The sequence below is a fragment of the Streptomyces eurocidicus genome, from assembly GCF_002891295.1.
Lineage (GTDB): Bacteria > Actinomycetota > Actinomycetes > Streptomycetales > Streptomycetaceae > Streptomyces > Streptomyces eurocidicus.
Genome location: NZ_LGUI01000003.1, coordinates 112843 through 227097 on the forward strand (window position 1 = coordinate 112843; position 114255 = coordinate 227097).

Sequence of the window (114255 nt, forward strand, 5' to 3'; positions counted from 1 at the left end):
GCGCGGCAGGGTCTCGGGTATCGCGAAGAGCGCGCCGACGAGGGCGAGGAGCGTGGTGGCGGCCAGGACCCAGAACACCGCGCGCCAGTCGGCGGCCTCGATCACGGCGCCGCCCAGCACCGGCGCGACGGCCGGGGCGATGCCGAGCAGCGACATCAGCACGCCCAGCAGCTTCGCCGCCTTCTCGCCGGTGGCGATGTCGGAGATCACCGCGCGGCCGATGACCACGCCGGCGGCACCGGTGAAGCCCTGGAGGAAGCGCAGGGCGACCAGCGTGCCGAGCGAGGGGGTGAGCGCGCACAGGGCGGTGGCGACGACGCAGGCGGCCGTGCCCACCAGGATCGGCGTACGCCTCCCGAACCGGTCCGAGAGCGGTCCGAGGATCAGCTGCCCCAGGCCCATGCCGATCAGGAACGTGGTGAGGGTGAGCTGGACACCGGAGGCGTCGGCGCCCAGGTCCCCCGTCATCTGAGGGAAGGCGGGCAGGTACATGTCCGTGGCCAGCGGCATCACGAACGAGAGCAGCACGAGGGCCGCCGTCATCACAGGCATGGGGAAAACTCCGACGAGAGGACAGGTGCGCAGCGGGCCACACACACCAACGGCCTGGCCGCGCTGTCCTTGGAGCGGTCGGTACTCGTGCGTCGCCTGGTCACGACGGTATGGAGAAGGGGCGGAGCCCGCGTCGGGCCATAGACCGGAACGCTCCCCTCCGCCGGCCCTAAGGCCGGGGACCGGGGCGGTGGGCCGCAGGACCTCCGCCCTCGCGCACCCACGCTTCAACGAGTCGGATTCCCGTCACCGCACCTCATTGGTTGAGCATGTAACCATCCAGGGGAGGCGAGAGCAAGGGCGGGGACTTCCGCGAGGAGCCCCGACCGCTCTCCGGCGCGGCGCCCGCCGGGCCGGGCCGCCGAAGAGCGCGGCCGGCCGCCCGGACGAGGCCCCTGGCCGTCATGCCGTCATGCCGTCGGCACCGCCAGCCGCTGCCAGATCCGGCCGAAGGCGTAGCGCGCGGCCTCGACCTCGTGGCGCTGGTCCGCGTGGAGGACGCCCAGCGCGTAGGCCGTGGCCGGGGCGATCCGGGGCGTGCGGGCCGCGGCGGAGGCGGCGGCCGCGGCCTCGGCGGCGTCGCGGTGGCGGTCCAGGGCCTGGTTGGCACCCAGCAGCCGTACGGAGAGCGTGGGCTCGGCCTCGGACGCCACGTGCTCGTCCAGCACCTCCTGCGCGTACCGCCGGAGGCGCACCAGGCGTCGCACCTGGTGCCAGGGCGCGTCCTGCCGCCCCTCGGCGGGCGGCGCGTCCGGGGCCGGGACGGCGGCGAGGCCGTGGGTGAGCGCCTCGGCGTTGTACGGATGGCCGGCCACGGACAGCGGGAGCGCGTCCGCGGCGTCCGTCAGCCGCCGGTGCGCCTGCTCGGCGAGGCACGGCAGCGCCTCCCGGGCGAGCAGGTCGTGCGCGGCCGGGTCCAGCGGCAGTTCGGAGGCCAGCACGGCCGCCGCGTCCGCGACGGCGTGGAAGCGCGAGGAGCCCAGCGCCTGGAGCGCGGCCGAGTGCGCCCGCGTACGGGCCAGGGTCAACTGCCGCTCCAGCAGCGCCCCGGCGCGCGCCGCCCCGACCGTCATGCCTCCCCCGTCGCCGTACCCGCCGCGGCCGGCCGCCCGCGCGCCGGAAGCGCCCGCCCCCGTCTGCCCCATGGGCCCCTCCGCCCCGGACAGCCGGTGCAGCGCCCCCCGCAGCCGGGCCAGCCGGGCCGCGTGGGCGTGCTCGCGGCCGAGCGTGTCCGACAGCCACAGCAGCTCGGCCCGCAGCGGATCCGTCCAGTCGACGTCGGTGAGCGGGCGGTAGACGTGCAGCGTCCCCGCGATCCTGCGGGCGGAGCGGCGCAGCAGCCGGGACGCCTCGGTCGCGTCCTCCGCATCGGAGCCGCTCTCCCGGTGGAGCCGCAGGCTGCGCAGGAACTCCGCGGCCTGCGCGTGGAGATAGCCCGCCAGAACGGTCCCGGCGGTCGCTTCCGAAGAGGCCGGTCCCGAAGGTCCCGAAGAGGCCGGAGCCCCCTGCCCGGCCCCCCGCTCCCCCACCCTCGCCGGAGTCCGGGTCGTAGTCGTCGTGGCTGTAGTGGTCGTCGTGGTCGTTGTCGTCACGTCCTGCCCCCCGGCGGAGTGTTCCTGGGTGACCGCGCTCGGCGGGTCATGGGGTCGCTGAGCCACGCCGGCGCCTCCGCGCGTCGATGAGCATCTCCTGTACGTTCCGCAGCGGCTGCCCGTCCGCGTCCGTCGCGTGCCGGGTCCAGTCGCCGTCCCCGCCCAGGTGCCAGGAGGCGGTGGAGTCCGACATCCCCGTCTCCAGCAGCCTGCTGAGGGAGGCGCGGTGCGCGGGGTCGGTGACCCGGACGAGCGCCTCGATCCGCCGGTCGAGGTTGCGGTGCATCATGTCGGCGCTGCCGAGCCAGACTTCGGGCTCGCCGCCGTTCCCGAACGCGAAGACGCGTGAGTGTTCCAGGAACCGGCCCAGCACGCTCCGCACCCGGATGTTCTCCGAGAGGCCCTCGACCCCCGGCCGCAGCGAGCAGATGCCGCGCACCCACACGTCCACCGGCACACCGGCCCGGCCCGCCCGGTAGAGGGCGTCGACGACGGTCTCGTCCACCATCGAGTTGACCTTGATGCGGATGGAGGCGGGCCGCCCGGCGCGGTGGTGCGCGACCTCGTTGCCGATCCGGGCTATCAGTCCGTCGCGCAGCGATCTGGGGGCGACGAGCAGCCGCCGGTAGGTCTCGCGGCGGGAGTAGCCGGACAGCCGGTTGAAGAGGTCGGAGAGATCGGCGCCGACCTGCGGGTCGGCGGTGAGCAGGCCGAGGTCCTCATAGAGCCGGGCCGTCTTGGGGTGGTAATTGCCCGTTCCCACATGGGAATAGCGGCGGAGCGTCTCACCCTCCTGCCGGACCACCAGCGACAGCTTGCAGTGCGTCTTGAGCCCGACCAGGCCGTAGACGACGTGGCAGCCGGCCTCCTCCAGCTTCCGCGCCCACTTGATGTTCGCCTGCTCGTCGAACCGGGCCTTGATCTCGACGAGGACGAGCACCTGCTTGCCGGACTCGGCCGCGTCTATGAGCGCGTCGACGATCGGCGAGTCGCCGGACGTCCGGTACAGGGTCTGCTTGATGGCGAGCACGTCGGGATCGGACGCGGCCTGCTCCAGGAACGCCTGCACGGAGGTGGAGAAGGAGTCGTACGGGTGGTGCAGCAGGACGTCGCGCTCGCGCAGCGCGGCGAAGATGTCGGGCGCGGAAGCGGACTCGACCTCGGCGAGGTCCCGGTGGGTGCCCGCCACGTACTTGGGGTACTTGAGCTCGGGGCGGTCGAGGGCGGCGATGCGGAAGAGAGCCGTGAGGTCGAGCGGGCCGGGCAGCGGATAGACCTCGGCATCGGAGATCTTCAGCTCGCGGACGAGCAGGTCCAGGACGTACGGATCGATGGTCTCCTCGACCTCCAGCCGCACGGGCGGGCCGAAGCGGCGCCGCATGAGCTCCTTCTCCAGCGCCTGGAGGAGGTTCTCCGCGTCGTCCTCCTCGACCTCCAGGTCCTCGTTGCGCGTGACCCGGAACATGTGGTGCGCGAGGACCTCCATGCCCGGGAAGAGCTCCCCGAGATGGGCGGCGATGACGTCCTCCAGCGGGACGTACCGCCGCGCGGACGCCTCCAGGAAGCGCGAGAGGATCGGCGGCACCTTGACCCTGGCGAAGTGGTCGTGCCCGCTGACCGGGTTGCGGACGACCACGGCGAGGTTCAGGGACAGCCCGGAGATGTACGGGAAGGGGTGCGCGGGGTCGACGGCCAGCGGGGTCAGCACGGGGAAGATCTGCTGCTGGAAGAGCGCGCGGAGCCGCTCCTGCTCCTTCTCGGTCAGCTCGCCCCAGCGGATCAGGTGGATGCCGTGCTCGGCGAGCTCGGGTGCGACGTCCTGCTGGTAGCAGGCGGCGTGCCGGGCCATGAGCTCGCGGGAGCGGGCCCAGATCAGCTCCAGGACCTCGCGCGGCTGGAGGCCGGACGCCGAGCGGGTGGCCACTCCGGTGGCGATGCGGCGCTTGAGGCCGGCCACCCGCACCATGAAGAACTCGTCCAGATTGCCGGCGAAGATGGCCAGGAAGTTCGCCCGTTCCAGGAGCGGCGTGACCGGGTCCTCGGCCAGCTCCAGCACCCGTTCGTTGAACGCCAGCCAGCTGCGCTCCCGGTCCAGGAACCGGCCCTGCGGCAGCGGCTCCTCGTCGTACGGCCCGGCGCCCTCGTCCGCGTACGCCGCGTCGCCGTAGGTACCCAGGTCCGAGGCGTCGAGGTCGGGCTCCAGGACCGGGGCGGAGGGGCCCGCGACCGCGTACGGACGGTGGGCGGCGATGGACCCGACCGAGGGCTGCGGATTGCCGAAACCGTCCGCGTGCGACAGGCCGCCCTCGTGCGACGGGCCGCCGCGCGGCCGGTCTCCGTGCGGCCGGGGGGACGGACCGTGTGCCGGGACGCTGGAGGACTGGGTCATGTCCTCATTGTTCCGCGCGAGGGCTCCCACAGGCGCGCCGGAGCGCTGCCCGGAGGGGCGCGGGGCGATGTGGAGCCTTCGTTCGGGTGCGTCGGGCACGGCGGGCTGCATTCGGCAAGACTCGCAACCGCGGTTGAATCACGGGTAACGCTCACATGGCGCGCAGGGAAGCGGCAGCCCACTCCGGAGCGTCACCGCCCCGCGACGACCGGGCACGGCGGGCCCGGGACGATCCCCGGGACGGCCCCCGGGCCCCTCCCGCCCGTGCCCGCCCGTACCCGCCTACGCCCCGCCCGTACCCGCCTACGCCCCGCCCGTCAGCGGTGTCCCCGCCGCGTCCACCACAGCGCGCCCGCGCCGAGGGCCGCCCCCGCGGCCAGCACGATGCCCGTGTGGATGCCCTGGAGCGGCCAGAAGTGGGAGGCCGGGTGGTAGTCGACGTACCAGCCCGTGGCGTTGTGCCGGGTGAGGCAGTCGCCCCGGAACTTGTCCAGCAGGGTGCAGTCGGGCTCCGGCATCCGCCGGCCGGTGGCGGAGACGACGCCCCGCTCGAAGCGCCAGGAGTCGCCGCCGACGAGGTTCGGCACCTCGCGGTCGAGCAGGGTCTCCGAGGCCATCAGGTGCGGGCGGGCGGTGACCAGCGGCCAGTACAGCGCGAGCGAGGCCACGGCGGTGCCGGCCATGGCCGGCAGCACCCGCCTTACCAGCAGGCCGACGAGGGCGCCGAGCCCGATGGCGGCCAGCGAGTTCGCGACGGGGACGGCCCCCAGCGCGTCGAAGGCGTCGAACCAGCGCCGGTCGGCGAGCAGGGCCCCGGACTGGACGGAGACCACGGACCGCCAGGCCCAGGTGTGGAGCGCCGACAGCAGCGAGACACCGGCGAGCGCGGCCACCGCCGGGAGCGCGAGCTTCGCCGCGAACCAGCGCACCGGCGACACCGACTGCGTCCAGGCCATCTTGTACGCGCCGGTCTCCAGCTCCCGCGCGACGACGGGGCCGGCGACGAACAGCCCGAACAGCAGCGGCAGCCAGGTGAGCAGAAGTCCGTTGTAGCGCAGGAGGTCGGCGTACTCGTACTGGAACGAGGCGACGGCCATGTTCCACCGCTCGCACGCCTCCGGCCCGGCGCACGCCGACCGCAGCCCGTGCCGGTCGACGAACGACGTCATGGCGAAGCGCAGCCAGACCAGTTCGGCGCCGAAGGCGAGGAGGGCGCCCAGCGCGATCCAGGACGTGAGGCGGTGCTGGCGCCAGACGACCCAGGCGAGTCCGCGCAGGGTCGCCGGGCGGGCCGCCGGGGCGTCCGCGAGGGGCCGGGAGGTCAGGGCCGTGCTCACGCGGCCTTCTTCCAGGCGACGCGCGGCTCGGCGCTCGGGGTCAGGAGCGCGGGGGCGCCGGGCACCCGGAGGTGGGCCAGGAGGATCTCCTCCAGGGACGGCTCGGAGGCCCGCCACTCCCCCGCCACGGGGCCCTCGGGGCGTACGAGCGCGGTGAGCTGGCGGCCCGTGACCCGGGACTCGACGACCGTGTGGGCGGCGAACTCCCGGGGCGGCCCGGCGGTCTCGTGCCTGCCCACGAGGAGGGTGTGGGCGGCGAGCAGGTCCTCGACCTCGCCCGCGAGCCGCACCCGCCCGTCGGCTATCAGCAGCAGGTAGTCGCAGACCCCTTCGAGCTCGGCGAGGACGTGCGAGGACATGACGACGGTGATGGCGTGCTCGGCGGCCGCGGCCATGAGGGCGGCCGTCATGTCGTGGCGCGCGAGCGGGTCGAGGTCGGCCATGGGCTCGTCCAGGAGCAGCAGCGCGGGCCGCTTGCCGAGGGCGAGGGCGAGGGCCACCCGGGTGCGCTGGCCGCCGGAGAGGTCGCCGACGCGGGCCTGCGGGGAGAGGCCGCCGTCACCGACGAGCCGCTCGGCGGTGGCCTGGTCCCAGCTGCCCGGGTTGAGCTCGCGGCCCATGCGCAGGGTGTCGGCGATGGTGAAGCTGGGGTAGAGCGGCTTCTCCTGGGAGAGGAAGGCGACGTGCGGGCGGACCTCCGGGGCGCCGGGCGGGCGGCCGAAGACGGTCAGCGAGCCCCGGGTGGGCCGGCGGAGCCCGGCGGCGACGGAGAGCAGGGTGGACTTGCCGGCGCCGTTGGGCCCGACGAGCGCGCAGACCCGGCCGGCGGGCACCCGGAAGGAACAGTCGAGCAGCGCCGGGCCGCGCCGGTACGCCACGCCGAGGCCGACGGCCTCCAGGGCGGTGCGCTCGGGGTAGAAGGTCAGCTCGGTCATCCGGTCGTCGTCCCCTTGTCCACGTGCTGCGGGTCGTGCGGGGCCGCCGGCGCCGCTCCCGGCCCCGGCTCCGGCCCTGAGAAGCTGTCCTCCAGTACGGACGTGACCAGCGCGGCCACGTCCTCCCGGTCGAGTCCCGCCGCGCGGGCCCGGCCCATCCAGTCGGCGATCTCCGCGCGCAGCGGGGAGTCGGCGGCGGCCTGCGGCCGGGCGAGCGAGCGCCGGACGAAGGTGCCGAGCCCGGGGCGCGCCTCGACGAGGCCCTCGCGGTCGAGCTCGCGGTACGCCTTGAGGACGGTGTTCGGGTTGATGGCCGTGGCCGCGACGACCTCTTTGGCGGTGGGCAGCTTGTCGCCGGGGGTCAGCAGACCCAGCCGCAGGGCCTGTTTGACCTGCTGGACGATCTGCAGATAGGTGGCGACACCGCTGCGCCGGTCGATGCGGAACTCGACCACGCGCATCACCCTTTCACTACTTGACTAGTGAAAGGGTGATGGAAGCGCCCGACACCTGTCAAACGATGACCGTAAGGGCCGCGGCCCCTCGATCCGTGCCCGCTCAGCTCTCGGTGCGGTACATCAGGTCCGTCTCGTGCACGGCGAACCCCAGCCGCTCGTAGACGGCGACGGCGGGCAGGTTGTCCGCGTCGACGTACAGCATCGCGGTCGGCAGGCCCTGGGCCGCCAGGTGCCGCAGCCCGAGGGTGGTGAGCGACTTGCCGAGCCCGCCGCCCTGGAAGCCGGGCCGCACCCCGAGCACGTAGACCTCGCCGAGGCCCTCCGCGGCGTGCACCTTGGTCCAGTGGAAGCCGACGATCTCGCCGTCCTTCTCGGCCAGGAAGAAGCCCTCCGGGTCGAACCAGTCGGCGGCCTTACGGTCGTCGAGGTCGCGCTGGGTGAGCGAGCCCTGCTCCGGGTGGTGCGCGAAGGCCGCCGCGTTCAGGGCGAGCCAGGCGGCGTCGTCCTCGCCGGGCCGGAAGGCGCGGACGGTCACGCCCTCGGGCAGTACGGGCTCGGCCGGGTCCAGGCCGGCCAGCGGCCGGCGCATCTGGCGCAGCTCGCGGAAGAGGCTCAGGCCGAGCACCTGCGCGAGGTGCCGGGCGGCCGGGTGCCCGCCGTGCGCCCAGACCCGCAGCCGCTTGCCGGACTCCGCCAGCAGGGCGCTGCCCAGGGCCCGCCCGTGGCCACGCCCGCGGTGCTCCGGGTGCACGACCAGCTCACCGGCCGGGGCCTCCACGGGGTCGCTGTCCTCCAGCTGCGCGTAGCCGACGAGCTCCCCCTCGGCGTTCCGCACCAGTACGTGCCGCACCCCGGCCCGCCGCCCCTTGAGCTGGAGCCTGCCCTGCTCCGAGACGGCCGGCTGCCCGTCCACGGCCGCGGCCTCCGACACCAGCGCCAGCACGTCCCGCACCGGCTCCGGCGCCAGCTCCTCCAGCACCTCGATCGACCGCTGCCCGCCCACGTCATTCACCACGTCAGTCATGGGTCCGAGCCTACGGGCAGGGGACGGCGGGGTATCCGCATGGATGACGGCGGAACATCCGTAAGGACGGCGGCGGGACATCCGCGAGGACAACAGCTACCGATTCGTCACCTCAACCCTCCTGTCACGCTACGCGCGTTGACATAGGCTGCGGCCGACCGACGTACCCGCTGTACCTGCCAATTGCACAAAGGGGAACAAATGCACGCGCCGCCGCCCCGGAAGCGCCTCGCCACCCGGCTGACCGCGACCGCCGTCGCCCTCACCGCCACCGCCGGTGTCCTCGCCTCCGCCGCCCCGGCCAGCGCCGACACCTCGTGGGGCGGACTGTGGCAGCAGAAGCGGACCGTGGACGTCCAGCTGCTGTCGTTCAACGACCTGCACGGGAACCTGGAGCCGCCGCAGGGCTCCTCCGGCACCGTGACCGAGACGCAGGCGGACGGCACGAAGAAGGCGATACCCGCCGGCGGCGTGGAGTACCTCGCCAACTCGCTGCGCACGGCCCGTAAGGGTCACGAGTACTCGATCACCGCCGCGGCCGGCGACATGATCGGCGCCAGCCCCCTGATGACCGGCCTCTTCCACGACGAGCCGACCATCGAGGCGCTCAACAAGCTCGACCTCGACGTCACCTCCGTGGGCAACCACGAGTTCGACGAGGGCCGCGCCGAGCTGCTGCGCATGCAGAACGGCGGCTGCCACCCCAAGGAGGGCTGCTTCGAGAAGGGCAAGAAGTTCCGCGGCGCGGACTTCCCCTACCTCGCCGCGAACGTGACGGACGAGAAGACCGGCAAGCCGCTCTTCAAGCCGTACACGGTCTGGAAGCACAAGGGCGTGAAGATCGGCATCATCGGCCTCACCCTGAAGGGCACGCCCGACGTCGTCACGGCCGAGGGCGTCAAGGGCCTCAAGTTCGCCGACGAGGTCGCGACGATCGACAAGTACGCCAAGGAGCTCGACCGCCAGGGCGTGAAGTCCATCGTCACCCTCATCCACGAGGGCGGCATGCCCGCCTCCGGCTCGTACAACTACGACTGCGACACCCCGGGCGCGGGCGCCGGGATCTCCGGCGCGATCGTGGACATCGCGAAGAAGGCCACGCCGAAGGTCGACGCCTTCGTCACCGGCCACACCCACCAGGCGTACGCCTGCACCATCCCGGACCCCTCGGGCGCGCCCCGCACGGTCACCTCGGCGGCGTCCTTCGGCCGGCTCTACACCGACACGACCCTGACGTACGACCGGCGGACGAAGGACATCGTCCGGACGCCCGTGAAGAGCCCCAGGGCCGCGAACCACATCGTGGGCCGGGAGCAGCCGAAGGCGGCCGACATGACCGCCCTCATCGACCGCTGGAAGAAGCTGGCCGCCCCGGTGGCCAACAAGCCGGTCGGCTACATCAGCGCCGACATCAACGGCCGCGGCTCGGAGGCGTACGAGAAGCCGCTCGGCGACGTCATCGCCGACGCGCAGCTGGAGGCCCTCGCCCCGGCCGACAAGGGCGGCGCGCAGATCGCCTTCATGAACCCCGGCGGCATCCGCTCCGACCTGGCCCACAAGGCGTCGGGCGGCGAAGGCGACGGCGTCGTGACGTACGGCGAGGCGTTCACCGTCCAGCCGTTCACCAACATGATGCAGACGAAGGACCTGACCGGCGCCCAGCTGCTCGCCCTGCTCCAGCAGCAGGTCAGCGGCCCCAACGAGGCCGAGCCGAAGATCCTTCAGGTCAGCAAGGGCTTCACCTACACGCTCGACCTCACCAAGAAGGGCGCGGCGCGCGTCGACGCCGCCTCGGTGAAGCTGAACGGCACCGCGATCGACCCGGCGAAGACGTACCGCGTCGCGGCGAACGAGTTCCTCGCGGGCGGCGGTGACGGCTTCGTGGCCTTCAAGGACGGCACGAACAAGCGGGTCGGCGCCTCCGACCTGGACGTCTTCAACGCCTACCTGACGGCGCACTCCTCGGCGAGCTCGCCGCTGGCCCCGCCGAAGGCGGACCGCATCACCGTGGTGAAGTAACGCGGCCGTGAAGTAACGCGGTCAGGAAGTAACGGTCGTGAAGTAGCACGGTCGTGAAGTACCGCGCGGAGGATGTACGAGCGCCGGTGCGTGGCAACGCGCGCCGGCGCTCCCGTGCGTACGGGCCCGGGCGCGGGCCACCGCGCTCCGGGCGGCCGCCGTTTGTCGGACAACCAAAGGGAAAGAACTGGCACACCCGCCACGCCCGACCCCAGGAGAGTCCCATGTCGACCACCCGGCGCGTCCTGACCGCCCTCGCCGCCACCGCCCTGCTCAGCGTCGGCGCGGCGGCGCTGGCGGCACCCGCGCAGGCGGACGTCCACGCCAACGTGCTGGGCGGCGTCGTCACCGCGAACACGAACGGCACGAACGGCACGATCGACGTGGCCCTCGTAGGACAGACGATCCTCAGCCTCCCGAACCTCCTCGGCCTCTGAGCCGTACGAGCCGGGCCGCGCCGCCGAGCGCTCCGCTGGAACTCCGGCGAGTCATCCGCGGGTGCGTCGTGGCCGGCCGCGCGGTTCCCCGCGCCCCTTCGGGGCACTGCCGGACCGCACCGGACCTCGCCGGGCCGGCTCAGAGCCTCTCCACCTCCGCGCCCGCCTTGGCCAGCAGCTGCTGCCCGATGTCCAGCAGCGCCCGGCCGCCCGCGAGCTCCTCCCCGATGCGCTTCTCGTCGGGGTCCCGGGGGTCGCGGGTGGCCTGGCCCCGGCCCCGGAGCTCATTGCCGTCGCGCAGCCGCAGCAGCGCGGCCGCGCGGGTGTGCGTGTCGTTCTCCTCGAACTCGACTTCCACGTGCCAGCCGGCTACCTGCATGGGTGTCTCCTCCGCTGATCCTCGGCGCCGGGTCCGCGCCGGGCGCGGCGTCCTCGCCCGCCGGACGGGCTTGATCTTCCTTATACCCGACATACCTACTTCTGCCGGGCTTCTCAGCACACACTCAGACTGTTCTCATCCGGCCGGAGCACAGTCGTAGCCATGACCGACAACCACCGCCGCGACGGCGCCCAGGACCCCCAGCAGCACCCGCAGCAGCCCTACGCCTACCCGGCACCGCCGGCGTACGCGCCGCAGCGGCCGGTGACCACGGCGAGCGGTGTCACCGTCTGGCCGGGCGACGGCAGTGGCGGCCACGGCGGTGGCGGCGGCACCCCGACCGGCTACGCGGACTTCGCCGCTCCCGGGCCCGGCTCGGACGGCGCCCCGCCGCGCACGCCGCGCCCCGCGCACGCCGCCCCGTCGCCCTGCTCGCGGCCTGCGCGATCCTCGCGGCCGTGGTCGGCGGCGGCTCGGCCGCGCTCGTCGGACAGCTGACCGACGGCTCCGGCGGCAGCAGCCACTCCACCCCCGTGCAGAACGCCTCCTCCAAGAGCAGCGGCGTCTCCGCCGTCGCCAAGGCCGTCATGCCCAGCATCGTGGAGATCAAGGCCGCCACCGCCTCCGGCCAGTCCACCGGCTCCGGCGTGGTGATCACCGCCGACGGCGAGATCGTCACCAACAACCACGTGGTGGCCGGCGCCGACACCGTGAAGGTCTCCTTCAGCGACGGCAGCACCAAGGACGCGAAGGTCGTCGGCACCGACCCCGACAAGGACCTCGCCCTGATCAAGGTCCAGGGCGCGAGCGGCCTCACGCCCGCGGCGCTCGGCGACTCCGGCAAGGTCCAGGTCGGCGACCAGGTCGTCGCCATCGGCTCCCCCGAGGGCCTCACCGGCACCGTGACCAGCGGCATCGTCTCCGCCCTCAACCGCGATGTCACCGTTTCCAAGGAACAGGGCCAGGACGGCCGCCAGCGGCAGCGGCAGGGCGGCGGGCTCCCCCAGTGGCCGTTCGAGTTCGGCGGCAACCAGTACAACGGCGACACGGGCTCGTCCAAGACCACCTACAAGGCGATCCAGACCGACGCCTCCCTCAACCCCGGCAACTCCGGCGGCGCGCTGATCAACATGAACGGCGAGATCATCGGCATCAACTCCGCCATGTACGCGAGCGCCGGATCCGGGGACTCCGCGGGCAGCGTCGGCCTCGGCTTCTCCATCCCGATCAACACGGTCAAGGCCGACCTGGCCAAGCTGCGCGCGGGCGGCACCGGCGGCTGACCGCCCGTCGGCCCCGGCGGCGTGCGAGGCTGATCCAGGCCCCTGACACCCGAACCGCGAGGTAAAGCCGATGAGCCCCGCCGACCACGGCGACCAGCCCGCCCGCATCCTGATCGTGGACGACGAACCCGCCGTCCGTGAGGCACTGCGCCGCAGCCTCGCCTTCGAGGGATACGGCACCGAACTGGCCGTCGACGGGCTCGACGCACTCGGCAAGGTCGACGCCTACGCCCCCGAACTGATCGTGCTCGACGTGCTCATGCCACGCATGGACGGCCTCACCGCCGCCCGCAGGCTGCGCGCCTCCGGCGTCACCGTGCCCATCCTGATGCTGACCGCCCGCGACACCGTGGGCGACCGCGTCACCGGGCTCGACGCGGGCGCCGACGACTACCTGGTCAAGCCGTTCGAGCTGGACGAGCTGCTGGCCCGGATCCGCGCCCTGCTGCGCCGCAGCTCCTACGCGGTGGCGGCGCCCGCCGAGGACCGGGCGCTGACCTTCGCGGACCTGCGGATGGACCCCGACACCCGCGAGGTCACCCGCGGCGGCCGCGCCGTGGAGCTCACCCGCACGGAGTTCACCCTCCTGGAGCTCTTCCTCGCCCACCCCCGGCAGGTCCTCACCCGGGAACAGATCCTCAAGTCCGTGTGGGGCTTCGAGTTCGAACCCTCCTCCAACTCCCTGGACGTCTACGTGATGTACCTGCGCCGCAAGACCGAGGCGGGCGGCGAGCCGCGCCTCGTCCACACCGTGCGCGGCGTCGGCTACGTGCTGCGCGCGGAAGGCGGCGGCGCCGAGTGATCGGACGGTTCCGCCGGCTGCCGCTGCGGTCGCGGCTGGCCCTGCTGACGGCCGGGGCCGTGGCCGTCGCGGTCGCGGTCGTCGCGGCCGTGTCCTGGGTCGTCCTCAAGCAGCAGCTCGAACAGCAGCGGGACACCACCCTCACCAATGTGCGCCCGGCGGACGAGACCGTCGTCGACCTGCTCAACACCTGCGGCAACGGCGCGCGCCCGTACCCCAGCCCGTACACCGTGCAGATCATCACGGCGACGGGCGCGGTCTGCACCACCCCCGGGAAGTCGCCGGTCACGGTGGACTCCCGGGACCTGGCCGTGCAGCGGGGCCAGGACCCGGTGCTGCACGACGCACGGGCGAAGGACGGCCAGGAGATGCGGGTCGCGACCTCGCGCAGCGACGTCCGGGGCGTCTACGCGGTCTCCATCGCCCAGCCCGCGAGCGACATCGACAAACCGCTCAACAAACTCGCCCTCGTGCTCATCCTCACGGCCGGTTTCGGCGTGCTCGGCGCCGCCACGGCGGGCCTCGGCATCGCCCGCGCGGGCCTGAGACCCGTGGACCGGCTCACGGAGGCGGCCGAGCACATCGCCCGGACCGAGGACCTGGCCGTCCGCATCCCCGTCGAGGGCGAGGACGAGATCGCGCGGCTGTCCCGCTCGTTCAACTCGATGACGGCGGCCCTCGCCTCCTCCCGCGACCGCCAGCAGCAGCTGATCGCGGACGCCGGCCATGAGCTGCGCACCCCGCTCACCTCGCTGCGCACCAACATCGACCTGCTCGTCCGCAGCGAGGAGACCGGCCGCGCGATCCCTCCCGACGACCGCCGCGAGCTCCTGACCAGCGTCAAGGCCCAGATGACGGAGCTGGCCGCGCTCATCGGCGACCTCCAGGAACTCTCCCGCCCGGAGGCCGCGCCCGGCACCGGCCCGGTCCAGGTCATCGCCCTCCACGAGGCCGCCGCCCGCGCGGTCGAACGGGCCCGGCTGCGCGGCTCGGGCCTGACCTTCGAGGTGGACCTGGAGGACTGGTACGTCCGCGCCGAACCGGCGGCGCTGGAGCGCGCCCTGGTCAACCTGCTGGACAACGCGGTGAAGTTCAGCCCGGCGGGGGGCACGGTGTCGGTGGCCCTGTCGGCGGGCGAACTGACCGTGCGGGACCACGGCCCGGGCATCCCGGAGTCGGAACTCCCGCACGTCTTCGACCGCTTCTGGCGCTCCCCGTCGGCCCGGAGCCTGCCGGGGAGCGGGCTGGGCCTGTCGATCGTGGCGAGGACGGTGGAGCGGGCGGGCGGGGTCGTACGACTCTCCGGCGCGGAGGGCGGGGGGACGGTGGCGACGGTCCGGATCCCGGGTGCGGGGACGGCGCCGCCGCCGTTGTGAGGGTTTTCCCCTACCCGCCCCTTCCCGAATGGCCTCAAGCGCCGGCCGGGCTGAAAATCAGCCCGGTCCGGGCGGAATCAGCGATACGTCAGCACACACCCGCGCATCGGTGGGCTCGCCCTGTCACACCCGGGCGGGGGATCTGCCCCGGCGTGCGCCTCTGCGCCCTTTCGCCCCCGTGGTCGACAGGGGATGGTCAAGAGAAGTATTCGCCGGAGCTGAGCGAGGATGCCTCTGTGATCTCATTCCCCGTCCTGGCGCGCCTGTTGTCGGAACACTTCGGTATCGAGGAGTCGGAGCTGCGCCCGGAGGCCACATTCGAGGAACTGGAGATGGATTCCCTCGCTCTGGTGGAGATCGCGGTGATCGTCGAGGACAGGTTCGGTGTGCGGCTGCCCGGCGATGCCGACGGGCTGGGGCTGTCGACCACACTGGCCGGGGCCGTGGAGTTCCTGGAGCGGGCCGGGCGTCCCGTCGCCCCGTCGCCGTCCGCACCGGCCGTCGGTGAGCGCGAGCGGATGGATGACGCCGTCTCGCGGAGCGGGAGTTGAGCCGGACGCAGGTGGCCGTCACCGGGCTCGGGCTGACGACCCCGGCCGGGCTGGGCGTGGAGACGGGATGGCGGGCCCTCTGCGCGGGCGGGTCGACGGCGACCGCCGACCCGCGCCTCGCCGGGATGCCCGTGACGTTCTCCTGCCGGGTCCCGGACGGCGCCCTGGAGGCCGCGGTGGGGCGCCGGCTGGGCTGGCGCCTCGACCGGTTCGTCCAGCTGGCGCTGGTGACCTCGCGGGAAGCCGTGCGGGACGCGGGGCTCGATCCCCTCGCGTGGGAGGGAAGCAGGGTCGGAGTCGTCATCGGCGTCGGCACCGGCAGCCACGACACCTGCGCACAGTCCTACGCGCACCTCGCGCAGCGCCGCTACCAGGCGATCTCCCCCACCACTGTCCCGCGGTCGGCGCCGAACATGGCGGCGGGCGAAGTCGGCATCGACTTGAAGGCGCTGGGGCCGAACTTCTGCGTGAGCACCGCCTGCGCGTCCGGTGCGACAGCGATCGGGGTGGCCAAGTCGCTTCTTCAGTCGGGGCAATGCGACATCGTGGTCGCCGGAGGCAGCGAATCGGCACCGGCCTCGCCACTGGCCGTGGCGGCGTTCTGGCGCATGGGCGCCCTGTCCGTCCGCAACGACGATCCCGCGACGGCGTCGCGCCCCTTCGACGCCGGGCGTGACGGGTTCGTCCTGGGTGAAGGCGCGGGGATACTGGTCCTGGAACGGCTGGAGCACGCGCGGGCCCGCGGCGCGCGCGTCCACGCCCTGCTCTCCGGTTACGGCGCCTCGGCCGATGCCTACCACCCGACGCAGCCGCACCCGGACGGCGAAGGTGCCGCGCGGGCGGTGCGCGCCGCCCTGGCGGACGCGGACCTGGCGCCCCGGGACATCGGGCACGTCAACGCGCATGCGACGGCCACCCGGCTCAACGACCTGGCCGAGGCCCGTATGCTGCGCCGGGTGTTCGGCACTCCGCCCGCGGTGACCGCGACCAAGAGCGTGCTGGGGCACGCCATCGGCGGGGCGGGCGCCATCGAGGCCGTGTGCTGCGTCCTCTCGGTACAGCGGCAGTTGATCCACCCCACCGCCAATCTGGACCGGCTGGATCCGGAGATCGATCTGGATGTGGTCCACGGGGGACCGCGGCCGTGCCGCCTGGAGGCCGTCGCCGACTTCTCCTACGGGTTCGGCGGCCAGAACGCCTGCCTGGTGTTCACCCGGCCGTGACGGCGCGCCGGTTCACCGGGGCGCCGCCTCCCAGGCGAAGGGCCGGACGAGGGTGCGGGGCAGGTGGCGCAGCCCCCAGGCGGCGGCCTTGTACCGGAGGCTCGGGACACTGATGACGGAACCGCGCCGGAGGTTCCGCAGGGCCGTACGGGCCACGTAGTCGGCGTCCAGCCACAGCCACGCCGGGGGCCAGGCCGTGCCGATACCGGCGCGCTGGTGGAACTCGGTGCGGGTGTACCCGGGGAGCAGCGCCATCAGCCGTACCCCCGATTCCCGGACCTGGCACGAACGGGCCAGCGATTCGGTGAAGTTCACCGTCCACGCCTTGCTGGCCGGGTAGGTGGAGGCGAGCCAGGCGGGCCCCAGTCCGGCCACGCTCGCCACGTTGACGACGGCTCCGGAGCGGCGCGGGATCATCGCGCCGAGGGCGGCGTGGGTCAGCCGCAGTGTCGCGCGCACATTGACGTCGAGGAGGTACTCCTCATCCGCGACGGCGTTCGCGAGGAAGGACGAGGCATAGCCCATACCGGCGTTGTTGACGAGCAGATCGACCGGTGTTCCCTGGTCGGCGAGCCGTGCCGCGACCGCGGCGCAGCCCGTGGCCGAGGCCAGGTCGGCGGGGAGGATGTCCACGTGCGCGGCGCCCGCGGCGCACAGCTGCCGGGCGGTCTCCTCCAGGTTCGTCCGGGTCCGGGCGACGAGGACGAGGGCGGCTCCTTCCCGTGCCAGGGCCCGGGCGAGCGCCTTGCCGAGTCCTGCGGTCGCGCCGGTGACGAGGGCGGTGGCCACGGTTCCTCCAGGGCGGTACGGCGCGGGCGGCTCAGGGCAGCAGGTGGCGGATCCCCGCGAGCCAGGTCTCGGCGGGCTCCCCGGCGCCGGGGAGCCGGAGGTGGCTGGTGTGCGAGGCGGCGAGACCGGTTTCCGGCAGGGCGAGCGCGGCCAGCGGTTCACGGATGTCCGCGAACGCCGTTGTGACTGCGTCGAGTTGTTCCCGGGTGTGCGAGGCGCAGAAGCTCGCGCGCAGACAGGCGGGCGCGGCCGGGGGCATGACCGCGTTGACGTGCACGCCGCGGTCCAGCAGCAGCTTCCAGGCGATGGCCGTGCGCAGTTCGTCACCGATGTCGACGGGAACGAGGGGGGTGTCGCCGTGCGGCACCCGGTATCCGAGTGCGGAGAGCGCGTGCCGCATGTGACGGGCGTTGTCGAGGGCGGCCCGGCCGCGCCAGGGTTCGTCGCGCACGATGCGCAGGGCCTGCAGGGCTGCCGCGGTGTTGGCCGGGCTGGCCCCGGCCGAGAAGACCAGCGGACGGGCGTAGTGGCGCAGGTACTCGATGACGGTCCGGTCGCCGAGGACGGCACCGCCGACGGAGGCGAACGCCTTGGAGAAGGCCAGGGAGATGACCGGTACGTCGTCGGTGAGGCCGTACCGCGCGCAGGTGCCGTGCCCTCCGGCGAGCACTCCGGCACCGTGGGCATCGTCGACGACCAGGGTGGCGCGGTGCTCGTGGCAGACGCGGACCAGGTCGGGCAGGGGGCACAGATCACCGCGCATGCTGTAGACGCCGTCGACGACCACCATGCGGCCGCCGTTGCCCGGCAGGGCCTTCAGCTCGGCGGCGAGCCGGTCCGTGTCGTTGTGGGGGAACCAGTGGACCTTGGCGCGGCTGAGCCGTGCGGCGTCGACGAGGGAGGCATGGGCCTCCTGATCGACGAGCACGTGGTCACCGGTCCGGCACAGTCCGGCGACGGCACCGAGACCCGCCTGATAGCCGGTGGCGAAGACCAGGGCGGCGGGCTTGCCGAAGAACTGCGCGAGCTCGTCCTCCAGTCTCTCGTGCAGATCGAGGTTGCCGTTGAGCAGCCGGGAGCCCGAGGGACCCGTCCCGTAACGGCGGGCCGCCTCGGCGGCGGCCTCGGTCACGCGCGGGTCGGTGGCGAGCCCGAGGTAGTCCCCGGACCCGCAGACGATGACGTCCTGGCCGCCCACCGTGCAGGCGGCGCCCGGGCCCCGGCCGGAGAACGCGGCGTAGAACGGGTACAGACCGAGGCTCTTCGCCTGGTGGGAGCGGGTGAAGGACGCACACCTGCCGACGATGTCCATGACTCGCCTCTCCAGCCTTCTCGAAGGTCTTCGACGGACTCGGAGCGGGTTCAGCGAGGCTCGCGGGAACGGCGCTCGGCCTGCCAGGCCCGGACCTGGGCGGCGTGCATGCCCTTGCCCAAAGGCCCCTTGGGAACGGGCCCGCCCCGGAGGGCCAGGTACCAGATGTACGGGTTCAACCAGTGGATCCACTTGTTGGGGTTGATGGCGAAGGCGACGACGGACGCCAGCCGGTCGGCAAGGGATTCGCGGGTCGGTGCCAACGTGCGTCCTCGCTTCCGGGCCCGGGTGCGCACACGGAGGGCGCTGCTCCGGCACCTCCCTCACGGTCCCATCCCGGGACCGGGCGTACCAGGGCGCTCGGGGGCGGGCGACGGGGGCGGTGTCCGGGGGACGGACGCCCCCCTGAGGACACGGGCGACGCGCCGGCTCCCCCTCCACGCGGTTTCCGGCAGGGAAGCCGGGGAAACACGGCCGTACAGGCACGTTCTCATGGGCGTTCAGGAGGACAGGGCTATCAGGGCTACGAAGAGCGCGCGCTGTCGCCTGCCTCCGGGCCCTGCGGCACCGTCCCTCGTCCAGTCGGTGCGCTTCCTGCGCGACCCCTACGCGATGCTGGCCGGACAACACGCCCGCTTCGGCGACACCTTCACCCTGCGTGTCGTCGGCGTGGGCACCCTCGTCATGGTGAGCGACCCCGAAGGGATCCGGGACATCGTCACCGCTCCCCCGGACGTGCTGGCCGCGGGCCGGGCCCGGGGGATACTCGACGTGATCTACGGGACCCGCTCACTGCTGACCCTGGACGGTGGCGGACAGGCATGGCAACGACGCTTCCTCATGCCACTGTTCCACCGTTCCCACATCGCCCACGGGCAACAACTGGCGCTGGAGGCCACGCGTGAGGCCATGGCGACCTGGCCGGCCGACCGCCCCTTCCCCCTCGTACCCCGCCTGATGTCGATCACTACCGACATCCTCGTGCAGAAGTTCCTCAAGGCCGACCGGCATACCTCTCTGCGCGTCAAAGAACTCCTGCTCGCGTTCATCGAAGCCGCTCACCAGCCGCTGGTGTTCCACCTGCCACAGTTCCCGCCCGCGCTGGCCGTGGGGCCCTGGCGGCGGTACGGCCGCACCCGCGACCGGCTGGACACCTGCCTGCGAGAGCTCTGCGCCACGCGTCGTACGTCCCCCCGCACGACGGACGACGACCTCGTGACCGCGCTGCTCCGGGCGGACGGCCCCAACGGCGCGCCACTGGACGACGAGACCCTTCGCGACATCCTCGTGGTGGTGCTCGGCAGCGGTGCGGAGACCGTGACCTACAGCCTGGCGTGGGCCATGGAAGCCGTCCTGGCCCACCAGGAGGCGGCCGATCGCGCCCGGGCCGAGCTGCGCCACGTGACCGAGGGTTCCCCTCTCACCGTGGACCATCTGCCCCGGCTCCCCTACCTCATGGCGGCCGTCACCGAAGCGCTGCGCCTCTACCCGATCAACCCGATCGTGCTCCGCCGCGTGCTCGGGCCCGGATTCACCGTCGCGGGCTTTCCCCTGCCCGCCGGTGTGCACGTCGCCGTCAACGGCTGTGGCGCCCACCGCCGGGCGGTGACATATCCCGACCCCTGCCGCTTCCGTCCCGAACGGTGGCTGGGCAAAGGACCGGCCCCTTACACCTGGGTCCCCTTCGGCGGCGGCGCACGCAAGTGCATCGCCGCTCACTTCGCCGTGCACGAACTCCAGGCCATGGCCGCGAGCCTCCTGCTGGAGGAAAACCTGCGCCTGGTCTCTCCCGCGGTCAGCCCCGGCCGGCTCGTCGGCGACATGATCGTCCCCTCGGAGGGGACGATCGTGACCTGCACGCCCCGCACACCCTGAAGCCGGCTCTTGTCCATGCGCCCGGGGTCACGCGGCGGTGCCGCCGGAGCCCGGCTCCGGGCCCGGCTCCGATTCAGGCCCCGGCCCCGGCTCCGGCTTCGTGTAGAGGATCTCGCGAGCCTGATTCGCCGCACGGGTGATGCTCTCGGAGACGAAGTCGACGAAGCGGGCGATGTTCTCCAGGCGGACACCGGCCGGCGTGCCGGACCCGAGGACGCCGACACCCTGCCGCGCGGTCTCGGCGAGCTGCGCGGTGCCACGGGCGCTGGCGATCATCGACTGATACCAGACGTCGTCGTCGACGAGATAGCGCTCGCGGCGGCCTTCGGCGCGCTCGCGGCGGACGAGGCCCTGGCTCTCCAGGAACGCGACGGCCTTGGAGACGGTCGCCGGGCTGACCTGAAGCCGCTGGGCGAGCTCGGCCGCGGTGAGGCTGCCCGCGTCACTGGTGCAGAGGCTGGCCAGCACCCGGGCCGTCATCTTGGGCATGCCCGACTGCATGAGGACGGTGGTGAACGTCTCCCCGTACTCGCGCACGGCCTCGGGGTCGCGGCCATGGGCCTGCGGGGCCGTCCGCGGCCCCCGGGGCGCGGGCTGCCTGCGCCGGGTGGCGCGGTGCTCGGTGGCGCGGTGGGCCAGGTCGGCGCGGTAGGCGGTGGGGCCGCCGTTGCGCATCACCTCACGCGTGACCGTCGAGGTGGGGCGGTCGAGGCGCCTGCCGATCTCCGCGTAAGCGAGGCCGTCGGCCAGACCCAGGGCGATCTGCTGGCGTTCCTGCTGGGTGAGCCTGCCTCCCGGCATCGTGCGTCTCCTTCATGGTCCCCGGTGTGCCGCCTGCAAAGAATGCGTTTCTGCTTGCCGAAACGCAACGTAGCTTTCCCTTGCCGGAAACGGCGATTTCAAGGAGTCCTCATGCTGGAGTTCGCGCGCGCCCTCTGGTGCGACCACAGGTCGAGGAGCCCCCAGCGGTACCGGTCCGTCTCCTCGACCTCGTCCAGGCCGGCGACGACCTCGTCACCGCGCGGGTCGTCGAGCAGCCCCAGCCGGACCGCGGCCATGACCCGTACGTCCAGGTCCTCGTCCGTAAGGCGCTCGGCGAGCGCGTCCTTGACGGCCGGGGACGCGGCGCGGGTCCACACGAAGGCCGCGCAGGCGGCCTGCCGAACAGTGGGGTCCTCGTCCCGGAGGCACTCCACTACGGCGGCCACCGCCTCGGGCCGGCCCCCCGTGACGAGATAGCTCAGCCCGGACAGCGCCCACCTCCGGGTGCCCGCGTCGGGATGGCGGGCGAGCGCGGGCAGCGGCTCCTCGGCGCGGGGGTCCCGCGCGTTGGCCAGGCCCGCCGTGAGCGACCGTACGACGCGCGGATCCGTCTCCTCCGCCAGCCAGGGCAGGAAGAGGTCGACGAGCAGGCCGTCGTACGGGTCCTCGTCGTCCTCGCTCACCTCGTTGAGGCGCTCGCCGATGACGACGGAACGGAGTATCTCGGCGCCGAAGTACCGCTCCCGGGGGTCCGGCCGGTCCCGCAGGGCCGCGGCCGTGTCCCAGACGGCGGGGCCGGGTGAGGCGGCCTCGAACGTCGCCGCCCACCACACCGAATGGTCCACGTCCGGCTCGGCCAAGGCGCGGGCCAGCAGCTCGCCGAAGGTCCGCGTGATCCCGTACACGGGCTCCAGGAGCGTCACGATCGCGGAGTGCCCGTCGCGGACCGTGCGACCGCCGAGCGTGAACTCCGTGGTCGACCCCATGGAGTCCTCCTCGGTCTTCACGCGCTCCACGGGCCCGGTCGCCCCGGTCCTGCGGCGCAGCTCCGCCTCGACGCCGGTCCCGTGCCAGTACGTGGCCAGGGCCAGGGCGTCCCGCCCGTCGGCGTCCGTGAGCCGGACGTCCCCGCCACGGTCGAGGATCCGCTCCACGAGCGAGTACGCGCCCCGGTCGACCGCCCGCAGCAGCAGACTGCGGCCGTCCTCCGCCACGACGCCGTTGACCTCGTCCGGCGACATCCCCGACATCAGGCCGTCGGCGAACTTGGAGTCGTACGCGTCCACCGCCGCGAGGAGCAGCCGTACTCCGTCCGTCTGCTCCGTCTGCTCCGTCTGCTCCTTCTGCTCCTTCTGCTCAGTCACGGCGGGCCGCCAGCAGGCCGTGGACCGACGCCGCCATGTTCGCGGCGAAGGCTTCGCGCGTGTCCGGGTCCAGCAGCTCCAGCGACAGGTACGGGTTGAGGTCCTCCAGCTCGACGAGCAGCAGCTCGCCACCGGGCGCGCGGCACGCGTCGACCCGGCTGATGCCGTGCTCGATGTCGTTCCAGTCGACGAACCGCCGCGCGAACGCGATGTCGGCGTCCGTCGCCTCGTACCGCTCCAGCTTCCAGCGCTCCTCCGGGCGCGGGGCGTACAGCGCGTACTGGAAGTCCCGGTCGATGAAGTAGAACGACACCTCGTAGGCGAAGTCGATACGCGGCTGTACGAGCACGTCCCCGTACGCGAGCCCCGGCAGCGCGCTCCCCGGCACGAATTCCAGACCTATGGAGTCCGCGCCCGCCTTCGGCTTCACGACGTATTCGGCGGCGTCCGGGAGCCGGGACACGTCCTCGGCCCGGTCGATCGTCGGGATCACGGGGTATCCGGCGGCGGTCAGGTCGAGCAGGTATTGCTTGCCGATCATGTCGGCCTTGCCGCGGAGTTCGTTGTATACGAGTACCCCGCGTGCCTCCGCCTCCTGGCGGAAGCGGTCGTATTCCGCCTGGTAGTGCAGGACGGGCCCGCTGTTACGGACCACGACCGCGTCGAAGCCGTCCATGATCGCCGTCGCGTCGAGCGGGTGGCACAGCGCGATGTCGAATTCCTGCCGCAGGCGGGAGGTCAGGAAAATGTCCTCGTCGCAGTAGCGGCGCCCCTTCGCCGGGTATGCGAGATCTGTGACGAAGAGGACGCGGGGGCGCTTGTGCGCGGGCCTGCGGGTGGGACTGGGCATGGCTCTCCTGCCGAGGGTAGGTCGACTGAGGGTAAACCTACCTATCGGCCCAGGTCAGCCAGTTTTTAGGGTACGTATTAGGGCGCGGAGCGCCTGGGGGGCGACGGCGAGGATGACGTCGGGGGCGTCGCTCTCCCGGAGGAAGATCCGGCCGGGGGCAGTGGCCAGGCCGAGGCAGTTAGCCCCTTCGTAGCTGTACGACGATTTCTGCCACTCGGCAGCAACGTCGAGGCAGTTCGAAGCGTCGCCGCTGTAGGAAGACTTTTGCCAATCGGCGGATATGTTCAGGCAGGCGTTGCCCTCACTGCTGAATGAGGACTTCTGCCAGATCCATGTGGGCAACTCAGGCTCCTCTCAAGGTCGGGATAATGCTGAGGATGATGTCGCGAGACGCGTCATCATCCAGCGCGACGGACTCCATCCGATCAAGTACCGTTCGATATCTCTCTAGCTGAGCCTCAGCGTCCAGCAGTTCCGATCCGTGCTCCGTGTCGAGTTGCACGGTGTCCAACTGCGGTACCGGGCCCACGGCGTAGGAGATCGACTGCCCGGAGCCTGGAAACGATCCGGCTTCGAAGGGGATTACCAGCACCCTGATGTGTTTGTGCCGGCTCATGTCGACGATGTGCTCCAGCTGCCGGCAGGCGGTGGCCGGACCACCGAACCGCATGCGCAGGGCAGCTTCGTGGACGATGGCCGTATAGGGCGTAGGGGTGTCGCGGTAGAGCACTGCTTGCCGCTTGACCCGGTGCGATACGCGATGCTCGACCTCAGGCGGCGCCAGCGGGGGTACTCCCTGACGGAAGATCTCTCGGGCGTGCTCCGGTGTCTGGAGGAGGCCGGGCAAGTGCGAGATGAAAGCCGTTCGCAGCGCCACGGCGTGGTGCTCCATCTCGGCCAGGTCGAGCAGGCCCGCTGGCAGGATCTCCCGGTACTCCTCCCACCAGCCCCGTTTTCGTTCCCCTGCCATCGCAATGAGCGCATCGATCAGGGCTTGGTCTGCACACGAGTAGTTGCGGGCCAGCGCCTGGAGGCGCTCGGCGCTCACACCGAACCGGCTCGCTTCGATGTTGCTGATCTGCGCCTGGTTGGTGCCGAGAAGGCGTCCGGCCTCGGTGGAGGACAGCCCTGCCCGTTCCCTCAGCTTTCGCAGCTCTGCTCCTAAGCGGAGTTGACGTGCCGTCGGGCTGCTTCTCACGGGCATCGTGCGGTCTCTCCTCTGCGCATGTACGGACGTGCGTCACCCACACGGGTGCAACTCAAGCCATTCTGCCGATTGCGCTAAATACCTTTAGCGCGAAGGTCTACGGTGTGAGCCAAGCCACTCACCGGCCCACCGCGAAGCGGAAGCGCACCGCCGATGCGTCGGCGACAGGACACCGCAAGTGCGGCAAGTCAGCCAATCACCTCCTGATAAGGAGCCCCGCATGGCAACCGTATCCCCGGAGAACCCCTGGTCGTACACGCTCAACCTGCCGCACGACCCGCACTCCGCGCGAATCGCCCGCACCACCTTGCGCAGCGTGCTCGCGTGCCACGACAGAGAGGAACTGGTGGACGACGCGGTCCTGTTGACCAGTGAGCTGGTCACCAACGCCTACCGCTACTCCGACGGCCCCGTAGAACTCCGCGTGCGGCACGCGTGGGAGGCGGGGGTGCGGATCACCGTGTGGGACTCGAACCCCGTCGTGCCTGCGGCCTTCGCGACGCCGCCGGGTGCGGGCAAGGGCGTCCCGGACGCCGGCGACACCTATGGGCGCGGACTCGTCATCGTGCGGCTGTGCGCGGACAACTGGGGCGCGCAGACGTTCGGCGGACCCGCGTCCGGGGCGGGGTTCAGGGGGAAGCTGCTGTGGTGCGAGATCGGCGCGAAATCGCCCGTGGCACGGCTCGCCGCGTAGGGAGTGCGGCAAGGGCTGGGAGGCCCGTACCCCCTTGGGGCGGTCAGCGATCCGTGGGGAAGGAGGGAGCGGAGGGGTGGCGGAAGGGTGATGCGCCCTGGTGCTTTACGGCACCGCCGTCACCCGTTCGGCTTGGCGTCGTTGTCAGCCGAAGAGCCGTTTTTCCTCCATCGCGGGAGAGAGTCAGCATGCGTCAGTTCCCCTTGGAATTCCTGGAGATCGCTCCCGGGCGTGTGGTGGAGTGGCGCCTGCGCTCGACGAGGCCGAGCGAAGGGGGAGGTCCGGAGGGGGTCCGTAAGAGCGCCTCGTTCAACCAGGACAAGCACTTCTCGGTGGTCGAGGAGGCCCGTAAGGCCAACGACTCGCTCGCGTCGTGGCTGGCGGTCACGTTCGAGGTGGAGGGGTCGCTGGACAAGGACGCGCTGGAGTCGGCGCTGCTGTTCCTCGCGCGCAGGCACGAGGTGCTGAGGTGCGAGTTCCAGCGGCTGGCCGGGGACCTGTCGTGCGGGGCGATCGACGCGGACGAGATCGCTCTCGACGTCGTGGAGATGGGCCACTTCGACACGTCGGCCGAGCTGCGGGCGTTTATGTCGGACAGCTTCCAGAAGCAGATCGACACCCTGGCCTGGCCGCTGTTCATGATGGGGGCCGTGGCCAGGGAAACCGGTTCTTCGACGGTGTACATGGCCTTCGACCACATCGTGTCGGACGGGGTGTCGATGCCGAACGTCGTCAACGACATCCAGACGGCGTACGCGGCCTATACGCAGGGCCGGGAGCCGGTGCTTCCGGTCGCGGGCAGCTATCTGGACTTCGCGCACGAGCAGCGGAGCCGCTATCTGTCGCTGGGGGCGGACGACGAGCGCCTCGATTACTGGAAGTCCTTCATGCGGGCGGGTGCGGGGGAGTTCTTCCCGCGCTTCCCGCTGGAACTGGGCATCGAGCCGGGGCTGATGTACCCGACGGTCAACGAGGCGGACCGGCTGCTGGACGCCCGGGAGACGGAGGCGCTGGAGACCCGGTGCAGGGAGGCGGGCGGGAAGTTCTTCATGGGCCTGCTCGCGAGTGTCGGGACCGCGCTCCACACCTTGGGCGGCCCGGACTCGTACAGGGGGTTCATGCCCGTGAGCGAGCGGGGGCGGGGGCCGTGGACGCATTCGGTGGGGTGGTTCGTGAATACGCTGCCGATCGAGTTCTCCGTGGCGGAGGGGCGGGAATTCGACGAGCTCATCGCGGGGGTGAAGGCCGGGTTCGGCGCGATGATGGGGAGCCTGGAGGTGCCGTTCATCCGGGCGTGGGAACTGCTCGCGCCGGAGCACTTCGCGCTGCGGACGTGGCCGTACCCGGTGAACTTCTTCTCGTACATGGACATGCGGAAGACGCCGGGGGCCGAGCACCACCCGCAGTGGCAGCCGACGGCGCATGTGTGGGCCTCTGCGGCGAATGGGACGTGCTCGTGGTTCCAGCGTGACGTGTCGGGGCTGCACATGAACTCGATTTACGTCGATACGGCGGAGGCGCGGCGGACGATGGGGTCTGTGCGGGAGATTCTGACGGAGACGCTGCGGGGGGCTTCGCGGGGGTCTTCGCGGGGGAGGGTGCCGGCGGTGGTGAGCTGAGGGCGCGCCGCTGCGCGGGGCGTTTCCCCAGCCCCGCCCCTTCCCGCAGTATCCGATGTGCGGCTCCGCCGCGCGGGGGGCTCCGCCCCGGACCCCGGTCCTCAAGCGCCGGACGGGCTGAATTTCAGCCCGTCCGGCGCTTGAGGACACCGCGCGTCAGCGCGGAAGGGGGTCTGGGGGCGAAGCCCCCAGTTACGGGAAGGGGCGGGGTGGGGAAAAAGCCCGCCGCAGGCGGCACCTTGACGCTCCGCCGCTCCCGATGTCACCGTCTGCGCAACCGGACACAACCCACTCGGCAAGGGGGATTGGTCATGGCGCTGCGGTTCTTCGGCAAGGATCCCGACACCAACGGTGACGACTGCCCGACGGTCTGGGTCGACGACGGCACGGCGGACATGGTCCTCCAGGGTTGGAAGGCCGACGAGGCGACCGAGGCGGAGTGCCTTTCGGTGGGCCGCATTCCCGATGGCGAGGCCGTAATCAGGATTCCGGCCCGGATGGTGCCGCTGGTGAGGAAGGCTTGTGATGCCGCGGAACAGCGCTCCCAGCTTCTCTGAGCTGATCGCCGGATGCCACCGTTCGGCGATTCACCTGGAGATGCGCGACGTCTACGGGGTCGCCTCGGAGGCCGAGGACTTCGCCGAATGGAAAGCGTGCGGCACCATCACGGCCACGTCCGTCGAACGGCGCCGCCCGTGGCTCGACCTCGTACGCGAGACCGTGGGTCGCGGTGTGGCGATGCGGCGGGCCAGGATCGTCTCCACTCCGGTCTCCGAATACATCCGGTACGAACACGCCGGCACCTACCTGAATGCCGAAGCCGGAGAGTCGGTGCGCTGGCTGCCACGGCGGCTGGCGTCGGACCTCGCTCTCCCCGGGAACGATCTGTGGCTGTTCGACGACCGGCTGATCCGGTTCGGTCATTTCACCGGCGACGGCGCTTCCGCCGGACATGAGATGTGTGACGATCCAGCGGTGATCAAGCTGTGCGGTGCGGCGTTCGAAGCAGTGTGGGAGCGCGCCGTGCCGCACGAGCGCTTCACGGTCTGACACGGACCGAACTGCCGGTTCATGTCTTCCTATCGGTCGCCCGGCGTCGAAGCGGCCCGCAGGGCCGTCGCGGCGAAGCTTCGCGAAGTGCGCCTGGAGGCCGGCCTGACCGGGCATGAGCTGGCGGTCCGGTGCGGGTGGCACAAGTCCAAGTCGTCCCGTATCGAGAACGCACGGACGCCGCCGTCCGACACGGACATCCGTAAATGGTGCGAGGCGTGTGGGGCGGCGGACCAGGCGGCCGATATCGTCGCCGCTTCGCGGACGGCCGACTCCATGTACACCGAGTGGCGGCGGCTTCAGCGGACGGGGCTGCGTCGATTGCAGGAATCCCGGATGCCGCTCTACGAGCGCACGAAGAACTTCCGGGGGTACGCCTCACATGTCGTACCGGGGCTCTTTCAGACGCCCGCTTATGCCTCCGCCCTGCTGTCGGTCATCGGCCGGTTTCACGGAACTCCCGACGACACCGCCGAGGCCGTACGGGCCCGCATGTCCCGTGCACGCGTACTGCACGAGGGTGAACACCGGTTCGCCCTGCTCGTGGAGGAGTCCGTCCTGCGATATCAGATCGGGGACGCCGCGACGATGGCCGAGCAACTCGGGCACCTGCTCTCGGTCATGGCCCTGCCCTCCGTCTCGCTCGGCGTCATTCCGTTCGGCGCGCGGGAGCGAGGCATGTGGACCTTGGAGACCTTCAATATCTTCGATGAGGAGCGGGTCCATGTGGAGCTGCTGACCGCGCAGGTCACCGTCACGGCTCCGGGTGAAATAGCCCTGTACGTCAAAGCCTTCCGCGAATTGCGGAAGATGGCACTCTACGGAACTGCGGCGCGGGCGCTGGTCACGTCCGCCATCGCAGCGGTCGGCTGATCGGCGTGCAACTTCGTAGCACTTCGTTGGGACTCTCGCGTCCGCCTTCCTAGCGTGTCGGCATGGCAAGCGGCGAACAGCCGGTGTCCGAGCACCACCCGACAGGGAGGTACGGCCGTGACCATCGTTGAGGAACGCCCCGCCGTCGACGCGGGAACCCTCGTCAGCCCGGAGCTGCGCGAGATCATCGCAGCCGACGTGTGCGCCAAGTACGACCATGTCCCGGCGGACATGGCGCAGCGGGGTGTGGGGCAGATGCTGGCGTTCGTGGCCGCCAGCGCGGCCGGCGGGCAGCCGCTGAGCCCGTCTCCGCTCGTGGACGACTTCTGGCACGCTTTCGTTCTGCGCACCAAGGCGTACGCCGACTTCTGCCAGGAGCGGTTCGGCAGGTTCGTCCACCACCAGCCCGGTGTCCTGGACCGCGAGGAGCACGGCGGGGGCAAGGAACTGCGCGCCCGGACCGTGGAGGCCATCCAGGCGGCCGGATACGCCGTCGACCTGGAGTTCTGGCCTGAGCCGAACGTCGCCGACTGCTCGCAGTGCCACGCCGGCTGTCACAACAGCCCGACACACAACACCACTCCCGCCGGCTGAACCCGGCGCACTCCCCCTGGCCGGCCGTACCGTCCGGGTGCGGCCGGTCGCACCCCTCCGAGCACACGAGGAGAAGCGCGTGACCGACAGCGCCGCATGGGACGCCTACGCCCGCAGGAAGCCCGGTGGTCGGCGGGAGAGAAACGCCAAGGGGGAGACCACCTGGTTCAACTGGACCCAGTACCCCGACCACGGGCCCGGTGCCGAAGTCCTGGGCGGAGCCGCGAAGGCCGCGTTCCTGGAGCTCGGGTGCGGGACAGGGGGGAACCTCGCCCATCTCGCCACCCTCGGTCACCGCGCCGTCGGCGTCGATGTCTCGCCCGTCCAGTTGGACGCCGCCCGCGAGCGCTGGGGCGATCTGCCGGGCCTGGAGCTGCACCAGCGCGGCGCACTCGACTTCATGAGCGGGACCGCCGACCGCTTCGACGCCGTGTACTCCGTCTTCGGCGCCGTCTGGTTCACCGACCCGGACGAGATGCTCCCCGCCATCCGCCGGGTCCTCGCACCCGGTGGTGTCCTGGCCTTTTCCCAGCGCCCTGCGGCAGAAGGCCGCTACGGCTGCCAGGCGTCCCACCTCGACCGGTCCGACGCCCCGGACCCCCTGGCCGTCGGACACTGGGACTACGCCCCCGGCACGTGGATCGAGCGTCTGAAGCGACACGGATTCCGCTGCGCGCTGGCGACCGAGATCGCCGCGCCCGACGGATGGAAGACCGGCACCCTCCTCGTCCGTGCCCTGGCACCCGGGGCTCCGCCCCCGACCCCGGTCCTCAAGCGCCGGACAGGCTGAAAATCAGACCGTCCGGCGCTTGAGGACATTCGGGAAGGGGCGGGGCGGGGACAAAGCCCGTCGCAGACGGCAACCCCCGCACCCACTACCGCCCCGCCAACGCCTCCCCCGTCACCGCCGCGATCGCCCGCACCGCCACCGGAATCTGCGCGGCCGTCACATCGATGTGCGTCACCACCCGCACCGTCGTCGGCCCGAACACACTCACCCGCACCCCGAACCGCTCGTGCGTCCGCTTCCCGAACTCCGCCGCCGTGAGCCCCGTGGCCGCCACGTCGAACAGCACGATGTTCGTGTCGACGTGCTCGGGCCGGATCTCCAGCCCCTCGATCGCGGCCAGCGAGGCCGCAAGCGCCCGTGCGTTCTCGTGGTCCTCGGCCAGTCGCGACACGTGGTTGCGGAGGGCGTAGACGCCGGCGGAGGCGATGACGCCGGCCTGGCGCATGGCGCCGCCCCAGCGCTGCTTGAGGCGCCACGCCTGGTCGATGAAGTCCTGGGTGCCGGCGAGGATGCCGCCGACGGGGGCGCCGAGGCCCTTGCTCAGGTCGACGAAGACGGAGTCGAAGTGGGCGGCGTAGACACGGGGTTCGATGCCGCTGGCGACGGACGCGTTGAGCAGGCGGGCGCCGTCCATGTGGGCCCACATGCCGTGGTCGCGGGCGATCGCGGTGATCTCCTCGATGCGCTCCAGCGGCCAGATCGTGCCGCCGCCCGCGTTGGAGGTCTGCTCGATGACGACGCCGCTGGTGACCGGCGCGTAGCGGCTGGCGGGGCGGATCGCCGCGCGGAACTGCTCGGCCGTGAACACGCCGCGCTCGCCGTCCAGCGCCCGGACGTTGATGCCGCTGAGCGCGGCGGGCCCGCCGACCTCGTAGTTGATGATGTGGGCGGTCCGGTCGGTGAGCACCTCGTCACCGGGCCGGGAGTGGACGGCCAGCGCGATCTCGTTGCACATGGTGCCGGAGGGCAGGAAGACGGCGGCTTCCTTGCCGAGGAGCTCGGCGGCCATGGCGGTGAGCTCGTTGACGCTGGGGTCCTCGCCCTTCTGCTCGTCGCCGAGGGGGGCCTCGGCCATGAAGGCGCGCATCTCGGGGGTGGGAAGCGTGATGGTGTCGCTGTACAGGTCGACAAGCGGACGCTGTACCTGGGCAGGAGTACTCACGTGCGTGCTCTTTCGTCGGGTCCGACGCTGCGGGTCCGCGCCGTGATGGGGCGCGGGGGCGGCGCCCGCCGGGATATGACGGGGCGCCACGATTCGTCACGGAGTGTGACGAAGTAAGGGTGGAGCGGAGGGAACCGGGGCCCGCCACCGGACCGGCCCGCGGGAGCCTGACCGGAAGGGGCCGCACCGGCCACACCGGCTATGCCGGCCTATCGGGGCCCGGCCGGGCCACCGGTGGCCGCACCGGGCCTACCGGGACCGCACCGGGCCTACCGGCGGCCCGGCGACCCGGCGGCGCGGGCCGCCTACCGCTCGTCGAACACCGGCCGCAGATACCCCGCGGCCGAGGCCGCCCGGATGCCGGCCTCGTCGGCGGTGGCGCCGGTGCACCAGAGAGTGCCGTACTCGCTGCGCTGGTCCTTGGCGTCGGGCAGCTCGTCACCGCTGCGGGCCGTGATGTGGATGTCGCGCAGGCCGGGGACGCGCTGGGCGAGCTCCCGTCCGGCGACGCCCTCGAAGCGGCCGCCGCGCTTGGCGTAGAGGGCCTGCTCGGCGGCGGCGCCGACCGGCTCCGGGGCGTGCACGGGCTCGCCGAGGTAGGAGGCGATGACGCCGTCGAACACGTTCCAGTCGAGGGCCGCGGAGACCATCGTGGAGACGTTGCGCCCGGCGAAGCGCGGGTTGAACTCGACGACCTTGGGGCCGTCGGCGGTGAGCGCGAACTCGATGTGGGCGGGCCCGTTCTCGTACGCCATCAGGCGGGCGAGGTCGGCGCAGATCCGCTCGATCCGCTGGTGGGCGTCGGCGGAGAGGTCGACGGGGAAGCGGATGGCCAGCTCCATGAAGTACGGGAGCTCGCTCATGATCCGGTCGCTGATCCCGAGGACGTGCGGGACGCCGCCGGTGTAGAGCACCTCGGCACTGACGACGGGGCCGATCAGGAACTCCTCGACGAGCGGCACACCGCCCTGCCCGTCGGACTCGGCCAGCACCTCGGTGAAGTGCCAGCGCACCTCCTCCTCGTCGGCGGCGGAGACGACCCCGTAGCTGCCGGTACCGATGGAGGGCTTGAGGACGACGGGGTAGCCGGTGGCCGCGGCGGCGGCGACGGCGGCCTCGACGTCCGGGGCGGCGGTGCTGCGCGGCGCGGGGATGTCCTCGGCCTCGCAGGCCCGGCGGAAGGCGTGCTTGTCCTGGGTCAGGCGCACGGAGGCTGTCGGCAGGAAGGGGATGCCGAGCTTCTCGGCCGCGGTGGCGGCGGGCAGCAGGTACTGCTCGTTGGGCGCGATCAGGGTGAACGCGCCGTCCGCGCCGAGCGCCTCGAAGAGGACGGTGAGCTCCTCGACGGACCGGGTCTCGCTGATGTACGTCTCCACCCTCCCGCCCGGCTCCAGCAGGTCGCGGAGTGGATCGTTGACGTAGCGGGCCTTGTCGCGGGTGACGAAGGTGACGCGGGCCGCCTTGCGGGTGGCGGCCTCGACGACCCGGAGGCCGGTGCCGCTGGTGAGCGCTTCGACGATGACGATGTGGTCGGCCATGGTTGCCGGTCCGTTTCTGGTGGAGGGGTGTGCGGGAGGAGGGGCGTACAGGCGTACTGGAGTGCAGGCGTACGTACGGGCACGCGGCCGGGTGGATCCCTGTCAGAGCGCCTTGCCGGAGGGCTCGGGACACGCCTCGGAGGCGGCCGGACCGGCCGCGGCCTCCACCGGCCCGCGCGGGGCCAGGGCGATGCCCAGGGCGGTGAGCAGGGTCAGGGCGGCGGCGACGAGGAACGGCGACCAGCTGACCCAGGTGTTGTCGCCGGTACCGCCCGCGACGGCCGTGCCGAGCGCGCCGCCGGCGGATTCGGCGACGCCCCAGATGAGGCCGGCGAAGCCGAAGGCGGCGAAGCTGTTCCCCCGGGCCTTCTCGGCCATGAGGGTGTCGGCGGCGGGCGACCAGACCAGCTCGGAGAAGGTGAACACGGCGGCGCCCAGGAAGATCACGGGCCAGGCCGGGCCCCGGCCGGGCACGAACAGCACCAGGCCGGCGGCGAGCAGGACCATGCCGAGCACGAGGACCGCGCGGTCACCGCGACGGCGGGCCAGGCTCTCCATGCGGCGGGCGACGACGCCCTGGAACAGCACGATGAGGATCGCGTTGACCAGGAAGAGCATGCTGATGACGCGGGTGGAGACCGAGCCGCCCACGTACATCGGCAGCACGTTGGCGAACTGCGCGTAGGCCAGCCAGAGGGTCGCCGTCACGGCGGCCCAGAGCAGGACCTGGCGGCCCGGCAGTCCGAAGCGGGCCGCGCCGCCCTCGCCGCCCCCGGTCGGCGGGGTGGCCGTCACGTCACCCGGCGCGCGGGCGGCCAGCAGCGCCGCCAGCGCGAACACACCGGCCGGTACGAGGGGGAAGGCGCGGCCCGTCGCGGACATCAGCCAGCCGCCGACGACGGGCCCGAGCGCCGCGCCGCCGTTGATGGCCGCGTTGAGGCGGCCGAAGGCCGGCAGCCGGGTGCTCTCGTCGCAGCCGTTCGCGATCATGGCCTTGGTGCCGACGTTGGCGCACGACACGGCCGTGCCGTTGACCGCCAGCACCGCGAGCCAGGAGGCGGGGTCGTCCAGCCCGAGGACCACGGGTACGAGCAGCACGGCTCCGGCGACGAGATAGCCGCCGACGAGGACCGCCCGGAGCCGGAAGCGCACCACGACGAACTGGGTGCAGACGGCTCCGGCGCGCATGCTCAGCAGGTGCACCCCGACCGCCGTGGCGGCGAGGGACACGGAGATCCCCAGGGTGCTGTGCAGCCAGATCGCCAGGAACGGCGAGATCACGTAGTAGGCGCTACTGCCGAGTGCCCGTGAGGCCAGGGTCGGCCACAGGCCCGGCATCGCGGCCCCCGGTGGCCCAGCCCCCGCTTCCGGCCCCGCCTCCGCTTCCGGCGCCGGTTCCGCGGCGGATCGCGCCGTGGAGTCCGGTCCGGATTCCGTCGCATTGCTCATGATGACGCGTGGTCCTCAAGGTTGCTTTCGGGCTGCCGTGCCCCCCTCCCCCGGCACGGCAGCCATGCGCGGCCGGCAGCCCGGCCACGGGGCCGGCTGTCGTCCGCACACCCAGACCCAAACACAAACCGTATGGTCGGTTCAATAAATGCGAGTGTGATCTAGCCCTCCATTCAATGAATGCAAGGCCGAAGATCATCTAGACCTTTATTTTGAAGAGTTCTTATGAATTCCGGGTGAAGGAAGCACGCTAACCCGCCCTTCCGACCGGCAAGGCGACCCCGCCCAGCCCGGCCCGGATCCCGTCGTGGTCGACGGTCACGGCGCGCAGTTTCAGGTCCTTCGCCCGCTCCGGCAGCCGGAAGGAGAAGGACAGCCGGTCGGTCAGCTCCGGCGGCCGGAGCCGCATCAGCCCGGCGATCACCTCGGGGTCGACGCCGATCTTCCGCAGCACCCACGGATGGTCGGCCACGGCGTCGACGAGGTTGACCTTCGTCAGGCGCTCGACGAACCGGGGCGCACTCGTGAGCTCGTGCAGCCGGTCCTCGCTGCGCAGGGCGGCCGCCACCTCCTCCGGGCCCACTCCCAGCCGCGCGGCCAGCGACGGTGCGGACAGCAGCGCCTTGGCGCGGGCCGCGTCGCGGGCGACGCGCTCGGCCGCCTCGCGGTGCAGGGTGAGGCCCTTGTCCCGGCCGGGCCGGTAGGTGGCGACGTGCGGGACGTCGACGCTCATCCCGTCGATGTCGGTGACGAGGCCCCGGTCGCCGGTACGCCGCAGCTGGACCCGCGCCCGTACGCGCAGCTCCTGGCCGCCCAGGTCGAGCCGCCCGTCGGCGGCGATCGTGTCGGCCCCCGCGTCGCTGAACCGCACCTGCGAGGCGCCGAGTTCACGGTTGAGGTCGGCGAAGGAGAGGCGTACGTCCCCGTCCAGCCGCCCGACGACCGCGCCGCGGACAGCGGTGGGCAGGTCGCCGGTGAGCCGGATGTCCCGGCCGCTCGCCCGGACCTCGGCGACGGAGACCCGGCCGGCGTCGACGTGCGGCACGGTGATGTCGACGCGCTTCAGCCGCTTGCCCAGCACCTGGGTGAGGAAGGGGAAGCCATGGATGTCGACCTGGGGCGCGGCGGCCAGGTGGAGACTGTCCCGGATCTTCTCGGACGCCTTCTTCTCGGCGTACAGGACCGCGCAGCGGTCGCCCAGCACGAGGAAGGCCGCGCAGGCGGCGACAGCGATCAGCCACTTGAGGGTGCGGGGGACGGCCGCGAAGCGGCGGCGGTGCCGGAGGCGGCGGGCGGCGGTCCGGGAGGCGCGGCGCCCGCGCCGGGGCGGCGGTGACCGGCCGGCGGGGCGAGGCGGGCGAGAGCGGCGGCGTCGAGGCTCTCGGGGCTGTCGGGGACGAGCCGGATGTCGAGGAAGTCGGCGAAATCGGTGGAGCGGACGGAATCGGGGGACGGGGCGGGGGCGGGATGCGGGGCGGGTCGTGGAGCGGGCCGGGGGACGGGGCGTGGGGCGCCTCGGGGAAAGGGGACGGCGGGTGGAAGTCACCGCCTTCCCGGCCTTCGCAGCCTTCCCCGCGTTCCTCCGGTTCGTCCTCCGGTTTTCCCTCCGGCCCGTCCTCCGGTTTTTCCGCCCCGGGGTCAACGGGGTCGGCCAGTGCGGCGAGTTCGTCATAGGGATTGGGCGGAAGGTCGGGTATGCGTGTGGGGGTTCGCATCACCACATCCCACCACGGGTGCGGGTCCCGAACGCAAGCCCTACCGTCGGTATCCGCAATTCCGCCACGTTTTCCGGCCGTTGCGATGAGCATATGCGGCAACTACCGTGCATAGGTCAACGAGTTTCGCCCTCGCGGCTCCGACAGAAAGAAGCGCCCGTGATAGTCGTGACCGGAGCGACCGGCAACATCGGCCGCAGCCTGGTGGAACAGCTCGTCGCCCAGGGGGTGCCCGTAAGGGCGCTGACCCGTGACCCCGCACGGGCGGGCCTCCCGGCGGAGGCCGAGGTCGTCCGCGCGGACCTCTCGTCGACCGCGTCCCTGGAGGCCCTGTTCAAGGGCGCGAACGCGCTGTTCCTGAACCTGGCCGCGACCCGCGGCGCGCACATCGGCGACCTCGTCGCGGCGGCGGTCGCGGCGGGCGTGCGGCGGATCGTCCTGAACTCCTCCATGGCTGTCACGGGGGTCCCCGAGGACGACACGGCCCCCATCGCCGTGTGGCACGCCGAGGCGGAGCGCGTGGTCCGCGAGTCGGGTGCGGAGTGGTGCTTCGTCCGCGGCGGCATGTACGCCACGAACGCCCTGATGTGGGCGGCCGGCATCCGCGCGGACGGCCTGGTGCGCGGCCCGTTCCCCGGCACGACCGCGGCCCCGGTCCACGAGGCGGACCTCGCGGCGATCGCGGCCCACGCCCTCCTGGACCCGGACGGCACCCACGCCGGCCAGGTCTACGTGGTCACGGGCCCGGCCGGCGTGACCTTCGAGGAGCAGACGGCGGCGATCGGCCGCGCCCTGGGCCGCCCGGAGGTCCGCTTCGAACGCGTCTCCTTCGAGGAGGGCGTGACCCTGATGGAGGGCTGGGGCGCGCCGCGGGAGGTCGCGGAGGACGTGCTGCGGAACTTCGAGGCGACGGTGGGGACGGAGGCACTGGTGACGGATGCGGTGGCCCGGGTGACGGGGCGTCCGGCGAGGTCGTTCGACGAGTGGGCGCGGGACCATGCGGCGGACTTCCGCTGAGGTCCGGGCCGCGCCTGCGGCGGGCTTTTTCCCCGCCCCGCCCCTTCCCGAACCGGGGCTCCGCCCCGGACCCCGGTCCTCAAACTCCCCCAGCTACCTCCCCCAGCTACCGCTGGGGGTGCCCCCAGGAGGTGCCCCCGGACGGGCTGAATTTCAGCCCGTCCGGCGATTGAGGACATTCGGGAAGGAGCGGGGTGGGGAAAAAGCCCCGCGCAGCGGCACCCCGCCCTCACCCCACCTACGGCGCCACCAACCCCATCTCATACGCCGCGATGACCAACTGCACCCGATCCCGCGCCCCCAACTTCGTGAACAGGCGCGCCACATGCGACTTCGCCGTAGCCACCGTGATGAACAGCTCCGCCGCGATCTCCCCGTTGGAGCGCCCCCTCCCGACCAGGGTCAGCACCTCCCGCTCCCGCTCGGTGATCCCCTCGACCGGCCGTGCGGCCACCCGTTCCGTCGGCCGCCGGACGAAGTCCGCGAGCAGGCGGCGGGTCACGCCGGGGGCGATCAGGGCGTCCCCGGCGGCGACGACGCGGACCGCCGCGAGGATGTCGTCCAGGGCCATGTCCTTGACGGCGAAACCGCTCGCCCCGGCGCGGAGGGCGCCGTAGACGTGGTCGTCCTCGTCGAAGGTGGTGAGCATGAGGACGCGGGTCGCCGTGGCCGGGTCGGTGGTGATCCGGCGGGTGGCCTCGATGCCGTCCATGCCGGGCATCCGGATGTCCATCACGACCACGTCGGGGCGTACGTCGCGGGCGAGCCGTACGGCGTCGGCGCCGGTCGCGGCCTCGCCGACGACCTCCAGGTCGAGGGTGTCGGCCATGAGGACGCGGAGGCCGGAGCGGACGAGCGGCTGATCGTCGGCGAGCAGGACGCGCACGGGGGTGCCGGACGCGGGACGGCCGGACACGCCACCGTCAGACACGGGACAGTCGGACGTGCCACCGTCGGACACCGGACAGTCGGACGTGCCACCGTCGGACACCGGACGGCCTGACGCGACACCGTCAGACCCCGCAGCCGCCGCACCACCCGGCACAAGCCCCCCGGGCACCGCACCACCCACCACCGTCACCGCCCCGTCGTACGAATCGCCGCTCACCGGACCCCCTCCCCCACGCGCCCGGCCGGCTCCGGGATCGGCAGGTCCGCCGCCACCCGGAAGCCGCCCTCCGGGCGCGGGCCCGCCGTGAAGTCGCCGTGCAGCAGGGCCGTCCGTTCCCGCATGCCCACGAGGCCGAAACCGTGGCCCGGGACGGTTCCCGCCGTCCCCCCTCGCCCCTCGTCGACGATCTCCACCGCCAGCTCCTCCTCGCCGTAGTCGACGGTCACCCGGCAGTGCCCGGTGCCCGCGTGGCGGACCACGTTGGTCAGCGCCTCCTGCACGATGCGGTAGGCGGACAGTTCGATGTCGGCGGGCAGCGGGCGCGGTGTGCCGCGCCGCCGTATGTCGACATGGACGCCCGCGTCGGCGGTCGCCGCCGCCAGCCGGTCGAGGTCCGTGAGCCCCGGCGCGGGCTCCAGCGGTGGCCGCCCGGACGCGCCGGACGCCCCTGCCTCCGGCTCCCCCACCGGCCCCGTCTGACGCAATGCCACCAGCGTACGCCGCAGCCCCGACAGCGTCTCCCGGCTCGTGGCCTCGATCGCCCGCAGTGCCTCGCGGGCCTCCGCCGGCTGTGTCTCGATGACCCGGCTGCCCACCCCGGCCTGGATCGCGATGATGCCGATGCTGTGCGCGACCATGTCGTGCAGCTCGCGGGCGATCCGCAACCGCTCGGCGGTCACGGCCTCCGCCACCTCCTGGGTGCGCAGCGCCACCGCGTGCTCGCGTCGCTCGCGGGTCAGCGTGCCGACCGCCCAGGAGGTCACCAGCGCCATGAGGGCGATCACCGCCGTGCCCAGCAGGGTGCCGGGCTGGTGCCAGAACAGCCCCAGGGCCAGGAACTGCACCGTGAACGTCACCGCGCCCGCGACGACCGGGAGCCATCCCCGCCGGGTCGCGACGACGACGCCCAGGGCGAAGTCCACCGCCAGGAACGTCAGAAACCGGCTCGGACCGTGGTCGGTACCGGTCAGGAGCACCGCCGGCGAACCGACGAGGATCAGTGCCAGCGCCGCCGCCGGCGCCCGCCGGAGCAGGCCGGCGAGCAGGCTCACCGCGAGCAGCGAGCCGACGGCGTGGAAGCCGGCGCCGGCCAGGGGCGCGCCTCCCACCAGCACGACCAGCGCGGCGAAGTACAGGACGCCCCCGGCCCAGGCGACGCCCCGGCGTGGCACGGAGGGCGGCGGCGAGGCGGAAGCTGTGGTGTTCATGAGGGGACATTAACCAGATGCCGCCGCCCGGGGCGTCGTCCCCCGGGCTTACGCCCACGGGTGGGTCCGCCCCCGCGGATTGCCGCCCGTGGGCTCATGTCCGGACGCGGCCGCCGCAGCAGAGTGGTCTCCATGATCGAGGTCAATGAACTCACCAAGCGCTACGGCGCCAAAACCGCCGTCGACCGCCTGTCCTTCACCGTCCGGCCCGGCCGCGTCACCGGGTTCCTCGGGCCCAACGGCGCGGGCAAGACCAGCACGCTCCGGGTGCTCCTGGGTCTGGACGCGCCCACCTCCGGCACCGCCACCGTCGGCGGCGTCCGCTTCCGCGACCACCCGCGCGGACTGCACCACGCCGGTGCCCTCCTCGACGCGGGCCATGTGCACGGCGGGCGCACCGCGCGGGCCCATCTGGCCGCCCTCGCCCGCAGCAACGGCATCGCCGCGCGGCGGGTGGCCGAGGTCCTGGAGGAGGTGGGGCTGGCGGACGCGGCGCGGCGCCGGGTCGGCGGTTTCTCGCTCGGCATGCGGCAGCGGCTCGGCATCGCGACGGCCCTGCTCGGCGACCCACCAGTACTGATATTCGACGAACCGGTCAACGGAATGGACCCGGAGGGCGTGCTCTGGGTGCGCCGGCTGTTCCGCAGGCTGGCCGCCGAGGGGCGCACGGTCTTCCTCTCCAGCCATCTGATGTCGGAGATGGAACAGACCGCCGACGACCTCGTCGTCATCGGCCAGGGACGGCTCATCACCGCCGAGTCCGTACGGGACTTCGCCGCCCGGGGCACCCGGCTGAGCGTCACGGTGGTCACGCCACGGCCCACCGAGCTGACCGCCGTACTCACCACCGCGGGCGCCACGGTCGAGCCGGGAGACGGGCCGGGAGACGGGCCGGAAGCGGCCTCCGGGGCCGCCGCGACCCTCACCGTCACCGGGCTGCCCGCCGACCGCATCGCCGCCCTCGCGTTCGAACACCGCGTCCTGCTCCACGAACTGACCACCCGTGCCGCCACCTTGGAAGAGGCGTTCATGGAACTCACGGCCGACAGCGTCGAATACCTGGCGGGAGAGACCCGATGACCACGCGCAGGACCACGCCCCCCACCGCCGTACCGCCCGCCCGCTTCGGCGACCTCGTCGCCGCGGAATGGATCAAGATCCGGTCGCTGCGCTCCACACCGTGGACGCTCGCCCTGGTCGCGCTCGTCGTCATCGGCTCGTCCGTGGCGGCGGCCGTGGCCGACTACCAGAGGTTCCCGCACTACAGCCCCGAGGCCCGGCGGGAGCACGCGTTCTCGCTGCACGACGCCTTCCCGGCGGAGGGCTATATGTGCCTGATGCTCGCCGCCGGGTGCATCGGCGCGATCACCGTCACGAGCGAGTACGGGACCGGGCTGATCCGTACGACCACGGTGGCCGTCCCCGCGCGTGGCGCGATGCTGGCCGCCAAGGCGGTCGTCACCGCCGCGCTGTGGTCCGTGGTCGGCGCGGTCGTCGCCACCGGCTCGTTCGTCGTCTCGCAGGCCATCCTCGACGGGCGGGACGCCGCGATCACCCTGGACCACTCCGGGGCGGTCCGGGCCCTGGTGGCGTCCGCGCTGCTGGCCCCGGTCTGCGCGCTGCTGGGGCTGGGCCTCGGCGCCCTGATCCGGCACAGCGCCACCACGATGGTGACCACCACGTTCACGCTGCTGATGCTGCCGCTGTTCTTCTCGACGGAGAAGCAGTGGTCCGCCGCGATCCGGAACGGGATGGTGGACAGCTCCTGGCGGCGGCTCACCATGGACTGGGTGCCGTCGCAGGCCGACTCCCTCGTTCCCCTGCACACCGCCACGATCAGCGGGTCCTGGACGGTGTACGCGCTGTGGCCGCTGATCGCGGTCGCCCTCGCGCTGATCGTCGTGCGACGCCGCGACGTGTGAAGGCGTGACGGGTGAAGGCGTGGCTTGTGAAGGCCACGGTGCGCGAAGGCCGCGGTGCGCGAAGGCCGTGCCGGGCGAAGGCCGTGCCGGGCGGGCGCCTCAGCCCCGCTCAGCCCCCGCAGCCGCAGGAGCGGCGGATGACCAGCGCCGACGGGAACTGTTTCAGCCGCTCGCGGCGCGAGCCCGCGAACCTCAGGGCGTCGTCCAGGACGAGATCGACCGCCGAGCGGGCCATCGCGATGCGGTCGGAGGCGACCGTGGTCAGCGGCGGATCCGTCAGGGCCGCTTCCTTGACGTCGTCGAAGCCCGCGACGGCCAGCTCGCCCGGCACGTCGATGCGCAGCTCACGGGCGGCGCGCAGGACGCCGATGGCCTGGTCGTCCGTGGCGCAGAGGAGGGCCGGGGGGCGGTCGGGGCCGGAGAGGATCCGCAGGGCGACCTGGTAGGCGTCGTAGCGGTTGTACGGGGCGGGGAAGAGCCGGCCCTCCAGGGACTTCCCGGCCTCGCGCATGGCGCGGCGCCAGCCCTCGACGTGGTCGGTGACGGGGTCGCCGACGGTGGGGGTCTCCTCGGTGCCGCCCAGGCAGGCGACGTACGGGTGGCCGTGCTCCAAGAGGTGGCGGGTGGCGAGCTGGGCGCCGCCCACGTCGTCCGTGACGACGGCGACGTCGTCGATGGCGTCCGGGCGGCGGTGCATCAGGACGACCCGGGCGTCCCAGGCGTCGATCTCCGTCGCGGCGTGCTCGCTGGGACCCTGGCTGATCAGGATCAGGCCGGAGACCCGCATCCCCAGGAAAGCGCGCAGATAGTGCACTTCGCGCTCGTCGAGATAGTCGGAGTTGCCGACGAGGACCATCTTCCCGCGCTCGGCGGCCGCCTGCTCGACGGCGTGCGCCATCTCGGCGAAGAACGGCTGGCGCGCGTCCGGGACGATCAGACCTATGAGGTCCGTCCGCCGGGACGCCATCGCCTGGGCGACCCGGTCGGGGCGGTAGCCCAGCTCCTTGATCGCGGCCAGCACACGCTCGCGCGTGGCCGGGGCCACCGGCCTCGGCCCGTTGTTGATGACATAGCTGACGACCGCGGTCGACGTCCCCGCAAGTCTCGCCACATCGTCCCGCGTCACCTTGGCCACGCCGGGCAGTCTACGCGGGTCCACCTAGCGTTTGACCGGGCGAGCGGCCCCGGATTCCGAGGGCGCCGGCTGCTCCGTCCGGGTGGCGGCCGCGGACTCCCCGGCGGGCTTGCCGGAAGCCTTGCCGTCCTCGGCGCGCTCGGCCTTCTCCGGCTTCTCCGGCACCACGAAGCGGTACCCAACATTCCGGACGGTGCCGATCAGCGACTCGTGCTCCGGACCGAGCTTCGCCCGCAGCCGGCGCACATGGACATCGACCGTACGGGTGCCGCCGAAATAGTCGTAACCCCAGACCTCCTGGAGCAGCTGGGCGCGGGTGAAAACCCGGCCGGGATGCTGCGCGAGGTACTTCAGGAGTTCGAACTCCTTGAACGTCAGATCCAGTATCCGGCCCTTGAGCTTGGCGCTGTAGGTCGCCTCGTCGACGGAGAGGTCGCCCGTGCGGATCTCCATCGGGCTGTCGTCCACGGAGATCTGCTGGCGGCCCATGGCCAGCCGCAGCCGCGCCTCGACCTCGGCCGGGCCCGCCGTGTCCAGCAGGACGTCGTCCACGCCCCAGTCGGCGGTGACGGCGGCGAGGCCGCCCTCGGTGACCACCAGGAGCAGCGGGCAGCCGGGCCCGGTGGAGCGCAGCAGCTGGCAGAGGCTGCGGACGTGCGGGAGGTCGCGGCGGCCGTCGATCAGTATGACGTCGGCCCCGGGGGTGTCCACGAGGGCCGGGCCCTCGGCGGGGGCCACCCGCACGCTGTGCAGCAGCAGGCCGAGGGCGGGCAGCACCTCGGTGGACGGCTGGAGGGCGTTGGTCAGGAGCAGCAGGGAGCTCATCGGCCGCCACCCGCCTCGGTCGTCGTGCCGTTCTGGCGGATCTGCGCGCGTCGCTCGCCCATGACGTCGGTTCCTCCTCGGTCCCTGCGAAGGGGGCACCACCCGGGCCCCGGCCCGGGGGAGTATGCGGCTCTGCTTCGTACGGATTAGGGCTGCGCACCCTAGGAGCACGCGTGCGCTCATAAGCGCGCGTGCGCGTATGAATGCACAAAAGGATCCGGGGGCTACTCTGCCCGGATCCTCTCTGCCCAGCAGAATAGCCCACATGACTTTCGGAGGTACGGACGATTTTGCACGACCTTGTGTTTCGTCGATCACTTCGAGTGGTCATCGGCTCGTCCTCTTGACAGCGGACAATGTCCGGATCGAGGCGGAATACACGCCGTACCGAGGGCCGGACACGGGCGCCGCGACACCGCCCGCGATCGTGGTCGCGCACGGCTTCACGGGCTCGCTGGACCGTCCGGCCGTACGGCGCGCCGCGCGGGCGTTCGCCCAGTACGCGGGCGTGATCACGTTCTCGTTCCGGGGCCACGGGGGCTCGGGCGGGCGGTCCACGCTCGGCGACCTGGAGGTGCTCGACCTCGCCGCCGCGGTGGGGTGGGCGCGGGCCCTGGGGCACGAGCGGGTGGCCACGGTCGGCTTCTCGATGGGGGCGTCGGTGGCCCTGCGGCACGCCGCGCTCCACCGGCCGGTTCCGGCCGGGGCCGACGCGCCCACGGCGGAGCGGCACGAGGAGCACGGGGGGCGCATCGACGCACACGCCGACACGGTCGTGTCCGTCAGCGGGCCGGCCCGCTGGTACTACCGGGGCACGGCGCCGATGCGGCGCCTGCACTGGGCCATCTCACGGCCGTCGGGACGGCTCCTCGCGCGGTGCGTCCTGCGGACGCGGGTGCGGGCGTCGGACTGGGATCCGGTGCCGATGTCGCCGACGGAGGCGGTGCCGTTGATCGCGCCGCGGCGGCTGCTGATCGTGCACGGGGACCGGGACTCGTATTTTCCGCTGGATCATCCGCGGATGCTGGCCGCGGCGGCGGGTCCGGAGGCGACGTTGTGGATCGAGCCCGGGTTCGGGCATGCGGAGTCCGCGGCCGGGGTGGGGTTGCTGGGGCGGATCGGGGAGTGGGCGGTGGGGAGCTTTTCCCCTACCCGCCCCTCCCCGTAACCGGGGGCTCCGCCCCCGGGCCCCCCTTTCCGCGCTACCGCGCGGTGTCCTCAATCGCCGGACGGGCTAGTTCTCCACCACCGCCTCCGCGAACTGGGCCGCGTACAGGCGGGCGTACGCGCCGTCCGCCGCCAGGAGGGAGTCGTGCGTGCCCTGCTCCACGATGTGGCCCGACTCCATCACCAGGATCACGTCCGCGTCGCGGATCGTGGACAGGCGGTGGGCGATCACGAAGCTCGTGCGGCCCGTGCGGAGCTCGGCCATGGCGTGCTGGATGAGCACCTCGGTGCGGGTGTCGACCGAGCTGGTGGCCTCGTCCAGGACCAGGATCTCCGGCTCGGCGAGGAAGGCCCGCGCGATGGTGATGAGCTGCTTCTCACCGACGCTGACGTTGGAGCCCTCCTCGTCTATGACGGTGTCGTAGCCGTCCGGCAGGGTCCGTACGAAGCGGTCGACGTGGGTGGCCTTCGCCGCCGCGACGATCTTCTCCATGGGGGCGCCCTCGGCACCGTAGGCGATGTTCTCGGCGATCGTCCCGCCGAAGAGCCAGGTGTCCTGGAGGACCATGCCGATGTGGGAGCGCAGCTCCTCGCGGGACATCCGGGCGACGTCCACGCCGTCCAGCGTGATGCGGCCGCCGTTCACCTCGTAGAACCGCATCAGCAGGTTCACCAGGGTGGTCTTGCCGGCGCCCGTGGGGCCGACGATGGCGACCGTCTGGCCCGGCCGGACCGTGAGCGACAGGTCCTCGATGAGCGGCTTGTCCGGGTCGTAGCGGAAGGAGACCTCCTCGAAGGCGACCTCGCCGCGCACCCGCTCGGGCACCGGGGCGGTCGTCACCTCGGGCGACTGCTCCTCCGCGTCGAGCAGCTCGAAGACCCGCTCGGCGGAGGCGACGCCGGACTGCACCATGTTGGCCATGGAGGCCACCTGCGTGAGCGGCTGGCTGAACTGGCGGGAGTACTGCACGAACGCCTGGACGTCGCCGATGGACAGCGCGCCGCTCGCCACCCGCAGCCCGCCCACCACGGCGACCAGCACATAGTTGAGGTTGCCGATGAACATCATCGCGGGCTGGATGACGCCGGAGATGAACTGCGCCTTGAACCCGGCCTCGTAGAGGTCGTCGTTCTCCTTGCGGAAGAGCTCCGCGGACTCCTTCTGGCGGCCGAAGACCTTCACCAGGGCGTGGCCCGTGTACATCTCCTCGATGTGGGCGTTCAGCTTGCCCGTGGTCTTCCACTGGGCGACGAACTGCGGCTGCGCCCGCTTGCCGATCTTCGTGGCGACGATCACCGACACCGGCACGGTCACCAGCGCGACCAGGGCCAGCAGCCAGGAGATCCAGAACATCACGGCCAGCACGCCCATGATCGTCAGCAGTGAGGTGACGATCTGGCCCAGCGTCTGCTGGAGGGTCTGGGCGATGTTGTCGATGTCGTTCGTGGCGCGGGAGAGGACCTCGCCGCGCTGCTGCTTGTCGAAGTAGCTCAGCGGCAGCCGGCCCAGCTTCTCCTCGACCTGCTCGCGCAGCCGGAAGACGGAGCGCTGCACGACGACGGTGGCGATCCGGGCCTGGACGAAGCCGAAGAGGGACGCGCCGACGTAGATCAGCAGGACCCACAGCAGCACCTGGCCGACGGCGTCGAAGTCGATGCCCCGGCCGGGGGTGAAGTCCACCGAGGAGAGCAGGTCGGCGACCTTGCCCTCGCCGCCCCGCCGGATCCGCTCGATGGTCTCGGCCTTGGTGCCGCCCTCGTCGAACTGCTTGCCGACGACGCCCGCGAAGATCAGGTCGGTGGCACGGCCGAGGATCTTGGGGCCGATGACGGCGAGCGCGACGCTCGCCACGGTCAGGAGCAGGGCGAGGGTGATGAGGGCGCGCTCGGGGCGGAGCGTGCCGAGGAGCCGCTTGGCGGAGCCGGCGAAGTCCATGGACCGCTCGGTGGGCTGGCCGCCCATGAAGCGGGCGATGCCCGTCGCGGGGGCGGGGCCCCTGCGGGCCGGACCGCCGGCGGCGGGCGTCTCCGGGGAGCCCCCGCCCGCACCGGAGCCGCCGCCCGCGGGTTTCTGCGGGGTGGTCACGCCGCTTCCTCCTCGGTGAGCTGGGAGAGCACGATCTCCCGGTAGGTCTCGTTCGAGACCATCAGTTCGTTGTGCGTGCCGGTGCCCACGACACGGCCCTCGTCGAGGACGACGATGCGGTGCGCGTCGCGGATGGTGGACACCCGCTGGGCGACGATGACGACCGTCGCGTCCCCGGTCTCCCGGGCCAGGGCGGCGCGCAGCCGCGCGTCGGTGGCGTAGTCGAGCGCGGAGAAGGAGTCGTCGAAGAGATAGATCTCCGGGCGCCGGACCAGTGTGCGGGCGATGGCCAGGCGCTGGCGCTGGCCGCCCGAGACGTTGGAGCCGCCCTGCGCGATCGGCGCCGCCAGGCCCAGCTCCATGCTCTCGACGAACTCCCGGGCCTGCGCGGTCTCCAGCGCGTGCCACAGCTCCTCGTCGGTCGCGTCGGGCTTGCCGTAGCGGAGGTTGGAGGCCACGGTGCCGGAGAAGAGGTAAGGCTTCTGCGGGACAAAGCCGACCGTCTCGGACATCAGGGCCGGGTCGAGGTCGCGTACGTCCACGCCGTCGACGAGGACCGTGCCGGCCGTGGCGTCGAAGAGCCGGGGCACCAGGCCGAGCAGCGTCGACTTGCCGCTGCCGGTGGAGCCGATCACCGCGGTGATCTCCCCGGGGCGGGCGACGAGCGAGACGTCCTTGAGGACGGGCTGTTCGGCGCCGGGGTAGCGGAACTCCACGCCGGCCAGCTCCAGGTGCCCGGCGCGGCGCAGCCGGGTGACCGGCTCGGCGGGCGGTACGACGCTGGATTCCGTGGCCAGGACCTCCTGGACGCGCTCGGCGCAGACCTCGGCGCGCGGCACCATCATGAACATGAAGGTGGCCATCATCACCGCCATCAGGATCTGCATGAGGTAGTTGAGGAAGGCCGTCAGCGCGCCGATCTCCATGCCGTTGCTCTCGATGCGGTGGCCGCCGAACCAGAGGACGGCGATCGAGGAGAGGTTCACGACCAGCATCACGGACGGGAACATCAGCGACATCAGCCGCCCGGCCCGCAGGGACACGTCCATGAGCTCGGCGTTCGCGCCCTGGAAGCGCTTGCGCTCATGGGTGTCGCGAACGAAGGCGCGGATCACCCGGATACCGGTGATCTGCTCGCGCAGCACCCGGTTCACGGTGTCGATGCGCTCCTGGACGCCCCGGAAAACGGGTCGCATCCGCCAGATGATCAGGGAGACGATGGCGCCGAGGACGGGCACGATGGCAAGGAGCAGCGCGGAGAGCGGCACGTCCTGGTTGAGGGCCATCACGATGCCGCCGACGCACATGATGGGCGCCGAGACCATCAGCGTGAACGCCATCAGGACCAGCATCTGGACCTGTTGCACGTCATTGGTGGTGCGGGTGATCAGCGAGGGGGCGCCGAACCGCCCCACCTCGCGGGCGGAGAAGGACTGCACCCGGTCGAAGACCGCGGCCCGGAGGTCGCGGCCGAGCGCCATGGCCGTGCGGGCGCCGTAGTACACCGCCCCGATCGCGCAGACGACCTGGACGACGGTGACGCCGAGCATCCAGCCGCCGAGGCCGAGGATGTAGCCCGTGTCCCCCTTCACGACACCGTTGTCGATGATGTCCGCGTTGAGGGTCGGGAGGTAGAGGGTGGCCAGCGTCTGGACGAGCTGGAGCAGCACGACCATCGCAATCGGTCTGGAGTGGGGCCTCAAATACGCCCGCATTAGTCGTACCAACACACCCTGAAGCGTAAGAGAGCGGCCCGCCACGCGGCTCCCGGTTTTCGCCCGTGACGGCCGTGGGCCGCCCGGCACCCGTCATCATGGGAGGCGCAGATGAAGGAAAGGGGTCGCCGTGGCGACGACACAACCGGCACATCCGGTGAAACCGGCCCTGCCGGGAGAGCTGCCGAAGCAGCCGGGACCGGCGGGCACCATCCGGTACTGGGCCGCGGCGAAGGCCGCCGCGGGCACGGCCGAGGAGGGCTACGCGGCGCACACGCTCGCCGACGCGCTCGACGCGGCCCGGCGACGGCACGCCGAGCGGCCCGAGTTCGCCCGGGTGCTGCTGCGCTGCTCCTTCCTCGTGGACGGCGACCCGGTCGGCACGCGCGACCACACGACGGTCCAACTGGCCGAGGGCGGCACCGTCGAGGTGCTCCCGCCCTTCGCAGGAGGGTGACCCCGGCACCATGAGTGATCAGCCGCACAACGCGTACGAGCCGCGTGAGCCGTACGACCCGTACCGCCGCCGGAGCGAGGGCTACGGACAGCACGACCAGCAGGGACAGCAAGCCCAGCAGCACCAGCAGTACGAACCGCAGCGGGCACCGTCCGGCTACGACGCGTACGACCCGTACGGCCGGCAGCCCCAGGCGCCGCAGCAGCAGTCGTACGACCCCTACGGCAGCGGGCACGGACAGGGGCAGGGGCAGCAGCACGTGCAGCACCAGCCGCAGCCGCAGCCGCATACCCAGCAGCCCCAGGGCCCGGCCGCATGGCCGACCACCCAGGGCGGCGCCGGGCAGGACTACGCGTCGCAGCAGGAGCCCGTGACGCAGACCTGGCAGACGCAGACCTGGGACACCCAGACCTGGCAGCGGCCCGCCGACACGGCGGACCCGGCGCCCGGTCCGGCCGCCCGGTCCGGTTACGACACCCCGTCGTGGCAGGGCGGCGCGCTGCCGGAGGAGACCCCGGACGCCCGGTCCGCGCCGGGCCCGCGCGCCGGCGGCCGGCACGCCGGTGGCACGGGCGGCACGGGCCCGTACGCGTCCGACGGCGGCCACGGCTACCCGGCCGCGGCCTACGACAGCGCCTACGACAGCGCCTTCGACGGCCCGCAGGGCGGCTCGCACGGCGGCCTGAGCAACGGCCTGAACGGCGGCCCGAACGGTGGCGGCGCGCACAGGGCCTCGCGCGGCGACTCCTTCGACAGCTCCTACGCCCACGCCTCCGGCCGGAACGGCCTCGCCGGGCACGACGGCCCGGCCTGGGCGGCCGACCCGGCGGGCACCGGCGGTCATGGGCTGCCCGGCCCGGCCGCCGACGAGCCGGGCCCCGGGGCGGACGCCCCGGGGCGGCAGCCGACCGCCGCCGAGAAGGCGAAGGCCGAGGGCCGGCCGCAGATCCTGTCGCCGGGCCTCAAGCCCGCGCTGCTGACGTCCGCGCTGGCGGCGCTGCTCGCGGTGGCCGCCCCGCTGGGCGAGTTCGCGCTGGCGGTGCCGGTGGTGCTGCTCCAGGCGGTCACGGCGGCGGGCTGGTTCCGGCTGAACGGCATGTGGCCCGCGCGGCAGGGCATCGCCCTGGCGTTCCTCAGCGGTGTGGCGGCGGACGCCGGGCTGCTGGCCACGGACGCCGACCAGGCGCCGACGGTGCTCATCGGCACGCTCGGCGTATGGCTGCTGCTGGTGATCGTGCTCCAGCTGCGCAGCCACGCGGGGGCCGACGAGCGGCTGTACGGGCTCACGGCGGCGGCCGCCTCCACGGCCGTCACGGTCGTCGCGGCCGGGCACCTGGCCGCCGCGCCGGACGCCGTCGTGGTGGGCGCGGCGGGCGTCGCGGTCGCGGCCCTGGCCCGCGCGCTGCCGCTGCCGTCGATGGCCTCCCCGGTCGTGGCGCTGATCGCGGCGGCGGGTTCCGGCGTGGCCACGGGCCAGCTGACGGGCGTGGGCGCCTCGGCGGCGCTGCTCGCCCTGGCGGCGGGCGCCTGCGCGCTCGTCGGCCTGCGGGTCGCGAGCTACGACTACCCGTCCCGCTTCGTGCACATGACGGCGGGCGTCGCGCTCCCGCTGGCCGCGGCGGCTCCGGCGGTCTATGTGATCGGCCGCGCGCTCACCTAGGCCCCCGCCCGGCCGGGCTGTCCGATCATGTTCTCGTCGTTCTTCCCCCGGGTCCGGTTAGGCTCACTGCACTAGCAGGGGCCTGACCCAAGACCCGGGGGAGCGAGAGATTTCGATGCGCGCGATACGGACAACCCTGATCATCGTGGTGGTGCTGGGGGCGCTCTTCGTCGCCGCCGACCGGATCGCCGTGTACTTCGCGGAGGACCAGGCGGCCGAGAAGATCCGCAGCAGCCAGGGCCTCTCGGGCACCCCGGAGGTCTCGATCAAGGGCTTCCCCTTCCTCACCCAGATCGCGAACTCCAGCCTTGACGAGGTCGAGGTGAAGCTGGACGACGCCGTCACGGCGAGCGCCGGCCGTGAGTCGATCAAGGTCTCGGGCTTCGACGCCACCCTGCACGGTGTGCGCATCGACAGCAGCTTCAGCTCCGCCGTCGCCGACCGGGCCTCGGGCACCGCCCACATCTCGTACGCCGAGCTCACCAAGGCCGCCGCCGACCCCGGTGTGACCATCGGCTACGGCGGCACCGACGCGGCGGGCAAGAGCCAGGTGAAGGTGACCGGCAAGGTCATGGTGATGGGCCGGACCGTCGAGCGCAGCGTGAACTCCACGGTGAGCGTGCAGAACGGCGACACCATCCGGGTGCGAGCCGACGAGGTCCCCTCGGAGGGCGTCCCGGGCGTGGAGCAGGCCGTCCGGCAGAAGATCGACATCGACCGGAAGCTGAACGGCCTGCCCAAGGGCATCACCCTGGACAAGGTCGTGACGACGCCGGACGGCATCGACATCACGCTGGCCGGCACCAAGGTCAACCTGGCCGGCTGAGGCCCGGCGGGAGCCGGCTGAGACCCGGCGGGAGCCGGCCGAGGCCCGGTGGAAACGGGCCCGTCCACTCCGCGAGACGGGTGCGTCCGCACGCCAGACCGGTTGCCCTCAGGACGGCCGGAACCCGCCCCTCCGGACCCGCTTCCGGATACATCCGTCCCAGAATCCGGAAGATCCTGTCTCAATATTCGACATACCGGTGACACGCGCACCCGTCCGTCCCTACGATCGGACGCATGAAGCGACAGGCGGACCTCACGAAGCGGCGGGCAGTCGACCTGTGCCGCGTCGCCGCCATGCTCTGTCGCCGTGTCTGACCGGGGCGCACGCCCCCGGCGGACGGACGCCCTCGCCTCCGCCCGCCGGTCCTTCCGGGTCCGCCGGCCTCTCCGGCCCCGTCCGGCATCAGCCCCGACACTCCTTCCCCTCGGCCCCGCCGAGGCCCTCCCACACCACCCGCTGCGCGGCGCCGCGCGCCCGCTCGCGCCCGCGCACACCCCGCAACTGCCCCGGAGGAGAACAGCATGAGCCGCAGTGACGTCCTGGTGGACGCCGACTGGGTACAGGCCCGCATCGACGCCGCCGACCCGAAGACCGTCATCGTCGAGGTCGACGAGGACACCTCGGCCTACGACAAGAACCACATCAAGACCGCCGTCCGGATCGACTGGAAGTCCGACCTCCAGGACCCGGTGCGCCGTGACTTCGTCGACCAGGAGGGCTTCGAGAAGCTCCTCTCCGCGAAGGGCATCGCCAACGACGACACGGTCGTCCTCTACGGCGGCAACAACAACTGGTTCGCGGCGTACGCCTACTGGTACTTCAAGCTCTACGGGCACCAGGACGTCAAGCTCCTCGACGGCGGCCGCAAGAAGTGGGAGCTGGACTCCCGCGACCTCGTCGCCGAGGTCCCGCAGCGCGCGGCCACCACGTACCGGGCGAAGGCCCAGGACAGCTCGATCCGCGCCTTCCGCGACGACGTCCTCGCCGCCATCGGCTCGCTCAACCTCGTCGACGTCCGCTCCCCCGACGAGTTCAGCGGCAAGCTGCTCGCCCCGGCGCACCTCCCCCAGGAGCAGTCGCAGCGCCCCGGCCACGTGCCGAGCGCCCGCAACATCCCCTGGTCCAAGTCGGCCAACGACGACGGCACCTTCAAGTCGGACGACGAGCTGAAGTCGCTCTACGAGGCGGCCGGCGTGGACCTGGCCAAGGACACCATCGCCTACTGCCGCATCGGCGAGCGCTCCGCGCACACCTGGTTCGTCCTGCACGAGCTGCTCGGCCAGCAGAACGTCCGCAACTACGACGGCTCCTGGACCGAGTACGGCTCGCTGGTCGGCGTGCCGATCGAGCTCGGCGCCGACGGCTGACCCCTCCTCCCCGCCCGACTTCCGAAGGATCACTTATGTGTGGAGCAAAGGCCGGCGGCCCCGACGCCCAGGCCGCCAAGCCCGGTGAGACGACCATCCAGGGCTCCGTGACCCGCGACGGCGAGCCCGTCACCGGCTATGTCCGCCTGCTGGACTCGCAGGGCGAGTTCACCGCCGAGGTGCCCACCTCCGCCACGGGTCAGTTCCGCTTCTACGCCGCCGAGGGCAGGTGGACGCTGCGGGCCCTGGTGCCCGGCGGCACCGCCGACCGCACGGTCGTCGCCGAGAAGGGCGGCCTGGCCGAGGTCGCCATCGCCGTCTGACCGGCGGACCGCTGAACGGCCGGAGGGCCGCACCCCGGGGTTGGACGCCTTGACGGGGGTGCGGCCCTTCGCGCCGTGGTCCTCCCGGTCGTACCGTGGAGGCATGTACGCCCGGCGCCGCCGCTGGTACTTCGCCATGATGGGCAGCTGCATCGGCCTGTTCGTCCTGGCGTGGGCCGTCGTGCGGCTGTGGTCGGTGCCCGCCGCGGTGGCGATGTGCCTGGTGGCCATGGTGATCCCGCCCGTGGCGGCGATCATGGCCAACCGCAGGGGCCCGGACGACCGCTGGTGGGACGATCCGTCCGGCGACCCCAAGTCGGACGAGTGGTGGGACGAGCTGGACGGCAAGCGCCGCCGGCCCGAGTCCCACGACCAGTAGCCGCCCGCCCCGGACGGGCCGCGCGGACCCCTCCGGCCGGGTCAGTAGCGGACCCCTCCGGCCGGATCAGTAGACGAGCGCCTGCACGCCGTCCGCCATGATCTCGCTGACGAACACCTGCGCACCGGCGATCCGCGCGCCCTCGATCAGGTCCTTCTCCTCGATGTCCCGGCGCGCGGCGCACTGGGTGCACACCGTGATCATCCCGCCGCCGACCCGGATCCCCTCGATCAGCTCGGGCAGCGGCGCCGCGTGCGGCAGCGCGAACTCCGCCGCCCGCCCCGGCAGCGCGAACCAGGACGACTCACCGGTCAGCCACAGCGACACCTCGACGCCGCTCGCCACGGCCACCGCGGCCACCGTGAACGCCTGCGAACACCGCTCGGGCGCGTCCGCCCCGGCCGTCACCTTGATCACGAGCTTCTTGTACGCCATGCGATCACTCTAGGGCCCGGGCGGGGGCGCGGCCCGGGACGATCGACCTCACAGCGCCACCCGGGACACGTCCGACTAGACTCGGCAGCGGTCCGTACACCCTCACTCCGACCGAGGAGCGCGCTCGTGCTTGAGGCAGTCTTCACCTCCCTGCTGGTACTGGTCGTCGTCGGCGTTCTCGCGTTCGCCGGGCTGACCTGGAAGAAGCTGTACCAGGGCCAGCGCTGACCCCCGTCGTTGTCCGTCCTCCCACAGATCGTCTGAGCACCCAATGATCGAGATTCCGTCCGACCTCCACCCGGACCTCGTGCCCCTGGTCTTCCTCCTCGGCAAGTGGGAGGGCGCGGGCGTCGCCGACTTCCCGGGTGCCGAGAAGTGCAACTTCGGCCAGGAGGTCGTCTTCAGCCACGACGGCCGTGACTTCCTGGAGTACACGTCGCACAGCTGGGTGCTCGACGCCGACGGCAAGATGGGCCGCCCGCTGGAGTCCGAGAGCGGCTTCTGGCGCATCGACAAGGACCGCAAGGTCGAGATCGTCATGGTCCGCGACCAGGGCGTCGCCGAGGTCTGGTACGGCGAGCTGGCCGACCAGAAGCCGCAGATCGACCTGGCGACGGACGCCGTCGCCCGGACCGGGGCGTCCGGCCCGTACACCGGCGGCAAGCGCCTGTACGGCTACGTCAAGGGCGACCTGATGTGGGTCGGCGAGAAGGCCACCCCCGAGGTGCCGCTGCGCCCCTACATGTCGGCGCACCTGAAGAAGGTCGCCGACCAGGCGTCCCTGGAGGAGTGGGCGAAGAACCTGCCCGAGGACATGCCCGACGGCGTGGCCTTCTTCAACCAGGACGGCACGCCGTACAACCCCAACGCCTGACCGCTGAGCGCTCCGCGTAAAGTCCGGTGCGCCGTCCGCGGGTGCGTCGTGGCCGGTCGCACGGTTCCCCGCGCCACTTCGGGCGCTGCCGAACCGCACCGGACTCCGCCGAGCCCGCTCAGCTGAACCGCACCACCCGAGAGCACCGCTCTCACCGCGCCCCGTGGGGGAAGTCCGGTCGAAATCCGGCGCTGACCCGCAACGGTAGGCGGCACTCCCGTGCCGCGAGCCCGATCACCCACGGCGGCGTGCGCTCCCCGCACAACTCGCCGTGGACTGCGAGGGGATCACCCGGGCGCTCGACCGCCCCGGGCCGTTCCTCGGTACGTACAGCCCGTACGTACGCAGCGGAGCCACGGCCCGAGGCGAAGGCGTACCGCCCGTGGCGATCCCCGCGCAGGCCACCGTTCCCCGCACCACCGGCGGGCCGCCGCCCAGAAGGCTGCCGGTGCCACCGCTGGCCGGCGCCCTGGCCGCGGCGCTGCTCGTCTCGCTCGTGTGCGGGGTGGGACTCGGCGCCGCCGGGGTGACCTGGGGCGAGACCCTCCGCTATATGCGGGCGGGGCTGACCGGCGGGAGCATCGCGCCGGACGAGGTCGCCGCCTACACCATCGTCTGGGAGCTGCGGTTCCCGCGCGCCCTGCTGGCCGCCGTCGTCGGCGCGGGGCTCTCCGCGATCGGCGTGGCCGTGCAGGCCATGGTCCGCAACGCGCTCGCCGACCCCTTCGTCCTCGGCATCTCCTCGGGCGCGGCCGTCGGCGCCAACGCCGTGCTGCTGTTCGGCGCGCTGGGCTCGCTGGGCGTCTGGGCACTGTCCGGCGCCGCCTTCGCCTCGGCGCTCGCCGCCATGCTGCTGGTCTATCTGGCGGCCCGCACCCCGCACGGGCTGACCCCGCTGCGGCTGGTGCTGACCGGCTCCGCCATGTACTACGGCTTCTCCGCGATCACCACCCTGATGGTCTTCAGCGCCGAGCGCGGCGAGTCCGCCCGCTCCGCGATGATGTGGCTGCTCGGCAGCCTCGGCGGGGCCACCTGGTCGTCCGTGCCGATCGCGGCCTGCGCCGTGCTGGCGGGGCTCGGCTATCTGCTGTGGACGGCGCGCGGCCTCAACGCGCTGGCCATGGGCGACGAGACGGCCGCGGCGCTCGGTGTGGACGCCGACCGGCTGCGCCGCCGGCTGTTCGTGGTCGCGGCGGCCGTCACCGGCGCCGTCGTCGCCGTCAGCGGGGCGATCGGCTTCGTCGGCCTGATGGTCCCGCACGTCACCCGGATGCTGGTGGGCGCCGACCACCGCAGGGTGCTGGCCGTGGCCCCGCTGCTGGGCGCGGTGCTGCTGGTGTGGGTCGACATCGTCTCCCGGCTGCTGCTGGCCCCCGTCGAACTGCCCGTCGGGGTGATCACCGCCCTCATCGGCGTGCCGTGCTTCGTACTGCTGATGCGCCGCCGGGGCTACGTCTTCGGAGGTGCGTGAGCGTGCGGGTGGACATCGAGGGGCTCGCGGTCGAGATCGCGGGCGCCCGGCTGGTGGAGGACATCGCGCTCCGGGCGGACAGCGGCCGCTTCGTCGGCCTGATCGGCCCCAACGGCAGCGGCAAGTCGACGCTGCTGCGCTGCGTGTACCGCGCGCTGAAGCCGGCCGCGGGCACCGTCCGGCTGGACGGCGACGACCTGCACGCGCTCGGCGTCCGGGAGGGCGCCCGCAGGCTGGCCGCGCTCCCCCAGGAGTCGACGAGCGAGTTCGACTTCACCGCCGCCGAGGTCGTCGCCATGGGCCGGCTGCCGCACCAGAGCGCCGCCGGCCGGACCACGGACCGCGACCGGGAGATCTGCGCGGCGGCCCTGGCCCGGGTCGGCGGCGGCCACCTCGCCGACCGGAGCTTCCCGACCCTGTCGGGCGGCGAGAAGCAGCGCGTGCTGATCGCCCGCGCGCTGGCCCAGGAGCCGAAGGTGCTCGTCCTCGACGAGCCCACCAACCACCTGGACATCGCCCAGCAGCTGGAGGTCCTCTCGCTGGTGCGCGGCGCCGGCCTGACCGTCCTCGCCGCCCTGCACGACCTCAACCTCGCCGCCACCCACTGCGACGCCCTGTACGTGATCGCGGGCGGCCGCATCGTGGCGTCCGGCCCGCCGGACGCCGTCCTGACCCCCGAGCTGCTCGCCGACGTCTTCGGCGTCCGGGCGCTCCGGGTGCCGCACCCCGAGTCCGGCACCCCGCACCTGCTCTTCGACCGCCTCCCCGCCTCGTAAGGACCCGCCATGGCCGCCGCCCGCGCCGCCCGTACCGCCCTCGCCCTGCTGACCGCCCTGGCCCTCGCCGGGTGCGGGGCCGAGGTCTCGGAGACCGACAGGAAGGACGCCGCCGACGACGCGAAGTCCTCGGGCCACTACCCCGTGACCGTCGAGAACTGCGGGGTGAAGACGACGTTCGACAAGGCACCGCAGCGGGTGGTGACCAATGACGTCGGCATCGCCGAGATCATGTTCGCGCTGGGGCTGGAGGACCACATGGCGGGCTATGTGGCGCCGGACTACAAGGGCGACCGCGAGGCCGTGGCGTGGAAGGACGGCTACCAGAAGGTCAAGTGGCTGTCCAAGAAGGAGATCACCAAGGAGATCGTCCTCGATGCCAGGGCCGACCTGGTCTTCGCGGGCTGGAACTACGGCTTCGGCGAGGGCAACAACTTCACCCCCGCCGGCCTGAAGAAGCTCGGCATCGGCTCGTACGTCCTCACCGAGTCCTGCCGCAACAACGGCAACGCCACCTCCCGCGGGGTGATGCCGCCGCTGGAGGCGCTCTACACGGACCTGGAGACGCTGGGGAAGGTCTTCGACGTCGAGGACCGGGCGAAGAAGCTCGTCGACGGCTTCAAGAAGCAGGTCGCGGACGCCCAGGCCGGGATCCCGGAGGGCAAGCGGCCCACCGTCTTCCTCTACGACGACGGCCGGGACAAGCCGCTGACCTCCGGCGCGTTCGCGGGCCCGCACGACATCATCACCAAGGCCGGCGGCGACCACGTGATGAAGGACCTCAAGGACTCCTGGACCTCGGTCAGCTGGGAGACCGTCGTCGAGCGCGACCCCGACGTCATCGTGATCAACAACTACGGGGACGTCACCGCGCGGCAGAAGAAGGACTTCCTGAAGTCGTACGCGCCGCTCGCCGGCGTCTCGGCGGTCAAGAACGACCGGATCTTCGTCCTCGACTACGTCGACCTCGTCGAAAGCCCCCGCAACCCGGCCGCGATCGCCGCCCTCGCCGCGTATCTGAAGGGGGTGCGCGAGCGGTGACGCCGCCTAGACTGTCGGCGTGGTCGACAGCGACTGGCAGAGCGATCTCCGTAAGCGCGGATACCGGCTGACCCCGCAGCGCCAGCTCGTCCTGGAGGCGGTGGACCGGCTGGAGCACGCGACGCCGGACGACATCCTCACCGAGGTCCGCAGGACCGCGGGCGGGGTCAACATCTCCACGGTCTACCGGACCCTGGAGCTCCTGGAGGAGCTGGGCCTGGTCAGCCACGCCCACCTCGGGCACGGCGCCCCGACCTACCACCTGGCCGACCGGCACCACCACATACACCTCGTCTGCCGGGACTGCACGGGCGTGATCGAGGCGGATCTGGCGCTGGCCGGCCCGTTCACCGACCGGCTGCGCGAGACCTTCGGCTTCGAGACGGACATGAAGCACTTCGCGATCTTCGGCCGGTGCGCGGGCTGCTCCTCGAAGGCGACACCGGACGAGTCGTAGGCTTGTCCGTATGCTGCGTCAATCGAAAGCCAGCCCGCTGCTGTCGCTGCCCGGCGCCGTCGCCGCCGAGGCCCCGGACGAAGGCGTCGCCGCGCACTACGGCGACCTCTTCCGCGAGCAGCGCGCCCTCGCCGGCGGGTCCGGTTTCGTCGACCTCTCGCACCGCGGGGTGGTCACCGTCACCGGCCCCGACCGGCTGAGCTGGCTGCACCTCCTCATCACCCAGCACGTCAGCGCCCTGCCGCCGGGCCAGGCCACGGAGGCGCTGATCCTCTCGGCCAACGGCCACATCGAGCACGCGCTGTACCTGGTGGACGACGCCACCACGACGTGGGCGCACGTCGAGCCCGGCACCGAGGGCGACCTGATCGCCTACCTGGAGAGCATGAAGTTCTTCTACCAGGTGGAGGTCGCCGACCGGACGGCCGACTTCGCCGTGGTGCACCTGCCGGCGGGATCCATCGCCGAGGTGCCCGACGGGGTGACGGTGCGCGAGACGCCGCACGGCCGCGACCTGTTCCTGCCGCGCGCGGAGCTGCCGGACTTCGCCGCCGCGCACGGCCCGGCCGCGGGGATCCTGGCCTACGAGGCGCTGCGCGTCGAGACGCACCGGCCGCGGGTGGGCCGGGAGACCGACCACCGCACGATCCCGCACGAGCTGGGCTGGCTGGGCACGGCCGTCCATCTGCAGAAGGGCTGCTACCGCGGCCAGGAGACCGTCGCCCGCGTCCACAACCTGGGGAAGCCGCCGCGCCGGCTGGTCTTCCTGCACCTGGACGGCAGCGAGGTGTCCCTGCCGGGCCACGGCGCCCCCGTCCGCCTCGCCTCGGACGGCCCGGAGGGCCGCCAGCTGGGCTTCGTCACGACCTCGGCCCGCCACCACGAACTGGGCCCGGTGGCCCTGGCCCTGGTGAAGCGGAACGTCCCGGTGGACGCGGCGCTGCTGGTGGGCGAGGCTACGGCGGCTTCGCAGGAGGTCGTGGTCGAGCCGTAGCGCCGTCCGGCGGGGTTCGCAGGCGTACGGCCCGAGCCCGGTCGGGCACCGCCGGACCACACCACCGTGGCTGATCACCACCGTGGCTGATCACCGCTGCGGCGGAGAATTCCTTCCGCCGCGGCGGCGCGCGGCCCCCACCGGAGGTGACCGGAGGTGCCGAACCCCCGCCTCAGACCTCGATCAGCACCGTGAACGGGCCGTTGTTCGTCAGTGACACCTTCATGTCCGCCCCGAAGCGTCCGGTCTCCACGTGCGCGCCGAGCGCGCGAAGCCGAGCGACGACCTCGTCGACCAAGGGCTCCGCCACCCCGCCGGGAGCCGCCGCGTTCCACGTGGGGCGTCGCCCCTTACGGGCGTCACCGTAGAGAGTGAACTGGGAGATCACCAGCAGCGGCGCCGCCACGTCCGAACAGGACTTCTCGTCCTCAAGAATCCGTACGGACCACAGCTTGCGGGCGAGCTGCGCGGCCTTCTCCGGAGTGTCCTCATGCGTCACTCCGACAAGGACGCAGAGCCCTTGTCCGATGATCTCGCCTACCGTCTCGCCGTCGACGACGACGGCGGCCCCGTCCACCCTCTGCACCACTGCACGCATACGGACCATGATGCCCTGCGTCCATCCAGGGCCGTTCGGGTGCCGAGACCCTGCGCCCGTGCCTCACAGAGTGGCACGATGCGTCCAGGCGGTGCTTTATGCGGGCAACGTGACCCGGGACCCCACCGCCCGAGGGGATCGGAAACGCATGACCACACCCATTGAGGACGGCCCCATGCTCAAGGCAGCCGACGGCCTGCACCCCCGGCCGCCGAGTCAGCGCTCCGGCCGGCTGGCGGACGTGCCGGGGCGCGGGCTGGGCGAGCTGCGCCTCACGGAGCTCCGCGCGCTGCGCAGGGAGGCCCAGCGGGACGAGGCGGACCTCAGCTATGTGCGGCGACTGCTCCAGGGCCGGATCGACATCCTCCGGGCCGAGCTGGCGCGGCGGGCCGTGCCGGACGCGCCGGTGATGTCCCGGCTGGTGGTCGAGCGGCTGTCAGAGATCCTCGCCGACGGGCCGTCCACCCAGCGCTCGTCCGCCCGCCATGTGACGCTGGGGACCCCGCACAGCGAGGAGTGCCGGCGGCTGGCGGAGGACGCGCTGTCCGAGGTGGAGCTGTCGGACCTCGGCGCCCGTACGGACCACGAGCTGCACGACGGGATGCGGCGCCTCGGCGCGTACGAACGGCAGGTCTCGGTGCGCCGGCAGACCCTCCAGCGGACGGCGGACGATTGCAGCGCGGAGATCGCCCGCAGGTACCGTGAAGGGGAAGCACAAGTAGACGACCTCCTCGCGTGAACCACCGGGGGCGGTCCGCACCACCTCCCCCGGAAGGCCGACGATGACCTCCTCGACCCCTGTCGCCACCGCGGCCACGGACACCTCCATACCCCCGGTCCTCGCCGAGGTCGTGCGCTCCGGCTTCGTCGAGGGCCACCACCGCGGCTCGCTGGTGCTGCTGGCCGCGGACGGCGGTGTGGAGCTCGCCCTGGGCGATGTGGCGGCCCCGGTCTACCCGCGCTCGGCGAACAAGCCGATGCAGGCGGCCGCGGTACTGCGGGCCGGTCTGGAGCTGTCCGGGGAACGGCTGGCCCTGGCGGCCGCCAGCCACTCCGGAGAAACGTTCCACCTGGATCTGGTGCGGAAGATGCTCGCGGAGCTGGGCGTCGCCGAGGACGAGCTGCGGACCCCGCCGGACCTCCCGTACGACCCGGAGGAGGCGGAGCACTACCTGGCCGCCGGGCACGTCCGCGATCGCGTCACGATGAACTGCTCCGGCAAGCACGCGGCCATGATCGCGGCCTGCGCCCGCAACGGCTGGCCGGTGGAGAGCTACCTCGCGCCGGACCACCCGCTTCAGCGGCTCACGCTTCAGGTCGTGGAGGAGGCGAGCGGCGAGCGCGTCGGCCACGTCGGCACGGACGGCTGCGGCGCCCCCCTGATGGCGATCTCCCTGACCGGCCTGGCGCGCGCCTTCCGCAGCTTCGTCCTGGCCGGGCCGGGCACGCCGGAACGCCGGGTCGCGGACGCCATGCGCGCCCACCCGGAGTACGTGGCGGGCACCCGCCGCCCCGACACCTGGCTGATGCGCGCGGTGCCGGGCGCCCTGTCGAAGATGGGCGCCGAGGCCGTACAGGCGGTGGCCCTGCCGGACGGCCGTGCCCTGGCCTTCAAGATCGACGACGGTGGGATGCGGGCGGCGGGGCCGGTGCTGGCGCGCGGTCTGGAGCTGCTGGGGATCGACGACCCGGTCGTGGCGCGGATCGCGGAGAGCCCGCTGCTGGGTGGGGGCGAGCGGGTGGGCGAGGTCAGGGCGGCTTTCTGAGCGTTCTGAGCGTCTGAGCTTTCTGAGGGCGTAGCGGGCTCTGGGCGCCTGGGGTGGGCCCTGATCCTCTGAGCCCTGGGGTGGGCTCTGGGCGGCCTCTGGGCCCTGTGGCGGCCGGTGCTGTGCCGTGGGCCGGGCGCCGGGGCCTCCGGGGGTGTCCCGGAATCGGATATTTACGGGCGGGAGCCGTTCCTGTCACACGTGCCCCGAACCGTCGCCGCCCGCAAATATCCGGCAGCATTCCGGGACACCCCCTGCGGCCCCGCCACCCTCCGTCCGGCACTCCTCCGCCCGCCGGAAAACCTGTGGGACGTCCGCACGTCGGCCCCCTAGCGTGACCGCATGAACCCCGAAGTCCGTACGATCACCGAACCCGACCTTCCCGACTGGATCCGCGCCCTGCACACCGGGTTCCTCCGCTCCCCCGCGGTGAGCAAGGAGGAGGTCGAGTCCCGCCGCACGCTGATGGCGACCCCCGGAGGCGGCTACGTCGCCGAACGGACCCAGGGCGCGTTCGACGCCGGGCGCTGCGTGGCCACGTTCCGCAGCTTCGCCCAGAAGCTCACGGTTCCCGGGGGCGCCGAGGTCGCCGCGAACGCGGTCAGCAACGTCACCGTCTCGCCGACGCACCGCAGGCGCGGCTTGCTCAGCCGCATGGTGGACACGGACGCGCGGGCCGCCAAGGAGCGCGGGGACGTGGTCTCGACGCTCATAGCCGCCGAGTACCCGATCTACGGGCGCCACGGCTTCGGGCCGGCCACCTGGACCACGGAGTGGGAGGTGGACGTCGCCCGCACCGGGCTCGACCCGCGCTACTCCGGCCCCTCGGACGGCGGCCGGGTGGACTTCGCCGACCCCGCCGAGGTCCGCGAGCACGGCCCCGGCCTGCACGAGCGGCTGCGGGCGGTCCGGCACGGCGTGATCGACCGCCCGGAGCGCTTGTGGCTGCGGAACACGGGCGCCCTGGTGGTGGACGACCGGCCGTGGACGGAGCCGTTCTACGCGCTGTACCGGTCGCCGGAGGGCGTCGTCGAGGGCCTGCTGGCCTACACCTGCGACGACCGCTGGGAGGCCAAGGTCCCGCAGGGCACCGCCCAGGTCCTGGACCACATCGCGGTCTCCCCGGAAGCCGAACGGGCCCTGTGGCACTTCCTGCTGTCGACGGACCTGGTGGCAAAGGTCCGTACGGGCTACCGCGCCCCCGACGACGTCCTGCCGCTGCTGCTGCCGGACCCACGCGCCGCCAGGGTCGTCACCCACGCCGACTACCTGTGGGTACGGCCGCTGGACGTGCCCGCGCTGCTGACGGCCCGTACGTACGGGACGACCGGCTCGCTGGTCCTCGACGTCACCGACCGCGCCGGACTGGCGGGCGGGCGGTTCCTGCTGGAGGCCGGGCCGGAGGGCGCCACGTGCGTGGCCACGAGGCGCGGCGCCGAACTCGCCCTGGACGTGGCGGAGCTGGGCACCCTCTTCCTCGGCGACGAGGCCGCCTCGCGGCTGGCCGTGCTGGGGCGGGTGTCCGAAGAGCGGGCGGGGGCCCTCGCGGTCGCGGACGGGATGCTGCGGACGGCGCGGCGGCCGTGGTGCCCGGATGTGTTCTGACGCCGAATTACGCATTCCGCTTTCTGGTGCGGGTGGGGCTCGGGTCCATGACGGCTGAATCCAGCCGGTAATTACCGGACTTTAACGGGCAATTGCGACCGATTAATTGTCTCGTCTTGACCTCGACCTGACTTGAGGTCGCACGATTTCATCAACGGTTCAACGGCCCGCCGACGAGGCGGAGCGCGACCCGACCGCCGGAACTCCGAGAGAGGGACACCATGTCCGAGAACACGTACCGCCTCGCCGTCATCATCGGATCCACCCGCGACGGTCGCTTCGCCCCCACGGTGAAGAAGTGGCTCGACCAGCAGCTCGCGCTGCGCGAGGACGTCGAGGTCGACGTCATCGACCTGGCCGACCACCCGCTGCCGCTGGCCCTCAGCAACGAGCCCGGCCCGGAGGCCGCCGCCCTGCTCGCCAAGGTGAGCCCGCGGCTGGAGCAGGCCGACGCGTACGTCGTCGTGACGCCGGAGTACAACCACAGCTACCCGGCCTCGCTGAAGAACCTCATCGACTGGCACTACACGCAGTGGCGCGCCAAGCCGGTGGCGTTCGTCTCCTACGGCGGCCTCGCCAGCGGCCTCCGCTCGGTCGAGCACCTGCGCCCGGTCTTCGCCGAGCTGCACGCGGTCACGATCCGCGACGCCGTCAGCTTCCACCTGCCCTGGGGCAAGTTCGACGACGAGGGCAAGATCCTGGACGAGGAGGGCGCGACGGCGGCGGCCGGCGCGGCGAAGGTCATGCTGGACCAGCTGGCGTGGTGGGCGCTGTCGCTGCGCGAGGCGCGGGCGGCGCGGCCGTACGGCGCGTAACGCCCGGGCCCTCGGGGCCTGTACGGGCGCCATGAGCGCCCGCGTGAACTTCCTGCCATCGGCCATACCCCCGCTCGGGCCGGTGGCAGGATGCGTTTCCCTGACGGGGGGTGTGCGGCGGGGTGTGCGGCGGGGTGTGGCCGCTGCGCGGGGCTTTTTCCCCACCCCGCCCCTTCCCGAACCGGGGCTCCGCCCCGGACCCCGCCCGGTCCTCAAACTCCCCCAGCTACCGCTGGGAGGTGCCCCCGGACGGGCTGAAAATCAGCCCGTCCGGCGTTTGAGGACACCGCGCGGAGCGCGGAAAAGGGGGGTCCGGGGGCGGAGCCCCCGGTTACGGGAAGGGGCGGGGCTGGGGAACAAGCCCCGCGCAGCGGCACCCGCCCCCGCCGTACCCTGAACCCCCAGGACACCCGCATCCACAGGGGGCACTCATGAAGCACTACACCTGCGGACTCGACGCCGCCATAGACGTCATCGACGGCAAGTGGAAAGTCCTCATCCTCTGGGCCCTCGGCGAAGGCGAAGGCGAAGCCCGCCGCTTCGGCGAGACCCGCCGCCTCCTCCCCGGCGTCAGCGAGAAGGTCCTGGCCCAGCAACTCCGCGAGCTGGAGGCCGACGGCATCGTGCACCGCGAGGTCTACGACGTGGTCCCGCCGAAGGTGGAGTACTCCCTGACCGAGCGCGGCCACGCCCTCAACGCGGCGCTCGCCCCGCTGGGCGCGTGGGGCAAGGAGCGCATCGCGATGCTCCAAGCGGAACACGAGGCGAACGCGGCGACGGCATCGGCGGCGTAGCGGCCACGCCACGCCCGACCGGACCGCCACCCGAGGTGAAGGCGCCCACCCGAGGCGCACCCGGCGACGACCAGCGCACCGCCCCCCGCGAGCTCCTCCCCACCCGGCATGCGCGCCGAACTCCGCACGCCGCACGGGAATTTCACCCTCTCGGCGGGCGCGCGTGCCTCACGTTCCCACCCGGGGTCACGGTTCACAGGGAGCACGACCGTACGCCGGGCCACGGCGTCGCGGCCGACCGCGCCCGTTCCACGGCCTTGCGAACCGGTTGTATGACCCTGCGATGAATGATGACCGGCCCGGGGGCGCGGGCTGCTGCCGCTGCGCGGGGCCTTTCCCCAGCCCCGCCCCTTCCCGTAACCGGGGCTGGCGCCCCGGGCCCCCTTTCCACGCTCCGCGCGGTGGCCTCAAACGCCGGCCGGGCTGGATTTTCGCCCTGTCCGAGCTCGGCTTTCCGCCCGGTCCGGGCAACAAATCAGCCCGTCCGGCGCTTGAGGACCGGGGTCCGGGGCGGAGCCCCGGTTCGGGAAGGGGCGGGGTGGGGAAAACGCCCCGCGCAGCGGCAGCAGCCCGCCCCACCCACCGCACCCCCACCCCCTACCCGATCGAAACCACCCGAGCCCACCCCGGCGGACCCCCCGGCACATACGAAGGATCGTCCTCCCGCCAGGACGACCCCCGGGGAAACAACCCCACCACCGTCCGGCACGAAGGCCGCTCCGCAGGCCATGGCGTCCAGCCGTCCGTCAGGACCACCACCACGTCCGGCCGCCCCTTGAGCGCCCGGGCGAAGCCCTCGCGCAGGTCCGTGCCCCCGCCGCCCGTCAGCGGGATCCCCTCCGCACGGCACAGCAGGTGCGCGATCCCGGCCGCCGCGTCGCACGGCACCACGGTGACCAGATCGCGACGGCCGCCCACGGCCCGGGAGATCGCGGTGACCTCCAGGAGCGCGCTGCCCAGTTCGGCGTCGCTGACCGAGCCCGACGTGTCGATGACCACGGAGACCCGGGGCGGCCGGCGCCGCAGGCTCGGCAGCACCGCGCCGGGCACCCCGGCGGAGCGCCGCGACGGCCGGCCGTAGGTGTAGTCCTCACCCGCGCCGGAGCCGGCCACCGCCGAGCGGATCGCCGAACCCAGCAACTCCCGCCACGCCTGCGGCGGGTGGAACGCCTCCTCCGCCCACCGCCGCCACCCCTTCGGCGCGGACCCCGGGCGGCCGTTGATGCCCTCCGCCACCCGGAACCGGACCGCGTCACGCTCCTGCTCGCTCAGACCGTGCGCGCCATCGGGCCCCAGCTCCCACTCCCGCTCCACCCCGTCGGCGCCGCTGCCGCAGTCCAGCCAGGCCGCGTCCGCCATGCGCGGCCCGAGGCGGAACAGGCGCAGATAGTCCTCCATGAGCTCCCCCGAGGGCAGCCCCAAGGACGCCGGGTCGACGGCGCCTTCGGGCCGGACCAGCCCGTCGCCGAACACGTCGTCGTTGATCTCGCAGTCCGCGGCGATGTTCATCCGCAGCCGCTCGCCCGGCCCGGTCAGCCCGCGCTCCCGCGCGACCCGGTCGCTGCGCCCGTGGTGGTCCCGCAGCAGGTGCGACACCTCGTGCACCCACACCCCGGCCAGCTCCTCCACCGGCGTCCGTTCGACGAACACCGGTGAGACGTAGCACCGCCAGTACCGGTCCACGGCCATCGTCGGCACCTGCCGCGACTCGACGGTGTGCAGGGCGAACAGGGCCGTCGCCAGATAGGGCCGGACCCGGGCGGCGTGCAGCCGGGCGGCGTAGAGCTTGTCGAGGTCCAGCGGCCGGGGGGCGTCGGGTACGACGGACGGCCCGGGCGCACCAGGCACACTGGGCGCGCCGGGCGCGCCGGGCGCGCCGACCGCAGCACCCGGTACCGCCGAAGAGCCTGGCGCCACCCAAGAACCCCGCGCCGCCAAGGCACCCGGTACCGCCGATGCCGATACCGCCACCCCTCCCCTCTCCCCCGTCATCGCCCCGCCTTCCCGCTCACCACGGCCACCCGCGCCGCCGTCCGTTCCGCCGCCTGGTCCGCCCGCCGGGACAGCCCCACCACCCCCGCGAGTCCCTCGATCGCCGCCGGGACGTCCCAGTCCTCCCGCCGCAGCGCGGCGAGCGTGCTCGCGGGGACGACCACCAGATCCGGAGCCCCCGTCTCCACCGCCTTGACCAGCAGCTCCCACGCCGCGTCCCAGCGGGCCCGCTCCGGGCGGGCGCGGACCGCCTCCACCACGCCCTCGAGCACGACCTGCCGCAGGTCACCCCGCTCGGGCAGGACGGCTCCGGCGGGATCGGCGAGCAGTTCCTCGGGGTCCGGCAGGTCCATACGGTCCAGGCTCGCCAGCAACTCCAGCCCCGGGCCGTCCCCCACCGCGCCCCTGACCAGCAAGGACAGCACTTCCCGGGAAGAACCGGCCGCGGTCGCGAAGGCGATCAGGCACAGGGCCGTCTCCCAGCTCCGGGGCGACGGCCAGGCGCCGCCCCGGCGCGCCTCGCCGCTCGGCAGCTGGTGCACGAGCTTGGGGCGGGCCGCGAGGAGTCCGCACACCGCGCGGCGGGCGAAGTCCACGGACTCCCGCAGCTTCTCCGGGGCCAGCTCCGGAAACGTCGCCCGGGGCCACGTCCCGCCGAGGCCGCGTACGACGACCTCGTGGTCGTGGGTCCACTGGAGGTGGACGAACCGGTTGGCCAGCGGCGGGCTCAGCTCCCAGCCGTCCGCGGCCGAGGACCGCGGATTGGCGGCGGCCACGATCCGGACCCCGGGCGGCAGCCGCAGGGCGCCGATCCGCCGCTCCAGTACGAGCCGGAGCAGGGCCGCCTGCACGGCCGGCGGCGCGGTGGACAGCTCGTCGAGGAACAGCAGGCCCCGGCCGGCCCGTACCAGGCGCACCGCCCAGTCCGGCGGCGCCATCGGCACCCCCTGCTCGGCGGGGTCGTCCCCGACGACCGGCAGGCCCGAGAAGTCGGACGGCTCGTGCACGCTGGCGATCACCGTGGTCAGCGGCAGGTCCAGGGACTCGGCCAGCTGCGTCAGGGCCGCGGTCTTGCCGATGCCCGGCTCACCCCACAGGAGGACGGGCAGGTCGGCGGCCACCGCCAGGGTCAGCGCCGCCAGTTGGGTGTCGGGGCGCGGCTCCGTGGTCGTGTCGCGGAGCAGGGTCAGCAGCTCGCCCGCGACGTCGAGCTGGGAGGCGGGAGCGAGCGGGGCGTGAACGGGCATATGTGATCACCTATGGGTTCGTGGCGCGCCGGAGGAAGGCGCGGGAAAGCGAAGGAAGGCAGGGGGTACCCCCACCGGGCCGTGACGGGTCGGCGGCGGTTCAGCGGGCGACGCGTGAGCGGCGGTCCCGGGTACGGCGAGGGCGGTCCTCGGGGCGGCCTTCGGGGCAGAAACGGCCGGACGTGGGCCCGGGCCCGAACAGGCCCGCCCGGTACAGCCCGTACGTGATCCGCCGCCGCGCGGCCGTCTCCAGTTCGTCCCGCAGCGCACCGGCACGCAGCGCCGCACCGGGCCCCAGCAGGCCCTCGACGACGGCCAGCGCGCCGGCCGTGTCCCCGTGGACCAGGCGGTCGCGCACACCGGCGAGACAGTCCGGGCGGCGGTGCGCCTCGTCGATGACCCGCAGGCAGGGCAGCGGGGTGCCGGTCAGGGCGGCCAGCAGCTCCTCCCGCCGGATCTCGGCGGGGTCGTGGTCCAGCGGGACCAGCACCCCGTCGACCAGACCGATGCGGTGCCGGGCCCCCCGGCACTCCACGAGATGCGGGTCCCCCGGCCCGTGGGAGGTCCGCGGCGGACCGGCCGGCGAGTGGCCCGGCGCCAGCACCGGGGCCACCAGCGGATGCAGCCGCCCGGCGTCGATCGCCCCGGCGCGCAGCAGCTCCAGGTCGGGCAGCGCCCAGGTCGCCGCGTCGGGCAGGACGGGCAGCGCGGACACGTCGCCCGCGGAGTCCGCCGGCACGATCCGCGGTACGGGCGGCACGGTGCCGGACGCGTACGGATGCTCGCGCCCGTCCCCTTCCGCGGTCAGGTCGAGGAGCAGCCGGTGCCCGCCCCCGAGTCGTACGGTCACGGCACCGGTGGGCCGCCCCTCGGCGCGGAGCAGGATCCCCGCCTCGGCCGCCCACCGGTCGACGGCGCAGCGGTACCCGTGCGGCACCGCCCCGGGCGGCTCGGGTCCGAGCGGGTACGGAGCCGGCGGCTCCAGGCCGCCGGGCCCCCCGGCGCCGTGCCCGTGCCCGGGTCCGTCCACCCCGGCCCGTACCCGCAGTTCGTCCGCCCTGCGCGCGTCCCACAGATGGCGGTGCAGGTCGAGGCGGAACCGCCGGTCGGGGTGGGGGTGCGGATGACGGCGCGCGGCGGGCCCGGTGTGCGAACCGTCCCACAGCGCGAGGCTGATCCGCTGGCCGGCGTCCGCCCAGGCGGGCGGCGTCCGGGCCACGAGGCACGGCGGCGGCCCATCGGCGCGCCCCATGGCGTCGTATCTGGCCAGCGCGAGGGTCAGGCCCGGGCGCAGCAGCCCGTCCGGGGCGATCCTCGGCATGTGCCAGCGCAGCAGATCGGGCGCCAGACGGCGGAGATCGGCCCGGACGCGGGCCGCGAGTTCACTGCCGTGGACACGCGCCACGGTACGGAGGTCGAGATCGACGTCGACGGCCGCGGCGGCGCACGCCCCGGCCCAGTCGCCGGCCCGGCGGCGAGCGGTCGCGGTGTCGATCATGGACGGCGGCACGGCGAACTCGCGCACGCGCAGCCAGAAGGAAAGTCGGGAGTCCCCTGTCGCGTTCTGAGTGAGCATCAGCACTCACCTTGCGCGGACGGGGCCCCCATTCTGTCACCAGAAGGAGTAATCATCGCGGCGATCGTAGCCTGCCGGCCGCGATCCCACCAGGCGCTTCCGTGGGCGGACGACGCGCCCGGCCGTACCCCCGCGCGGCCGGGTGCGCCGAAACCGGCGCGGTGGGAAGGGAGTTGTGTGACGCTCGTACCGGGCCGGGCGGCACCGCACCGGCGTCTCGTACTCCGGAGAGCGATGGGAGTCCACGCCCGCCAGGCGGCGGCCGTCAGGCCGACCGAGGCGAGGGTGAGGCCGGCCTCGGCCGGGGCGGAGTCGGCCCATTCCGGATTCGCGCCGACGCCGGCGAGGCGCACGCGGCGCCGGGCGCTCGGTGGCAGCCCGGCCCCGTCACGGCCCGGCCCCCGTGGAACCCCGGGGCGGCCCGCGGCCACCGGAGGTCTGCAGCCCCCCCCGGCGGGATCGGCCCGCCAGTTCCCCTTCGGCCCGTCAGTTCCCCCTCGGCCCGTCAGCTCCCCCTCTCCCCGTCAGCTCCCCCTCTCCCCGTCAGCTCCCCCTCTCCCCGTCAGTTCCCCCTCTCCCCGCCGGCGGCCCGGCGGGCCGTCAGCTCAGCCGCTCGTCGGCGTAGACGACCATCGCGTCGCGCTGGTAGACCGCCAGCCCGTCGGCGATCTTGTCGTAGTTCGCGCGGAACCGCGGGTCGTCGACGTAGGTCTGCCCCAGCCCCTTGTACGCGTCCGCGTTCGGGGTCCAGAAGCGGCATACGGACTCGTAGTGGGTCCGCACCTCGGCCTGCACCGCGGGGTCGTCGACCGGCGTGCCGGCGACCATGAACTCCGCGAAGCGGACCATCTGCGCCGTCACCTCCCGCTGCCACCGCTCCATGTCCTCGGTGGTCATCGCCCCGGCGGCCCGCTGGGACTCCTCCCACGCCGCCGGCCACCGCTCGCGCGCCTCGTCGTCGACGGCGGAGTCGAACCCCTCGAACAGGTTCTCCGGCCTGTTGATCTTCGTCATGGCGTCGTCACCCTTGTCTTCCTCCAGTTCGGCGATGGTGCGGCCGACCGTGCGGGCGAGCGTCTCCAGCCGGTTCCGCTCCGCCAGCAGCCGCTGGTGGTGCTCCCGGAGCACGGCCACCCGGTCGATCTGGCTGTCCAGGACCGCCTGGATCTCCCGCAGCCCCAGGTCCAGCTCCCGCATCAGCAGGATCTGCTGCAACCGCAGCAGATCGGCCTCCTCGTAGTAGCGGTGCCCGTTGCTCCCGATCCACGCCGGTGGCAGCAGGCCGATCTCGTCGTAGTGCCGCAACGTCCGGGACGTCACCCCGGACATCCGGGCCACGTCCGCGATCGACCAGGCCATCCGGTCCGCCTTCCTTCGCCGGCCGGTCTTTCCGGCCACAAGGAAGACCGTAGAAGTTGACGCGGCGGCAACCGCAAGCCGAATCGCTGCCGGTGCCCGCCGGACGGCCGTCAGGCCCGCTTCCGGTCCGGGTGCCGGGACAGCGCGGTGTCGGCGGCGGCGAGGATGTTGCGGAAGGTGCCGGTGATGATCGGCCGTGCGACGCGCCGGGTGAGGAAGGGGCCGACCAGCGGTACGGGGATCTCGGCGCGGGTGGTCCAGACGACCCGGGTGCCCCCGTCGACCTCGGTGAACGTCATCCGGCCGGACTCGTGCCGGGACGGCGGCACGCTGCGGTCGACGACGTAGTCGGTGGAGTACGGCCTGTCGTAGCCGGTGATGCGCTCCCGGAACCAGCCGATCAGCCAGAGGTGGACACGCACCGCGCCCACGCCGTAGGGCGCGCCCTCGCCGCGCCGGGTCAGCCGGCAGCGCAGCACCATGGGCGAGTCCGTGTAGTTGGTGGTCGTGGTGAGCCAGTCGAAGACCTCGTCGATGGGGGCGTCGATGACACGTTCGGCGGTCATGGTTTCCACGGCCGGTTTCCTCCTCTGTCGAGTGGGCGCACCGCGTCGGCGCGGTGCAGCTTGTCCGGGTTGCGCATGCCGTACAGGCCGGTGATCCGCCCGTCGCGGATCTCGAACGCGAGCAGCCAGCCGGGCTCCCCGTCGGCTTCCGCGGCGCCGGGGAACCGCGCGGCGGGCATGCCGTTGCAGGTGACGTGTTCGAAGCGGGCCGCCGAGGTGCCGGCGCGGGTCACGCCGAGGACGAACCGGGCGACGTCGTCGCGGCCGTGGACCGGGCGGCGTACGGTCCGGACCTTCCCGCCGCCGTCGGCGAACACCACGACGTCGGGGGCCAGCAGGTCCATCAGCGCCCGGACCTCGCCGGTGGCCGCCGCCCGCAGGAACCGCCGGACGACCTCCCGGCCGGTGGCGGAGTCGGGCTCGGAGCGGCGGCGGCGCGCGTGGACGTGCCGGCGCGCCCGGTGGGCGATCTGCCGGACGGTGGCCTCGGCCTTGCCGATCGAGACGGCGATCTCGCCATGGGTGTAGCCGAACACGTCGTGCAGCACGAACACCGCGCGCTCGGTCGGGTTCAGGGTCTCCAGGACGAGCATCATCGCCATCGACACGGACTCGGCCAGGACGGCGTCCTCGCTCACCCCGGGCCCGGTCCGGACCGGCTCGGGCAGCCAGGTGCCGACGTACTCCTCGCGCCGGGCCCGGACCGCGCGCAGGTGGTTGAGTGCCTGCCGGGTCACCACGCGGACCAGATAGGCGCGCGGGTGCTCCACCTCGGCCGGATCCACCGCGCTCCAGCGCAGATAGCTCTCCTGGAGCACGTCCTCGGCGTCGGAGGCGCTGCCCAGCATCTCGTAGGCGATGGTGAACAGCAGCGGACGGTGTTCGGTGAAGACGTCCTCGGCCATATACGAATGCCACCCTTCCCCGGGGCGCGGGCCGGTGCGCGGTCGTCGCACCGGTCCTTTCTCCCGGACGCCCATCGAGACACGGCGGACGGGCGGACCGTGACACCCCTGCACTGTGATTCGTTTCACAGGAGGCGCGGGCGCTCACTCCTCCAGCGACGGCGGCCAGACGTACCCGTACGCTTCGGCGCACTCCCGGTAGCCCCCGCAGACGACCGCGCCGTTCAGGGGGTGCGGGCGCCGGAGGGCGGCGACGACGCGTTCGGCCTGGAGCTCGGGGCTCTCCTCGGTCACCGCGAACCCGATCCTCAGCTGGACGGACGGATCGGCGCTCTCGCGCGGGAGCACCAGGGAGACAAGGACCTGTCCGGGATCCGAGTCCCACACGGAGACCCAGACCGTGTCGCTGTCCCACGCGGCCAGGGGATTCGGCACCACGAGCAACCGCTGACACACCAGGTCGGCGACATCCCACGCCGGCGAAGGCCGTTCCGCCAGAGCCACAGCGCTTCCCTCGTCCGGACCCGCGCGCCCCGGCCCGGAGCACACACGCCCCGTCGTCACGGACATGATCGCCCGGAATCCTACCGGCGCGGCGACCGGCCCCCACGGGCGAGCGCCAGGGCCGTCGCACCTCGATGACAGGCCGGATCCACGGCCTCGCCGCCACCAGCGGCAGCGCGCCGTGGACCGCCCGTACCGCCCGTACCGCCCGTACCGCCCACAGGAGACCATGTCCGCATCAGCCTCGTCGGCGATGTGAGCCGGCACCCGCGCCAGGCGGCCGCTGAGCGGTAGCCCCCGTGGAGGGCGGCCCGCCACGCGGAAGCCTGTGATCCACCTCATGGGAACCCGCACCCCCCACCGGACATATCCAGACGTGACGTCACTACACACCCGCATCAGGGACGGCGACCCGGACTCCTTCCGCCACCTCTTCCGCGCGCACGCCCAGCTCGTCCACCGCTACGCCCTCCGCGCCACCGCCGACTGGGCCACCGCCGAGGACGTCGTCTCGCTCACGTTCCTGGAAGTCTGGCGGCTCCGTGCCCGGCTCCCCGAGGAGCCGGACGGCGCGCGGGCCTGGCTGATGGGCATCGCGGTGAACGTCCAGCGCAACACCAGCCGCGCCGCCCGCCGCCACGAGAGGGCGCTGGGCCGGATGCCCGCCAAGGAGGCCGTGCCGGACATCGCGGGCGAGGTGGTGGGCAGGATGGCGGACGCCGAGCAGCTCGCCGCCGCGAAGAACGCCCTCGGGAAGCTGCGGCGGCCGGAGCGCGAGGTCGTCACCCTCTGCGTCTGGTCCGGCCTGAGCTACGCGGAAGCGGCCGAGGCCCTGGGCGTGGCCGTCGGCACCGTACGGTCGCGGCTGTCCCGGGCCCGCGAGCGCCTGCGCAAGCTCGCCGAGCACGAACTCCGGCAGCACGCGCACGAGACGGCGGCCCGGCGGCCCGAGCGCCTCCGCCTGCACCTGAACCGGCCCGACGAGAAGTGGAACCGATGATGCGTACCTCCCGGCGGCCCCAAGAGCCGCTCGACCTCGCCGACTTCGACCTCCTGCTCCCCCGGCAGCCCGGGACCGCCCTGCCGGAGGCCCGGCAGGACCTGCTGGAAGACGCCCTGTGGGCCGAGGCGCACCGGACGGCTCCGGACGCGCCGCGCGCCCGTGCGCGCCGTACGGCCTGGATCGCCCTCCCGGTCGCCGCGGCCGTGATCGGGTGCGCCGTGGTCGTCGTCCCGGACGGCTCGGGTACGGACACCCGCTCGCCGCGGGCCGGGGTGAGCCTGGAAGCGGGCACCGCCGCGGGGCTGCCCGCGACCGTCGACCGCATCTCGCTCGCGGCGGCACGGCAGCCGGCCCTTGAGCCCCGGCAGGACCAGTACATCTACGTGGAGAGCAAGGTGACGGGAGGGTGGGTCGACAGGACGGGCGGCAAGGAGCGGCTCGTGGTGAGCCCGCTGCACTCGCGCCAGGTCTGGCGCTCGCCCGACGGCCTCAAGAGCTTCATCTACGAGCCGGACCACACGTTCATGGACCGGAACGGCGAGGACCTCGACCTCGACCCGGCCCGTGAAGTCCCCGACCGGGGCTCGTACAACAGCGTCAAGGCGCTCCCCACCGACCCCGGCGTCCTCCTCGAAAACCTCTACCAGGGGGGCAGGATGGGCGATCCCCAGGCCGACTGGACGGCGTTCGGGGAGGTGGGCCGGCTGCTGGAGGAGCAGATCGCGACGCCGGAGATCAGCGCCGCGCTGTTCAAGGCTGCCGCCGGGATCCCCGGCGTCACCCTCATGGACAGGACCACCGACGCGACCGGCCGGGCCGGCATCGCCCTCACCCACACCGGCCCCGACCGCCGCCAGGAGTGGATCTTCGACAGGAACACCTACGAATACCTCGGCCAGCGCGAGGTACTGGTCAAGCCGTACCGCGGCCTCGAACCCGGCGCCGTCACCCACGAGACCGTGGTCGTCAAGCGGGCCGTGGTCGACGCGAAGAAGGAACTCCCCGGCGGCGGCACGCTCTGACCCTCCGTTCGGATGCCGTCGGGCGGTCCGAGCGGGACCGTCGGTGCCCGGCCTAGCGCAGGGCGGCGGCGACCAGGCCCTCAAGGGCTTCGCGCGGCACTTCGCCGCCGCTCACCAGCCCGTCGAAGACCAGTCCGTCGACGCAGGTCAGCAGGGTGTGGGTGCGGTTCTCGACATCCTCGACGCCGTGCGCGGCGAGGAACAGCCGGACGGCCTCACGCCCGGCGTTCTCACGGGGTACGAGGATCTCGCGCAGCTCCGGGTCACGCACGCTCTCAATCGTGCAGGCGTAGCGGGCGAGCGAGCGGCGGCGGCCCTCGCCGGTGAGTCGCTCGTGGGTGAGCAGCGCCATGCCGTTCACCAGATCCTCGGCGGTGCGCAGGGCCGGAAGCTCTCCGGGCATCGTCTGCAGTTCCGCCTGGTCGAGCCGGACCAGGCGGGTGACGAGTGCGGTGAGCAGCGCGGCCCGGGTGCGGAAGTAGGCCGAGGTGGTGCCGGGCGGCATGGCGGCCCGGCGGTCGACCGCGCGGTGGGTCAGGCCGCGGATCCCTTCGTCGGCGAGTACGTCGATGGCCGAGTCCGCGAGGAGGGTGCGCCGATCAGAAGACATACCTCTTTCTACACCTGTAGAGGCTCAGATAAGATCTTCTTCTACAGATGTAGAAGAACGGGGGCTTCGGCATGGGCAGCACGGCAGTGGTGGTCGGAGGGGGCATCGGCGGGCTGGCCGCCGCGATCGGCCTGCGCCGCCTCGGATGGGACGTGACGGTGGTCGAGCGCGCGGCCACGCTCGAGGACGCGGGGGCGGGCATCTCACTGGCCGCCAACGGCCTTCGGGCGCTGGACGCGCTCGGCGTCGGCGCGGCGGTACGGGACGCCTCGCGAGGCCAGTACAGCGGTGGCACCCGCACGCCGCGGGGCGGTTGGCTGACCCGGATGGACGGTGCGGCGCTGGAGAGGGCGGTGGGCACGCCGATCATGGGCATCCCCCGCGCCACTCTGCACCGGCTGCTGCGCGCTTCCCTGCCCGCCCGGGCACTGCTGACGGGCGCCGAGGCGGTCACGGTCGAGCAGACCGGCCCCGGTACGGTCCGGGTCGGCTGCGGCGACCGGCTCCTGGAAGCCGGTCTGGTGGTGGCGGCCGACGGCATCGGCAGCAAGGTCCGCCGCCGTCTCTTCCCGGACCACCCCGGCCCGGTCTACAGCGGCTCGACGGTGCTGCGCGCCATCACCGAGCACGCGGTCGACCCGCGCACCGACTTCGAGCTGACCTGGGGCCGGGGTGCGGAGTTCGGGCACATCGCCTTCCTGGACGGCCGGGCCGAGTGGCACGCCGTCCTCAGCGTCCCCGCCGGCACGAGGTACGCCGACCCCCTGGCCGAACTGCGCCGAAGGTTTCACGCCTGGCACGACCCGATCCCCGCCCTCCTCGACGCGACCCGGCCCGAGGACGTACTGCACCACGACGTCAACGAACTGCGCACACCGCTCCCCTCGTACACGGCCGGCCGGATCGCGCTGCTCGGCGACGCGGCACACGCGATGACCCCCAACCTCGGGCAGGGCGCCTGTCAGGCGCTGGAGGACGCGGTCACCCTGGCCGCCGCCCTCGGCACCGAGCCCACCGTCGAAGCCGCGCTCGTCCGCTACGACGCCGAGCGCCGACCGCGCAGCCAGGCCGTCGCCCGGGCCGCCCGGCAGGCCGGGACGATGGGCCAGCGGCTCTCCCACCCGCTGGCCGTCGCCCTGCGGAACACGGCGATGCGGCTGACGCCCTCCCGTGCCGCGACCCGCATGATCCTCCGGCACCACGCCTGGGTCTCGCCTCGGCTGGACTGAGCCGGCCCCACGCCCAGCCGACTCACCGTCAGGCACCTTCCCGGACAGACCGGGCCGCGGTGTGCCGACCTTGCTCTCCGGACGACTTGGGGCACCGCCCCCGGCCGCCCGGCCGGGGGTACTGTCAGCGCCCTGTGCCATCATGCGGACGCGCCCCAGGGGAGTGGGCCACGGACTACTGATTGCCGGGGGTTGGGGATGGGCGCGGGTATGGAGCCGGACGGCTCGTCCAGGTCCGACGAGGAGTGGGAGCGGTTTCTGCGCGAGTCGGTGGCGGGTGCCGCCGACGCGCCCAAGGAGCCGTCGGCGCGGGCCCGCGAGGTGGCGAAGCGGCTGCGCGCGGAGCCCGGTCACGCCCCGGAGGGCCGGCGCGACCACACGCCTGCGCGGCCCGAGCGGCGCACGGGCTGGTACGTGATCGGGCTGCTGGCCTCGCTGGCGCTGCTGGTGGTGGCGCTCGTGCCGGGGCGGGTGGTGGACCTGTTCGCCGACGACGACTCCCCGCAGGCGGCCCGCCCGACCCGGGTACCCCCGGCGGAGGCGGCCGGACGCCCCACCGTGGACGAGCCGTTCCGCGGCTCGCCCGCGGCGAGCTGGGCGAGCGGAGCGGCGGGAATCACCGTGCCGAAGGCCGAGGCGGTCGGCTGGATGAGCGCGGCCGAGGTCGAACGGGCCCTCACCGGAAGCCGGGACTTCCTCGTCGAGTCCGGCCTGGACCGCGGGGTGCTGCGGGGCGAGCGCCCCGAGAAGGCGATCGCACGGATCAACCCGCGCCAGAAGGACGTCCAGGACCTGCTGGGCACCGCTTTCCGCACCCCGAGCGAGAAGAACGACCCCCTCCTCCTCTTCAGCCGCTTCCAGCCCTCCCGCGCCCGCCTGGTCGGCGACGTCGTGAAGACCCGGGGCCGGCTCACCTACCGGGAGGGCGAGCGCGGCGCGCTCCAGGTGACCGCCGACGTCACCTTCGTCTACCCGGTCACCCGCGCGGACGCGGGCGGCGGCGACGAGATCGTACGCACGATCGTCCGGCGCGAGCTGGTCCTGAGCTGGGACGACCCCGGCAAGGTGAGCACCGAGCCGGGCACGTTCTCGATCGTCTCGTACAAGTACGACATGACCAACGGCGGCTGCGGCGCTCCCACGGGCTACTTCACCCCGCCCTTCGGCACGGACCGCCGGGCGGACGGGGCGGGCACGGAGATCGACCCGTACGACCGCAGCACACCGGTCGGGCGGAACGAGTCCTCCGGGGACGGGTGCGGGAGAGCGACGCGGTCGTAACGGGCGCCACGCCGAGCACGATGCCCACGGGGAAGTGCCCGTCCTCATCGGCCCCGGCTACGTGGCTCCGGCCACGCGCCGATTCTTCCCCTCACCTGCCCCCGGCCTGTCGGCCGCTACCCCGGAAGGTTCCGCCCGTGTCCGAGTCCAAGCCGTCGGTGCTGTTCGTGTGCGTCCACAACGCCGGACGCTCCCAGATGGGCGCCGCCTTCCTCACCCACCTCGGCGCCGGCCGCGTCGAGGTCCGCTCCGCCGGATCCGCCCCGGCCGAGACGGTCAACCCGGCCGTCGTGGAGGCCATGCGAGAGGTCGGCATCGACATCTCGGCCGAGACCCCGAAGGTCCTCACGGCGGAGGCGGTGCGGTCCTCGGACGTGGTCATCACCATGGGCTGCGGGGACGCGTGCCCGTACTTCCCCGGCAAGCGCTACCTCGACTGGACGCTGGAGGACCCGGCCGGCCAGGGCGTCGACGCCGTACGCCCGATCCGCGACGAGATCGGGACCCGTGTCCGCGGCCTGCTCGCGGAACTCGGCATCGAACCCCGCGCGTGACCACTGCCGCAGCCCTTCACTCTCAGCACGACACCCGCGCGGCACATCCCTCCCGTCGACATTCTGCTGCACCCTGCGATTGAATGACCACCATGAGTAACTTCAAAGAGGTGAACTTCATGAAGGCGGTCACCTCCGCCGCGGGAGAGACGAAGAAGGCATGGGGAGACTTCCAGAAGCAACTGGACAAGAAGTATCCGGCCAAGCAGCAGGCTGACGTCATCGCCGAGCTGATGGTGCGCGTCGACGTCCCCGAAGACCTGCGGGAGCGGGCACGGCAGCTGCACCCGGAGCTCGCACAGGAGGCCGCCCGCCTGCAAGGACTACTGGCCCCGGGGAGCTGATCGGATGGCCGCAGGCCGGTCGACAGGCCGGCGCAGCGGCCGACCGCGATGCCCGACCGGCCAACCGAACCGCTCAGCCGCACACCCTCCCGGACACTTTTGCAAGCAAGGCGCTTGCAAAAGTTAGCAACGTGCGGCAGCATCGTCCGCATGGCATCACTCAACGTCGGCAACCTCGGCGAGTACCTGCGGGAGCAGCGGCGCAACGCCCAGCTCACCCTGCGGCAGCTCGCCGACGCCGCGGGAGTGTCCAACCCGTATCTCAGCCAGATCGAGCGCGGCCTGCGCAAGCCGAGCGCCGAGATCCTGCAGCAGATCGCCAAGGCGCTGCGGATCTCCGCCGAGACCTTGTACGTGCAGGCCGGGATCCTCGACGAACGGGACCGGGACGAGGCGGAGGTCCGCAGCGTGATCCTCGCCGATCCCTCGATCAACGAGCAGCAGAAGCAGGCGCTGCTCCAGATCTACGAGTCCTTCCGCAAGGAGAACGGGCTCGCGACGGACGACAGCAAACCTCCGAGCTGATCCGGGAGACCATCGTCATGGCCACCACCGAAGACATCCGCAAGGTCGCCACCGAGACCGCGTACGCCGCGGCCGGCGCCGCCGACCTCACCGCCGAGAAGATCGGCCAGCTCGTCGCCGAGGCCCCCGAGCGCTTCCAGCAGTTGAAGAACACCGACCCGAAGGTCGTGCGGGAGCGGGTGACCCAGAAGGCCAAGGAGGCCCAGGCCACCGCGTCCGCGAAGTTCACGGAGATCACCGCGACCCTCGACACCGACTTCAAGAAGCTCACCCAGACCGCGCAGGACCTGGCGCTCCAGGGCGTCGGCCAGGCCGTCGGGGTCGCGGCGAAGGCCGGCGAGACCTACGAGAAGCTGGCCGAGCGCGGCCGGGTCGCCGTGCAGACCTGGCGCGGCGAGGCCGCCGAGGAGGTCGCGGACATCGCCGTGGCCATCGAGCCGGACAGCGCCAAGCCCGCCGAGGAGAAGCCCGGCGCCGAGCCCGCCGCCGAGGCCGGCACCGAGGCGCCCCAGGAGGGTACGGACGAGGCCGACGCCGACTCCAAGCCCGCCGCGCGCAGGACCACGGCGCGCAAGACCCCCGTCAAGAAGGCCGACGCCAAGGCGGGCGAAGAGCAGTAGGCACCACCGGGCGCGCCACCGGACCGGGAGCATCCGGGCACATTTCCCCTGCCGGGATCGTTCTCCCGGTACGGTGGCGGCGGACCGCCGCCCGGCGCCCCGACCGAGAACCGGCAAGAGCAAGAGGTGAGCGACGTGCTGGTAGAAGGCTTCAACCAGGTCATGTCCTGGGTGTCCGTCGGCCTGCTCGCCTTCGCCCTGTGCGCGTTCGTCAACGCCGCGGTCCACCGCGAGGACGCCTACCGGGCGGCGGACAAGCAGTCCAAGGCGTTCTGGCTGATCATCCTGGGTGTCGCGGCCGCGGTGAACCTCTTCATGGGGGTGTTCGGCTTCCTGCCGATCCTGGGGCTGATCGCCACGATCGTGTACGTGGTGGACGTCCGGCCCGCGCTCAAGCACGCGTCGGGTGGTCGTGGACCGCGGCGAGGCGGGTCCAGCTCGGACGGGCCGTACGGGCCGTACAACGGGCGCCGGTAGCGGGTGCCCTGCGGGCGGCTTTTTCCCCCTACCCGCCCCTTCCCGTAACTGGGGGCAAGCCCCCAGGCCCCCTTCCGCGCTGACGCGCGGTGTCCTCAAGCGCCGGGCGGGCTGATTTTCAGCCCGCCCGGCGCTTGAGGACATCTCGGGAAGGGGCGGGTAGGGGAAAAAGCCCCGCGCAGCGGCACCCCCACCCTCACACCCGCACGTTCGACAACCCCTGCCCCTGCGCCGGAATCACCCGCAGCGCCCCGGCCTCACCCCGGCCCTCCCGGCCCGAGGCCCGGTCCGACCGATCCCCGCGATCGAGCAACAACACCGCGAGATCATCCGTGAGCTCCCCGCCGTTCAGCTCCCGGACCCGCGTCACCGCCGCCTCCAGCAGCGCCTCCCCGCGGAGCCCGTCCTTTACCTGACGGCCAATCAATTCGACCATGCCGTCCTGGCCGAGGCGCTCCGAACCGGCGCCGACCTTCCCCTCGATCAGGCCGTCCGTGTACATCATCAGACTCCAGTGGCCGCCGAGTTCGACCTGGGTGCGCGGCCAGCGGGCGCGCCGGAGCAGGCCGAGGGCCGGGCCGCCGTCGTCCTGCGGCAGCAGCCGGGGCGCCTGCCCGGGGAGGGCGAGCAGCGGGGCGGGGTGGCCGGCCAGGCTCAGCCCGGCCCGGCGGCCGTCGGGCGAGATGTCGACGGCGCACAGCGTCGCGAAGGTCTCCTCGTCCGCCCGCTCGTGCTCCAGGACCTGCTGCAACGTGGCGAGCAGCTCGTCGCCGCAGAGCCCGGCGAAGGTCAACGCGCGCCACGCTATGCGCAGTTCGACGCCGAGCGCCGCCTCGTCGGGGCCGTGCCCGCTGACGTCGCCGATCATCGCGTGCACGGTGCCGTCGGGCGTCCGCACGGCGTCGTAGAAGTCGCCGCCGAGGAGCGCGCGGCTGCGGCCCGGCCGGTAGCGGGCGGCGAAGCGCAGCCCGGAGCCCGCCAGCAGCGGGGTCGGCAGCAGGCCGCGCTCCAGCCGGGCGTTCTCCTGGGCGCGCAGCCGGGACTCGCTGAGCTGTCGCTGGGTGAGGTCCGCGCGCTTGCGGGCGATGGCGTAGCGGATGGCGCGGCCGAGCACCCGGCCGTCGAGCTCCTCGCGGAAGAGGTAGTCCTGCGCGCCGGCGCGTACCGCCTCGGCCGCGCGCTCGGCGTCCGCCTCCGCCGTCAGGGCGAGCACCGCGTGCCGCGGGGCGAGCAGCAGCACCTCGTGCAGGGCGGCCAGTTCATCGGTGCCGTCGGCGGGCGGCGTGGTGAGGTCGAGGAGGATGCAGTCGACGTCGTCGGTGAGCAGCCGCTCCGCCTCGGTGAGGTTGCGGGCCGTACGGATACGGAAGGGCTTGCCCACAGCACCGCCCGCGGCCCCGGACATGCCGGTGAGCTCCGGGACCGACAGCGGTCCGGCGGGATCGCTCTCGATCACCAGGAGGGTCAGCCCGGCGTCGGGCGGGATCGCGGAGGGCTCCGCGGGCCTCGGCGCGGGTACGGGCATGGTGGTGGTTTCCTTCCGGTTCCCCCCGGGAGGGCGGACCCGCCGACCGGCGGGTACCGAACGCGACCATAGCGTCAGGCACGGTCGAACGGAATGGAACGAAGCCACTCGCCGCTGTCATATGCCCTAGCCGGAAACGCGTTTGGCGGGACCGAGGAGAATCACTCGATGACATACATCACGCTCGTACGGGGCGACATCACAGAGCAGGCCGTCGACGCCGTCGTGAACGCCGCGAACAGCTCACTGCTGGGCGGCGGCGGGGTCGACGGGGCCATCCACCGGCGGGGCGGGCCCGAGATCCTGGCCGCCTGCCGTGACCTGCGGGCCGGCCACTACGGGCGTGGTCTGGCGGCCGGCCGGGCCGTCGCCACGACCGCGGGCCGGCTGCCCGCCCGCTGGGTGATCCACACGGTGGGCCCGGTCTTCTCGCCCGACGAGGACCGCTCAGCGACCCTCGCGTCCTGTTACCGGGAGTCGCTGCGGGTGGCGGACGAGCTGGGCGCCCGTACGGTCGCGTTCCCCGCGATCTCCACGGGCGTCTACCGCTGGCCGATGGCGGACGCGGCGCGGATCGCGGTCCGGGCGGTCACGGAGGCGGCGGAGGAGACGGGCTCGGCCGTCACCGAGGCGCGCTTCGTCCTGTTCGACGCGGCAGCGCTCGAAGCCTTCGAGGCGGCGCTGGCGGGCTGAAGATCAGCCCGTCCGGGGGCACTTCCCAGCGGACACCGCGCGGAACGGGGTCCGGGGCGGAGCCCCGGTTACGGGAAGGGGCGGGCAGGGGAAGAAGCCCCGCAGGGCCCTACCCCGGCCGCACCACCCCGAGTATCGGCATCGACCCCGCCCCCGCCATCGTCACCTGCCGACCGGGCCGCGGCGCGTGCACCATCGTGCCGTCGCCCACGTACATCGCCACATGGCTCGCGTCCGCGAAGTAGATGATCAGGTCGCCCGGCCGCATGTCCTTGACGTCCACCTTGGGCAGCTGCCGCCACTGCTCCTGCGAGGTGCGCGGTATGCCCCGGCCGGCCGCGCCCCACGCCTTCAGGGTCAGTCCGGAGCAGTCGAAGGTGTCCGGGCCCTCGGCGCCCCACACGTAGTTCTTGCCGATCTGGGCGGTCGCGAAGGCCACGGCCCGCTTGCCCTCCTCCGTGGCCGAGCCGGCGTCCTTGAGGGTGATGCCCTTCACGGCGTCGGAGGAGAGCCACTGCTTCTGCTGCTGCCTGGCCCGTTCCTCCTCCAGCTGCCGCAGCCGCTCCTTCTCCTTCTCCTCCAGCCGCGACTCCAGCGCCCTGGCGGCCGACAGCTTGGACTCGACCTCCTGTTTGGCGGTCTCCTTGCGCTTCCGCTCGTCGTCGAGCGTCTTCCACCGCGCGCTCGCGGCCTTCGCGTAGCCGTCGAGGTCCTTCCGGGTGGCGGCGGCCTCCGCGAGCAGACCGCGGGTGGCGGCCTCCCCCTTATGGGTGAGCGCGAGGCCGTCGAGGAAGGTCTGCGGGGAGGCGGAGAGGAAGAGCCGCACCTGGGGCGGCATGGCGCCGTCGCGGTACTGGGCGCGGGCCAGCGAGCCCGCCTGGTTGCTGAGCCGGTTCATCCGCTCCTGCGCGGTGGCCGCCTTCTTCGCGATCTCCACGATCGACTTCTCCTGGCGGCGGGTCGCCTCGTCCGCCGCGTTGTACGCGTCGGTGGCCGCCTCGGCCTGCCGGTAGAGGCCCTCCACCTCCTTGTGCACGTCCTCCAGACTCCGGGCCGGCGGTTTCGGGTCCGCGAAGGCCACACCGGGCACGGCGACCGCCCAGACCAGCGCGGTCAGCGCTATCGCGTACCCGCCCGTACCCCTGCCGTTCCGCCTCACAGGCCACCTCCGCGGCGTCCGCCCCCACGTCTGACATACCGTCACGCGAGACTCGGATGCTGCCATGGTCACCCGCAAACCGACAGAGATCTGCGTCACACTCGATGGGGAAATCGGCCTTTCTGCCGGGCTACCACCCTGACGGGTGAGGTTCACCCTCCGTTCACTCTCACCCTTCGACCGCTTCACCTGTTCTGCCTAATTTCAGCCCTAGAGGGTGTGAGCCCCACCGTCCGAACGGCCCTCACCCTCATGGCACGACCACAGCAACATGAGCACCACCCACCTCTCGCACGCCGCCCCAGCGGCGGCTCCCGGAAGGAACACCCGAAAGTGAAGCTTCAGCGCAAGAACCGGCTCCGCGCCGTCGCCTTCGGCGCCATCGCCGTCTCCGGCGCCCTGGTCCTCACGGCGTGCGGCTCGGACGACAACAGCGGCGGCGGATCCACCGGCGGTGGCTCCACCAAGGCCGCCGGCAACATCAAGTGCGAAGGCAAGGGCCAGCTGCTGGCCTCGGGCTCGTCCGCGCAGAAGAACGCCATGGACCTGTGGGTCAAGAACTTCATGGCGGCCTGCAAGGACATCCAGATCAACTACAAGCCCACCGGTTCGGGCGCGGGCATCCAGGAGTTCCTCCAGGGCAAGACCGCCTTCGCGGGCTCCGACTCGGCGCTCAAGCCGGAGGAGGTCACCAAGTCCAAGGAGGTCGTCAAGGGCGGCCAGGGCATCAACCTCCCCATGGTCGGCGGCCCCATCGCCGTGGGCTACCACGTCTCCGGCGTGAAGGACCTGGTCCTGGACGCGGACACGCTCGCCAAGATCTTCGACAACAAGATCGAGAAGTGGAACGACCCGGCGATCGCCAAGCTCAACAAGGACGCCAAGCTCCCGGACCTCAAGATCCAGGCGTTCCACCGCTCCGACGAGTCGGGCACCACGGACAACTTCACCAAGTACCTCAAGGCCACCGCCGACAAGTCCTGGCCCTATGAGCCCGCCAAGGCGTGGAAGCCCAAGGGCGGCCAGTCCGCCGACGGCTCGGCCGGGGTGTCCTCGCAGGTCAAGCAGACCGACGGAGCCATCTCCTACTTCGAGCTCTCCTACGCCACCGCCAACAAGATCGACACGGTCAAGCTGAACACCGGCGCCAGCGCCCCGGTCGAGGCCACCTCGGACAACGCCTCCAAGGCGATCGCCGAGGCCAAGATCAACGGCACCGGCAAGGACCTCGCGCTCAAGCTCAACTACGCCACCAAGGCCGAGGGCGCCTACCCGATCACCCTGGTGACGTACGAGGTCGTCGGTGACAAGGGCAACAAGGCCGAGACCCTGCCCGCCACCAAGTCCTTCCTGACCTACGTCGCGAGCGAGGACGGCCAGTCCGTCCTCAAGGACCTCGGCTACGCCCCGCTGCCCGCCGAGATCGCGAAGAAGGTCCGCGAGGCCGTCGCGAGCCTCGCCTGACCCGTGTGCGGCCGGGCCCCGACCCGGGACCCGGCCGCACCGTCCGGTGCACCGCCGCGCCAGGGGCCGCGCTCATCCGGGCCGGCCCCGCAGACCGGAGAAACCCATGGAAATATCCTCAGCCACCGCAGACTCCCCACCGCCACCGGCCGGCGGTACCCGCCCCGTGGAGCGGACGAAGCCGGCCGCCCGACCGGGTGACCGGATCTTCCTCGCCCTGTCCCGGGGCTCCGGGATCCTGCTCCTGGTGATCATGGCCGCGATCGCGGTCTTCCTCACCGTCCGGGCCACCAGCGCCCTCTCGAAGAACGAAGGCAACTTCTTCACCACCTTCGAGTGGGCCGCCAACGGCACCCCGCCGGTCTTCGGCATCGCCGTCCTGGCCTTCGGCACCGTGGTCAGCTCGATCATCGCGATGCTCATCGCGGTGCCGGTCGCCCTCGGCATCGCGCTCTTCATCTCGCACTACGCGCCGCGCCGGCTGGCCACCCCGCTGTCCTACGTGATCGACCTGCTCGCCGCCGTGCCGTCCATCGTCTACGGCCTGTGGGGCGCCCTCTTCCTGGTGCCGCACCTGGGCGGGCTCTACAGCTGGTTCGACGACTACCTCGGCTGGACCGGGATCCTCGCGTACCACGACGGCGCCGCCCGCTCCCTGTTCACCATCGGCATCCTGCTGGCGATCATGATCCTGCCGATCGTCACCAGCGTCAGCCGCGAGGTCTTCCTGCAGACCCCGAGGATGAACGAGGAGGCCGCGCTCGCCCTCGGCGCGACCCGCTGGGAAGTCATCCGGATGTCCGTCCTCCCGTTCGGCCGTTCCGGTGTCATCAGCGCCTCGATGCTGGGCCTCGGCCGCGCGCTCGGCGAGACCATGGCCGTCGCGACGGTCCTCTCCCCCAGCTTCGAGATCGGCAAGAGCCTGCTGGATCCCGGTGGCGGAACGTTTGCGCAGAACATCGCGAGCAGCTTCAAGGAGTCCGGTGAGATCGGCAAGGACGCCCTGATCGCCTCCGGTCTGGTGCTCTTCGTCCTCACCCTGCTGGTCAACGGCGCCGCCCGCATGATCATCGCGCGCCGCAAGGAGTACACGGCATGAGCGGAGTGACCATGAACGAGCCACTGGTCGCCGACGACGCCCCGCGCGCCTCGCGCACCCTGAACCGGCCGAGCCTGCCCCGCTGGACCCCGGCCGCCCTCGCCGCCGCCTCGGTGGCCCTGGGCACCGGCATCGGCCTGGGCGCCGGGCTGAGCAGCCGCATCCAGTGGGGCCTGATCGCCGTCCTGCTCTTCATCGGCGGTACGTACGCCCTCGCGGCCCGTGTCGAGGGCCGCCGCCAGGCCAAGGACCGGCTGGCCACCAGCCTGGTCTGGGTCTGCTTCGTGCTCGCCGTGATCCCGCTGGTCTCCCTCGGCTGGGAGACGATCTCGCGCGGCAGCAAGGTGCTCGACGGGGGCTTCCTCTCGCACTCCATGGCCGGCGTGCTGACCATCCAGCCGGGTGGCGGCGTCTACCACGCGATCATCGGCACCCTGGAGCAGGTCGGCATCGCCACCGCCATCGCGGCCCCGATCGGCCTGCTGACCGCCGTCTACCTGGTGGAGTACGGCCGCGGCCGGCTCGCCAAGGCGGTCACCTTCTTCGTCGACGTCATGACGGGCATCCCGTCGATCGTCGCCGGTCTGTTCATCCTCAGCTTCTGGATCCTGATGCTGGACTTCGGCTATTCCGGCTTCGCCGGGTCGATGGCCCTGGCGATCCTGATGATGCCCGTCGTCGTCCGCTCCACCGAAGAGATGCTCAAGCTCGTGCCGAACGAGCTGCGCGAGGCGTCCCTGGCCCTGGGCGTGCCGAAGTGGCGCACGATCCTCAAGGTCGTCCTGCCCACCGCCATCGGCGGCATCGCCACCGGTGTGATGCTCGCGGTCGCCCGCATCGCCGGTGAGTCCGCCCCGATCGTGCTGCTGGTCTTCGGCTCCCAGCTGATCAACAACAACCCCTTCGACGGAGCCCAGTCCTCGCTGCCGTACTACATCTACGAGCAGTGGGCGGCCGGCAACGAGGCCAGCTACGACCGGGCCTGGGCAGCGGCCCTCGTCCTCATCGCCTTCGTCATGATCCTCAACCTGGTGGCCCGCGGCATCGCCCGCTGGAAGGCCCCGAAGGGAGGACACAGGTGAGCTGCAGCGGAGGCTGGGGGTCGCCCCCGAGGAACGAGGGGGCGGCACCCGGCCGGAGCGGAAGCGAAACGAAGTCCGACCATTCGACGCAGACCCATCGCTGACAGCGATAGCAGAAAGCAGAAGTGATCCCCATGGCCAAGCGAATCGACGTCAGCGGCCTCTCCGCGTTCTACGGCTCCCACCGGGCCATCGACGACATCTCGATGACCGTCGAGCCCCGCTCCGTGACCGCCTTCATCGGCCCGTCCGGCTGCGGAAAGTCCACCTTCCTGCGCACCCTGAACCGGATGCACGAGGTCACCCCGGGCGGCCGGGTCGAGGGCAAGGTGCTGCTCGACGACGAGAACCTCTACGGGCCCGGCGTCGACCCGGTCTCCGTGCGCCGCACGGTCGGCATGGTCTTCCAGCGCCCGAACCCCTTCCCGACCATGTCGATCTACGAGAACGTGGCCGCGGGCATCCGGCTCAACGGCGGCCGCGTCCGCAAGGCCGAGCTGGACGCCGTGGTCGAGAAGTCCCTCCAGGGCGCCAACCTCTGGAAGGAGGTCAAGGACCGGCTGAACAAGCCGGGAGCGGGCCTCTCCGGCGGCCAGCAGCAGCGTCTGTGCATCGCGCGGGCGATAGCCGTGGAGCCCGAGGTACTCCTGATGGACGAGCCCTGCTCGGCGCTGGACCCGATCTCCACCCTCGCCATCGAGGACCTGATCGGCGAGCTCAAGGAGCGCTTCACGATCGTGATCGTCACCCACAACATGCAGCAGGCCGCGCGCGTGTCGGACCGTACGGCCTTCTTCAACCTCGCGGGCGTCGGCCAGCCGGGCAAGCTGGTCGAGATCGACGACACCGAGCGGATCTTCTCCAACCCGTCGGTGCAGGCCACGGAGGACTACATCTCGGGCCGCTTCGGCTGAGCCCGCCGCGAGCCGCCTTGCGGCGCTGCATGGCGGTGCCGCCGCAAGGCGAAGGGCCCGCCCCCCGGTGAACACCAGGGGGCGGGCCCGTTCGATTTCCGGACTATCGCGTCCGCTATCCGAATGCGAGGTTGACGATCCAGTAGCTGAACGCGGCGACGAGGGCCGCGGCCGGCATGGTGATGAACCAGCCCATCACGATGTTCTTGGCGACGCCCCAGCGGACGGCGCGCGAGCCCTTCGTGGAGCCCACGCCCATGATCGCGGACGTGATCACATGCGTGGTGGAGATCGGCGCGTGGAACATGAACGACGCCGTGTACATGACCGAGGCGGCGGTCGTCTCGGCGGCGAAGCCCTGCGGCGGGTCCAGCTCGATGATCCGGCGGCCGAGCGTCCGCATGATCCGCCAGCCACCCGCGTACGTACCGAGCGACAGCGTGAGCGCGCAGGACAGCTTGACCCAGAGCGGGATCGCGTCGTCCATGGACTGCACATCACCGATGACCAGGGCCATCACCACGATGCCCATGGTCTTCTGCGCGTCCTGCAGACCGTGGCCGAGCGCCATGCCCGCCGCGGAGACGGTCTGGGCGATCCGGAAGCCGCGCTTCGCCTTGTGCGGGTTGGACTTCCGGAACATCCACATGATCGCGACCATCACCAGATAGCCGATGATCAGGCCGACGAACGGCGAGAGGAACATCGGGATGACGACCTTCTCGACGACGCCCGACCAGATGACGGTCGTACCGCCCGCGAGCGCCGCGCCCACCATGCCGCCGAACAGGGCGTGCGAGGAGGACGACGGAAGGCCGAAGTACCAGGTGATCATGTTCCAGGCGATCGCGCCGATCAGGGCGGCGAAGAGGATGCCCATCCCCTTGTCGCCCACCGGAGTCTCGATCAGGCCCTTGCTGACGGTCTTGGCGACCCCGCTGCCGAGGAAGGCACCCGCGAGGTTCATCACCGCCGCCATCGCGAGGGCCGCACGCGGGGTCAGCGCCCGCGTGGAGACCGAGGTCGCGATGGCGTTCGCGGAATCGTGGAAGCCGTTCGTATATGTGAAACCGAGCGCGACCGCGATGGTCACGACAAGCGCAAACGTGTCCACCGGGGGTCAGGACTCCTTGACCGCGATGGTCTCGACCGTGTTCGCGACATGCTCGAACGCGTCGGCGGCCTCCTCCAGCACGTCGACGATCTGCTTCAGCTTCAGCACCTCGATGGCGTCGTACTTGCCGTTGAAGAGCTGGGCGAGGAGCTTGCGGTGGATCTGGTCCGCCTGGTTCTCCAGACGGTTCACCTCGATCCAGTACTCCGTGAGGTTGGTCATGGTCCGGAGGTTCGGCATGGCCTCGGCGGTCAGCTCGGCGGCCCGGGCGAGGACCTCGATCTGCTGCTCGACGCCCTTCGGAAGCTCCTCTACCTGGTACAGCACGACCAGGTCGACGGCCTCCTCCATGAAGTCCATGATGTCGTCGAGCGAGCCGGCGAGGGTGTAGATGTCCTCACGGTCGAACGGCGTGATGAAGGAGGAGTTCAGCTGGTGGAAGATCGCGTGCGTCGCGTCGTCCCCCGCGTGCTCCGCTGCCCGCATCCGCTCGGCGATCTCGGCTCGGGCGGACGTGTCCGCTCCGAGCAGTTCCATCAGGAGCTTGGAGCCCGTGACGATGTTGTCCGCGGAGGCGGCGAACATGTCGTAGAAGCTCGTCTCCCTGGGGGTCAGACGAAAACGCACGTGGGATCCTCGGGGTGCAGCGGATTCGGTCTCGTTGATGCTAGGCGCATCATCGGGCCACAGCTAACTGGCATTCCCTCAGTGTCGCCCATCGGGCAGAGTGCTCACCAAGCCAGGTACCGCCTCCGGCGGCGAATTTCTGTACCATATACCCAGCGGGGGTATACGAGTGGGGTATACGCCATGACAGGGGTACAAACCCCAGGGCCCGCGGACCGCCGACGGCTCCGCGGCGGAACGACGGAGGACGCCATGACCGACGGCATGACGACGGAAGCCGACGTGAGCGGCGACACCACCGGGCCGGCCGCGCCGTCCTGCCACGGCGCCGCACCGGCCGACCCGGCCGCCGGCGCCCCGGCCCACGGCCCGCACGGCTACAGCGCCCAGAAGGACCAGCACCTCAAGCGCCTCCGCCGGATCGAGGGCCAGATCCGCGGCCTCCAGCGCATGGTCGAGGAAGACGTCTACTGCATCGACATACTCACCCAGGTCTCGGCGAGCACGAAGGCCCTCCAGTCCTTCGCCCTCCAGCTCCTGGAGCAGCACCTCCGCCACTGCGTGGCGGACGCGGCTCTCAAGGGCGGCACGGAGATCGACGCGAAGGTCGCGGAGGCGACGGCGGCAATCGCGAGACTGCTGCGGACGTGAGCCCGGGCGAGTGCCGGACAGGCTGATTTCAGCCCGTCCGGCGTTTGAGGACCGGGGTCCGGGGCGGAGCCCCGTTCGGGAAGGGGCGGGCAGGGGAAAGCCCCCGGCAGGGCCCCACCACAGCCACGGCCAAGCCCCCCCCTCAGCCCCCCTCCGCATCCGAAACCCGCGGCACCACCCTGAGCACCTCGTCAATCCGGTCCGGACTCAACCGATCCTCATCCGCACTCGACGCCGCGATCATCAGATCACCGTAGAGATCGATCTCGATGAGGGCCACGGGATCCGGCCCGCCCGACGAACCGCGTCGCGAAACCACGTGATTCACCTCCTCGGGTCTGCTCAGGTCTTCGTCTCGCCCACTCAGGCCCTTCTCCGGCCCCTCCCCGGGGCCTCCGCTCTCCGATTCACCAGCGTAGTGATCGGTACACATGGCGCGCATGGCACAGAAGGACCATTTCCATGGCCAACTACGCCCTGCCGCGTTAATTCCGCGGCGAACCCACCGTCCCCGCATAGATATCGGCGGGAGCGGGCAGGGCCACCCGCACCGGGGTGCCGAAGTCGTAGAGCTCGACGGTCGAGACCACGGTCATCGGCGGCGCCGAGGCCGCCGGTGAGCCGGAAGGGGCCGCGGAGGCCGAAGCGCCACCGCGGCCACGGCCCGCGACGCTGAAACGGTGGCTCACCCTCCGCGGCCGGCCCTGATCGTCGAGGTAGGCGTCGAACGCCACTGTCCCGTTGGAGAACCCTTTCGCCGCTACGGTCAAAGGCTCGCGGTCCCGTTCGGGCGCCGCACGGGCGGCCCTGCCGAGGTCGATCGTCCCCCAATAGTGCCGCACCCTGACGCCGCCTACCCGCTCGTCCCGCATGTATGTCACCTCCCGGGCGCCGCCGAGCAGTTCGGCCGCGGCGAGCGGGTCGGTGGCGCCGTTGGTGAGGAGGTTGCCGTCGGCGAGGGAGGCCGTGGCGAGCCGGACCCAGCTGTCCCCGGGGACGCCCGCGCCACGGTTCTTCATAAAGAGCCGCCCCGGGGTGAAGACCTCCGTGATCGGCCGGTGTTCGGCGTCGCCCGCCGCGTCCTCGGGCACGAGCACCGTCAGCTGCCCGGCGGGCCGGGAGAAGTCGTAGAGCCCGCTGCCGTGGATGGTGAGCCGGGTGCCGCCGCTGACCGTCTCCATGGACGTGCGCACCTTGGCGCCCCCGGCGCCCGCGAGCACCCGGGCGGCGCGCGCCAGGGCCTCGCGCGCCCGGCGGGGGTCGGTCTCGTCACCCGCGGGCCGGGCCTGGGTGCTCAGGCTCTTCAGGTCCTCCCGCAGACCCCTGCCATCAGGCACGACGGGGTCCTGGGCCGCGCAGCCGGACAGCAGCAGGCCGAGGGCGAGGCCGCCCGCCACCGCGTTGGCGACGACCGCGCCCCTGTGTCCGTGCTGCCGCACCACCATGCCCGTCAGCCCCCTGCCACGCTGCCACCACCTGTGGAACCCGTTACTGTCAACGACCACTCCGGGGCGGCCGTCACGGCCCGGTACGGTGATGGCGTGTCCGACGCAGCCTCCGTGAGCTTCTCCCCGGCCCACTCCACGAGCACCGCCGAGACGGGCTCCTTCTGCAGCGCCCGCTGTACGTGCGGCTGGCGCGGCCCGGCCCGCCGGGCGCGCTCCCTCGCCCGCGACGACGCCGCGGCGCACGCCGGCGCCGGAAGTGAGGGAACCGCTTCCGTGGGTAGACCATCTGTCTAGGCGGTCGAACGACGGACAGCGGTGGGGTGGCGGGGCGGCATGGCCAGGGGCGGGCGCGGGAACGGCACGGCGAGCGGCGCGGACGCCCGGCCGGACGGGGCCGGGAGCGGCACCCCCGGCACGGCGAACGGCAGGGCGAGCGGCAGGCCGGAAGGCCGGGGCGGCGGCATGGACCGCCGGCACGTCCTCGCGGCCGGTACGGGCCTGGCGGCCGCCGGTGTCTGGGCCGCGGCCTGCGGTGACAGCGCGGGCTACGCCCAGCCGAACGGCCCCTCCGGCCGCGTCCCCGTCGCGAGCCGTACGCCCGCCCCGCGCACCGCGGCGGGCGCGGCGGAGTGGACGGCCCTCGGCAAGGGCCTGGCAGGCGGCCTCGTCCGCCCCGGCGACGCGGACTACACCACGGCCCGCCAGCTCTACAACACCCGCTTCGACGGGCTGCGCCCGGCCGCCGTCGCCTATGTGGAGAACACCCACGACATAGCCGAGTGCCTCGCCTTCGCCCGCCGCCACACCACCCGGATATCCATACGTAACGGTGGTCACAGCTATGCGGGTTGGTCCAGCGGCACCGACCGCCTCGTCATCGACGTCTCACGGCTCAGGACGATCCGCACGCCGTCGGCCACCGACGCCGTCGTCGGGGCCGGCGCCAAGCTCATCGACGTGTACACCACCCTCGCCGCGCGGGGCGTGACCATACCGGCCGGCTCCTGCCCCACCGTGGGCGTCTCCGGGCTCGCCCTCGGCGGCGGACACGGCGTCACCTCCCGCGCGTACGGCCTGACCTGCGACAGCCTCACCGGTGCCACGGTCGTCACGGCCGACGGCCGGACCGTGGACTGCGACGCGAGCCGTGCCGCCGACCTCTTCTGGGCGCTGCGCGGCGCGGGCAACGGGAACTTCGGCGTCGTGACCGAGCTCCGCTTCCGCACCCGCAAGGCCGTGGACGGCGTCTCCGGCTACGTCTCCTGGCCCTGGTCCCGGGCCGCCGACGTGCTGCGCGTCTGGCAGGAGTGGGGGCCGGGCCGCCCGGACGAGATCTGGTCCTCCTGCGACCTGTCGGCCGCGGCCGGCGGCACCCCGCGCGTGTCCGTCTCGGCGTACTCCCTCGGCACCTACGGCGACCTGGAGAACAGCCTCGACCAGCTGGTCGGCAAGGTGGGCGGCGCCTCGAACGGGGTGCGGCTGCGCCGCCGCGGCCACCTCGACATGGTCCGCGGTTACGCGGGCTGCGGGGAGAAGTCCACCGCGCAGTGCCATCTGCCGGGCCGGACGCCCGGCCGCGAGTCCGCCGGCGCCCTCGCCCGGGAGACCTACGCGGCGCGCTCCGACTTCTACGACCGCTCGACGGGCGAGGCGGGCAACCGCGTCCTGGCCGACCAGATGGAACGTTTCAGCAGGCAGGCCGGCAGCGGGGGCGGCGCCATCCAGCTGACGGCGCTGGGCGGCGCGGTCAACCGCGTCAAGCCCCTGGACACCGCCTTCGTGCACCGCCGCTCCCGGTTCCTGGCCCAGTACCTGACGTCCTGGGCGGCGGGCGGCTCCGGCGCGCCGCAGACGTCCTGGCTGGACGGCACGCACGCGGCGATGCGCCGCTACGCCTCGGGCGCGGCGTACCAGAACTACGTCGACCCGGGGCTGAAGGACTGGCGGAAGGCGTACTACGGGGACGCGGAGGGCCGTCTGACGAAGCTCAAGAGGCAGTACGACCCGAACCGCCTCTTCGACTTCCCGCAGGCGCTGTGAGCCGCCGAGGGGCCGGGGAAGATCTTCCCCGGCCCCTCGGTTCCCCTCGCGGGTCCGCCGTTCCCGCCCGCCCGTCAGGCGGCGAGGTCGCTGTCCCGGTGCAGCGGCTGCTCGGGAAGCCCCCGCCCGGCGGGCCCGGCGGCGGCCACGAGGGGCGCCACCGCCCGGTCCGACCGCACCAGCCACCCCGCACGGGTGCCCGCCACGCGCCGGGCGAGCGGGGTGAGGAGCATCATCGCGAGGGGCGCGAGCAGCAGCGCGACGGCCGTGCCGAGGGCGAGGCCGCCGATGACGTCCGTGGGGTAGTGCACGCCCATGTAGACCCGGCAGAGACCTTCCAGGAACGCGAGGCCGATCCCGATCAGGCCGTACTTGCGGTGGGCGACGAAGAGGCCCACGCCGAGCGCCATGGTGAGCGTCGCGTGGTCGCTGACGAAGGAGTAGTCGGTCTTGCCCTTGACCAGGACCTCCAGACCGGTGTGGTCGAGGAAGGGCCGGGGGCGTTTGACGAAGCCTCGGATAGGGATGTTGACCAGCAGCGCGATTCCGGCGGCGAGCGGCGCCCAGCACAGCGCGGCGACACCCGCCGGGGCGTCCTCGCGCTTGCGCACGCTCCACCACGTGAAGAGCATCAGCACCCCGAGCCCGAGGACGATCCCGTACTCGCCGATGAACTCGACGAGCCGGTCCAGCCAGTTGGGGGCGGCCTTGGCGATGCCGTTGATGTCGTACAACGTGCTGGTGTCGGGGTTCGACCCGCCCCTGGCCTCCGACATGGGATAACCCACCGCGAGTCCAGCCATGTGTCGTGGCCCCTTATCTGTCGCTACGTCCAGCTGCCGACCCCCGTGGTCTTCGCGCCCGTGTCGCGACGCTGCTTTCCCACTTCCATGGAACGCCCCACTCCGGCCGGGCGTTCCACTTTCCACTCAATGATCACCCGGACGTTATCGAAGGGTGACCCGCCGTCGCAGCCCAGGGTCCGCCCCGCGGCTCAGGTCACCTTGCCGCCGGCCAGCGCCTTCGCGCCGTCCTGGGTGACCCGGGTCGCTCCGATGTAGTCCGGTGAGTCGATCTTGTCGAAACGGATGACGGCCCCCGTGTACGGAGCGTTGATCATGTAGCCGCCGCCCACGTAGAGCCCCACGTGATGGATGCTGCGGGGATCCTTCAGGTCGTAGGCGAAGAACACCAGGTCGCCCGGGAGGAGCTCGTCCCGCCGGGGGTGTGCGCCGGCGTTCCACTGGTCGTTGGCGACGCGGGGCAGCTCGATGCCCACGGAGGCGTACGCGGCCTTGGTCAGCCCGGAGCAGTCGAACCGCCCGCCGTCCTCGGCCGTGCCGTCACCGCCCCAGAGATAGGGCGTGTTGAGCTTCTCCTGGGCGTAGTAGATCGCCCCGGCCGCCTGCTGCGACGGGGCCACCCGGCCCACGGGCCGCGCGAAGCTCTTCTCCAGGGTCCGGATGGCCTTCACATAGCTCCGGGTCTCGCCGTAGGGCGGCACTCCGCGGTGCTGGATGACGGCGTAGGGGCCCGCGTTGTAGGACGCGAGCATGTTGTCGGCGAGGTCCCCGGGCACGCCCTTGACGTCCTTCGCCAGCGCGCAGTCGTACACCGCCGCCGACGGGATGGCGTCCTGCGGGTCCCAGATGTCCCGCTTGCCGTCCTTGTTGGCGTCGATCGCGTGCGACTCCCAGGTGGCGGGGATGAACTGCGCTATCCCGCGCGCGTCGGCCGGGCTCACGGCCTTGGGGTTCCAGGCGCTCTCGGAATAGATCTGGGCGGCGAGGATCGCGGGGTTGAGCGCGGCACAGAGGTTTCCCCAGTCCTGGACGAGCTGCTGGAACTGCGCGGGCACCGCGCCCTTCGCCAGCCCTACGGAACGCCCGCCTCCGTTTTCGCCGAACAGATTCCCCGCGGCCGAGTACACGCCGACGACGAGCAGCCCGATGAAACACAGGCACATCCCGATCCCGACACCCACGCCCACCCAGAGCTTCCGCACCCCGCAATACTCCCCCACGATCCCGTCGCATATCCGCGATTCGCGACCACCTGTCGATCCGTCAACGCCCGTCGCCACGACCGCTCCTCTATCGTGGGCGCGGGCACGGACGGCCGTGATGTAGATCCCATGAGCAGATCCCGCGAGGGGGACCATGAACATGAACGAGCTCGAATGGATTCCGGCGACCGACGGCGACGAGACGGAGTATCTGGAGATCGCCTTCGGCGGGGACGGCAACGTCTACATCCGTGAGAACCACAAGCCGGAGAAGGTCGTGGTGACGACCGAGACCAAGTGGGACGCGTTCGTACTGGGCGTGAAGGCGGGCGAGTTCGACCACTTCGTGGAGGGGATCGAATAGGGCCGCGGGCCGCCACCGGGCGGGCCCGGCGCCCCCTGGGACACACAGGGCCACGCCCCACCGGGGGCGTACGACTCAGTCGTCGCTCTTCTCGCCCTTGTCCTCGGTCTTCTTCTCGGCGTCCTTCCCGCCCCCGTCCTTGGGCTTCTCCGATTCCCTGGACGCGTCCTTCGACGCCTCCTTGGACTTCTCCGCCTTCGGCTTGGGCTTCGCCTTCCTCGGCTTCTCCGACTGCGAGGCCCGCGGCGACTCCGGCACCCCCGTGGCCTCCGCGGGCACGACCCGGGGGGACTCCGCACCGGGGTCGGGCGCGGGCCGGTCCGCGCCACCGTCCACGGCCGACTCCGAGGGCTGTGCCTCGGGATGCCCACCACCGGACCCACCGTCGCCGCCGGCGCCGAACACCGACGCCCCGACGAGCGTCGCGACGACGAACGCCACCGCGCCGGCGGCCACACTCAGCAGCACCTTCGGGCGCCGCACGCCCGTACGGCCACCGCCGCCCTTGCGGCGGGACGGGGGCTGCTGTGCCGGGGGCACCATGGGGGACGCGGGGCCCGGCGGCGGGGCGAACCGCGGGGCCGGCCCGGGCCGGGCACCCGCGGGCCGCCGAGGGCGGCATGGGGACCCGCGCGGTCGTGGGCGCGGGCCGGGCGGCGGGCGCGGGGAACGGCCGCGGCGGGGACACCGGCACGGACGGCCGCGCCGTCTCCCGCCAGGACGCGCCCGCGAACCAGTCCGCGACCTCCTGCGCCGACGGCCGCGCCTCCGGCTGCTTGGCCAGCATCCGCAGCAGACAGTCCTCGAAGGCGGGCGGCAGATCCGCCCGGTGCGCACTCGGAGGGACCGGCTCCGCGTCGACGTGGAGATAGAGCAGCGCGGTCGGGCTGTCCGCCCAGAAGGGCGGGTGTCCGGTCAGCAGCTGGTAGAGCACGCACCCCAGGGCGTAGACGTCGGAGGCCGGGCCGGCCGGCCGCCCGAGGGCCCGCTCCGGGGCGAGGTAGGTGCTGGTGCCGACGATCTGGCCCACCCGGGTCAGGGCGGCCGAGGTCTCGTCGACGAAACGGGCGATCCCGAAGTCGCCGATCTTCAGCGTGCCGTCGGCGTCCAGCATCAGGTTTCCGGGCTTGACGTCCCGGTGGACCACACCCTGCCGGTGGGCCACCGCCAGGCCGGACGCGGTCTGCGCGGCGATGGTGGCGGCACGGGCCGGGTCGAGGGGCCCGCGCGCGGACAGCTCCTGGGCCAGGCTCGGGCCCCGGACGAGCTCCATGACCAGATAGAAGCGCCCGTCCCAGGCGCCGAAGTCGTAGACGGCGACCACCTGAGGGTGATTCAGCCGGGCCGCCGTCTGGGCCTCCAGCCGGAATCTGCTCGCCGCGGACTCGTCGCCGTCGCCGTCCAAGAGGAGCTTCACCGCCACCTGACGGCCCAGCACCTCGTCCTGCGCCTGCCAGACTTCGCCCATGCCGCCGCGGCCGAGAAGCTCCCCCAGCCGGTACCGATCGGCAACCAGCACCCGTACCACCCTTGATCTCGACGCCCCCGACGCACCCCACACGGCCCCACAGCCACAAGGCCCGGTGGTCACCCGGGCGGCGCAGGCCCCAGCGTACCGACCGATCACATCGTCCTTTGAACATCCCCGCAGCCTCCCCGCCCACCACTCATTGCTCGGCGTCCACCCGCGTGATACACAGAGTCACCATAGGACTCCGCACTGACAACGCCTCGCGTCGCAGGTCAGGCCGGTAGCGACCGCCATGCATACGAGTTGCGCCAAAAAATGACGCCAAGTCGACATGCTGAGGCGGCATCGTCAGCGAAGATAGGTCCCGACCTTTGCCGAGCGGTAAGGGCGTGACACAACTACCCATAAGGGGCGGTGAGTTACAAATGTTTCTGGCAGCGGAAAAGGGTGACATCAACACCATCATTGGCGGAATCGCCCCTAACTGGGGGCCGTTCGGCAACCTGGGCCAGGAGGCCCGGGTCATGGTCGAGGTCGTGATGGCCGTGGCCATCCTGCTCTGCCTAGCCATCGCGATCTGGGGTGCGGCGAAGCAGCGCATCGGCGCCACGGCGCTGCGCGACACGTTCAGCGCCGAGCAGGGCAAGGGCCTGATCGTGGCCGGTCTGACCGGTGTCTTCATCATCGGCTCGCTCGGCACGCTCTTCACCATCGTCTACGGCATGGCCGTCTGACCCGCCCCGCCCGAGGGCACCGCCCACCGGCCCGGCCGGCCACGCGCCCCTCCCGACCGCCCCTTCGCTCCCTTTCCGCCCGCTCCACCCGCGCATCGTCCCCGCGCAGACCCTCTCGTCCCCGAGTCCCCCCGCACCGAGGCTGCCACCTGATGCCCCCTCACACCCCCTCGTACTCCTCCCCCCGGATTGCCCTCCCGCCGCTACCGTCATATGCGGGTGCCACAGACGCGACGACGTATGAGGGGACGTGCGGGCGATGAGTCTCGGCGACGACGGCTACGGCGGCAACGGCCAGGGCTCCGGCCGGCCGGACGGTGACTACCGCGACTACGGCGACCACCACCTGACGCGCACCCGCCTCCCGGAGGGCGAGGGCGATCCCTACGCGCCGGCCCGGCGCGGGGGGCGCGGCGGCCGGGGCGGCGGGCGTGCGGGCCTGTCCAACCGGAATCTGGTGACGGTCGTGGGGGTCGTGGTCCTCCTCATCGCGGCGATCGCGTTCGCGAACAGAGGTGGCGGGGATTCCGCTTCGGACGACTCGGAGAAGGGCGGCGGCAGAACGGCTAGTGCGCAGCCTACTGTTCCGACGGGTACGAAGCCGGTGCCTGGGCGGGACCCCGCCACAGGCATCGCGTCCGGGTTCGCCCAAACGGAGCAGGGCGCACAGTCCGCCGCGTCGAACTACGCGGTGGCCCTGGGCTCGTCGGACATGTTCGCCCCGAACAAGCGTCACGACATCGTGAAGACGGTCATGGCCCCAGCCGCCGTGGACAAGTACCAGAGCACCCTCGACCAGGCGTACTCGTCGAGTTTCTTCAAGAGCCTCGGGCTCAAGGAGGACGGCTCCGCCCCCAAGGGCTTCACCTTCGTCTCACGCACGATCCCGATCGGCACCAAGGCCACCAAGTTCAGCCAGGACGCGGCTACCGTCGAGGTCTGGTGCACAGGACTCCTCGGACTGGCGGGCGAAGGTTCGACCAAGCCGGTCACCACGGGCTGGTTCACGATCACCATGCAGCTCACCTGGACCGGGAGTGACTGGAAGGCCAGTGATCACTCCCAGAAGGACGGCCCCGCGCCCATCGGCGGAGATGTCCCCGCCTCCAGCGCCGAAGCCATCGCCAACGCGGTCAATGGGTACGGAGGGTTCACGTATGCCCGGTAGTCGTCGGACCCTGTCGGTCACCGCCGTTCTGGCGTCCGTACAGGCAACGGTCATCGTGTTCGCGACCAAAGCCCTCGCCGCGCCATCTCCCACGCCATCACCCAGCGGCACACCGTCACCGTCGCCAAGCGGAAGCAAGGATCCCGCTTCCAATCTCCCCTCCAAGGGCACCAACGCCTGTGACCTCATCCATGGCCCCGCCAAGGAGTACTGCACCGGCGGCAACGGCGGCACCGGAAACAACAAGGGGCTGACCAACACCCCCACCGCCCCCGACACCCCCCTCGACCCCCTCGCCTCCCTCGGCAAAGGCTGTGCCGACGCCGCCTCCTGGATCATCCGGAAGCTCTCCGACGCCGTGCAGGCCACCGGAAACGTCGACTTCACCAACGCCACCTTCCTGCGCCAGTACGCCGTCGTCTTCGCCGCTTCCACCATCCTCACGCTCGTCCTGTGGCTGCTCGCCGTCGCCAAGCGGGCCGTGCGGGGTGTGCCGTTCACGGAGGCGTTCACCGAGGCCGTGGGGTTCCTGTGGCTGACGGTGCTCGCGTCCGCGTTCACCCCGCTGATCCTCTACACGCTGGTGTCCGCCACGGACGCCGTCACCGAAGTGATCTCCGCCGGTACGAACGCGAACAACGACGCCTTCTTCGGCGGCTTCGCCGACGCGCTCAAGAAGGGCGACGGCATCGGCGGCGGCCCGATCATGCTGATCGTGGTGTCCCTCGTCTCCGTGCTCGCCGCCGGTGTGCTCTGGCTGGAGCTGGTGATCCGGGCCGCTCTGCTCTACGTGGGAGCCCTGCTCGGCACCGCCGTCTACGCGGGGCTGGTCGACAAGAACATGTGGGGGCACGTCCGCCGCTGGGCGGGCATCATGATCGCGGTGATCCTGGTCAAGCCGATCATCGTGGTGGTGCTGGGCCTGGCCGGAGCGCTGTCCTCCGGTAAGGGGCCGAACTCCTTCTCCGCGGTCGTGTCCGGGCTCGCCATCATCATTCTTGCCATCTTCGCCAGTGCGATGATCTATCGATTCGTCCCCGGCTTCGGCGACGAGATCGTCAACACCCGCGGGGCGAGCAAGGACGCGGCGTCCCGGCAGGCCGCCGCCGTGATCTCCTCGCCCGCCGCCCTGGTCAAGCAGGGCATCACCACGCACAGCGCCCGCGGCTCCGGGGGCGGTGGCAACGGCGGCCAGCAGGCCCGTCCGGCCAATTCCGTCTCCGGCGGCGTCGCCGCCCACAGCACCCGCGCGCCCGCCCGCCCGGAAGGGAACGGCAACGGAAGCGGCGCTTCCGGTGCCTCGGCGCCCCGCGCGCAGAACCGCAGCAATACGCCAGGAGGTGAGCGGAGTTGACGATTCAGGCACCGTCCCAGCCAATCGCGGCCCGCCGTACGTATCTGATCGGCCGCGCTCGTCCCAACGCGGTCGTCGGCAAGAACCGGGAGACCGGCGAGATCGCGCTGATCATCGCGGGCGCGTTCCTCGGCATGATGAGCGGCCTCCTGGTGCCGATCCTCCCGCTGCGGATCCTCACCCTCACCGGGTTCCCGACGCTGGCGCTGGCGGCCGTCTACGTGCCGTACAAGCACCGCACCTTCTACAAGTGGTTCGAGATCAACCGCACATACAAGCGGACCCTGCGCCGGGGCACCACGTACCGCTCGGGCGCGGCCGAGGCCGGCACCCGCCTGGACGGGCGGGAGTTCGAGGTCGGCCCACCGCCGGGCATCGGCCGGATCAACTGGCTGGCCGCGCCGTTCGGCCCGGACGAGATCGCCGTGCTGCTGCACGCCGACCGCCGTACGGTGACCGCCGCGATCGAGATCGAGGGGCCGGGCGTCGGCCTCCGCGACTCGGAGGACCAGGAGGCCCTGGTCGACCGCTTCGGGACGCTGCTCAAGCACGTGGCCAACGGCGACGGCTATGTGACGCGGCTCCAGATACTGGCCCGTACGCTGCCCGCCGACCCCGACGCGCACGCCAAGGACGTGGAGCGGCGCGGGGACACGAAGTCCCCCAAGTGGCTCCAGGACTCCTACGAGCAGCTGCAGTCGATGGTGTCGACCTCCTCCGAGCAGCACCGCGCCTACCTCGTCGCCTGTATGCACTACACCCGGGAGCTGGCCTCCGAGGCCCAGGCCATCGCCCGCGCCTCCCGGCACGAGCGCGGCGCCCGGCGGCTGGACCGGGACGGCGGCCTCGCCGTCGTCATGGCCCGTGAGCTGACCGACATCTGCGCCCGGCTCGCCGAGGCCGACATCAGGGTGCGGCAGCCGCTCGGGCAGGGCCGCCTGGCGTCGCTGGTGCACTCGATGTACGACCCGGACCACCCCATCGACCACATCCAGGCGATGACGCAGCGCAACGCCTGGCCGGCCGAGCTGGACGCCCTGGAGCCGACCTACCTCCAGGCCAAGACCCGCGAGTCGTCAACACGCGCACCCTGGTGTCACGCCACCGCATGGGTGAAGGAGTGGCCGATGACACCCGTGGGGGTCAACTTCCTCGCTCCCCTGCTGGTCCACACCCCGGACGTCATCCGGACCGTCGCCGTCTGCATGGACTTGGAGCCCACCGACGTCGCCATCGAGCGGATGCTCACCGAGAAGACGAACGACGACGCGGACGCCTCGCGCGCCGCCAAGATGAACCGGGTCGTCGACCCCCGCGACGTCGCCCACCACTCCCGCGTCGACCAGCGCGGCGAGGACCTCGCCAGCGGTGCGGCCGGCGTCAACCTCGTCGGCTACATCACGGTCTCCTCGCGCTCCCCGGAGGCGCTCGCGCGGGACAAGCGGACGATAAGAGCCTCGGCGGGCAAGAGCTATCTCAAGCTGGAGTGGTGCGACCGCGAGCACCACCGGGCCTTCGTCAACACGCTGCCGTTCGCGACCGGCATCCGACGATAGGGGCAACCGCCGTGCTCGACCCGCTCGCCACAGTGACCGAGGCGTTCACCAGCTTCCTGTTCGGAAAGGTGGAGACGACCCGGCTGCCGGTGCGCACCTCCACCGGTCAGGCGCAGGCCGTCTACCTGCCCACCGCGGCCCCGGGCCTCGGCGACTCGGGCGTGATCATCGGGCGCGAGGTGTACTCCGGCAAGGGGTACATCTACGACCCCTTCCAGCTGTACGGACAGCAGCTCCCGGCCCCGCACTGGCTCGTCCTCGGCGAGTCCGGCAACGGCAAGTCGGCGCTGGAGAAGACATACGTCCTGCGCCAGCTGCGCTTCCGCGACCGGCAGGTCGTCGTCCTCGACGCCCAGGGCGAGGACGGCGTCGGCGAGTGGAACCTCATCGCGCAGCAGCTGGGGATAACCCCCATCCGTCTCGACCCGGCCGCGGCCCTGCACGGCGGCATCCGGCTCAACCCGCTCGACCCGGCGATCACCACGACCGGCCAGCTCGCCCTCCTCCGCACGATCATCGAGGTGGCCACCGGGCGCGGGCTCGACGAGCGCGCCGGCTTCGCCCTCAAGGTCGCCCACGCGTACGTGAACGACTCGATCCGCGGCCGGCAGCCGGTCCTGACGGACATCGTGGAACAGCTGCGGCACCCGGAGGCCGAGTCCGCGGAGACGATGAACGTCGACATAGACGACGTCCGGGCCTGGGGCCTCGACGTCGCGCTGGTCCTCGACCGGCTCGTGGACGGCGACCTGCGGGGCATGTTCGACGGGCCCACCACGGCGGGCATCGACCTCGACGCGCCCCTGATCGTCTTCGACCTCTCGCACATCGACCGCAACTCCATCGCCATGCCCATCCTGATGGCGATCGTCGGCGTCTGGCTGGAGCACACCTGGATCCGCCCCGACCGGAAGAAACGGATCTTCCTGGTCGAGGAGGCGTGGCACATCATCAACTCGCCGTTCGTCGCCCAGCTCTTCCAGCGGCTGCTGAAGTTCGGACGCCGGCTCGGCCTGTCGTTCGTGGCCGTCGTCCACCACCTCTCCGACGTCGTGGACGGCGCGGCGGCCCGGGAGGCGGCCGCGATCCTCAAGATGGCCTCGACCCGGACCATCTACGCCCAGAAGGCCGACGAGGCACGCGCCACCGGCCAGGTGCTGGGCCTGCCCCGCTGGGCCGTGGAGATCATCCCGACGCTGACGCCGGGCATCGCCGTCTGGGACGTCAACGGCAACGTCCAGGTCGTCAAGCACCTCATCACCGAGGCCGAGCGCCCGCTGGTCTACACCGACCGCGCCATGACCGAGGACGGCGACCCGGCCCGCGAGCTCGCCGCGGAGGCGGCCGCCGCCGAGCGGGCCTCGGCGGCGATCGAGGCCCAGCTGGCCGACGAGGCTTACGGTTCCTCCGAGTCGACGGTGGCCTGACGGTGGCCGGACCGGGTTCCCCGCGGGGCCAGCGCTCGGAAGGTGGCGTTCCGGACGGCCTGCTGGTCGGTGTGATCGCGTTATTGCTGGGTCTGACGCTGCTGGTGTGGGTGACGACCGGCCTGGCGGCGCTCTTCGCGCACGGCTCCTGGCCGGACGGCGTCAGCCTCCCCCACACCCCCATGGCCCTGCGGCACCTGCTGACGAGACCCGGCGACCTGCCCGCCGCCTGGCCCGACACCCCGGCCGGCGCCCTCTCGGGGTACGGGCTCTTCTGGGGCCTCCTCATCGGCGAACTGCTGGTGCTGATCGTGCTGGGGGTGTTCGTGATCGGCACGGTGGCGCGCTGGCGGGCGGTACGGGCCCGGCGCGGGGAGGAACGCCGGGCCGGGACCTCACGAACGGCTACGGCTACGGCCACGACTACGGCCGCAGAGTCCCGGGCGGCGGCGCCGGCGGGGACGGCGGGGACGGACCCGGCGATCCCGGCGGCCGGGGTGACCGGCGCGGAGGCCAGGACGGGCGGGGTCGTCGGGACGGAGTCCTGGGCGGCCGGATCCGGGGCGACGGGGTCGGGAATGGGGTCGGGGAACGGGACCGCTGCGGCAGGGACGGGCGCGGCCGGTACGAGAACGAGCCCGGTCGGCGCGGGAGCCGGTACGACCGGCGCGGGAGCCGGTACGACCGGCGTGGGAGCGGCTGCCGCCACGGCGGCCCTCAGCGCCGCCCCTGGCGCCTCCACCGCCCTGACCGCGCCTCCGGGCCCTCCCGGGCCCCCCACGCTGCCCGCGCGGCCCACGCAGCCCCCAGCGGCCTCTCAGCCCGTCGAGCGGGGACCGGCCCGCACGGCGGTCGGCGCCGCCGCGACACCCCCGGCGGACGGAAGCCCGGCCGCCTCCGCCGCCATCTCCCGGGTCCTCTACGGAGCCGACCGCCAGGGCGTCGCCGCCCGTCTCGTACGCGAAGCGGCCGGACCGGTTCTCGTCACCACCGCCGATCCGGCGCTGTGGGCGGAGACCAAGGACGCACGGGCGAAGCTCGGCCCCGTCCACGTCTTCGACCCGGGGCACCTCCTCGACACCCCCGACCGGCTCCGCTGGAGCCCCACCACCGGCTGCGGCACCCGCGAGACCGCCGCCGCGCGCGCCACCGCGCTCCTCGCCCCCGTGCGCCCCCTGAGCGCCCTGGACTCGGCCACCGCCGACACCGCGGAGGTCCTCCTCCGCTGCTGGCTGCACGCCGCCGCGGTGGGCGGCCGGCCGTTCCGCCATGTGCACCGCTGGGCGCAGGGGAACGCGGCCCATGAGCCCGTACGGATCCTCCGGACGCACCCGAAGGCGGCGGGCGGCGCGGCGGGCGAGCTGGAGTCCGCGCTGACGGGGCACCCGGAACGGAAGGACATGGCACAGGAGTTGACCTCCCGCGCGCTGAACTCGCTGTCTTCCCTTCATATTCGTGACGCCTGCAACCCAAATCGAGCCGATTCGCTCGCGTGGGAATCATTCATCGCCGAAGGGGGAACGCTCTACGTGGTGGGTGAGGCGATTGAGGATCCCCGGGCGCGCCCGGGTGCGATGCCTCTGCTGACCGCACTCACCGCGAGCGTGGTCGAGCACGGCCGGGGCATGGCCGCACGGTCATCTTCCGGTCGGCTCGACCCACCACTCACGCTCGTACTGGACGATGTCGCCGCCGTCGCCCCCCTCCCGGCCCTTCCGGAGCTCCTGACGACGGGCGCCGGACACGGCCTCCCCACGTACGCCCTGATGCGCTCCGAGGAACAGGCCCGCGCCCGCTGGCCCCACCGCACGCTCGTCGGCTGACCCGGCCGCCCCTCCGCCGCTATTCGCGGAATCCCGCCTCGATGATCCTGCCGACGACCGCGGTGGGGGTCTCGCTCTTCGCGTCCGTGGAGTTCACCGAGTACACGAGGGTGCGGGAGAGGTCCTCCGTGGCGCCGAAGCCGTTGAGGTAGCCGTAACGGCCGCCGGTCTTGCCGTAGACGACGGTCTTGCCGACCTCGACGCGGGTCAACCCGCTCGTATGGGTGGCCTTCTCGTCCTCGGCCGGGTCGCCGTCCGGGTTGTGGACGGGAACGTCGGGGACGGTGAACATCAGCTTCAGTTCGGGCTTCGGCACGACGCGGCCGCGGAAGAGCGCCGACGAGAACCGCTCCAGATCGGCCGTGGTGGTGACCAGATCCCCGGATGCCCAGGTGATGGACTGGTTCCACTCGGTCACGTCGACCAGCCGCGACGAGCCGTCCCCGGCCTTCACCGTCTGGTACCCGCGCGTGTGCCGCCCCCGGATCCTCGGGTCGTCGCCCGCGCTGTACGTGTTCTCGAGCCCCGCCGGTTCGATGACCCGGTCCCGCACCTCGCGCTCGTACGACCGGCCGGTCACCTCCTCGATGATCAGCCCCAGCACGTTGTAGCCGATGTTGGAGTAGTGCTGCCTGGTGCCCGGCGTGAACTCCATGGGCCGGCCGACGGCACGACGGACCAGCTCCCTGTGGTCCCAGGCCGTGAAGCGGTGGGCGTACTGCCAGTCGAAGTCCGCCGGAAGGCCGGCGCTCGGCAGGCCGCTGGTGTAGTTCAGCAACTGGCTGATCCGGATCTCCGGGTAGCCGGCGGGCAGCAGGCCGGGCAGATAGTGCTGCACGGTCCCGTCCAGCTTCAGCTTGCCCTCGTGCGCCAGTTGGAGGACGACAGCGGCGGTGAACGTCTTGGTGATGCTTCCGGCCCGGAAGCGCTCGTCCCCCTTCGGCGCCCGGTGCGTACGGATGTCCGCCTCGCCCGACGTCCCCGACCACCGGCCGCCCTTGCCGCCCAGCCGGACCTGCGCGGCGGTGGCCTCGGCCGACGGCAGCCCGGCCATCGCCTCCCGTATCGCCTCGGCGTTCGGCGGCACCCGCTCGGCGACGGCCGCGGACGGCCCGGGCTCGGTGGGCGACGAGGCCGCGGCGGACGAGAGCGTGGCGGCGACGCTCATGGCGGCGACCGTGATCGCGACGGCGGTGATTCCCTTACGGCGCATGGTGGTTCCCCGGGTGATCGGCAGACGGTGGACCGGACGGGTCCCATCCTCGGGAACGCCGCGCCCCCCGCGAATCGCCGACGCGAGCGGTCTCTCGCCCTCGTCCCCTCCCCCGTGCGAGGGAGGGGACGAGGGGGCCCGTCATGCGCCCCGGGTGATCAGCCCCGTCTCGTACGCGCAGATGACCGCCTGGATCCGGTCCCGCAGCCCCAGCTTCGACAGCACATTGCTCACGTGCGTCTTCACCGTGTGCTCGCTGACCACCAGCTCGGCCGCGATCTCGGCGTTCGACAGCCCCCGTCCCAGCAGGACGAGCGTCTCCCGCTCCCGCGCCGTCAGCACCCCCAGCTCCTCCGACGGGCCCGGGAGAGCCGGCGGCGCTCCCCGGCCCGTGACGTCGGCGACGAGCCGGCGGGCGACCGACGGGGCCAGGAGCGAGTCACCGGCGACGACCACCCGCACCGCGTGCACGAGGTCGCCCCGGCGCACGTCCTTCAGCAGGAACCCGCTCGCGCCGGCGTGCAACGCCTCGTACACATAGTCGTCCTGGTCGAAGGTGGTGAGCATGACGACCTTGCAGTCCGTCTCCGCGCAGACGGCCCGCGCCGCCTCGATACCGTCCACACCGGGCATCCGGATGTCGAGCAGCACCACGTCCGGGGCGTACCGGCGCACGGCCTCGATCGCCTGCGCGCCGTCCCCGGCCTCCGCGACCACCTCGATGTCCGGCTGAGCCTGCAGGATCATCGCGAAGCCGCTGCGCACCAGCTCCTGATCGTCCGCCACCACCACACGGATCGTCACCCACCCACCTCCGCACCGGAGGAGATCATGCGCGGCAGCCGTACGGCAACGCGGAACCCCCTCCCCCGCGGCCCGGGCCCGGACGCGGCCGTTCCGCCGTGCGCGGCGGCCCGCTCCCGGATGCCGATCAGACCCTGCCCACCGCCTTCGCGGCGACGCGGGACCACGAGGCCCGAACCGTCGTCGTCCACCGTCACCACGAGCCCTTCGGGCTCCCAGGCCAGCCGCACGGTCACGGACCGGGCGCCGGCGTGCTTGAGGACGTTCGTCAACGCCTCCTGCACCACGCGGTACACGGCCACCTGTACGTCCTGCGGGGCGTCCCACGGCTCTCCCGACACCGACAGGCCCACCTCGAGCCCCGTCCGCCGCACCTCGTCCACCAGCGCGCCGAGACCCGCCAGCGTCGGCTGCGGACCGCGCCCGGCACCCGGGTCGTCCTTCAGCACCCCCAGCATCCGGCGCAGCTGTGCCATCGCGTCCCGCCCCGCCCCGGAAATCGCGTCGAAGGCGGCCTCCGCACGAGCGGGATCGGACCGTACGACCAGAGGCCCGGCCTCCGCCTGAACGATCATCAGACTCACCGCGTGGGAAAGGATGTCGTGCATCTCCCGCGCGATCCGGGCCCGCTCCCGCCCGGCCGCACGCTCGGCCTCCAGCACCCGCGCCCGTTCCAGCTCGGCCGCCCGCGCCTCCACCGCCTCGGTGTACGCCTGCCGGGTCCGTGCCAGCACCCCGAGCGCGTACACCATGCCGAACAGGAACAGGGCGAAGAGGTGCTCGCGCGCCGTGTTCTCGCGCAAGGCCACTCCGAGCACGACCAGCGGCAGGCCGAGGACCACCGTGACACGCCGCTGCCGGCGTCCGGCCCCCGCCGCGACGGTGAAGATGGCGACGATCGAGCTGTAGGGCAGCGGCTGCCCGGGGCCGTCCGCGATCAGATACCCGAACCCCGCGGCCGTGACGGCCAGCAGCGTCCCGAGCGGTGCCCGGGTGCGCCACAGCAGCGGCAGCACCTGGAGCGAGGTCAGCCCGTACATGGGCCAGGTCGCGGGCGGCAGGTCCGCCGGGCGCGGCACGACGAAGGGGATCGTCACCGCCGCCTGGACGACGGCGGTGATCATCGCGTCCACGGCCCAGGGGCCGGCCTCCCGCAGTCGCCGTCCCAGGGCGTGCCTCAGCACGCCGGGCGGGCGATCGTCATCTCGTACTCCTCCGACGAGGGGTCGCCGGCCATGGGCACGACCACCCCGGTCCGTTCGAAGCCCAGCTTGCGGTAGAGCGCCTGGGCGCGACCGTTGCCCTCGTGCACGTACAACCGCGCGCGCTCCGCCCGGGGTTCGCTCAGCGACCACGACCAGTCGAGGGCGGCGCGGAAGAGCGCCTGGGTGATACCGGTGCCCCGGTGCTCGGGGCGTACGAAGACACCGGCGACGTGCGTCTGCGGCACGGCGGCACTGCCACCGAAAGTGCCTTCCTCACCAGGAAGTTCGAGGAAGACCGTCAGCGTCCCCGCCCATTCACCGTCCTGGTCCTCGGCGACGAACGCGCAGACGGTGCGCCCCTCGGCGGCCGTTTCCGTGCGTCCCTTCCAGTACGCGTCGGGCTGGACGACGGCATTGGCATAGGTGTCGAGAAAAGCGATCGGGGCGACGGGGTCGGCGAGGGCGGTCAACCGGAGTTCCTTGACCTTCGCCCATTCGTCGGCTCGTACGGTTCTGATGAGGTGATCCATTCGCCGATGTTCGCCCGTACGAACGACCCGGTCAACGAACTTCAATCCGCATCAGCAGGCGCGTTGACGCGAAGGAAGGCCGGTCCTAGGGTCCGAACGGAACTCGGGGGTTGCACAAGATGAGCGATCGTCCAGGGATTTCACCGCTCTTTCCGGAACGGCCCACCGTCGTCGTGGCCATGGGGGCGGACGAGGCCGAGGCCGCGCTGCCCGGTGACCTCCGCGCCGAACTTGAAACCCTGGCGACCCTGACGCCCGGCGTGCTGACCGGCGACCTCACCGCACCGGAGGCACGCGAGGCGCTCGCGCACGCCGGCATCCTCCTCACGGGCTGGGGATGTCCGCGGCTGACGGAGGACGTGCTGCGCGGCGCCCCGAGGCTGCGGGCCGTGGTGCACGCGGCGGGCTCGGTGAAGGGGTTGGTGTCGGGGGCGGTCTGGGAGCGCGGCATCCTCGTCTCGTCGGCGGCGGACGCCAACGCGGGCCCGGTCGCCGACTACGCCCTCGCCGTCATCGCCCTGGCGGCGAAGGGGGCCCTGGCGACGGCGGCGGCGTACGGGAAAGGGTGGCCGGCCTTCCGGGGCCGGCAGGGGGCCGACGGGCGGACGGTCGGCGTCATCGGCGCGTCCCGCATCGGCCGCCGGGTCCTGGCCGGGCTGCGCGCCTCCGACGCGGGGTACCGGATCCTGCTCCACGACCCGTACGTGACCGGGGTGGACGCGGAACGCCTGGGGGCGGAACCGGTGGACCTGGTCTCCCTGTGCCGGAGATCGGAGATCGTCACGGTGCACGCGCCCGAGACGCCCGAGACGCGCCGTCTGCTCGACGCGGGGCGCCTCGCGCTGCTCCCCGACGGGGCCACGGTCGTCAATACGGCGCGGGGGGCTCTCGTCGACACGGACGCCCTCACGCGTGAATGCGCCTCGGGACGGCTGAGCGCGATCCTCGACGTCACGGACCCGGAACCGCTGCCGGCGGGACATCCACTGCTGCGCATGTCTCAGGTGCTGGTCACACCGCATATCGCGGGCGCGCAGGGGAGCGAGGTCCGGCGACTGGGGGCGTATGCGGTGGGGGAGGTCGGGCGGTTGGTACGGGGGGAAGGGCTGTGGGGTCTGGTGCGGAGGGGAATGCTGGATCGCAGTGCGTAAGGGGTGGGGGGGTTCTTTTCCCCTACCCGCCCCTTCCCGAATGTCCTCAAACGCCGGACGGGCTGAAAAGAGGACCCGGGGGCGAAGTCCCCTGAACGCAAAAATGCCTCAGGCCCCGAGTGAAAACTCGGGGCCTGAGGCTAAAAATTGTTCGGCGGCGTCCTACTCTCCCACACGGTCCCCCATGCAGTACCATCGGCGCTGAAAGGCTTAGCTTCCGGGTTCGGAATGTAACCGGGCGTTTCCCTAACGCTATGACCACCGAAACTCTATGAAATTAACGAAACCGGATACAACACGGTCGTTACTTCAGAACCTACACAGTGGACGCGAGCAACTGAGGACAAGCCCTCGGCCTATTAGTACCAGTCAGCTCCAACCGTTACCGGTCTTCCACACCTGGCCTATCAACCCAGTCGTCTACTGGGAGCCTTACCCTCTCAAAGGAGGAGGGAGTCCTCATCTCGAAGCAGGCTTCCCGCTTAGATGCTTTCAGCGGTTATCCTTTCCGAACGTAGCCAACCAGCCATGCCCTTGGCAGGACAACTGGCACACCAGAGGTTCGTCCGTCCCGGTCCTCTCGTACTAGGGACAGCCCTTCTCAAGACTCCTACGCGCACAGCGGATAGGGACCGAACTGTCTCACGACGTTCTAAACCCAGCTCGCGTACCGCTTTAATGGGCGAACAGCCCAACCCTTGGGACCGACTCCAGCCCCAGGATGCGACGAGCCGACATCGAGGTGCCAAACCATCCCGTCGATATGGACTCTTGGGGAAGATCAGCCTGTTATCCCCGGGGTACCTTTTATCCGTTGAGCGACGGCGCTTCCACAAGCCACCGCCGGATCACTAGTCCCGACTTTCGTCCCTGCTCGACCCGTCGGTCTCACAGTCAAGCTCCCTTGTGCACTTACACTCAACACCTGATTGCCAACCAGGCTGAGGGAACCTTTGGGCGCCTCCGTTACTCTTTAGGAGGCAACCGCCCCAGTTAAACTACCCACCAGACACTGTCCCTGATCCGGATCACGGACCCAGGTTAGACATCCAGCACGACCAGAGTGGTATTTCAACGACGACTCCACACACACTGGCGTGCATGCTTCACAGTCTCCCACCTATCCTACACAAGCCGAACCGAACACCAATATCAAGCTATAGTAAAGGTCCCGGGGTCTTTCCGTCCTGCTGCGCGAAACGAGCATCTTTACTCGTAGTGCAATTTCACCGGGCCTATGGTTGAGACAGTCGAGAAGTCGTTACGCCATTCGTGCAGGTCGGAACTTACCCGACAAGGAATTTCGCTACCTTAGGATGGTTATAGTTACCACCGCCGTTTACTGGCGCTTAAGTTCTCAGCTTCGCCCCACCGAAATGGAGCTAACCGGTCCCCTTAACGTTCCAGCACCGGGCAGGCGTCAGTCCGTATACATCGCCTTACGGCTTCGCACGGACCTGTGTTTTTAGTAAACAGTCGCTTCTCGCTGGTCTCTGCGGCCACACCCAGCTCAGAGTGCAAGACTCATCACCAGACATGGCCCCCCTTCTCCCGAAGTTACGGGGGCATTTTGCCGAGTTCCTTAACCATAGTTCACCCGAACGCCTCGGTATTCTCTACCTGACCACCTGAGTCGGTTTAGGGTACGGGCCGCCATGAAACTCGCTAGAGGCTTTTCTCGACAGCATAGGATCATCCACTTCACCACAATCGGCTCGGCATCAGGTCTCAGCCTTAACGTGTGACGGATTTGCCTACCACACGGCCTACACCCTTACCCCGGGACAACCACCGCCCGGGCTGGACTACCTTCCTGCGTCACCCCATCGCTTACCTACTACAAGTCTGGTTCGTCGGCTCCACCACTCCCCTTCACCCGAAGGATCCAGGACGGCTTCACGGACTTAGCATCGCCTGATTCGATATTGGGCGTTTCAAAGCGGGTACCGGAATATCAACCGGTTGTCCATCGACTACGCCTGTCGGCCTCGCCTTAGGTCCCGACTTACCCTGGGCAGATCAGCTTGACCCAGGAACCCTTAGTCAATCGGCGCACACGTTTCCCACGTGTGTATCGCTACTCATGCCTGCATTCTCACTCGTGAACCGTCCACAACTCGCTTCCGCGGCTGCTTCACCCGGCACACGACGCTCCCCTACCCATCCCAGCGGGCGTTAACCCTCATGCTGAAATGACACGACTTCGGCGGTACGCTTGAGCCCCGCTACATTGTCGGCGCGGAATCACTTGACCAGTGAGCTATTACGCACTCTTTCAAGGGTGGCTGCTTCTAAGCCAACCTCCTGGTTGTCTCTGCGACTCCACATCCTTTCCCACTTAGCGTACGCTTAGGGGCCTTAGTCGATGCTCTGGGCTGTTTCCCTCTCGACCATGGAGCTTATCCCCCACAGTCTCACTGCCGCGCTCTCACTTACCGGCATTCGGAGTTTGGCTAAGGTCAGTAACCCGGTAGGGCCCATCGCCTATCCAGTGCTCTACCTCCGGCAAGAAACACACGACGCTGCACCTAAATGCATTTCGGGGAGAACCAGCTATCACGGAGTTTGATTGGCCTTTCACCCCTAACCACAGGTCATCCCCCAGGTTTTCAACCCTGGTGGGTTCGGTCCTCCACGAAGTCTTACCTCCGCTTCAACCTGCCCATGGCTAGATCACTCCGCTTCGGGTCTTGGGCGCGCTACTCAACCGCCCTATTCGGACTCGCTTTCGCTACGGCTTCCCCACACGGGTTAACCTCGCAACACACCGCAAACTCGCAGGCTCATTCTTCAAAAGGCACGCAGTCACGACGCACCAAGCAAGCTTGATGCGCGACGCTCCCACGGCTTGTAGGCACACGGTTTCAGGTACTATTTCACTCCGCTCCCGCGGTACTTTTCACCATTCCCTCACGGTACTATCCGCTATCGGTCACCAGGGAATATTTAGGCTTAACGGGTGGTCCCGCCAGATTCACACGGGATTTCTCGGG

At 71.9% G+C, this 114255-nt stretch carries 109 protein-coding genes, 2 rRNA genes and 2 pseudogenes (2 of these 113 cut by a window edge); 61 read left to right on the top strand and 52 right to left on the bottom strand.

Going from position 1 to position 114255, the window contains the following annotated elements:
* The 7 genes from AF335_RS10210 to mshD all read right to left on the bottom strand — a co-directional run.
* A protein-coding gene (locus AF335_RS10210; RefSeq protein ID WP_228773298.1) for a multidrug effflux MFS transporter crosses the window boundary here: on the bottom strand, positions 1 to 552 show its 5' end (the start). The gene continues 633 nt to the left of window position 1, outside the view; 552 of the gene's 1185 nt are visible here — the first part of the coding sequence; its start codon is at positions 550 to 552; its stop codon lies beyond the left edge, outside the window.
* A gap of 410 nt (positions 553 to 962) precedes the next feature.
* On the bottom strand, positions 963 to 2144 hold the full coding sequence (locus tag AF335_RS10215; protein ID WP_376697792.1) for a CHAD domain-containing protein: 1182 nt from the start codon (positions 2142 to 2144) through the stop codon (positions 963 to 965).
* A 46-nt stretch (positions 2145 to 2190) separates the two neighbouring features.
* Entirely contained in the window at positions 2191 to 4644 is a 2454-nt protein-coding gene (locus AF335_RS10220) for an RNA degradosome polyphosphate kinase (protein WP_228773297.1), read from the bottom strand.
* 206 nt (positions 4645 to 4850) lie between these two features.
* Positions 4851 to 5870, bottom strand: a complete 1020-nt coding sequence (locus AF335_RS10225) for a hypothetical protein (RefSeq protein WP_102918040.1) — start codon at positions 5868 to 5870, stop codon at positions 4851 to 4853.
* The gene (locus AF335_RS10230; protein WP_102918041.1) at positions 5867 to 6805 is read right to left on the bottom strand and encodes an ABC transporter ATP-binding protein; all 939 of its coding nucleotides are present in this window, start codon (positions 6803 to 6805) and stop codon (positions 5867 to 5869) included. The genes AF335_RS10225 and AF335_RS10230 overlap by 4 nt, the downstream gene beginning before the upstream one ends.
* Positions 6802 to 7260: a GntR family transcriptional regulator gene (locus AF335_RS10235; protein WP_102918700.1), complete on the bottom strand. Its 459-nt coding sequence runs from the start codon at positions 7258 to 7260 to the stop codon at positions 6802 to 6804. The genes AF335_RS10230 and AF335_RS10235 overlap by 4 nt, the downstream gene beginning before the upstream one ends.
* Positions 7261 to 7363: 103 nt before the next feature.
* Complete coding sequence (mshD, locus tag AF335_RS10240; protein WP_102918042.1) at positions 7364 to 8287, bottom strand: mycothiol synthase; 924 nt, start codon at positions 8285 to 8287, stop codon at positions 7364 to 7366.
* A gap of 201 nt (positions 8288 to 8488) precedes the next feature.
* On the opposite strand from mshD, the gene AF335_RS10245 reads away from it, so the two are divergent.
* Together AF335_RS10245 and AF335_RS10250 are read left to right on the top strand one after the other, a co-directional pair.
* The gene (locus tag AF335_RS10245) at positions 8489 to 10306 is read left to right on the top strand and encodes a bifunctional metallophosphatase/5'-nucleotidase (protein ID WP_102918043.1); all 1818 of its coding nucleotides are present in this window, start codon (positions 8489 to 8491) and stop codon (positions 10304 to 10306) included.
* 224 nt (positions 10307 to 10530) lie between these two features.
* Positions 10531 to 10743, top strand: a complete 213-nt coding sequence (locus AF335_RS10250; protein ID WP_102918044.1) for a hypothetical protein — start codon at positions 10531 to 10533, stop codon at positions 10741 to 10743.
* A gap of 139 nt (positions 10744 to 10882) precedes the next feature.
* On the opposite strand, the gene AF335_RS10255 is transcribed toward AF335_RS10250, so the two are convergent.
* A complete protein-coding gene (locus tag AF335_RS10255) occupies positions 10883 to 11122 on the bottom strand; it encodes a DUF1876 domain-containing protein (protein WP_102918045.1) in 240 nt (79 codons plus the stop codon).
* Positions 11123 to 11284: 162 nt separating this feature from the next.
* On the opposite strand from AF335_RS10255, the pseudogene AF335_RS36170 reads away from it, so the two are divergent.
* The 5 genes and pseudogenes from AF335_RS36170 (at position 11285) to AF335_RS10280 (ending at position 16357) form a co-directional block, all read left to right on the top strand.
* A pseudogene (locus AF335_RS36170) lies at positions 11285 to 12405 on the top strand (S1C family serine protease).
* Positions 12406 to 12475: 70 nt separating this feature from the next.
* The gene (locus tag AF335_RS10265; RefSeq protein WP_102918047.1) at positions 12476 to 13207 is read left to right on the top strand and encodes a response regulator transcription factor; all 732 of its coding nucleotides are present in this window, start codon (positions 12476 to 12478) and stop codon (positions 13205 to 13207) included.
* A complete protein-coding gene (locus AF335_RS10270; RefSeq protein WP_102918048.1) occupies positions 13204 to 14583 on the top strand; it encodes a sensor histidine kinase in 1380 nt (459 codons plus the stop codon). Before AF335_RS10265 ends, AF335_RS10270 begins: the two co-directional genes overlap by 4 nt.
* Before the next feature lie 236 nt (positions 14584 to 14819).
* Positions 14820 to 15134, top strand: a complete 315-nt coding sequence (locus AF335_RS34550) for an acyl carrier protein (protein WP_170127656.1) — start codon at positions 14820 to 14822, stop codon at positions 15132 to 15134.
* Positions 15131 to 16357 (top strand): beta-ketoacyl-[acyl-carrier-protein] synthase family protein, encoded by a 1227-nt coding sequence (locus tag AF335_RS10280; RefSeq protein WP_102918050.1) that lies wholly within the window; start codon positions 15131 to 15133, stop codon positions 16355 to 16357. The genes AF335_RS34550 and AF335_RS10280 overlap by 4 nt, the downstream gene beginning before the upstream one ends.
* A gap of 12 nt (positions 16358 to 16369) precedes the next feature.
* On the opposite strand, the gene AF335_RS10285 is transcribed toward AF335_RS10280, so the two are convergent.
* Genes AF335_RS10285 through AF335_RS34555 form a run of 3 tightly spaced genes read right to left on the bottom strand, consistent with a single transcriptional unit; the run spans position 16370 to position 18721 of the window.
* Positions 16370 to 17146: an SDR family NAD(P)-dependent oxidoreductase gene (locus AF335_RS10285; RefSeq protein WP_102918051.1), complete on the bottom strand. Its 777-nt coding sequence runs from the start codon at positions 17144 to 17146 to the stop codon at positions 16370 to 16372.
* A gap of 31 nt (positions 17147 to 17177) precedes the next feature.
* Entirely contained in the window at positions 17178 to 18458 is a 1281-nt protein-coding gene (locus AF335_RS10290; RefSeq protein ID WP_102918052.1) for an aminotransferase class I/II-fold pyridoxal phosphate-dependent enzyme, read from the bottom strand.
* A gap of 50 nt (positions 18459 to 18508) precedes the next feature.
* On the bottom strand, positions 18509 to 18721 hold the full coding sequence (locus AF335_RS34555) for a hypothetical protein (RefSeq protein ID WP_170127657.1): 213 nt from the start codon (positions 18719 to 18721) through the stop codon (positions 18509 to 18511).
* 229 nt (positions 18722 to 18950) lie between these two features.
* Between AF335_RS34555 and AF335_RS10295 the strand changes: the two genes are divergently transcribed.
* Positions 18951 to 20333: a cytochrome P450 gene (locus AF335_RS10295; protein ID WP_260421943.1), complete on the top strand. Its 1383-nt coding sequence runs from the start codon at positions 18951 to 18953 to the stop codon at positions 20331 to 20333.
* A gap of 27 nt (positions 20334 to 20360) precedes the next feature.
* Here AF335_RS10295 and AF335_RS10300 read toward each other — a convergent pair whose 3' ends face one another.
* The 5 genes from AF335_RS10300 to AF335_RS10320 form a co-directional block, all read right to left on the bottom strand.
* Positions 20361 to 21134: a GbsR/MarR family transcriptional regulator gene (locus tag AF335_RS10300; protein ID WP_102918054.1), complete on the bottom strand. Its 774-nt coding sequence runs from the start codon at positions 21132 to 21134 to the stop codon at positions 20361 to 20363.
* A gap of 98 nt (positions 21135 to 21232) precedes the next feature.
* Positions 21233 to 22459 carry a HEAT repeat domain-containing protein gene (locus AF335_RS10305; protein WP_102918055.1) on the bottom strand — a complete coding sequence of 409 codons (1227 nt, stop codon included), beginning with the start codon at positions 22457 to 22459 and terminating at the stop codon, positions 21233 to 21235.
* Positions 22452 to 23309: an ATP-grasp domain-containing protein gene (locus AF335_RS10310; protein WP_102918056.1), complete on the bottom strand. Its 858-nt coding sequence runs from the start codon at positions 23307 to 23309 to the stop codon at positions 22452 to 22454. The genes AF335_RS10305 and AF335_RS10310 overlap by 8 nt, the downstream gene beginning before the upstream one ends.
* Positions 23310 to 23363: 54 nt before the next feature.
* Complete coding sequence (locus AF335_RS10315) at positions 23364 to 23651, bottom strand: DUF397 domain-containing protein (protein WP_102918057.1); 288 nt, start codon at positions 23649 to 23651, stop codon at positions 23364 to 23366.
* Between the two features lies 1 nt (position 23652).
* On the bottom strand, positions 23653 to 24513 hold the full coding sequence (locus AF335_RS10320) for a helix-turn-helix domain-containing protein (RefSeq protein WP_102918058.1): 861 nt from the start codon (positions 24511 to 24513) through the stop codon (positions 23653 to 23655).
* Between the two features lie 223 nt (positions 24514 to 24736).
* Between AF335_RS10320 and AF335_RS10325 the strand changes: the two genes are divergently transcribed.
* The 7 genes from AF335_RS10325 to AF335_RS10355 all read left to right on the top strand — a co-directional run bounded on the left by AF335_RS10325 (position 24737) and on the right by AF335_RS10355 (position 30136).
* Entirely contained in the window at positions 24737 to 25210 is a 474-nt protein-coding gene (locus AF335_RS10325) for an ATP-binding protein (RefSeq protein ID WP_102918059.1), read from the top strand.
* A gap of 188 nt (positions 25211 to 25398) precedes the next feature.
* Entirely contained in the window at positions 25399 to 26829 is a 1431-nt protein-coding gene (locus tag AF335_RS10330; protein WP_102918060.1) for a condensation domain-containing protein, read from the top strand.
* Between the two features lie 311 nt (positions 26830 to 27140).
* Positions 27141 to 27386, top strand: a complete 246-nt coding sequence (locus AF335_RS10335; RefSeq protein WP_102918061.1) for a hypothetical protein — start codon at positions 27141 to 27143, stop codon at positions 27384 to 27386.
* On the top strand, positions 27355 to 27879 hold the full coding sequence (locus AF335_RS10340) for a DUF6879 family protein (RefSeq protein ID WP_102918062.1): 525 nt from the start codon (positions 27355 to 27357) through the stop codon (positions 27877 to 27879). Before AF335_RS10335 ends, AF335_RS10340 begins: the two co-directional genes overlap by 32 nt.
* A gap of 21 nt (positions 27880 to 27900) precedes the next feature.
* Positions 27901 to 28752, top strand: a complete 852-nt coding sequence (locus AF335_RS10345) for a helix-turn-helix domain-containing protein (RefSeq protein ID WP_102918063.1) — start codon at positions 27901 to 27903, stop codon at positions 28750 to 28752.
* A gap of 117 nt (positions 28753 to 28869) precedes the next feature.
* A complete protein-coding gene (locus AF335_RS10350) occupies positions 28870 to 29346 on the top strand; it encodes a glycine-rich domain-containing protein (protein ID WP_211304088.1) in 477 nt (158 codons plus the stop codon).
* A 79-nt stretch (positions 29347 to 29425) separates the two neighbouring features.
* On the top strand, positions 29426 to 30136 hold the full coding sequence (locus AF335_RS10355; protein ID WP_102918064.1) for a class I SAM-dependent methyltransferase: 711 nt from the start codon (positions 29426 to 29428) through the stop codon (positions 30134 to 30136).
* Between the two features lie 85 nt (positions 30137 to 30221).
* On the opposite strand, the gene AF335_RS10360 is transcribed toward AF335_RS10355, so the two are convergent.
* From AF335_RS10360 to AF335_RS10375, 4 genes are all read right to left on the bottom strand, one after another.
* Complete coding sequence (locus AF335_RS10360) at positions 30222 to 31298, bottom strand: threonine aldolase family protein (RefSeq protein ID WP_211304089.1); 1077 nt, start codon at positions 31296 to 31298, stop codon at positions 30222 to 30224.
* 305 nt (positions 31299 to 31603) lie between these two features.
* Positions 31604 to 32836, bottom strand: a complete 1233-nt coding sequence (locus tag AF335_RS10365; RefSeq protein ID WP_102918065.1) for an ATP-grasp domain-containing protein — start codon at positions 32834 to 32836, stop codon at positions 31604 to 31606.
* Positions 32837 to 32938: 102 nt separating this feature from the next.
* Complete coding sequence (locus AF335_RS10370; protein ID WP_170127659.1) at positions 32939 to 34174, bottom strand: MFS transporter; 1236 nt, start codon at positions 34172 to 34174, stop codon at positions 32939 to 32941.
* Positions 34175 to 34535: 361 nt separating this feature from the next.
* A complete protein-coding gene (locus AF335_RS10375) occupies positions 34536 to 35489 on the bottom strand; it encodes an LmeA family phospholipid-binding protein (RefSeq protein WP_170127660.1) in 954 nt (317 codons plus the stop codon).
* A 670-nt stretch (positions 35490 to 36159) separates the two neighbouring features.
* On the opposite strand from AF335_RS10375, the gene AF335_RS10380 reads away from it, so the two are divergent.
* The gene (locus AF335_RS10380) at positions 36160 to 37017 is read left to right on the top strand and encodes an NAD(P)H-binding protein (RefSeq protein WP_102918068.1); all 858 of its coding nucleotides are present in this window, start codon (positions 36160 to 36162) and stop codon (positions 37015 to 37017) included.
* A 238-nt stretch (positions 37018 to 37255) separates the two neighbouring features.
* Here AF335_RS10380 and AF335_RS10385 read toward each other — a convergent pair whose 3' ends face one another.
* Both AF335_RS10385 and AF335_RS10390 read right to left on the bottom strand, forming a co-directional pair.
* The gene (locus AF335_RS10385; RefSeq protein WP_244926985.1) at positions 37256 to 37948 is read right to left on the bottom strand and encodes a response regulator; all 693 of its coding nucleotides are present in this window, start codon (positions 37946 to 37948) and stop codon (positions 37256 to 37258) included.
* Positions 37949 to 38121: 173 nt separating this feature from the next.
* The gene (locus AF335_RS10390) at positions 38122 to 39336 is read right to left on the bottom strand and encodes a sensor histidine kinase (RefSeq protein ID WP_102918070.1); all 1215 of its coding nucleotides are present in this window, start codon (positions 39334 to 39336) and stop codon (positions 38122 to 38124) included.
* Between the two features lie 132 nt (positions 39337 to 39468).
* Here AF335_RS10390 and AF335_RS10395 point away from each other — a divergent pair, with 132 nt between their 5' ends.
* Entirely contained in the window at positions 39469 to 40416 is a 948-nt protein-coding gene (locus AF335_RS10395) for an ATP-binding cassette domain-containing protein (RefSeq protein WP_102918703.1), read from the top strand.
* Positions 40413 to 41258, top strand: a complete 846-nt coding sequence (locus AF335_RS10400) for an ABC transporter permease (protein ID WP_102918071.1) — start codon at positions 40413 to 40415, stop codon at positions 41256 to 41258. The genes AF335_RS10395 and AF335_RS10400 overlap by 4 nt, the downstream gene beginning before the upstream one ends.
* 109 nt (positions 41259 to 41367) lie before the next feature.
* On the opposite strand, the gene AF335_RS10405 is transcribed toward AF335_RS10400, so the two are convergent.
* Together AF335_RS10405 and AF335_RS10410 are read right to left on the bottom strand one after the other, a co-directional pair.
* Positions 41368 to 42393 carry a LacI family DNA-binding transcriptional regulator gene (locus AF335_RS10405; protein WP_102918072.1) on the bottom strand — a complete coding sequence of 342 codons (1026 nt, stop codon included), beginning with the start codon at positions 42391 to 42393 and terminating at the stop codon, positions 41368 to 41370.
* Positions 42394 to 42417: 24 nt separating this feature from the next.
* Entirely contained in the window at positions 42418 to 43218 is an 801-nt protein-coding gene (locus AF335_RS10410) for a response regulator transcription factor (RefSeq protein ID WP_102918073.1), read from the bottom strand.
* A 265-nt stretch (positions 43219 to 43483) separates the two neighbouring features.
* On the opposite strand from AF335_RS10410, the gene AF335_RS10415 reads away from it, so the two are divergent.
* On the top strand, positions 43484 to 44386 hold the full coding sequence (locus AF335_RS10415) for an alpha/beta hydrolase (protein WP_102918074.1): 903 nt from the start codon (positions 43484 to 43486) through the stop codon (positions 44384 to 44386).
* Positions 44387 to 44452: 66 nt separating this feature from the next.
* Here the strand turns inward: AF335_RS10415 and AF335_RS10420 are convergent, their stop codons facing one another.
* The gene (locus AF335_RS10420; protein ID WP_102918704.1) at positions 44453 to 46348 is read right to left on the bottom strand and encodes an ABC transporter ATP-binding protein; all 1896 of its coding nucleotides are present in this window, start codon (positions 46346 to 46348) and stop codon (positions 44453 to 44455) included.
* A 119-nt stretch (positions 46349 to 46467) separates the two neighbouring features.
* The gene (locus AF335_RS10425; RefSeq protein ID WP_102918075.1) at positions 46468 to 48201 is read right to left on the bottom strand and encodes an ABC transporter ATP-binding protein; all 1734 of its coding nucleotides are present in this window, start codon (positions 48199 to 48201) and stop codon (positions 46468 to 46470) included.
* 166 nt (positions 48202 to 48367) lie between these two features.
* On the opposite strand from AF335_RS10425, the gene AF335_RS10430 reads away from it, so the two are divergent.
* From AF335_RS10430 to AF335_RS10460, 7 genes are all read left to right on the top strand, one after another.
* The gene (locus AF335_RS10430; protein ID WP_102918705.1) at positions 48368 to 48643 is read left to right on the top strand and encodes a MoaD/ThiS family protein; all 276 of its coding nucleotides are present in this window, start codon (positions 48368 to 48370) and stop codon (positions 48641 to 48643) included.
* 10 nt (positions 48644 to 48653) lie between these two features.
* The gene (locus AF335_RS35530; protein WP_228773296.1) at positions 48654 to 50303 is read left to right on the top strand and encodes a hypothetical protein; all 1650 of its coding nucleotides are present in this window, start codon (positions 48654 to 48656) and stop codon (positions 50301 to 50303) included.
* 115 nt (positions 50304 to 50418) lie between these two features.
* A complete protein-coding gene (locus AF335_RS10440) occupies positions 50419 to 51129 on the top strand; it encodes an LmeA family phospholipid-binding protein (RefSeq protein ID WP_102918076.1) in 711 nt (236 codons plus the stop codon).
* Between the two features lie 236 nt (positions 51130 to 51365).
* Positions 51366 to 51446, top strand: a complete 81-nt coding sequence (locus AF335_RS36605; protein WP_356454418.1) for a putative leader peptide — start codon at positions 51366 to 51368, stop codon at positions 51444 to 51446.
* 207 nt (positions 51447 to 51653) lie between these two features.
* Positions 51654 to 52499 carry a sulfurtransferase gene (locus tag AF335_RS10450; RefSeq protein WP_102918077.1) on the top strand — a complete coding sequence of 282 codons (846 nt, stop codon included), beginning with the start codon at positions 51654 to 51656 and terminating at the stop codon, positions 52497 to 52499.
* A gap of 35 nt (positions 52500 to 52534) precedes the next feature.
* Complete coding sequence (locus tag AF335_RS10455) at positions 52535 to 52822, top strand: DUF1416 domain-containing protein (RefSeq protein WP_095578445.1); 288 nt, start codon at positions 52535 to 52537, stop codon at positions 52820 to 52822.
* A gap of 103 nt (positions 52823 to 52925) precedes the next feature.
* On the top strand, positions 52926 to 53201 hold the full coding sequence (locus AF335_RS10460) for a DUF3099 domain-containing protein (protein WP_102918078.1): 276 nt from the start codon (positions 52926 to 52928) through the stop codon (positions 53199 to 53201).
* Between the two features lie 66 nt (positions 53202 to 53267).
* Here AF335_RS10460 and AF335_RS10465 read toward each other — a convergent pair whose 3' ends face one another.
* On the bottom strand, positions 53268 to 53636 hold the full coding sequence (locus tag AF335_RS10465; RefSeq protein WP_095578447.1) for a DsrE family protein: 369 nt from the start codon (positions 53634 to 53636) through the stop codon (positions 53268 to 53270).
* Between the two features lie 271 nt (positions 53637 to 53907).
* On the opposite strand from AF335_RS10465, the gene AF335_RS10475 reads away from it, so the two are divergent.
* From AF335_RS10475 to ygfZ, 6 genes are all read left to right on the top strand, one after another.
* Positions 53908 to 54510: a heme-binding beta-barrel domain-containing protein gene (locus tag AF335_RS10475; protein ID WP_102918080.1), complete on the top strand. Its 603-nt coding sequence runs from the start codon at positions 53908 to 53910 to the stop codon at positions 54508 to 54510.
* Between the two features lie 382 nt (positions 54511 to 54892).
* Positions 54893 to 55981: a FecCD family ABC transporter permease gene (locus AF335_RS10480; RefSeq protein ID WP_311775562.1), complete on the top strand. Its 1089-nt coding sequence runs from the start codon at positions 54893 to 54895 to the stop codon at positions 55979 to 55981.
* 2 nt (positions 55982 to 55983) lie between these two features.
* Positions 55984 to 56757, top strand: a complete 774-nt coding sequence (locus AF335_RS10485; protein ID WP_102918081.1) for an ABC transporter ATP-binding protein — start codon at positions 55984 to 55986, stop codon at positions 56755 to 56757.
* A 9-nt stretch (positions 56758 to 56766) separates the two neighbouring features.
* Complete coding sequence (locus AF335_RS10490; protein WP_102918082.1) at positions 56767 to 57798, top strand: ABC transporter substrate-binding protein; 1032 nt, start codon at positions 56767 to 56769, stop codon at positions 57796 to 57798.
* A gap of 19 nt (positions 57799 to 57817) precedes the next feature.
* The gene (locus AF335_RS10495) at positions 57818 to 58255 is read left to right on the top strand and encodes a Fur family transcriptional regulator (protein WP_102918083.1); all 438 of its coding nucleotides are present in this window, start codon (positions 57818 to 57820) and stop codon (positions 58253 to 58255) included.
* Between the two features lie 10 nt (positions 58256 to 58265).
* Entirely contained in the window at positions 58266 to 59249 is a 984-nt protein-coding gene (ygfZ, locus tag AF335_RS10500; RefSeq protein WP_102918084.1) for a CAF17-like 4Fe-4S cluster assembly/insertion protein YgfZ, read from the top strand.
* A gap of 172 nt (positions 59250 to 59421) precedes the next feature.
* Here ygfZ and dtd read toward each other — a convergent pair whose 3' ends face one another.
* Complete coding sequence (gene dtd / locus AF335_RS10505) at positions 59422 to 59847, bottom strand: D-aminoacyl-tRNA deacylase (RefSeq protein ID WP_102918707.1); 426 nt, start codon at positions 59845 to 59847, stop codon at positions 59422 to 59424.
* Between the two features lie 148 nt (positions 59848 to 59995).
* On the opposite strand from dtd, the gene AF335_RS10510 reads away from it, so the two are divergent.
* From AF335_RS10510 to AF335_RS10530, 5 genes are all read left to right on the top strand, one after another.
* Entirely contained in the window at positions 59996 to 60586 is a 591-nt protein-coding gene (locus tag AF335_RS10510) for an RsiG family protein (protein WP_228773295.1), read from the top strand.
* A gap of 43 nt (positions 60587 to 60629) precedes the next feature.
* Entirely contained in the window at positions 60630 to 61613 is a 984-nt protein-coding gene (locus tag AF335_RS10515) for an asparaginase (RefSeq protein ID WP_102918086.1), read from the top strand.
* Between the two features lie 342 nt (positions 61614 to 61955).
* Entirely contained in the window at positions 61956 to 63218 is a 1263-nt protein-coding gene (locus tag AF335_RS10520) for a GNAT family N-acetyltransferase (RefSeq protein WP_102918087.1), read from the top strand.
* Positions 63219 to 63439: 221 nt separating this feature from the next.
* A complete protein-coding gene (locus AF335_RS10525) occupies positions 63440 to 64033 on the top strand; it encodes an NADPH-dependent FMN reductase (RefSeq protein WP_102918088.1) in 594 nt (197 codons plus the stop codon).
* A gap of 431 nt (positions 64034 to 64464) precedes the next feature.
* Positions 64465 to 64827: a winged helix-turn-helix transcriptional regulator gene (locus tag AF335_RS10530; protein WP_102918089.1), complete on the top strand. Its 363-nt coding sequence runs from the start codon at positions 64465 to 64467 to the stop codon at positions 64825 to 64827.
* A gap of 597 nt (positions 64828 to 65424) precedes the next feature.
* Here the strand turns inward: AF335_RS10530 and AF335_RS10535 are convergent.
* The 7 genes from AF335_RS10535 to AF335_RS10565 form a co-directional block, all read right to left on the bottom strand.
* Positions 65425 to 66675, bottom strand: a complete 1251-nt coding sequence (locus AF335_RS10535) for a vWA domain-containing protein (protein WP_184743087.1) — start codon at positions 66673 to 66675, stop codon at positions 65425 to 65427.
* Between the two features lie 140 nt (positions 66676 to 66815).
* Positions 66816 to 68066, bottom strand: coding sequence for an AAA family ATPase (locus tag AF335_RS10540; RefSeq protein ID WP_102918090.1), 1251 nt, complete (start codon positions 68064 to 68066; stop codon positions 66816 to 66818).
* A gap of 100 nt (positions 68067 to 68166) precedes the next feature.
* Positions 68167 to 69642, bottom strand: a complete 1476-nt coding sequence (locus tag AF335_RS10545) for a hypothetical protein (protein WP_102918091.1) — start codon at positions 69640 to 69642, stop codon at positions 68167 to 68169.
* 600 nt (positions 69643 to 70242) lie between these two features.
* Positions 70243 to 71001 carry a MerR family transcriptional regulator gene (locus AF335_RS10550; RefSeq protein ID WP_102918092.1) on the bottom strand — a complete coding sequence of 253 codons (759 nt, stop codon included), beginning with the start codon at positions 70999 to 71001 and terminating at the stop codon, positions 70243 to 70245.
* Positions 71002 to 71111: 110 nt separating this feature from the next.
* Positions 71112 to 71576 (bottom strand): SRPBCC family protein, encoded by a 465-nt coding sequence (locus AF335_RS10555; protein ID WP_102918093.1) that lies wholly within the window; start codon positions 71574 to 71576, stop codon positions 71112 to 71114.
* The gene (locus AF335_RS10560; protein WP_102918094.1) at positions 71564 to 72472 is read right to left on the bottom strand and encodes an RNA polymerase sigma-70 factor; all 909 of its coding nucleotides are present in this window, start codon (positions 72470 to 72472) and stop codon (positions 71564 to 71566) included. Before AF335_RS10560 ends, AF335_RS10555 begins: the two co-directional genes overlap by 13 nt.
* 144 nt (positions 72473 to 72616) lie before the next feature.
* Positions 72617 to 72976: a hypothetical protein gene (locus AF335_RS10565; protein WP_102918095.1), complete on the bottom strand. Its 360-nt coding sequence runs from the start codon at positions 72974 to 72976 to the stop codon at positions 72617 to 72619.
* A 340-nt stretch (positions 72977 to 73316) separates the two neighbouring features.
* On the opposite strand from AF335_RS10565, the gene AF335_RS10570 reads away from it, so the two are divergent.
* Both AF335_RS10570 and AF335_RS10575 read left to right on the top strand, forming a co-directional pair.
* Positions 73317 to 73976: an RNA polymerase sigma factor gene (locus AF335_RS10570; RefSeq protein WP_102918709.1), complete on the top strand. Its 660-nt coding sequence runs from the start codon at positions 73317 to 73319 to the stop codon at positions 73974 to 73976.
* Positions 73973 to 75001 (top strand): CU044_5270 family protein, encoded by a 1029-nt coding sequence (locus AF335_RS10575; RefSeq protein ID WP_184743083.1) that lies wholly within the window; start codon positions 73973 to 73975, stop codon positions 74999 to 75001. Before AF335_RS10570 ends, AF335_RS10575 begins: the two co-directional genes overlap by 4 nt.
* Before the next feature lie 52 nt (positions 75002 to 75053).
* On the opposite strand, the gene AF335_RS10580 is transcribed toward AF335_RS10575, so the two are convergent.
* Positions 75054 to 75611 carry a TetR/AcrR family transcriptional regulator gene (locus AF335_RS10580; RefSeq protein ID WP_102918097.1) on the bottom strand — a complete coding sequence of 186 codons (558 nt, stop codon included), beginning with the start codon at positions 75609 to 75611 and terminating at the stop codon, positions 75054 to 75056.
* 71 nt (positions 75612 to 75682) lie between these two features.
* On the opposite strand from AF335_RS10580, the gene AF335_RS10585 reads away from it, so the two are divergent.
* From AF335_RS10585 to AF335_RS10615, 7 genes are all read left to right on the top strand, one after another.
* Positions 75683 to 76840 (top strand): FAD-dependent monooxygenase, encoded by a 1158-nt coding sequence (locus tag AF335_RS10585; RefSeq protein ID WP_102918098.1) that lies wholly within the window; start codon positions 75683 to 75685, stop codon positions 76838 to 76840.
* Between the two features lie 198 nt (positions 76841 to 77038).
* Positions 77039 to 78121 carry a hypothetical protein gene (locus tag AF335_RS10590; protein ID WP_102918099.1) on the top strand — a complete coding sequence of 361 codons (1083 nt, stop codon included), beginning with the start codon at positions 77039 to 77041 and terminating at the stop codon, positions 78119 to 78121.
* Between the two features lie 137 nt (positions 78122 to 78258).
* On the top strand, positions 78259 to 78675 hold the full coding sequence (locus AF335_RS10595; protein WP_102918100.1) for an arsenate reductase ArsC: 417 nt from the start codon (positions 78259 to 78261) through the stop codon (positions 78673 to 78675).
* A gap of 92 nt (positions 78676 to 78767) precedes the next feature.
* Positions 78768 to 79019: a hypothetical protein gene (locus AF335_RS10600; RefSeq protein WP_146045494.1), complete on the top strand. Its 252-nt coding sequence runs from the start codon at positions 78768 to 78770 to the stop codon at positions 79017 to 79019.
* Between the two features lie 150 nt (positions 79020 to 79169).
* Complete coding sequence (locus AF335_RS10605; protein WP_102918102.1) at positions 79170 to 79544, top strand: helix-turn-helix domain-containing protein; 375 nt, start codon at positions 79170 to 79172, stop codon at positions 79542 to 79544.
* 17 nt (positions 79545 to 79561) lie between these two features.
* Complete coding sequence (locus tag AF335_RS10610) at positions 79562 to 80164, top strand: hypothetical protein (protein WP_102918103.1); 603 nt, start codon at positions 79562 to 79564, stop codon at positions 80162 to 80164.
* A 135-nt stretch (positions 80165 to 80299) separates the two neighbouring features.
* Positions 80300 to 80641, top strand: coding sequence for a DUF2516 family protein (locus AF335_RS10615; protein WP_102918710.1), 342 nt, complete (start codon positions 80300 to 80302; stop codon positions 80639 to 80641).
* 196 nt (positions 80642 to 80837) lie between these two features.
* Here the strand turns inward: AF335_RS10615 and AF335_RS10620 are convergent, their stop codons facing one another.
* Positions 80838 to 82166 (bottom strand): PP2C family protein-serine/threonine phosphatase, encoded by a 1329-nt coding sequence (locus AF335_RS10620; protein WP_102918104.1) that lies wholly within the window; start codon positions 82164 to 82166, stop codon positions 80838 to 80840.
* 168 nt (positions 82167 to 82334) lie between these two features.
* Here AF335_RS10620 and AF335_RS10625 point away from each other — a divergent pair, with 168 nt between their 5' ends.
* Positions 82335 to 82859 (top strand): O-acetyl-ADP-ribose deacetylase, encoded by a 525-nt coding sequence (locus AF335_RS10625; RefSeq protein WP_102918105.1) that lies wholly within the window; start codon positions 82335 to 82337, stop codon positions 82857 to 82859.
* Between the two features lie 109 nt (positions 82860 to 82968).
* Here AF335_RS10625 and AF335_RS10630 read toward each other — a convergent pair whose 3' ends face one another.
* The gene (locus AF335_RS10630) at positions 82969 to 84018 is read right to left on the bottom strand and encodes a C40 family peptidase (protein ID WP_244926986.1); all 1050 of its coding nucleotides are present in this window, start codon (positions 84016 to 84018) and stop codon (positions 82969 to 82971) included.
* A 333-nt stretch (positions 84019 to 84351) separates the two neighbouring features.
* Between AF335_RS10630 and pstS the strand changes: the two genes are divergently transcribed.
* The 4 genes from pstS (at position 84352) to pstB (ending at position 88577) form a co-directional block, all read left to right on the top strand.
* Positions 84352 to 85482: a phosphate ABC transporter substrate-binding protein PstS gene (gene pstS / locus AF335_RS10635; protein WP_102918107.1), complete on the top strand. Its 1131-nt coding sequence runs from the start codon at positions 84352 to 84354 to the stop codon at positions 85480 to 85482.
* Between the two features lie 106 nt (positions 85483 to 85588).
* Entirely contained in the window at positions 85589 to 86581 is a 993-nt protein-coding gene (gene pstC, locus AF335_RS10640; RefSeq protein ID WP_102918108.1) for a phosphate ABC transporter permease subunit PstC, read from the top strand.
* On the top strand, positions 86578 to 87663 hold the full coding sequence (gene pstA / locus AF335_RS10645; RefSeq protein WP_184743077.1) for a phosphate ABC transporter permease PstA: 1086 nt from the start codon (positions 86578 to 86580) through the stop codon (positions 87661 to 87663). The genes pstC and pstA overlap by 4 nt, the downstream gene beginning before the upstream one ends.
* Before the next feature lie 134 nt (positions 87664 to 87797).
* On the top strand, positions 87798 to 88577 hold the full coding sequence (gene pstB, locus AF335_RS10650) for a phosphate ABC transporter ATP-binding protein PstB (protein ID WP_102918109.1): 780 nt from the start codon (positions 87798 to 87800) through the stop codon (positions 88575 to 88577).
* Between the two features lie 115 nt (positions 88578 to 88692).
* Here pstB and AF335_RS10655 read toward each other — a convergent pair whose 3' ends face one another.
* On the bottom strand, positions 88693 to 89691 hold the full coding sequence (locus AF335_RS10655; protein ID WP_102918110.1) for an inorganic phosphate transporter: 999 nt from the start codon (positions 89689 to 89691) through the stop codon (positions 88693 to 88695).
* Between the two features lie 6 nt (positions 89692 to 89697).
* Positions 89698 to 90318 carry a DUF47 domain-containing protein gene (locus tag AF335_RS10660; RefSeq protein ID WP_030367109.1) on the bottom strand — a complete coding sequence of 207 codons (621 nt, stop codon included), beginning with the start codon at positions 90316 to 90318 and terminating at the stop codon, positions 89698 to 89700.
* Between the two features lie 264 nt (positions 90319 to 90582).
* On the opposite strand from AF335_RS10660, the gene AF335_RS10665 reads away from it, so the two are divergent.
* Positions 90583 to 90969, top strand: coding sequence for a metal-sensitive transcriptional regulator (locus AF335_RS10665; protein WP_102918712.1), 387 nt, complete (start codon positions 90583 to 90585; stop codon positions 90967 to 90969).
* A gap of 142 nt (positions 90970 to 91111) precedes the next feature.
* Here AF335_RS10665 and AF335_RS34560 read toward each other — a convergent pair whose 3' ends face one another.
* Positions 91112 to 91288: a hypothetical protein gene (locus AF335_RS34560; protein ID WP_170127661.1), complete on the bottom strand. Its 177-nt coding sequence runs from the start codon at positions 91286 to 91288 to the stop codon at positions 91112 to 91114.
* A 166-nt stretch (positions 91289 to 91454) separates the two neighbouring features.
* Complete coding sequence (locus AF335_RS10675; RefSeq protein ID WP_102918112.1) at positions 91455 to 92414, bottom strand: SCO4651 family lipoprotein; 960 nt, start codon at positions 92412 to 92414, stop codon at positions 91455 to 91457.
* 465 nt (positions 92415 to 92879) lie between these two features.
* Between AF335_RS10675 and AF335_RS10685 the strand changes: the two genes are divergently transcribed.
* A complete protein-coding gene (locus AF335_RS10685) occupies positions 92880 to 94457 on the top strand; it encodes an FAD-binding oxidoreductase (RefSeq protein ID WP_102918114.1) in 1578 nt (525 codons plus the stop codon).
* Between the two features lie 74 nt (positions 94458 to 94531).
* Here AF335_RS10685 and AF335_RS10690 read toward each other — a convergent pair whose 3' ends face one another.
* Both AF335_RS10690 and AF335_RS10695 read right to left on the bottom strand, forming a co-directional pair.
* Entirely contained in the window at positions 94532 to 95260 is a 729-nt protein-coding gene (locus AF335_RS10690; RefSeq protein ID WP_102918115.1) for a phosphatase PAP2 family protein, read from the bottom strand.
* A gap of 191 nt (positions 95261 to 95451) precedes the next feature.
* Positions 95452 to 96462 carry a C40 family peptidase gene (locus AF335_RS10695; RefSeq protein WP_102918116.1) on the bottom strand — a complete coding sequence of 337 codons (1011 nt, stop codon included), beginning with the start codon at positions 96460 to 96462 and terminating at the stop codon, positions 95452 to 95454.
* A gap of 160 nt (positions 96463 to 96622) precedes the next feature.
* Here AF335_RS10695 and AF335_RS10700 point away from each other — a divergent pair, with 160 nt between their 5' ends.
* Positions 96623 to 96826: a DUF397 domain-containing protein gene (locus AF335_RS10700; RefSeq protein ID WP_376697790.1), complete on the top strand. Its 204-nt coding sequence runs from the start codon at positions 96623 to 96625 to the stop codon at positions 96824 to 96826.
* A gap of 75 nt (positions 96827 to 96901) precedes the next feature.
* Here the strand turns inward: AF335_RS10700 and AF335_RS34030 are convergent, their stop codons facing one another.
* Positions 96902 to 97369: a hypothetical protein gene (locus AF335_RS34030; protein WP_211304090.1), complete on the bottom strand. Its 468-nt coding sequence runs from the start codon at positions 97367 to 97369 to the stop codon at positions 96902 to 96904.
* Between the two features lie 256 nt (positions 97370 to 97625).
* A pseudogene (locus AF335_RS35055) lies at positions 97626 to 98294 on the bottom strand (serine/threonine-protein kinase); the annotation flags it as partial.
* A gap of 428 nt (positions 98295 to 98722) precedes the next feature.
* Here AF335_RS35055 and AF335_RS10710 point away from each other — a divergent pair.
* From AF335_RS10710 to AF335_RS10735, 6 genes are all read left to right on the top strand, one after another.
* Positions 98723 to 99031 (top strand): hypothetical protein, encoded by a 309-nt coding sequence (locus AF335_RS10710; protein ID WP_102918118.1) that lies wholly within the window; start codon positions 98723 to 98725, stop codon positions 99029 to 99031.
* Positions 99032 to 99290: 259 nt separating this feature from the next.
* Positions 99291 to 100199, top strand: a complete 909-nt coding sequence (locus tag AF335_RS10715; RefSeq protein ID WP_102918119.1) for a DUF8175 domain-containg protein — start codon at positions 99291 to 99293, stop codon at positions 100197 to 100199.
* Entirely contained in the window at positions 100189 to 101553 is a 1365-nt protein-coding gene (locus AF335_RS10720; RefSeq protein WP_102918120.1) for a hypothetical protein, read from the top strand. Before AF335_RS10715 ends, AF335_RS10720 begins: the two co-directional genes overlap by 11 nt.
* 2 nt (positions 101554 to 101555) lie before the next feature.
* Positions 101556 to 103109: an SCO6880 family protein gene (locus AF335_RS10725; protein ID WP_102918713.1), complete on the top strand. Its 1554-nt coding sequence runs from the start codon at positions 101556 to 101558 to the stop codon at positions 103107 to 103109.
* Positions 103110 to 103120: 11 nt separating this feature from the next.
* Positions 103121 to 104536, top strand: a complete 1416-nt coding sequence (locus tag AF335_RS10730; protein WP_184743071.1) for an ATP-binding protein — start codon at positions 103121 to 103123, stop codon at positions 104534 to 104536.
* A 2-nt stretch (positions 104537 to 104538) separates the two neighbouring features.
* Positions 104539 to 106359 (top strand): hypothetical protein, encoded by a 1821-nt coding sequence (locus tag AF335_RS10735; RefSeq protein ID WP_411158120.1) that lies wholly within the window; start codon positions 104539 to 104541, stop codon positions 106357 to 106359.
* A gap of 19 nt (positions 106360 to 106378) precedes the next feature.
* Here the strand turns inward: AF335_RS10735 and AF335_RS10740 are convergent, their stop codons facing one another.
* The 4 genes from AF335_RS10740 to AF335_RS10755 all read right to left on the bottom strand — a co-directional run bounded on the left by AF335_RS10740 (position 106379) and on the right by AF335_RS10755 (position 110111).
* The gene (locus AF335_RS10740; protein WP_102918121.1) at positions 106379 to 107572 is read right to left on the bottom strand and encodes a serine hydrolase domain-containing protein; all 1194 of its coding nucleotides are present in this window, start codon (positions 107570 to 107572) and stop codon (positions 106379 to 106381) included.
* Positions 107573 to 107713: 141 nt separating this feature from the next.
* Positions 107714 to 108376, bottom strand: coding sequence for a response regulator (locus AF335_RS10745; protein WP_102918122.1), 663 nt, complete (start codon positions 108374 to 108376; stop codon positions 107714 to 107716).
* The gene (locus AF335_RS10750) at positions 108373 to 109560 is read right to left on the bottom strand and encodes a sensor histidine kinase (RefSeq protein WP_311775561.1); all 1188 of its coding nucleotides are present in this window, start codon (positions 109558 to 109560) and stop codon (positions 108373 to 108375) included. Before AF335_RS10750 ends, AF335_RS10745 begins: the two co-directional genes overlap by 4 nt.
* The gene (locus tag AF335_RS10755; protein WP_102918123.1) at positions 109554 to 110111 is read right to left on the bottom strand and encodes a GNAT family N-acetyltransferase; all 558 of its coding nucleotides are present in this window, start codon (positions 110109 to 110111) and stop codon (positions 109554 to 109556) included. The genes AF335_RS10750 and AF335_RS10755 overlap by 7 nt, the downstream gene beginning before the upstream one ends.
* A 119-nt stretch (positions 110112 to 110230) precedes the next feature.
* On the opposite strand from AF335_RS10755, the gene AF335_RS10760 reads away from it, so the two are divergent.
* The gene (locus AF335_RS10760) at positions 110231 to 111262 is read left to right on the top strand and encodes a hydroxyacid dehydrogenase (protein WP_228773635.1); all 1032 of its coding nucleotides are present in this window, start codon (positions 110231 to 110233) and stop codon (positions 111260 to 111262) included.
* 149 nt (positions 111263 to 111411) lie between these two features.
* On the opposite strand, the gene rrf is transcribed toward AF335_RS10760, so the two are convergent.
* Positions 111412 to 111528 (bottom strand): 5S ribosomal RNA (rrf, locus tag AF335_RS10765).
* A 73-nt stretch (positions 111529 to 111601) separates the two neighbouring features.
* Positions 111602 to 114255: ribosomal RNA gene (locus AF335_RS10770) — 23S ribosomal RNA — on the bottom strand; it runs 470 nt beyond the window's last position.

Coding starts and splice junctions, on each gene's coding strand:
- AF335_RS10220 (WP_228773297.1), bottom strand. CDS start 4,644: ATGCAGCCCGCCGTGCCCGACGCACCCGAACGAAGGCTCCACATCGCC.
- AF335_RS10230 (WP_102918041.1), bottom strand. CDS start 6,805: ATGACCGAGCTGACCTTCTACCCCGAGCGCACCGCCCTGGAGGCCGTC.
- mshD (WP_102918042.1), bottom strand. CDS start 8,287: ATGACTGACGTGGTGAATGACGTGGGCGGGCAGCGGTCGATCGAGGTG.
- AF335_RS10245 (WP_102918043.1), top strand. CDS start 8,489: ATGCACGCGCCGCCGCCCCGGAAGCGCCTCGCCACCCGGCTGACCGCG.
- AF335_RS10250 (WP_102918044.1), top strand. CDS start 10,531: ATGTCGACCACCCGGCGCGTCCTGACCGCCCTCGCCGCCACCGCCCTG.
- AF335_RS10255 (WP_102918045.1), bottom strand. CDS start 11,122: ATGCAGGTAGCCGGCTGGCACGTGGAAGTCGAGTTCGAGGAGAACGAC.
- AF335_RS10265 (WP_102918047.1), top strand. CDS start 12,476: ATGAGCCCCGCCGACCACGGCGACCAGCCCGCCCGCATCCTGATCGTG.
- AF335_RS10290 (WP_102918052.1), bottom strand. CDS start 18,458: ATGGACATCGTCGGCAGGTGTGCGTCCTTCACCCGCTCCCACCAGGCG.
- AF335_RS10295 (WP_260421943.1), top strand. CDS start 18,951: ATGGGCGTTCAGGAGGACAGGGCTATCAGGGCTACGAAGAGCGCGCGC.
- AF335_RS10300 (WP_102918054.1), bottom strand. CDS start 21,134: ATGCCGGGAGGCAGGCTCACCCAGCAGGAACGCCAGCAGATCGCCCTG.
- AF335_RS10310 (WP_102918056.1), bottom strand. CDS start 23,309: ATGCCCAGTCCCACCCGCAGGCCCGCGCACAAGCGCCCCCGCGTCCTC.
- AF335_RS10320 (WP_102918058.1), bottom strand. CDS start 24,513: ATGCCCGTGAGAAGCAGCCCGACGGCACGTCAACTCCGCTTAGGAGCA.
- AF335_RS10325 (WP_102918059.1), top strand. CDS start 24,737: ATGGCAACCGTATCCCCGGAGAACCCCTGGTCGTACACGCTCAACCTG.
- AF335_RS10330 (WP_102918060.1), top strand. CDS start 25,399: ATGCGTCAGTTCCCCTTGGAATTCCTGGAGATCGCTCCCGGGCGTGTG.
- AF335_RS10335 (WP_102918061.1), top strand. CDS start 27,141: ATGGCGCTGCGGTTCTTCGGCAAGGATCCCGACACCAACGGTGACGAC.
- AF335_RS10340 (WP_102918062.1), top strand. CDS start 27,355: ATGCCGCGGAACAGCGCTCCCAGCTTCTCTGAGCTGATCGCCGGATGC.
- AF335_RS10345 (WP_102918063.1), top strand. CDS start 27,901: ATGTCTTCCTATCGGTCGCCCGGCGTCGAAGCGGCCCGCAGGGCCGTC.
- AF335_RS10365 (WP_102918065.1), bottom strand. CDS start 32,836: ATGGCCGACCACATCGTCATCGTCGAAGCGCTCACCAGCGGCACCGGC.
- AF335_RS10370 (WP_170127659.1), bottom strand. CDS start 34,174: ATGCCGGGCCTGTGGCCGACCCTGGCCTCACGGGCACTCGGCAGTAGC.
- AF335_RS10390 (WP_102918070.1), bottom strand. CDS start 39,336: ATGAACACCACAGCTTCCGCCTCGCCGCCGCCCTCCGTGCCACGCCGG.
- AF335_RS10395 (WP_102918703.1), top strand. CDS start 39,469: ATGATCGAGGTCAATGAACTCACCAAGCGCTACGGCGCCAAAACCGCC.
- AF335_RS10400 (WP_102918071.1), top strand. CDS start 40,413: ATGACCACGCGCAGGACCACGCCCCCCACCGCCGTACCGCCCGCCCGC.
- AF335_RS10410 (WP_102918073.1), bottom strand. CDS start 43,218: ATGAGCTCCCTGCTGCTCCTGACCAACGCCCTCCAGCCGTCCACCGAG.
- AF335_RS10415 (WP_102918074.1), top strand. CDS start 43,484: ATGACTTTCGGAGGTACGGACGATTTTGCACGACCTTGTGTTTCGTCG.
- AF335_RS10420 (WP_102918704.1), bottom strand. CDS start 46,348: ATGGGCGGCCAGCCCACCGAGCGGTCCATGGACTTCGCCGGCTCCGCC.
- AF335_RS35530 (WP_228773296.1), top strand. CDS start 48,654: ATGAGTGATCAGCCGCACAACGCGTACGAGCCGCGTGAGCCGTACGAC.
- AF335_RS10440 (WP_102918076.1), top strand. CDS start 50,419: ATGCGCGCGATACGGACAACCCTGATCATCGTGGTGGTGCTGGGGGCG.
- AF335_RS36605 (WP_356454418.1), top strand. CDS start 51,366: ATGAAGCGACAGGCGGACCTCACGAAGCGGCGGGCAGTCGACCTGTGC.
- AF335_RS10450 (WP_102918077.1), top strand. CDS start 51,654: ATGAGCCGCAGTGACGTCCTGGTGGACGCCGACTGGGTACAGGCCCGC.
- AF335_RS10455 (WP_095578445.1), top strand. CDS start 52,535: ATGTGTGGAGCAAAGGCCGGCGGCCCCGACGCCCAGGCCGCCAAGCCC.
- AF335_RS10460 (WP_102918078.1), top strand. CDS start 52,926: ATGTACGCCCGGCGCCGCCGCTGGTACTTCGCCATGATGGGCAGCTGC.
- AF335_RS10465 (WP_095578447.1), bottom strand. CDS start 53,636: ATGGCGTACAAGAAGCTCGTGATCAAGGTGACGGCCGGGGCGGACGCG.
- AF335_RS10475 (WP_102918080.1), top strand. CDS start 53,908: ATGATCGAGATTCCGTCCGACCTCCACCCGGACCTCGTGCCCCTGGTC.
- AF335_RS10490 (WP_102918082.1), top strand. CDS start 56,767: ATGGCCGCCGCCCGCGCCGCCCGTACCGCCCTCGCCCTGCTGACCGCC.
- ygfZ (WP_102918084.1), top strand. CDS start 58,266: ATGCTGCGTCAATCGAAAGCCAGCCCGCTGCTGTCGCTGCCCGGCGCC.
- dtd (WP_102918707.1), bottom strand. CDS start 59,847: ATGCGTGCAGTGGTGCAGAGGGTGGACGGGGCCGCCGTCGTCGTCGAC.
- AF335_RS10510 (WP_228773295.1), top strand. CDS start 59,996: ATGACCACACCCATTGAGGACGGCCCCATGCTCAAGGCAGCCGACGGC.
- AF335_RS10515 (WP_102918086.1), top strand. CDS start 60,630: ATGACCTCCTCGACCCCTGTCGCCACCGCGGCCACGGACACCTCCATA.
- AF335_RS10520 (WP_102918087.1), top strand. CDS start 61,956: ATGAACCCCGAAGTCCGTACGATCACCGAACCCGACCTTCCCGACTGG.
- AF335_RS10525 (WP_102918088.1), top strand. CDS start 63,440: ATGTCCGAGAACACGTACCGCCTCGCCGTCATCATCGGATCCACCCGC.
- AF335_RS10530 (WP_102918089.1), top strand. CDS start 64,465: ATGAAGCACTACACCTGCGGACTCGACGCCGCCATAGACGTCATCGAC.
- AF335_RS10540 (WP_102918090.1), bottom strand. CDS start 68,066: ATGCCCGTTCACGCCCCGCTCGCTCCCGCCTCCCAGCTCGACGTCGCG.
- AF335_RS10545 (WP_102918091.1), bottom strand. CDS start 69,642: ATGCTCACTCAGAACGCGACAGGGGACTCCCGACTTTCCTTCTGGCTG.
- AF335_RS10550 (WP_102918092.1), bottom strand. CDS start 71,001: ATGGCCTGGTCGATCGCGGACGTGGCCCGGATGTCCGGGGTGACGTCC.
- AF335_RS10560 (WP_102918094.1), bottom strand. CDS start 72,472: ATGGCCGAGGACGTCTTCACCGAACACCGTCCGCTGCTGTTCACCATC.
- AF335_RS10570 (WP_102918709.1), top strand. CDS start 73,317: ATGGGAACCCGCACCCCCCACCGGACATATCCAGACGTGACGTCACTA.
- AF335_RS10575 (WP_184743083.1), top strand. CDS start 73,973: ATGATGCGTACCTCCCGGCGGCCCCAAGAGCCGCTCGACCTCGCCGAC.
- AF335_RS10580 (WP_102918097.1), bottom strand. CDS start 75,611: ATGTCTTCTGATCGGCGCACCCTCCTCGCGGACTCGGCCATCGACGTA.
- AF335_RS10585 (WP_102918098.1), top strand. CDS start 75,683: ATGGGCAGCACGGCAGTGGTGGTCGGAGGGGGCATCGGCGGGCTGGCC.
- AF335_RS10590 (WP_102918099.1), top strand. CDS start 77,039: ATGGGCGCGGGTATGGAGCCGGACGGCTCGTCCAGGTCCGACGAGGAG.
- AF335_RS10600 (WP_146045494.1), top strand. CDS start 78,768: ATGAGTAACTTCAAAGAGGTGAACTTCATGAAGGCGGTCACCTCCGCC.
- AF335_RS10605 (WP_102918102.1), top strand. CDS start 79,170: ATGGCATCACTCAACGTCGGCAACCTCGGCGAGTACCTGCGGGAGCAG.
- AF335_RS10610 (WP_102918103.1), top strand. CDS start 79,562: ATGGCCACCACCGAAGACATCCGCAAGGTCGCCACCGAGACCGCGTAC.
- AF335_RS10620 (WP_102918104.1), bottom strand. CDS start 82,166: ATGCCCGTACCCGCGCCGAGGCCCGCGGAGCCCTCCGCGATCCCGCCC.
- AF335_RS10625 (WP_102918105.1), top strand. CDS start 82,335: ATGACATACATCACGCTCGTACGGGGCGACATCACAGAGCAGGCCGTC.
- pstC (WP_102918108.1), top strand. CDS start 85,589: ATGGAAATATCCTCAGCCACCGCAGACTCCCCACCGCCACCGGCCGGC.
- pstA (WP_184743077.1), top strand. CDS start 86,578: ATGAGCGGAGTGACCATGAACGAGCCACTGGTCGCCGACGACGCCCCG.
- pstB (WP_102918109.1), top strand. CDS start 87,798: ATGGCCAAGCGAATCGACGTCAGCGGCCTCTCCGCGTTCTACGGCTCC.
- AF335_RS10665 (WP_102918712.1), top strand. CDS start 90,583: ATGACGACGGAAGCCGACGTGAGCGGCGACACCACCGGGCCGGCCGCG.
- AF335_RS10675 (WP_102918112.1), bottom strand. CDS start 92,414: ATGGTGGTGCGGCAGCACGGACACAGGGGCGCGGTCGTCGCCAACGCG.
- AF335_RS10685 (WP_102918114.1), top strand. CDS start 92,880: ATGGACCGCCGGCACGTCCTCGCGGCCGGTACGGGCCTGGCGGCCGCC.
- AF335_RS10690 (WP_102918115.1), bottom strand. CDS start 95,260: ATGGCTGGACTCGCGGTGGGTTATCCCATGTCGGAGGCCAGGGGCGGG.
- AF335_RS10700 (WP_376697790.1), top strand. CDS start 96,623: ATGAACGAGCTCGAATGGATTCCGGCGACCGACGGCGACGAGACGGAG.
- AF335_RS34030 (WP_211304090.1), bottom strand. CDS start 97,369: ATGGTGCCCCCGGCACAGCAGCCCCCGTCCCGCCGCAAGGGCGGCGGT.
- AF335_RS10710 (WP_102918118.1), top strand. CDS start 98,723: ATGTTTCTGGCAGCGGAAAAGGGTGACATCAACACCATCATTGGCGGA.
- AF335_RS10715 (WP_102918119.1), top strand. CDS start 99,291: ATGAGTCTCGGCGACGACGGCTACGGCGGCAACGGCCAGGGCTCCGGC.
- AF335_RS10720 (WP_102918120.1), top strand. CDS start 100,189: ATGCCCGGTAGTCGTCGGACCCTGTCGGTCACCGCCGTTCTGGCGTCC.
- AF335_RS10740 (WP_102918121.1), bottom strand. CDS start 107,572: ATGCGCCGTAAGGGAATCACCGCCGTCGCGATCACGGTCGCCGCCATG.
- AF335_RS10755 (WP_102918123.1), bottom strand. CDS start 110,111: ATGGATCACCTCATCAGAACCGTACGAGCCGACGAATGGGCGAAGGTC.
- AF335_RS10760 (WP_228773635.1), top strand. CDS start 110,231: ATGAGCGATCGTCCAGGGATTTCACCGCTCTTTCCGGAACGGCCCACC.